93 protein-coding genes and 1 pseudogene (2 of these 94 running past the window's edge) are annotated in these 115,343 nt (G+C 70.7%); 46 read left to right on the top strand and 48 right to left on the bottom strand.

Annotated elements, in window-relative coordinates; all coding sequences use genetic code 11:
• On the top strand, positions 1 to 869 hold the 3' portion of the coding sequence (locus OG344_RS02905) for a hypothetical protein (protein ID WP_405086867.1). Its footprint begins 187 nt before the window's first position; only the last 869 of its 1,056 coding nucleotides appear in the window; its start codon lies off the left edge, out of view; the stop codon is at positions 867 to 869.
• Positions 870 to 977: 108 nt separating this feature from the next.
• Here OG344_RS02905 and OG344_RS02900 read toward each other — a convergent pair whose 3' ends face one another.
• The 8 genes from OG344_RS02900 to OG344_RS02865 form a co-directional block, all read right to left on the bottom strand.
• Complete coding sequence (locus tag OG344_RS02900; protein ID WP_405086866.1) at positions 978 to 2,081, bottom strand: trypsin-like serine peptidase; 1,104 nt, start codon at positions 2,079 to 2,081, stop codon at positions 978 to 980.
• 184 nt (positions 2,082 to 2,265) lie between these two features.
• Positions 2,266 to 3,393, bottom strand: a complete 1,128-nt coding sequence (locus OG344_RS02895) for a trypsin-like serine peptidase (protein ID WP_405086865.1) — start codon at positions 3,391 to 3,393, stop codon at positions 2,266 to 2,268.
• Positions 3,394 to 3,572: 179 nt separating this feature from the next.
• Entirely contained in the window at positions 3,573 to 4,793 is a 1,221-nt protein-coding gene (locus OG344_RS02890) for a trypsin-like serine peptidase (RefSeq protein WP_405086864.1), read from the bottom strand.
• Between the two features lie 530 nt (positions 4,794 to 5,323).
• Positions 5,324 to 6,406, bottom strand: a complete 1,083-nt coding sequence (locus OG344_RS02885) for a trypsin-like serine peptidase (RefSeq protein ID WP_405086863.1) — start codon at positions 6,404 to 6,406, stop codon at positions 5,324 to 5,326.
• Between the two features lie 447 nt (positions 6,407 to 6,853).
• Positions 6,854 to 8,083 carry a trypsin-like serine peptidase gene (locus OG344_RS02880; RefSeq protein WP_405086862.1) on the bottom strand — a complete coding sequence of 410 codons (1,230 nt, stop codon included), beginning with the start codon at positions 8,081 to 8,083 and terminating at the stop codon, positions 6,854 to 6,856.
• Between the two features lie 520 nt (positions 8,084 to 8,603).
• Positions 8,604 to 9,857: a trypsin-like serine peptidase gene (locus OG344_RS02875; RefSeq protein WP_405086861.1), complete on the bottom strand. Its 1,254-nt coding sequence runs from the start codon at positions 9,855 to 9,857 to the stop codon at positions 8,604 to 8,606.
• Between the two features lie 473 nt (positions 9,858 to 10,330).
• Positions 10,331 to 11,515, bottom strand: coding sequence for a trypsin-like serine peptidase (locus OG344_RS02870; protein WP_405086860.1), 1,185 nt, complete (start codon positions 11,513 to 11,515; stop codon positions 10,331 to 10,333).
• A 282-nt stretch (positions 11,516 to 11,797) separates the two neighbouring features.
• Positions 11,798 to 12,985, bottom strand: a complete 1,188-nt coding sequence (locus OG344_RS02865; protein ID WP_405086859.1) for a hypothetical protein — start codon at positions 12,983 to 12,985, stop codon at positions 11,798 to 11,800.
• A 209-nt stretch (positions 12,986 to 13,194) separates the two neighbouring features.
• Between OG344_RS02865 and OG344_RS02860 the strand changes: the two genes are divergently transcribed.
• Positions 13,195 to 13,728, top strand: a complete 534-nt coding sequence (locus tag OG344_RS02860) for an SSI family serine proteinase inhibitor (RefSeq protein WP_405086858.1) — start codon at positions 13,195 to 13,197, stop codon at positions 13,726 to 13,728.
• A 129-nt stretch (positions 13,729 to 13,857) separates the two neighbouring features.
• Here OG344_RS02860 and OG344_RS02855 read toward each other — a convergent pair whose 3' ends face one another.
• Positions 13,858 to 15,009 carry a trypsin-like serine peptidase gene (locus OG344_RS02855; protein WP_405086857.1) on the bottom strand — a complete coding sequence of 384 codons (1,152 nt, stop codon included), beginning with the start codon at positions 15,007 to 15,009 and terminating at the stop codon, positions 13,858 to 13,860.
• A gap of 311 nt (positions 15,010 to 15,320) precedes the next feature.
• On the opposite strand from OG344_RS02855, the gene OG344_RS02850 reads away from it, so the two are divergent.
• Positions 15,321 to 16,283, top strand: coding sequence for a zinc-binding dehydrogenase (locus tag OG344_RS02850; RefSeq protein ID WP_327047687.1), 963 nt, complete (start codon positions 15,321 to 15,323; stop codon positions 16,281 to 16,283).
• A gap of 2 nt (positions 16,284 to 16,285) precedes the next feature.
• Here OG344_RS02850 and OG344_RS02845 read toward each other — a convergent pair whose 3' ends face one another.
• From OG344_RS02845 to OG344_RS02820, 6 genes are all read right to left on the bottom strand, one after another.
• On the bottom strand, positions 16,286 to 17,077 hold the full coding sequence (locus OG344_RS02845; protein ID WP_327047686.1) for a PadR family transcriptional regulator: 792 nt from the start codon (positions 17,075 to 17,077) through the stop codon (positions 16,286 to 16,288).
• Positions 17,078 to 17,141: 64 nt separating this feature from the next.
• The gene (locus OG344_RS02840; protein WP_405086856.1) at positions 17,142 to 18,002 is read right to left on the bottom strand and encodes a DUF4097 family beta strand repeat-containing protein; all 861 of its coding nucleotides are present in this window, start codon (positions 18,000 to 18,002) and stop codon (positions 17,142 to 17,144) included.
• A 60-nt stretch (positions 18,003 to 18,062) separates the two neighbouring features.
• Positions 18,063 to 18,239, bottom strand: coding sequence for a DUF6104 family protein (locus tag OG344_RS02835; protein ID WP_327047685.1), 177 nt, complete (start codon positions 18,237 to 18,239; stop codon positions 18,063 to 18,065).
• Between the two features lie 83 nt (positions 18,240 to 18,322).
• A complete protein-coding gene (locus OG344_RS02830) occupies positions 18,323 to 22,081 on the bottom strand; it encodes a multifunctional oxoglutarate decarboxylase/oxoglutarate dehydrogenase thiamine pyrophosphate-binding subunit/dihydrolipoyllysine-residue succinyltransferase subunit (RefSeq protein ID WP_327047684.1) in 3,759 nt (1,252 codons plus the stop codon).
• A 197-nt stretch (positions 22,082 to 22,278) separates the two neighbouring features.
• A complete protein-coding gene (locus tag OG344_RS02825; RefSeq protein WP_327047683.1) occupies positions 22,279 to 22,920 on the bottom strand; it encodes a phenylalanine--tRNA ligase beta subunit-related protein in 642 nt (213 codons plus the stop codon).
• 112 nt (positions 22,921 to 23,032) lie between these two features.
• The gene (locus OG344_RS02820; protein WP_405086855.1) at positions 23,033 to 25,576 is read right to left on the bottom strand and encodes a glycoside hydrolase family 9 protein; all 2,544 of its coding nucleotides are present in this window, start codon (positions 25,574 to 25,576) and stop codon (positions 23,033 to 23,035) included.
• 231 nt (positions 25,577 to 25,807) lie between these two features.
• Here OG344_RS02820 and OG344_RS02815 point away from each other — a divergent pair, with 231 nt between their 5' ends.
• From OG344_RS02815 to OG344_RS02805, 3 genes are all read left to right on the top strand, one after another.
• Complete coding sequence (locus OG344_RS02815) at positions 25,808 to 26,062, top strand: hypothetical protein (protein WP_405086854.1); 255 nt, start codon at positions 25,808 to 25,810, stop codon at positions 26,060 to 26,062.
• Positions 26,063 to 26,123: 61 nt separating this feature from the next.
• Entirely contained in the window at positions 26,124 to 27,185 is a 1,062-nt protein-coding gene (locus OG344_RS02810) for an MBL fold metallo-hydrolase (protein ID WP_405086852.1), read from the top strand.
• Between the two features lie 218 nt (positions 27,186 to 27,403).
• Complete coding sequence (locus OG344_RS02805; RefSeq protein ID WP_405086851.1) at positions 27,404 to 29,878, top strand: DUF222 domain-containing protein; 2,475 nt, start codon at positions 27,404 to 27,406, stop codon at positions 29,876 to 29,878.
• 46 nt (positions 29,879 to 29,924) lie between these two features.
• On the opposite strand, the gene OG344_RS02800 is transcribed toward OG344_RS02805, so the two are convergent.
• The 3 genes from OG344_RS02800 to OG344_RS02790 form a co-directional block, all read right to left on the bottom strand.
• Positions 29,925 to 30,983 (bottom strand): dihydrodipicolinate reductase, encoded by a 1,059-nt coding sequence (locus OG344_RS02800; protein WP_405086850.1) that lies wholly within the window; start codon positions 30,981 to 30,983, stop codon positions 29,925 to 29,927.
• A 154-nt stretch (positions 30,984 to 31,137) separates the two neighbouring features.
• Positions 31,138 to 33,498, bottom strand: coding sequence for a glycoside hydrolase family 65 protein (locus OG344_RS02795; protein WP_405086849.1), 2,361 nt, complete (start codon positions 33,496 to 33,498; stop codon positions 31,138 to 31,140).
• Entirely contained in the window at positions 33,495 to 34,286 is a 792-nt protein-coding gene (locus OG344_RS02790) for a beta-phosphoglucomutase family hydrolase (protein ID WP_405086847.1), read from the bottom strand. The genes OG344_RS02795 and OG344_RS02790 overlap by 4 nt, the downstream gene beginning before the upstream one ends.
• Positions 34,287 to 34,445: 159 nt before the next feature.
• Between OG344_RS02790 and OG344_RS02785 the strand changes: the two genes are divergently transcribed.
• The 6 genes from OG344_RS02785 to OG344_RS02760 all read left to right on the top strand — a co-directional run bounded on the left by OG344_RS02785 (position 34,446) and on the right by OG344_RS02760 (position 41,648).
• The gene (locus OG344_RS02785; RefSeq protein WP_405086846.1) at positions 34,446 to 35,633 is read left to right on the top strand and encodes an ROK family protein; all 1,188 of its coding nucleotides are present in this window, start codon (positions 34,446 to 34,448) and stop codon (positions 35,631 to 35,633) included.
• A gap of 33 nt (positions 35,634 to 35,666) precedes the next feature.
• On the top strand, positions 35,667 to 37,253 hold the full coding sequence (locus OG344_RS02780; RefSeq protein WP_405086845.1) for a sugar ABC transporter ATP-binding protein: 1,587 nt from the start codon (positions 35,667 to 35,669) through the stop codon (positions 37,251 to 37,253).
• Positions 37,246 to 38,253, top strand: coding sequence for an ABC transporter permease (locus OG344_RS02775; RefSeq protein WP_405086844.1), 1,008 nt, complete (start codon positions 37,246 to 37,248; stop codon positions 38,251 to 38,253). The genes OG344_RS02780 and OG344_RS02775 overlap by 8 nt, the downstream gene beginning before the upstream one ends.
• A gap of 124 nt (positions 38,254 to 38,377) precedes the next feature.
• Entirely contained in the window at positions 38,378 to 39,436 is a 1,059-nt protein-coding gene (locus tag OG344_RS02770) for an ABC transporter substrate-binding protein (protein WP_327047672.1), read from the top strand.
• Positions 39,437 to 39,462: 26 nt separating this feature from the next.
• Positions 39,463 to 40,638 (top strand): Gfo/Idh/MocA family protein, encoded by a 1,176-nt coding sequence (locus tag OG344_RS02765; RefSeq protein ID WP_405086843.1) that lies wholly within the window; start codon positions 39,463 to 39,465, stop codon positions 40,636 to 40,638.
• Positions 40,638 to 41,648 (top strand): sugar phosphate isomerase/epimerase family protein, encoded by a 1,011-nt coding sequence (locus tag OG344_RS02760; RefSeq protein WP_405086842.1) that lies wholly within the window; start codon positions 40,638 to 40,640, stop codon positions 41,646 to 41,648. Before OG344_RS02765 ends, OG344_RS02760 begins: the two co-directional genes overlap by 1 nt.
• A 369-nt stretch (positions 41,649 to 42,017) precedes the next feature.
• Here the strand turns inward: OG344_RS02760 and OG344_RS02755 are convergent, their stop codons facing one another.
• The 3 genes from OG344_RS02755 to OG344_RS02745 all read right to left on the bottom strand — a co-directional run bounded on the left by OG344_RS02755 (position 42,018) and on the right by OG344_RS02745 (position 43,872).
• A complete protein-coding gene (locus tag OG344_RS02755; RefSeq protein WP_405086841.1) occupies positions 42,018 to 42,512 on the bottom strand; it encodes an MSMEG_6728 family protein in 495 nt (164 codons plus the stop codon).
• A 65-nt stretch (positions 42,513 to 42,577) separates the two neighbouring features.
• Entirely contained in the window at positions 42,578 to 43,675 is a 1,098-nt protein-coding gene (locus OG344_RS02750) for a Zn-dependent alcohol dehydrogenase (protein WP_327047667.1), read from the bottom strand.
• Between the two features lie 2 nt (positions 43,676 to 43,677).
• Positions 43,678 to 43,872, bottom strand: a complete 195-nt coding sequence (locus OG344_RS02745; protein WP_327047666.1) for a ferredoxin — start codon at positions 43,870 to 43,872, stop codon at positions 43,678 to 43,680.
• Between the two features lie 53 nt (positions 43,873 to 43,925).
• On the opposite strand from OG344_RS02745, the gene OG344_RS02740 reads away from it, so the two are divergent.
• Positions 43,926 to 44,543, top strand: a complete 618-nt coding sequence (locus tag OG344_RS02740; RefSeq protein WP_405086840.1) for a class I SAM-dependent methyltransferase — start codon at positions 43,926 to 43,928, stop codon at positions 44,541 to 44,543.
• A 6-nt stretch (positions 44,544 to 44,549) separates the two neighbouring features.
• Here the strand turns inward: OG344_RS02740 and OG344_RS02735 are convergent, their stop codons facing one another.
• From OG344_RS02735 to OG344_RS02725, 3 genes are all read right to left on the bottom strand, one after another.
• Complete coding sequence (locus OG344_RS02735; protein ID WP_405086838.1) at positions 44,550 to 45,611, bottom strand: prenyltransferase; 1,062 nt, start codon at positions 45,609 to 45,611, stop codon at positions 44,550 to 44,552.
• The gene (locus tag OG344_RS02730; protein ID WP_150935526.1) at positions 45,608 to 46,321 is read right to left on the bottom strand and encodes a class I SAM-dependent methyltransferase; all 714 of its coding nucleotides are present in this window, start codon (positions 46,319 to 46,321) and stop codon (positions 45,608 to 45,610) included. The genes OG344_RS02735 and OG344_RS02730 overlap by 4 nt, the downstream gene beginning before the upstream one ends.
• A gap of 75 nt (positions 46,322 to 46,396) precedes the next feature.
• Entirely contained in the window at positions 46,397 to 47,638 is a 1,242-nt protein-coding gene (locus OG344_RS02725) for a glycosyltransferase family 4 protein (RefSeq protein ID WP_405086837.1), read from the bottom strand.
• A 245-nt stretch (positions 47,639 to 47,883) separates the two neighbouring features.
• Between OG344_RS02725 and OG344_RS02720 the strand changes: the two genes are divergently transcribed.
• Entirely contained in the window at positions 47,884 to 48,912 is a 1,029-nt protein-coding gene (locus tag OG344_RS02720; protein ID WP_327047662.1) for a GDP-mannose 4,6-dehydratase, read from the top strand.
• 54 nt (positions 48,913 to 48,966) lie between these two features.
• Complete coding sequence (locus tag OG344_RS02715) at positions 48,967 to 49,302, top strand: MmcQ/YjbR family DNA-binding protein (RefSeq protein ID WP_405086835.1); 336 nt, start codon at positions 48,967 to 48,969, stop codon at positions 49,300 to 49,302.
• 85 nt (positions 49,303 to 49,387) lie between these two features.
• Here the strand turns inward: OG344_RS02715 and OG344_RS02710 are convergent, their stop codons facing one another.
• The gene (locus OG344_RS02710) at positions 49,388 to 50,044 is read right to left on the bottom strand and encodes a TetR family transcriptional regulator (protein WP_327047660.1); all 657 of its coding nucleotides are present in this window, start codon (positions 50,042 to 50,044) and stop codon (positions 49,388 to 49,390) included.
• Between the two features lie 112 nt (positions 50,045 to 50,156).
• Positions 50,157 to 52,628, bottom strand: a complete 2,472-nt coding sequence (locus tag OG344_RS02705) for a hypothetical protein (protein WP_405086834.1) — start codon at positions 52,626 to 52,628, stop codon at positions 50,157 to 50,159.
• A 282-nt stretch (positions 52,629 to 52,910) separates the two neighbouring features.
• Here OG344_RS02705 and OG344_RS02700 point away from each other — a divergent pair, with 282 nt between their 5' ends.
• The 5 genes from OG344_RS02700 to OG344_RS02680 are packed head-to-tail and all read left to right on the top strand — an operon-like array spanning position 52,911 to position 56,749.
• Positions 52,911 to 53,963: an ABC transporter ATP-binding protein gene (locus tag OG344_RS02700; protein ID WP_405086833.1), complete on the top strand. Its 1,053-nt coding sequence runs from the start codon at positions 52,911 to 52,913 to the stop codon at positions 53,961 to 53,963.
• Positions 53,960 to 54,634: an ABC transporter permease gene (locus OG344_RS02695; RefSeq protein ID WP_405086832.1), complete on the top strand. Its 675-nt coding sequence runs from the start codon at positions 53,960 to 53,962 to the stop codon at positions 54,632 to 54,634. The genes OG344_RS02700 and OG344_RS02695 overlap by 4 nt, the downstream gene beginning before the upstream one ends.
• Positions 54,631 to 55,293: an ABC transporter permease gene (locus tag OG344_RS02690; protein WP_405086831.1), complete on the top strand. Its 663-nt coding sequence runs from the start codon at positions 54,631 to 54,633 to the stop codon at positions 55,291 to 55,293. Before OG344_RS02695 ends, OG344_RS02690 begins: the two co-directional genes overlap by 4 nt.
• Positions 55,294 to 55,331: 38 nt before the next feature.
• On the top strand, positions 55,332 to 56,246 hold the full coding sequence (locus OG344_RS02685) for a glycine betaine ABC transporter substrate-binding protein (RefSeq protein WP_405086830.1): 915 nt from the start codon (positions 55,332 to 55,334) through the stop codon (positions 56,244 to 56,246).
• Positions 56,247 to 56,257: 11 nt separating this feature from the next.
• Positions 56,258 to 56,749: a flavin reductase family protein gene (locus OG344_RS02680; RefSeq protein WP_327047653.1), complete on the top strand. Its 492-nt coding sequence runs from the start codon at positions 56,258 to 56,260 to the stop codon at positions 56,747 to 56,749.
• Here the strand turns inward: OG344_RS02680 and OG344_RS02675 are convergent.
• Entirely contained in the window at positions 56,731 to 58,422 is a 1,692-nt protein-coding gene (locus OG344_RS02675; protein ID WP_405086828.1) for a S49 family peptidase, read from the bottom strand. The genes OG344_RS02680 and OG344_RS02675 overlap by 19 nt on opposite strands.
• A 121-nt stretch (positions 58,423 to 58,543) precedes the next feature.
• Positions 58,544 to 60,094 (bottom strand): glycosyl hydrolase family 18 protein, encoded by a 1,551-nt coding sequence (locus tag OG344_RS02670; RefSeq protein ID WP_405086827.1) that lies wholly within the window; start codon positions 60,092 to 60,094, stop codon positions 58,544 to 58,546.
• 179 nt (positions 60,095 to 60,273) lie between these two features.
• Between OG344_RS02670 and OG344_RS02665 the strand changes: the two genes are divergently transcribed.
• Positions 60,274 to 61,416, top strand: a complete 1,143-nt coding sequence (locus OG344_RS02665; RefSeq protein WP_405086826.1) for a sensor histidine kinase — start codon at positions 60,274 to 60,276, stop codon at positions 61,414 to 61,416.
• Positions 61,413 to 62,069: a response regulator gene (locus OG344_RS02660; protein WP_405086825.1), complete on the top strand. Its 657-nt coding sequence runs from the start codon at positions 61,413 to 61,415 to the stop codon at positions 62,067 to 62,069. The genes OG344_RS02665 and OG344_RS02660 overlap by 4 nt, the downstream gene beginning before the upstream one ends.
• Here OG344_RS02660 and OG344_RS02655 read toward each other — a convergent pair.
• Positions 62,045 to 62,716 (bottom strand): DUF2306 domain-containing protein, encoded by a 672-nt coding sequence (locus OG344_RS02655; RefSeq protein WP_405086824.1) that lies wholly within the window; start codon positions 62,714 to 62,716, stop codon positions 62,045 to 62,047. The two genes, OG344_RS02660 and OG344_RS02655, sit on opposite strands and share 25 nt — an antisense overlap.
• Positions 62,717 to 63,026: 310 nt before the next feature.
• Here OG344_RS02655 and OG344_RS02650 point away from each other — a divergent pair, with 310 nt between their 5' ends.
• On the top strand, positions 63,027 to 64,010 hold the full coding sequence (locus OG344_RS02650) for an NAD(P)-dependent alcohol dehydrogenase (RefSeq protein ID WP_405086823.1): 984 nt from the start codon (positions 63,027 to 63,029) through the stop codon (positions 64,008 to 64,010).
• Positions 64,011 to 64,061: 51 nt separating this feature from the next.
• Here OG344_RS02650 and glgB read toward each other — a convergent pair whose 3' ends face one another.
• Genes glgB through OG344_RS02630 form a run of 4 tightly spaced genes read right to left on the bottom strand, consistent with a single transcriptional unit; the run spans position 64,062 to position 71,634 of the window.
• Positions 64,062 to 66,317, bottom strand: coding sequence for a 1,4-alpha-glucan branching protein GlgB (glgB, locus tag OG344_RS02645; RefSeq protein ID WP_405086821.1), 2,256 nt, complete (start codon positions 66,315 to 66,317; stop codon positions 64,062 to 64,064).
• Between the two features lie 46 nt (positions 66,318 to 66,363).
• Positions 66,364 to 67,713, bottom strand: coding sequence for a maltokinase N-terminal cap-like domain-containing protein (locus OG344_RS02640; RefSeq protein WP_405086820.1), 1,350 nt, complete (start codon positions 67,711 to 67,713; stop codon positions 66,364 to 66,366).
• Positions 67,710 to 69,551 carry a maltose alpha-D-glucosyltransferase gene (gene treS / locus OG344_RS02635; RefSeq protein WP_405086819.1) on the bottom strand — a complete coding sequence of 614 codons (1,842 nt, stop codon included), beginning with the start codon at positions 69,549 to 69,551 and terminating at the stop codon, positions 67,710 to 67,712. Before treS ends, OG344_RS02640 begins: the two co-directional genes overlap by 4 nt.
• Before the next feature lie 31 nt (positions 69,552 to 69,582).
• Positions 69,583 to 71,634: an alpha-1,4-glucan--maltose-1-phosphate maltosyltransferase gene (locus OG344_RS02630; protein ID WP_405086818.1), complete on the bottom strand. Its 2,052-nt coding sequence runs from the start codon at positions 71,632 to 71,634 to the stop codon at positions 69,583 to 69,585.
• 355 nt (positions 71,635 to 71,989) lie between these two features.
• Here OG344_RS02630 and glgP point away from each other — a divergent pair, with 355 nt between their 5' ends.
• From glgP to OG344_RS02565, 13 genes are all read left to right on the top strand, one after another.
• The gene (gene glgP, locus OG344_RS02625) at positions 71,990 to 74,587 is read left to right on the top strand and encodes an alpha-glucan family phosphorylase (RefSeq protein ID WP_405086817.1); all 2,598 of its coding nucleotides are present in this window, start codon (positions 71,990 to 71,992) and stop codon (positions 74,585 to 74,587) included.
• A 100-nt stretch (positions 74,588 to 74,687) separates the two neighbouring features.
• Positions 74,688 to 75,461, top strand: coding sequence for an enoyl-CoA hydratase/isomerase family protein (locus OG344_RS02620; RefSeq protein WP_405086816.1), 774 nt, complete (start codon positions 74,688 to 74,690; stop codon positions 75,459 to 75,461).
• 56 nt (positions 75,462 to 75,517) lie between these two features.
• A complete protein-coding gene (locus tag OG344_RS02615) occupies positions 75,518 to 75,868 on the top strand; it encodes a hypothetical protein (RefSeq protein WP_405086815.1) in 351 nt (116 codons plus the stop codon).
• A 6-nt stretch (positions 75,869 to 75,874) separates the two neighbouring features.
• Positions 75,875 to 77,101 carry a DUF6395 domain-containing protein gene (locus OG344_RS02610; protein ID WP_405086814.1) on the top strand — a complete coding sequence of 409 codons (1,227 nt, stop codon included), beginning with the start codon at positions 75,875 to 75,877 and terminating at the stop codon, positions 77,099 to 77,101.
• Entirely contained in the window at positions 77,098 to 77,940 is an 843-nt protein-coding gene (locus tag OG344_RS02605; RefSeq protein ID WP_405086813.1) for a M55 family metallopeptidase, read from the top strand. Before OG344_RS02610 ends, OG344_RS02605 begins: the two co-directional genes overlap by 4 nt.
• An 82-nt stretch (positions 77,941 to 78,022) precedes the next feature.
• The gene (locus OG344_RS02600) at positions 78,023 to 79,606 is read left to right on the top strand and encodes a flavin monoamine oxidase family protein (protein ID WP_405086812.1); all 1,584 of its coding nucleotides are present in this window, start codon (positions 78,023 to 78,025) and stop codon (positions 79,604 to 79,606) included.
• Complete coding sequence (locus OG344_RS02595) at positions 79,607 to 80,122, top strand: YbaK/EbsC family protein (protein WP_405086811.1); 516 nt, start codon at positions 79,607 to 79,609, stop codon at positions 80,120 to 80,122.
• 106 nt (positions 80,123 to 80,228) lie between these two features.
• Positions 80,229 to 82,469 carry a protein kinase domain-containing protein gene (locus OG344_RS02590; RefSeq protein WP_405086810.1) on the top strand — a complete coding sequence of 747 codons (2,241 nt, stop codon included), beginning with the start codon at positions 80,229 to 80,231 and terminating at the stop codon, positions 82,467 to 82,469.
• A gap of 11 nt (positions 82,470 to 82,480) precedes the next feature.
• Positions 82,481 to 84,397, top strand: a complete 1,917-nt coding sequence (locus OG344_RS02585) for a serine/threonine-protein kinase (protein ID WP_405086809.1) — start codon at positions 82,481 to 82,483, stop codon at positions 84,395 to 84,397.
• A 63-nt stretch (positions 84,398 to 84,460) separates the two neighbouring features.
• Positions 84,461 to 85,690: a serine/threonine-protein kinase gene (locus OG344_RS02580; protein ID WP_405086808.1), complete on the top strand. Its 1,230-nt coding sequence runs from the start codon at positions 84,461 to 84,463 to the stop codon at positions 85,688 to 85,690.
• Between the two features lie 196 nt (positions 85,691 to 85,886).
• Positions 85,887 to 86,666: an electron transfer flavoprotein subunit beta/FixA family protein gene (locus OG344_RS02575; protein ID WP_405086807.1), complete on the top strand. Its 780-nt coding sequence runs from the start codon at positions 85,887 to 85,889 to the stop codon at positions 86,664 to 86,666.
• Positions 86,667 to 86,677: 11 nt separating this feature from the next.
• Positions 86,678 to 87,631 (top strand): electron transfer flavoprotein subunit alpha/FixB family protein, encoded by a 954-nt coding sequence (locus OG344_RS02570; protein ID WP_405086806.1) that lies wholly within the window; start codon positions 86,678 to 86,680, stop codon positions 87,629 to 87,631.
• A gap of 171 nt (positions 87,632 to 87,802) precedes the next feature.
• The gene (locus OG344_RS02565) at positions 87,803 to 88,336 is read left to right on the top strand and encodes an SRPBCC family protein (protein ID WP_405086805.1); all 534 of its coding nucleotides are present in this window, start codon (positions 87,803 to 87,805) and stop codon (positions 88,334 to 88,336) included.
• Between the two features lie 43 nt (positions 88,337 to 88,379).
• Here OG344_RS02565 and OG344_RS02560 read toward each other — a convergent pair whose 3' ends face one another.
• Both OG344_RS02560 and OG344_RS02555 read right to left on the bottom strand, forming a co-directional pair.
• The gene (locus tag OG344_RS02560; protein WP_405086804.1) at positions 88,380 to 89,597 is read right to left on the bottom strand and encodes an MFS transporter; all 1,218 of its coding nucleotides are present in this window, start codon (positions 89,595 to 89,597) and stop codon (positions 88,380 to 88,382) included.
• A gap of 260 nt (positions 89,598 to 89,857) precedes the next feature.
• Positions 89,858 to 90,349 (bottom strand): TetR/AcrR family transcriptional regulator, encoded by a 492-nt coding sequence (locus OG344_RS02555; protein ID WP_405086803.1) that lies wholly within the window; start codon positions 90,347 to 90,349, stop codon positions 89,858 to 89,860.
• Between the two features lie 120 nt (positions 90,350 to 90,469).
• On the opposite strand from OG344_RS02555, the gene OG344_RS02550 reads away from it, so the two are divergent.
• Positions 90,470 to 91,624 carry a cysteine desulfurase family protein gene (locus OG344_RS02550; protein ID WP_405086802.1) on the top strand — a complete coding sequence of 385 codons (1,155 nt, stop codon included), beginning with the start codon at positions 90,470 to 90,472 and terminating at the stop codon, positions 91,622 to 91,624.
• Between the two features lie 19 nt (positions 91,625 to 91,643).
• Here OG344_RS02550 and OG344_RS02545 read toward each other — a convergent pair whose 3' ends face one another.
• The 3 genes from OG344_RS02545 to OG344_RS02535 all read right to left on the bottom strand — a co-directional run bounded on the left by OG344_RS02545 (position 91,644) and on the right by OG344_RS02535 (position 94,347).
• The gene (locus OG344_RS02545) at positions 91,644 to 92,198 is read right to left on the bottom strand and encodes a hemerythrin domain-containing protein (protein WP_405086801.1); all 555 of its coding nucleotides are present in this window, start codon (positions 92,196 to 92,198) and stop codon (positions 91,644 to 91,646) included.
• Positions 92,195 to 93,115 (bottom strand): Rieske 2Fe-2S domain-containing protein, encoded by a 921-nt coding sequence (locus tag OG344_RS02540; protein ID WP_405086800.1) that lies wholly within the window; start codon positions 93,113 to 93,115, stop codon positions 92,195 to 92,197. The genes OG344_RS02545 and OG344_RS02540 overlap by 4 nt, the downstream gene beginning before the upstream one ends.
• Positions 93,116 to 93,282: 167 nt before the next feature.
• Positions 93,283 to 94,347 (bottom strand): DUF695 domain-containing protein, encoded by a 1,065-nt coding sequence (locus OG344_RS02535; protein ID WP_405086799.1) that lies wholly within the window; start codon positions 94,345 to 94,347, stop codon positions 93,283 to 93,285.
• An 86-nt stretch (positions 94,348 to 94,433) separates the two neighbouring features.
• Between OG344_RS02535 and mnmA the strand changes: the two genes are divergently transcribed.
• Complete coding sequence (mnmA, locus tag OG344_RS02530; protein WP_405086797.1) at positions 94,434 to 95,543, top strand: tRNA 2-thiouridine(34) synthase MnmA; 1,110 nt, start codon at positions 94,434 to 94,436, stop codon at positions 95,541 to 95,543.
• A 12-nt stretch (positions 95,544 to 95,555) separates the two neighbouring features.
• On the opposite strand, the gene OG344_RS02525 is transcribed toward mnmA, so the two are convergent.
• Entirely contained in the window at positions 95,556 to 96,185 is a 630-nt protein-coding gene (locus tag OG344_RS02525) for an MBL fold metallo-hydrolase (protein ID WP_405086796.1), read from the bottom strand.
• A gap of 18 nt (positions 96,186 to 96,203) precedes the next feature.
• On the opposite strand from OG344_RS02525, the gene OG344_RS02520 reads away from it, so the two are divergent.
• Together OG344_RS02520 and ligA are read left to right on the top strand one after the other, a co-directional pair.
• Positions 96,204 to 97,208 carry a methionine synthase gene (locus tag OG344_RS02520; protein ID WP_405086795.1) on the top strand — a complete coding sequence of 335 codons (1,005 nt, stop codon included), beginning with the start codon at positions 96,204 to 96,206 and terminating at the stop codon, positions 97,206 to 97,208.
• A gap of 518 nt (positions 97,209 to 97,726) precedes the next feature.
• Positions 97,727 to 99,913 (top strand): NAD-dependent DNA ligase LigA, encoded by a 2,187-nt coding sequence (gene ligA, locus OG344_RS02515; RefSeq protein ID WP_405089036.1) that lies wholly within the window; start codon positions 97,727 to 97,729, stop codon positions 99,911 to 99,913.
• A gap of 101 nt (positions 99,914 to 100,014) precedes the next feature.
• Here ligA and OG344_RS02510 read toward each other — a convergent pair whose 3' ends face one another.
• The 4 genes from OG344_RS02510 to OG344_RS02495 form a co-directional block, all read right to left on the bottom strand.
• Positions 100,015 to 101,391: an ATP-binding protein gene (locus OG344_RS02510; protein WP_405086794.1), complete on the bottom strand. Its 1,377-nt coding sequence runs from the start codon at positions 101,389 to 101,391 to the stop codon at positions 100,015 to 100,017.
• A 221-nt stretch (positions 101,392 to 101,612) separates the two neighbouring features.
• Positions 101,613 to 102,056, bottom strand: coding sequence for a hypothetical protein (locus OG344_RS02505; protein ID WP_405086793.1), 444 nt, complete (start codon positions 102,054 to 102,056; stop codon positions 101,613 to 101,615).
• Positions 102,053 to 102,439, bottom strand: coding sequence for a hypothetical protein (locus OG344_RS02500; protein ID WP_405086792.1), 387 nt, complete (start codon positions 102,437 to 102,439; stop codon positions 102,053 to 102,055). Before OG344_RS02500 ends, OG344_RS02505 begins: the two co-directional genes overlap by 4 nt.
• A 27-nt stretch (positions 102,440 to 102,466) precedes the next feature.
• Positions 102,467 to 102,892 carry a hypothetical protein gene (locus tag OG344_RS02495; RefSeq protein WP_405086791.1) on the bottom strand — a complete coding sequence of 142 codons (426 nt, stop codon included), beginning with the start codon at positions 102,890 to 102,892 and terminating at the stop codon, positions 102,467 to 102,469.
• A gap of 133 nt (positions 102,893 to 103,025) precedes the next feature.
• On the opposite strand from OG344_RS02495, the pseudogene OG344_RS02490 reads away from it, so the two are divergent.
• Both OG344_RS02490 and OG344_RS02485 read left to right on the top strand, forming a co-directional pair.
• Positions 103,026 to 103,643: pseudogene (locus tag OG344_RS02490) on the top strand (ERCC4 domain-containing protein); the annotation flags it as partial.
• Positions 103,526 to 103,873, top strand: coding sequence for a histone-like nucleoid-structuring protein Lsr2 (locus tag OG344_RS02485; RefSeq protein ID WP_405089035.1), 348 nt, complete (start codon positions 103,526 to 103,528; stop codon positions 103,871 to 103,873). The pseudogene OG344_RS02490 and the gene OG344_RS02485, both read left to right, overlap by 118 nt.
• 240 nt (positions 103,874 to 104,113) lie before the next feature.
• On the opposite strand, the gene OG344_RS02480 is transcribed toward OG344_RS02485, so the two are convergent.
• The 4 genes from OG344_RS02480 to OG344_RS02465 all read right to left on the bottom strand — a co-directional run bounded on the left by OG344_RS02480 (position 104,114) and on the right by OG344_RS02465 (position 108,508).
• Complete coding sequence (locus tag OG344_RS02480) at positions 104,114 to 106,102, bottom strand: DUF222 domain-containing protein (RefSeq protein ID WP_405086790.1); 1,989 nt, start codon at positions 106,100 to 106,102, stop codon at positions 104,114 to 104,116.
• A gap of 548 nt (positions 106,103 to 106,650) precedes the next feature.
• Positions 106,651 to 107,274, bottom strand: a complete 624-nt coding sequence (locus OG344_RS02475; protein ID WP_405086789.1) for a hypothetical protein — start codon at positions 107,272 to 107,274, stop codon at positions 106,651 to 106,653.
• A 365-nt stretch (positions 107,275 to 107,639) separates the two neighbouring features.
• A complete protein-coding gene (locus tag OG344_RS02470; RefSeq protein WP_405086788.1) occupies positions 107,640 to 107,852 on the bottom strand; it encodes a DUF397 domain-containing protein in 213 nt (70 codons plus the stop codon).
• Between the two features lie 38 nt (positions 107,853 to 107,890).
• The gene (locus OG344_RS02465) at positions 107,891 to 108,508 is read right to left on the bottom strand and encodes a DUF5753 domain-containing protein (RefSeq protein WP_405086787.1); all 618 of its coding nucleotides are present in this window, start codon (positions 108,506 to 108,508) and stop codon (positions 107,891 to 107,893) included.
• Positions 108,509 to 108,935: 427 nt separating this feature from the next.
• On the opposite strand from OG344_RS02465, the gene OG344_RS02460 reads away from it, so the two are divergent.
• Entirely contained in the window at positions 108,936 to 110,465 is a 1,530-nt protein-coding gene (locus OG344_RS02460) for an IS1096 element passenger TnpR family protein (protein ID WP_405086786.1), read from the top strand.
• A gap of 87 nt (positions 110,466 to 110,552) precedes the next feature.
• Here OG344_RS02460 and OG344_RS02455 read toward each other — a convergent pair whose 3' ends face one another.
• Entirely contained in the window at positions 110,553 to 111,959 is a 1,407-nt protein-coding gene (locus OG344_RS02455) for a glycoside hydrolase family 6 protein (RefSeq protein ID WP_405086785.1), read from the bottom strand.
• A 287-nt stretch (positions 111,960 to 112,246) separates the two neighbouring features.
• Here OG344_RS02455 and OG344_RS02450 point away from each other — a divergent pair, with 287 nt between their 5' ends.
• From OG344_RS02450 to gatA, 3 genes are all read left to right on the top strand, one after another.
• Positions 112,247 to 114,385 (top strand): putative bifunctional diguanylate cyclase/phosphodiesterase, encoded by a 2,139-nt coding sequence (locus tag OG344_RS02450; protein ID WP_405086784.1) that lies wholly within the window; start codon positions 112,247 to 112,249, stop codon positions 114,383 to 114,385.
• A 146-nt stretch (positions 114,386 to 114,531) separates the two neighbouring features.
• Positions 114,532 to 114,831, top strand: coding sequence for an Asp-tRNA(Asn)/Glu-tRNA(Gln) amidotransferase subunit GatC (gene gatC, locus OG344_RS02445; protein ID WP_111698808.1), 300 nt, complete (start codon positions 114,532 to 114,534; stop codon positions 114,829 to 114,831).
• On the top strand, positions 114,828 to 115,343 hold the 5' portion of the coding sequence (gene gatA / locus OG344_RS02440) for an Asp-tRNA(Asn)/Glu-tRNA(Gln) amidotransferase subunit GatA (protein WP_405086783.1). It continues 975 nt past the right edge of the window; 516 of the gene's 1,491 nt are visible here — the first part of the coding sequence; the start codon lies at positions 114,828 to 114,830; the stop codon falls past the right edge of the window. Before gatC ends, gatA begins: the two co-directional genes overlap by 4 nt.

Here is a 115,343-nt window from a genome sequence, read left to right as displayed (position 1 = left end):
CGTTCGGGGAGCTCGACAACCGGTTCGGCGGCGGCAGCGTGCGCGGGCCGGTCGTGCGCTACCTGCACACCGCCGTGACGCCGCTGCTGCGCGAGGGCGCGTACGGCGAGGCCACCGGGCGGTCGCTCGCGACCGCGGCGGCCGAGCTGACCCGGCTCGCCGGATGGATGGCCTACGACCTGGAGCGGCACGGGCTCGCGCAGCGCTACCTCATCCAGGCGCTCGGCCTGGCGCGGGGCGCGGGCGACCACGCGCTGAGCGGCGAGATCCTGGCCGGGATGAGCCACCAGGCCCTCTACATCGGGCACGCCCGGCACGGGCTGGAGCTGGCCAGGGCGGGGGTCGAGGCGGCCCGGCGCTCGGGGGTCCGCACCCTGCTCGCCGAGACCCGCGTGCTGGAGGCGCACGCCCTCGCGCTGCTGGGGGACCGGGCGGGGTGCGGGACCGCGCTGCACGAGGCCGAGATCGCCTTCGACCGGCGCTCTCCGCAGAACGAGCCCCGCTGGATCGGCTACTTCGACGAGGCCTACTTGGCCGCGAAGTCGGCCCACTGCCTGCGCGACCTCGGCGACGGCGGAGAAGCCGTACGGCAGGCCAGGCGGTCGCTGGTGATGGACGGGCGATACGTGCGGGGGAGGATGTTCAACCTCGCGCTGCTCGCCTCGGCCCTGATCCAGGAGGGCGAGCTGGAGGAGGCGTGCCAGGTCGCGTCCTCGGCGCTCGACGCGGCCGAGGGCATCCAGTCGGCGCGCACCCGGACCTACGTCGCGGACCTGCGCCGGCGACTGGCGCCGTACGCCGCGGATCCGCGGGTGGCGGCGCTGCTGGAGCGTGGCCGGCGCGCCGGCAGGGCGGCGGTTGGCGTGTGACAGGGCGCGCTCGCCGTGCCCGCCGCCGCACCTGCCGCCACAACCTGGGCGAACGGGTGCCCACGGTGGGGCCTGCCACGAGGGACCGGACCCCACCGGAGGCGGGCGTCACTCGGACTTGGCCTCGGTGATGCCGATCGTGCCGTCCTTGCGGACCAGCGAGCCGGACCACAGCGAGTAGGCCGCCTTGTAGACGCCGTAGGTCTCGCCGTCGAAGTACGGGGAGCTGATCATGTCGCTACGGTCGTTGCCGTCGGTGTCCCCGCCGAGGCTGGTCACACCGTTGATGTAGCCGAGACGGCGGGCGCTGCTGTACTTGAGGATCCAGGGGCCGCCGGACGAGCCGCCGGTCATCGAGCACTTGAGGCCCACCTGCTCCTCGACCTTGACCGAGGGCTCCTTGACCGGGAAGTACGGCTTGCCGTAGCACCACTTGACCGTCTGGCCGGTCCACACGTAGTCGCCGTCGCCGTGCGGCGCCGAGGGGTAGCCGAACACGAAGACCGGCGCGCCGACCTTCTGGTTGTAGGCCAGGCCCTGGCCGCCGACGTTGTTGCCCAGCGGGCCGAGGTCGACGAACTTCTTCTGGAGGTCGTACCCGATGCCGTTGTAGACGGTGACGAACGAGTAGTCGCGGTCGGCGTCCTCGTACACGTCGAAGTCGTAGTGCGTGAACGCCTGCTTGCCGACGTACACGCCCCAGGGGGCCTTGCCGTCGTAGTAGCCCGGGATGAAGATCCAGTTGTCCACGACATCGTGGTTGGTCTCGATGTTGTAGACGCAGTGGCCCGCCGTGGCGACGAGGTTGTGGTACGCGGACTGCACCGAGGAGGCGGAGCAGGAGTAGAGGCCGCTGCCGAGGCTGAAGAAGACCCGGCCGACGGTCTTCGGCAGGTTGACGTTCTTGGACTTCGCGGCGGTCTTCTTCTCGTCGCCGATCGCCGGCACGATGCCCGGCTTGCCGTCGGCGGCGGGGGCTCCCTTGGAAACGTGCTTGGGAACCTGCTTGTGCTCCAGACCGTACGGGTCGGCCGACTTGAGCTTGTAGCCGTTGCCGTCGAGCCAGAACTTCACGACGTCGCCGACGCCGGCCGCGCTGGCGAGCTTGTCGGTGCTGATGACCTTTCCGGCCTGGGCCGGAGCGGTCAGGGCTGTCGCCGCAAGTCCCGCGGCGACGATCGCGCCGATCGGGAGAAGCACGTGCTTCTTCATAGGGGGGTCGCTCCTCGCGCTGTACGTGGGACGTCACTTACGCCCCATGCGTCAGTAAAGGGATGTCAAGGAACTTACCGCACAGGAGCTTGTTGCCATAAGTCGTAGATAAGAAGACGTGTCCGGAATTAAGGGCCTTTTTGTGTCCGGTATGTTTCGCGGCGGGTCGCCGGTCGAAACGCTCTCAGGCGGGAGAAGGGACGCGCTCGTGCCGGGCGGCGTCGTACACATGGAACAACTCGCCGTCGAAATAGGGCGAGAGGGCGATGGACTGGCCGGACATGCCGATCGTCAGGCCGTTGAGGTAGCCGAGCCCGCGCCCGCCCCGATACGCGGCCAGCCACGGCGATCCCCCCGCGGACACGAAGGGCGCGCGTACGGCCACCAGTTCGTCCGCCTTTTGGGTCAGATCCCAGACGCGAAACGGTCTTCCGTACGACCGGCGCAAACCGGTGGGCGCCGCGCCGGAGGCGGGACCGACGGGATAGCCGAAGACGGCGAGAGATCCGCGGACCGGGAGGTTGTAGGCCAGGCCCTGCTCTCCCACCTTGTCGCCGAGGCGGCCCGCGCGGGTCAGCAGCACGCCGGTGTAGCCCGTCCGGGTGCGGTACTTCGGACCGGTGAAAGCGGCGTACCGCGCGGCGCCGGAAAGCGCGACCCGCCGGGGCAGCACGCCGTCGTGGACGCTGACGAAGGCGTAGTCGCGGTCGAGGTCGCCGTAGCGGGTGAAGTCCTGGTGGGCGAAGGCCTGTTTGCCGGGATAGACGCCGAGAGGCGCCGTGGCCCCGGAGGCGGCCCTGGAGAACCCGGGCACGAAGACCCAGTGGCGGTAGGTCCGGGCCGCCGCCACGGAGGGCCGCCGCCCGGGCTCGTACACACAGTGACCGGCGGTCGCGACGAGGTTGCGGTGATCGGCCTGGACCGAGGTGCCCGCGCACCAGTGCGGGCGGTGGTCGGCACCGACGAAGAACACCCTGCCCGCGGTTCGCGGCAGGTTGACGTTCCGTGAGACGCCGGGCACCCGCCTGGCCCCCGCGACGGCGGGCACCACGCCCCGGTCGCCATCGGGCTCCGCGTCGCCGCGCGGGACGGGGGTGGCGGTGATCGTCACCGGCAGGAGATAGGGCGTCGCGGCGGCGAACGCACGCGCGCCGTTCCCGAGCCAGTAGGCGAGCGTGGAGGAGACCTCCGCCTGGGGGACCAGCGGGCTCGTCACCGTGATGTCGTAGGCCCGCGCGGGCGCGGGAACGACCATGCCGAGCAACGCGGACGTCGCCACCGCCCCTGCCAGCGGGGCGAGGATGCGCTTCACCCGATCTCCTTGCCGTGGAACGTCTCCCGCGCGGCACTCGTCGACGCGATGCGAAGGAACATACAGCGCACAGGCCTCACGTCGGAAACAACTGCGCAAAAAAGGAACAGGGCCCGGCCGAAGCCGGACCCTGTTTTTCAACCTGTGTGTCAAGCCAATCGGTCAGAGCGCGTGAGCACTCAGGCGATCGAGCCGGACCAGTTGTTCTTGGCCGCGTTGTAGACGCCGTAGGTCTCGCCGTCGAAGTACGGGGAGACGCTGGTGTCGTAGCGGTCGTTGCCGTCGGTGTCGGAGACGCCGATGGTCACGCCGTTCAGGTAGCCGAGACGGCGGCCGTTGTTGTACTTGAGCAGCCACGCCGAGCCGAGCGAGCCCTCACCGGTGAAGGAGGACTTGACGCCCTGCAGCTCCTCGGCCTTGATGGCCGGGGCCTGCGCGGCGAACGTCTTGCCGTAGCTCCACTTGAGGGTGTTGCCGGAGAAGGCGTGGTTGCCGTCCGGGTGCGAGCCGCTGGGGTAGCCGAACACGAAGACCGGCTGGCCGATCTTCTGGTTGTAGGCCAGGCCCTGCCCGCCGACGTTGTCACCGAGGCGACCCGCGTCGACGAACTTCTTGACGTAGTACTTGCCGTCCGTGATCCCCGCGAGCAGGAAGGGGGCGTTCTTGAGGTAGGCGTCCCACGTCTCCTTCGACACCTCGGTGCGGTCCACCGGGGCCGAGCGGTCGGCCGTGCCACCGTTGACCTTGAGGCCGTTGTAGACGGTGACGAACGCGTAGTCGCGGTCGCCGTCCTCGTAGACGTCGTAGTCGTAGTGGGTGTAGGCCGTCTTGCCGACGTACACGCCCCACGGGGTCTTGCCCTGGTAGTAACCCGGGACGAACACCCAGTAGTTCATGGTCGCCTTGTTGGACACCGTGTCGTAGACGCAGTGACCGGCGGTGGCGACCATGTTGTGGTAGGTCGACTGCACGGAGGTGGCCGAGCACCAGTGCGGGTTGACCGCGACGAACTGCGGCTTCTCCTTGGTGCCGACGTTCTTGAACCCGTCCGCGAAGAACACCTTGCCGGTGGTCTTGGGGAGGTTCACGTTCTTCGACTTGGCGGCGGTCTTCTTCTCGTCGCCGATCGCCGGGACGACGCCGGGCTTGCTGTCGGCCGACGGGCCACCCTTGGAGAGGTGCTTGGCGGCGACCTTGGTCTCGACGTTGTACGGCGTGGCGGCGATCAGGTTGGCCGCGTTCTCCGCCAGCCAGAAGGCGGCGATGTTCTTGGCCTGGATGCCGGTCGACGCCAGCGGGGCGTTGGCCACGTCACCGGCCGCCTGGGCGGGGGTGACGAGACCGGCGGCGAGGAGGCCGGCGGTGGCCACGAGGCCACCAAAGGCGAGAGTGCGCTTCATGGGGAAACTCCTTGGTCTGGCGTGAGACGCCTCATGCGCCCCATCCGTCAGTGAAGGGATGGCTGGACCATACATGGATGATCTTGAGATGCGGTAGCGGTTCCCGCGCCGTCTCGGACCGCCGGAACGTCGAGATCAATCCGTAATCTTCACACCAAGGAGCATTTTTTACGATCTAGACCGACATTCGCGCAGATAGTCGGTCAGGTGCGAGGGTGGGGTCCGAGGGACGCCCGAGACGATTGTTTCGGTCCACAAAAACGACAGTGTGATGTAAATCACATGAAGCGAATGACACCGGATCTGCCCGTGACGCGTCTAAAGGGCCCCGGAACGCGCCGAGCCCCGGCGCCTGCGCCGGGGCTTCGGGTGGGGGGATGGCACCGTTCGCTCGCTGCCGAGGGGTTCTCCGCCGGCCGGACGGGGGTTCGAACGGGGGCATCACGGGCGCGGGCCGGTGGGTTCGCCACCGGCCCGCGGTCGTACGGTCGTCCACGCGAGTGGGACTCGCGTACGGACTACTGCGCGGACTACTGCGCGGTGATCTTGCCAGTCCAGTTGCTCTTGGCCGCGTTGTAGACGCCGTAGGTCTCGCCGTCGAAGTACGGGGAGACGCTGGTGTCGTAGCGGTCGTTGCCGTCGGTGTCGGAGACGCCGATGGTCACGCCGTTCAGGTAGCCGAGACGACGGGCGCTCTTGTACTGCAGCAGCCACGCCGAGCCGAGCGAGCCCTCACCGGTGAAGGAGGACTTGACGCCCTGCAGCTCCTCGCCCTTGATGGCCGGAGCGGTCGCGGCGAAGGTCTTGCCGTAGCTCCACTTGAGCGTCTTGCCGGAGAAGGCGTGGTTGCCGTCCGGGTGCGACCCGCTCGGGTAACCGAAGACGTAGACCGCGCTGCCGATCTTCTGGTTGTAGGCCAGGCCCTGACCGCCGACGTTGTCGCCGAGGCGGCCGACGTCCTTGACGACCAGCTTGCGCTTCTCCCACGACGGGAGCACGCCGTTGTACACGGTGACGAACGCGTAGTCGCGGTCGCCGTCCTCGTACACGTCGTAGTCGTAGTGGGTGTAGGCGGTCTTGCCGACGTAGATGCCCCACGGGGTCTTGCCCTGGTAGTAACCCGGGACGAACACCCAGTAGTCCATCGTGGCCTTGTTCGACTGCGTGTCGTACACACAGTGCCCCGCGGTCGCGACCAGGTTGTGGTAGGTCGACTGCACGGAGGTGGCCGAGCACCAGTGCGGCTTGCCGTCGGCGCCGCGGAAGAACACCTTGCCCGTGGTCTTGGGCAGGTTCACGTTCTTCGAGGTGCTGCTCGACTTCTTCTCGTCGCCGATGGCCGCGACGACGCCGGGCTTGCTGTCCGCCGACGGCCCGCCCTTGGAGATGTGCTTGGCGGCGACCTTGGTCTCGACGGCGTACGGCGTGGCGTTCTCGAAGTTCGACGCCCGCTCACCCCGCCAGTACTTGATGACCTGGAGGGCCGCGGGGTTCGTGGCGGCCATGTTGTCCTTGGCCCAGCCCTTGCCGGCCGCCTGGGCGGGGGCGGCGAGACCGGCGGCGAGGAGGCCGGCGGTGGCGACGAGGCCACCGAGAGCCAGAGTGCGCTTCATTGAGGGTGTGCTCCTTGCTCTGTCGTGGGGCGCCTCATGCGTCCCATGCGTCAGTAAAGGGATCGCCAAGGAACATACCGGGCAGATCTTCATGACAGAAAGCGTTCGCGGCACCGCGGAGGGGAGCCCTCCGGCGCGTTACCATTCCGTGATCGGGCCATGTTTCGGTTTGGGGTGGCCGAAACGGAGCCGAGTGCGCAGGTGGGGCGGAAGCCTGAATCCTCGCTGTGAGGGAGTGCGGGCCGGCGGTGGGTCTCATAGGTGTGACCTAAATCACACGCATGGAAGGGAGCGGAATCGGCGGCCGAACCGTCTAATCGTGCCCGCAATCCCCGTCTCCGGCCCCCGGAGACGCCGAAAGGGCCCGGCTCGGAAGCCGGGCCCTTCGGGTGGACCGTGTCAGGGTGTGGACCCCTGACGGGTGACCGCTTGTGCTCTCGGAGAGAGTTAGGCGATCGAGCCGGACCAGTTGTTCTTGGCCGCGCTGTAGACGCCGTAGGTCTCGCCGTCGAAGTACGGGGAGACGGAGGTGTCGTAGCGGTCGTTGCCGTCGGTGTCGGAGACGCCGATGGTCACGCCGTTCAGGTAGCCGAGACGACGGCCGTTGTTGTACTTGAGCAGCCACGCCGAGCCGAGCGCGCCCTCACCGGTGAAGGAGGACTTGACGGCCTGCAGCTCCTCGGCCTTGATGGCCGGGGCCTGCGCGGCGAAGGTCTTGCCGTAGCTCCACTTGAGGGTCTTGCCGGTGAAGGCGTAGTTGCCGTCCGGGTGCGACCCGCTCGGGTAGCCGAACACGAAGACCGGCTGGCCGATCTTCTGGTTGTAGGCCAGACCCTGACCACCGACGTTGTCGCCGAGACGACCCGCGTCGGTGAACTTCAGCGCGTAGTACTTGCCGTCACGCGCGTAGGCGGGAAGCTGCTTCGCCTTGTCGTAGGCCTCGAAGGTGGCCTTGTCGACCTCCTTGAAGCCGACGTACTTCTCGACCTCGCTCCAGTCGCCGGTGCGCAGGGCCTTCCTGATGATGGCCCAGGCCTCGTCGAGCCCGTTCGGCGGGAGCTTGATGCCGTTGTACACGGTGACGAACGCGTAGTCGCGGTCGCCGTCCTCGTACACGTCGTAGTCGTAGTGCGTGTAGGCGGTCTTGCCGACGTAGATGCCCCACGGGGTCTTGCCCTGGTAGTAACCCGGGATGAAGACCCACTTGTTCATGGTGGAGGCGTTGGACGCGGTGTCGTAGACACAGTGCCCGGCCGTGGCCACCATGTTGTGGTACGACGACTGCACCGAGGTGGCCGAGCACCAGTGCGGCTTGTGGTCGGCGCCGATGAAGAACACCTTGCCCGTGGTCTTGGGCAGGTTCACGTTCTTCGACTTGGCGGCCGACTTCTTCTCGTCGCCGATCGCCGGCACGACACCCGGCTTGCTGTCGGCCGACGGCCCGCCCTTGGAGAGGTGCTTGGCGGCGACCTTGGTCTCGACGGTGTACGGCGTGGCGTTGATCAGGTTGGCCATGCGCTCGCTGAACCAGAAGGCGGCGATGCTCTTGGCCTGGATGCCGGTGGCGGCCAGCGGGGCGCTGGCGACGTCACTGGCCGCCTGAGCGGGGACGGAAAGGCCCGCGGCCAGGAGGCCGGCGGTGGCGACGAGGCCACCGAAGGCGAGGGTGCGCTTCATTTGGAACTCCTTGGTCTGTCGTGGAACGCCTCATGCGTCCCATGCGTCAGTAAAGGGATAGCCAGAACCATACAGCGCAGGACTTTCGCCGGTATGTCGGCGTTTGGCGCCAAACCCGGCGCCGCCCTCGTGTGGCCTTTTCGTTACATGACCGACAGTGAGGGGCCGGCCGTCCCGGGCAGGCCGTTGCCGCAGCTAGAGAATCTTCCTTTCCGGATTCTCACCATCGACTGTGGAAATCCCTGCGTGACAGCGTCAGGAATCGCTGTGACGCGAATCACACCACGGTGATGGCACTGGTCGGGCGGCTGATCCGTCTAAGGCGCCCGCTCCTCACGTACGGTGGCCGAATGGTGGCGCGATGCCGCGAACGGCGAAAGCCGCGTTTCCGGCCACGTCGCGCGAGACCCTTCCTCGGTTTACTTCCACCGCGAGCGAATAAGGCCGGCGTCGCGCCTTGGGAGAAAACGAAAGAGCCCGGCCGGAGGCCGGGCTCTTCGTCAAGCCTGATCCGCTGGGATCAGTGGTTCAGCGGGTTCTCGAAAGGAATCGCGATCGAGCCGGACCAGTTGTTCTTGGCCGCGCTGTAGACGCCGTAGGTCTCGCCGTCGAAGTACGGGGAGACGGAGGTGTCGTAGCGGTCGTTGCCGTCGGTGTCGGAGACGCCGATGGTCACGCCGTTCAGGTAGCCGAGACGACGGCCGTTGTTGTACTTGAGCAGCCACGCCGAGCCGAGCGCGCCCTCACCGGTGAAGGAGGACTTGACGGCCTGCAGCTCCTCGGCCTTGATGGCCGGGGCCTGCGCGGCGAAGGTCTTGCCGTAGCTCCACTTGAGGGTCTTGCCGGTGAAGGCGTAGTTGCCGTCCGGGTGCGACCCGCTCGGGTAGCCGAACACGAAGACCGGCTGGCCGATCTTCTGGTTGTAGGCCAGACCCTGACCACCGACGTTGTCACCGAGGCGACCAGCGTCGATGAACTTCCACACGTAGTAGTGCCACTTGCCCTGGCTGTCCTGGCGCCGCTTGAAGAAGCAGCGGCCACGCTCCTGGTCCTTGGCGCGGTACTCCGCGGGGAACTTCTCGTAGGTCTCCTTGTGGACCTCGTACCACTCGCCAGGGGCCGCTTCCGGCTCGGACAGGCCGTCGTGACCGATCTTCAGACCGTTGTACACGGTGACGAACGCGTAGTCGCGGTCGCCGTCCTCGTACACGTCGTAGTCGTAGTGCGTGTACGCCGTCTTACCGACGTAGATGCCCCACGGGGTCTTGCCCTGGTAGTAACCGGGCACGAACACCCAGTTCTGCAGGGTGGCCGCGTTGGACTCGGTGTCGTAGACACAGTGTCCGGCGGTCGCGACCAGGTTGCGGTAGGCCGCCTGCACGGAGGTGGCGGTGCACCAGTGCGGCCTGCCGTCGGCGCCGTCGAAGAACACCTTGCCCGTGGTCTTGGGCAGGTTCACGTTCTTCGACTTGGCGACGGTCTTCTTCTCGTCGCCGATCGCCGGAACCACACCGGGCTTGCTGTCCGGAGTGGGACCGCCCTTGCTGATGTGCTTGGCGACGACCTTGGTCTCGACGGTGTAGGGCGTCGCGTTGACCAGGTTCGCGTACTCGTTGTTGTACCAGTAGGCGACCGTGGCGTAGGCCGCGATGCCGTTGGTGGCGAGTGCGTCGCTGGCGACGTCCTTCGGGGCGGCCTGAGCCGGGGCGGCGAGGCCCGCGGCCAGGAGGCCGGCGGTGGCGACAAGGCCACCGAAAGCCAGAGTGCGCTTCATGGGGAACTCCTTGGTCTGTCGTGAGACGCCTCTTGCGTCCCATCCGTCAGAAGAGGGATGGCCAGACCATACAGCCCCGATTTGGACCGAAACAGGCGAACGAGCGGGGGTTCGGATCCCGCCGGGCGCCGAGATCTTCGCGTGACCTGACTGACTGCGCGCAAACCCTTCTGTCGACCCGCCTCCTCGATCGTTTCCGCAGTCTGGGAGTTTCCTGGGAGTTCTCTGACCGAATCCTGTGGAAGGAGGTGACGACGGCGGCCGCATTCTGATGTGACGCGAATCACACCCGATTCATGGAACGGATCGCAGCCGCGCGGTTTGACCTGGTCCTTCACATCGGGCGGCGTCGTCTTTCCCCATTGGTGGGTTTACACCTTCCGCACAGAACTTCCGTCGGTACGCCGGAAGGCCCGGCTGAGGACAGCCGGGCCTTCCGTGGGGGGTGTCGCCGCGGGCGGCGATCAGGCGGATCAGGCGATGGAGCCGGACCAGACGTTGGCGGCGGCCTTGTAGACGCCGTAGGTCTCGCCGTCGAAGTACGGGGAGACGCTGGTGTCGATCCGGTCGTTGCCGTCGGTGTCGGAGACACCGCTGGTGACGCCGTTCAGGTAGCCCAGGCGGCGGCTGCTCGAGTAGGTGAGCAGCCACGCCGAGCCCGAGGAGCCCTCACCGGTGAAGGAGGACTTCACGCCCACCAGCTCCTCGGCCTTCACGGCCGGGGCCTTGGCGGCGAAGGTCTTGCCGTACGACCACTTGAGGGTGTTGCCGGAGAAGGCGTGGTTGCCGTCCGGGTGCGAGCCGCTCGGGTAGCCGAACACGTAGACGTACTTGCCGACCTTCTGGTTGTAGGCGAAGCCCTGGCCGCCGACGTTGTCGCCGAGGCGACCGGCGTCGGTGAACTTGACCACGTAGTACTTGCCGCCCTTGGCCTTGCGGATGAAGCCGTCGTACTTGTCGTACTCCTTCTTGTCGACCTGCTTCCAGTTCCACTCGGCGACGTTGCGCAGGTCGCCGCCGCGACCGGCCTTGACGCCGTTGTAGACGGTCACGAACGCGTAGTCGCGGTCGCCGTCCTCGTAGACGTCGAAGTCATAGTGGGTGTAGGCCGTCTTGCCGACGTAGATGCCCCACGGAGCCTTGCCCTGGTAGTAACCGGGCACGAAGACCCAGTACCTCATGGTGGCCTTGTTCGACTCGGTGTCGTACACGCAGTGGCCGGCGGTGGCGACCACGTTGTGGTACTTCGACTGCAGCGAGGTGGCGGTGCACCAGTGCGGCCGGTGGTCGGCGCCGACGAAGAAGACCTTGCCGGTCGTACGCGGCAGGTTCACGTTCTTGGACGCGCCGCTGGCCTTGGTGCCGCCGCCGGTGGGGGCGACGGTGCCCGGCTTGCTGTCCGCGGACGGCCCGCCCTTGGAGATGTGCTTCGCGGAGACCAGAGTCTCGTGGTCGTACGGGGTGGCGTTGACCAGGTTGGCGGCCTTCTCGCTGAGCCAGAAGGCGACGATGTTCTTCGCGGCGACTCCGCTCGCGGCCAGGGTGTCCGAGGCCGTGTCGCGGGCGGCCTGAGCCGGCACTGCCAGGGTGGCCCCGACGAGGCCGGCGGCGGCGATGCCTCCGATGGGGAGGATCAGGCGCCTGACTCGGGTGTTCATGAATCTCCAGGTGCTGTCGTGTGGTACGCCTCATGCGTCCCACCCGTGTGTAAAGGGCTAGTAAAGACAGTACCTGCGCTTTTCGCCCCTGCTTTGCGTGCTTTCCAGGTGACCTCGTCCGTTACTTGACGGTTATCTCCGACAGCTCTTGTCAGGATGAGGATCACGACTCGGCATCGGCGCAGGTCTGATCGAGAGCGGTCCGTGTAAAGATCGGCACGCAGCGCGACCGCCAGGGGGGTCGTTGTGTGAGCTAAATCACAGCTAAAACATGAGGCGGGCTCAGCCGGTGCCCTGCCGGCCCGCCTGCGCGTACACCCGCCGGGTGAGCGTGTTGAAGTACGGCGTGGAGACGGCGTCGAGACGCCCGCCACCACTGAGGTTCCAGGTCAGGCTGGTGACCCCGGTCAGGTAGCCGGTCCGCTTGACGTCGTCGTAGCCGACGACCCACGGGCCGCCGCTCGCGCCGGCGGTGAAGGCGCAGCCGGGCAGGCGCACCCCGTGCTCCAGCTGCCAGGTCGGCGCGCTGACGGTCTTCTTCTCCGTCGTGCCGGAGCAGGTCCGCACCGTCTGGCCGTCGTACGGGCGGGTGCCGTCGGGATGAGCCCCCGCGGGGTAGCCGAAGGCGCTGACGCGCCGGGCGAGCGGCTTGGCCGAGGTGAACAGGAAGGCGCCGGCCTTGTCCTCCAGGCGCCCCACGTCCACGGCCCGGTACTTGAACCTGCCCTGCTCCGTGTACGCCTGCCAGGTGAAGCCCCGGTGCACGGTCACGAAGGCGTAGTCGCGGTCGAAGTCGCCCTGGCCCGCGAAGTCCTCGTGCATGTAGAGCGTGTGGCCGACGAAGATCCCCTTGGGGGCCACGCCGTCGTGGTAGGACGGGATGAAGATCCAGTTCTCCACCGGCGTGTCCTGCGCCAGCGCGTACGCGCAGTGCCCGGCGGTGGCGACGAGGTTGCGGTGGACCGAGTGGACCGCCGAGGCGGAGCACCAGTACTGCTTGTCGCCCACCTTGAAGAAGACCTTGCCCACCATCGGCGGGGCGTCGCCGGGGACGGAGGCGGCCGCCCGCCGGGGCGGAGTCGCGCCCCGGCTCACCTCGCCGGGGACCACCTCCTGCGCCGAGGGGACGCTCTTCGCCGGCGGCGACGGCTTCGTGCTCGGCACGTAGCTGCTCGCCTGCTTGAGCCGCTCGGGGCTCCAGTACGCCGCCACCCGCTCCTTGTCCGTCTGGGTCGGCGCGAGGGCGAAGCTGCTGACTTCGTCTCTGCTGACGCCGCCTCTGCTGACTCCGCTTCTGCTGACCACACCCGTGCCGGCCGCACTCCTGTCGAGGCCGCTCACGACGGAGACCGGGGCCGCGGCGATGTGGAGCGAGGCCGTCGCGGGTGTGGCCGGTCCCTGGCTCCAGAGCACGGCGGCCAGGCCCGCGGCGGCGGCTGCGCCACCGGCGAGTGCGAGCTTCCTGGTCACCGTGGGCCTCTCAGATGGGAGATATGGATAGTAAGGGGTGATTTTTCCAGATCCACACGGTTCAGGCACAGCTTCTTGCCCAGCTCGTTATGAAACCAGCGGAACCGAAGCGGTCTGTGGTACGTCGGATTTCCTTGTGGCGCGGAGTGTGCGCTTGCTCGGAGGCATCCCCACGGGAACGCTGGCACCAGCGGAAACGGGGGGATCGAATGAGAACGCTGCTTGTCCTGCTCGCCGGTGCGGCCCTGGCCGCCGGCCCGTCCGGCCACGCGTCGGCGTCCGGCCACGCGTCGGCGTCCGGCCACGGAAGGGCGGGAGGCCTGCCCGCGCCGCCGTCGCCCGAGATCGCGCGTCCGGCTCCCCCGCCCCCGTCCGTGGCCCCGTCCTCGTCTGTGGCCCCGTCCACGGCCGCCCGCGTCCGCGTCCGCGTGGCGATCCTGACCGTGGCGAACGGCGTGCAGGCGGATCCGCCGGCCCGCTCGGCCTTCCTGAACTGCTCTCCAGTCGGGGCTCCGGCGGGGGGTACGCATCCCCGTCCGGCCGAGGCGTGCGCGCGGCTGAGCAGAGCGGTCTCCGACCCGGCGAACCCGTGGCCGCCTCCGAGCGGGCCCTGCACGACGATCTACGCACCTGTGACGGTCACCGCCAGCGGTATCTGGGACGGGAAGTACTTCCAGCTCCGGCGCACCTTCGGCAACGACTGCGAGATGCGGTCGTCCACCGGCGCGCTGTTCGACTTCTGACGCATTCCACCGCACCCGGCGTAGGCGGGACGTAAGACATGCGAAGGGCCCGGCGGTCGCCCGCCGGGCCCTCGTCCACCTGGACGTGCGCGCCCCTGACCGAATGGCCGTGCGGTCAGGCCGCCCGCGTCACTGCGTCCACCGGTTGGCGGCCGCCGCGTAGACGTCGTAGGTCTCGCTGTTGAAGTACGGCGAGGAGATCCGGTCGTACCGGTCGTTGCCGTCGCTGTCCCAGGCGATGCTGTTGATGCCGTTCAGGTAGCCCTTGCGGGTCCTGCTCTTGTAGTCGAGCAGCCACGGGCCGCCGCTCGCGCCGGCGGTCATGCCGCACCTGAACCCGATGTGCTCCTGAAGGTTGTACTTCGGCGCGGCCGGCATGGGAGTCGTCTGGCCGTAGCACCACTTCATCGTCCGCCCGGTGAACGGCCGGTCGCCGTCCGGGTGCGGGCCCGCCGGGTAGCCGAACGAGAACACCCTGACCTTCGTGCTGCGGTTCCAGGTGAAGCCCTGGCCGCCCACGTTGTCGCCCAGGCGGCCGGCCGGGGTGGTCGTGTACTGCGTGGCCGTCGTGTACTGCGTGGCGGAGCCGACCGTCTTCGGAGTGAGCCGGAAGCCCGACGACACGTTCACGAACGCGTAGTCGTAGTCGTAGTCCTCCCTGACCACGAAGTCGTCGTGCGCCTGGAACCACTTGGCGGGATAGATGCCGTACGGCGCCTTGCCCTCCCACGCCTGGTCGCCGTCCCAGTAGGAGGGGATGAAGATCCAGTTGTCGTAGAACTGGTTCGACACCGGGTCGTAGACGCAGTGTGCCGAGGTGGCGACCACGTTGCGGAACCTGCTCTGCACGGACGTGCCGGAGCAGTACTTCCAGCTCCGGGGGTCGAGCGGATTCTGGCCGGGCAGCGTGAAGAACACCCGGCCGACCGTGTTCGGCAGGTTGACCTGCCGGGACACCCCCGCCTTGGTCTTCTCCGCGCCGATCGGCGGGACCGTGCCCGGCTTGCCGTCGGGGGTGGTCGTGCTGACCTTGCCGAAGCCCTTGACGGAGTTGCCGAGTTCCTCGCTGTAGTCCTTGGCCGCCCGCATCCGCTGCGGCGTCCAGAAGGAGACCGCCTGGGCGGGCGTCTGGGGCGCCGCCTTGACGGTCACGTCGCCGGGACCGGCCTGCGCCGAGGCCGCCGGTTGGGTGACGCCGACCATGCCGACCATGCCGACCACGCCGGCCGCGACGAGCGCACCGGTGAAGGGGATGGTCAGGCGTCGTGCTCGGGGGATCATGAAGCTCCTTTCCCTGGGACGGATGAGGGTGCGTCCCATTCAGCAGGAAAACGCTCCGAAGATTAACGACCGGATCTCACCGGCTGTGGTGCTTATAACCAGAACAATCAGCAGATTGCCCTATCTGTTATCGATAGCGGCTGGTTATGGCTCGTATCTGCCCAGTTCAGCAGGGGTGTGGTGGGGTATGACGTCTTACCGGACGAGGGGTTCACCGCCATTCTTGACGGGTCTCGATTGATTTCCGGCGCTCTGGTCCCGGTAATGTCCCTGTTTATCAACAGACCCGGAGTGCGCGGTAGTGTGCTGGCATGTTCGCCGTCACCGCCACGCAGATCGATCCGGATGACCCGCTGAAGGGCCTGACGCTGGGTGAGCGTCCCGAGCCCGCCGTACCGGAGGGCTGGGCCACCGTGACGGTCCGGGCCGCCTCGCTCAACCACCACGACCTGTGGACCCTCAAGGGCGTGGGGATCAGCCAGGACCGGTTGCCGGTCGTCCTCGGCTGCGACGCCGCGGGAGTGGACGAGGACGGTGAGGAGGTCGTCGTCCACGCCGTGATCGGCACGCCGGTGGACGGCGACGAGACCCTCGACCCGGCCCGCTCGCTGCTGTCGGAGAAGTACGACGGCACGTTCGCCGAGAAGGTCGTGGTGCCCCGGCGCAACCTGGTGCGAAAGCCCGCCGCGCTCTCCTTCGAGGAGGCCGCCTGCCTGCCCACGGCCTGGCTGACGGCCTACCGCATGCTGTTCGACAAGGCCGGACTGGAGCCGGGCTCGACCATCCTCGTCCAGGGCGCCGGCGGCGGCGTGGCGACCGCGCTGATCGCGCTCGGCCGGGCCGCCGGATACCGCGTCTGGGCGACGAGCCGGTCGGAGCACAAGCGGGAGCGGGCACTCGGCCTCGGCGCCGACCGGGTCTTCGAGACGAACGCCCGCCTGCCCGAGCGGGTGGACGCCGTCATGGAGACGGTCGGCGAGGCCACCTGGAAGCACTCGCTCAGCTCCCTGCGCCCCGGTGGCCGCATCGTCACCTGCGGCGCGACGAGCGGCATGGTCGCCCCGACGCAACTCGTGCAGGTCTATTTCCTGCAGAAGTCGATCATCGGGTCGACCATGGGGACGCGCGAGCAGCTCGCGCGGCTCGCGGTCTTCCTGGAGCAGACGGGCGTACGGCCGGTGATCGACCGGGTGCTGCCGCTCACCGAGGCGGCGGAGGGCTTCGCGGCCGTCCACCGGGGCGACGTCTTCGGCAAGGTGGTCTTCACCCTCTGACGTCAGGAGCGCATGGCGCGGCGGATCCGTTCCGCGGCCTCGTCGAGAGCGGCCCGGCACTCCGCCAGCGCCTCCTCACTCCGCGCGCCCGCCCCGGAAGACTCCCCGGAAGACTCCCCGGAAGACTCGGCGAGAGAGCGGTGGAGGTCGGTCACGAAGTCGGCCAGCATCCGGCTGAGAGCGGGGTCGGGACCGGTGCGCGGGGCGCCGTCGCGCCGGCTCCCGCCGAACCCCCAGGACTCCTCCCAGATGCGGCGCCACTCCTGCTGCCAGCGGTCGCGCTCCTCCTGCCAGTCCTGCTTGTGACGGCGCCACTCCTCCTTCTGCCTGCGCCACTCCTCCCTGGCCTGGTCGCGGTGCCGCTGCCACTCCTCCTTCTGGTTCCGGTTCAGGTCCCGGCCGTCGTCGCCGATGTCCCGGGCCATCTGGGTGAGCTCGTCGCGCAGGGACCGCACCGTCTGCCGCACGTCCTCCTTCACCTCCCGGGCGATGTCCTGGACCGAGGCGGTGATCTCCTGCTCCAGCTCGGCCAGCTCGTCCATCCGGTCGGTCAGCTCGGCCCGGCCCTTGTCGGTCAGCGTGAAGACCTTCTTGCCGTCCACGACCTCATGGGTGACCAGGCCCTCGTCCTCCAGGCGGGCGAGCCGGGGATAGATCGTTCCGGGGGAGGGGGAGTAGACGCCGAGGAACCGGTCCTGCAGCAGCCGGATGACCTCGTATCCGTGCCGCGGGCTCTCCTCCAGCAGCTTCAGCAGGTACAGCCGCAGCCGCCCATGCCCGAAAACGGGACTCATGCCACCTCCTCGCCTTCGGCTCGGAGCGGCATTCGCCAGACACTGTGCTTATTGATTCGCTCGCTCATGCTGTCTCCTCCTCTTCCCGCCCGCCGGTGGGGGGACCGCTCAGCAGGGTGACGTCGCCCGACATCGTGGTCGCGGAGAGCGAGGCCATGCCGCCGCCCAGCCGGCCGCCGAGCGTGCGGACGCCGGGCACGGCGGTGGACTCCAGCCCGGGGAACGCCGACTCGACCCTCCCGGAGGTCGAGCGGACGGTCACGTCGGCGTCGACGGAGCGCGGGAGCCGTACGACAACGGGGCCGGACACGCTGTGCATCGTGACGTGACCGTTGGGCGCGAGCTCCAGGTCGGCGGTGATCCGGCCGGACACCGTGTTCGCGCGCAGCCGCCGCGGCCTCCCCCCGGCGACGGTCAGCTCACCGGAGACGCTGCCGAACGACAGGTCGCCGGCCATGCCCCGGCTCTCCACCGAACCCGAGACCGTCTCGGCCTGCACCTCGCCGCTGACACCGTCGAGGACGATCTCCCCGGAGACGCTCTTCACCCCGGTGGTCCCCTCCATGCCGGTGACCACGGCGGCGGCCGAGACGACCCCGGCCTGCACGGGACAGGTGCTCGGCACGGTGAGCGTCAGGGTCGTGCGGCGCGAGCCCGGGCGTAACCACCCGAGGACCCCGTCCCACGTCAGGTCCTTGTACGTGACCGTCAGGCGGCCGTCGGCCTCGTCGTGGGTCACCAGCAGCGGCGCCCCCTCCACCTCCGTCACCTCCAGGCTGGGCGGGCCGTCACTGGCCAGCACGGCCAGCCGGCCGGCCACGATCCGCACGTTCAGAGCTGTCACCTTGCCGAACGTGAGCTGCCCAGGGGAGTCGATCGTCCATTGGGGCATCGCCAAGCCCTTCCACGCGAGTCCTGCGGTCACACAAACACGATATATCGCGTCTGTGAAAAGTCAAGATGTATCGCGTTTGGTCCGGCAGTCTCAGTCCTCGTCGTCGTCCAGGCGGGCGAGCCAGGTGGCCAGCCGCTCCACGGGCACCTCGAACTCGGGATGGAGATCCACGAACTCGCGCAGCCGCTCGGCGAGCCAGCCGATGCCGACCTCCTCCTCGCCGCGCCGCTCGACGAGCTCCTCGATCCCCTTGTCGGTGAAGTACATGCCTCGCTCCAGTGAATTACCTGATCATGAGGAGAGGTCCCCCACAGGGTGCGGGGGACCTCCTCAATCCTGCGGGTCGCCGGTCAGTCGAAGATCTCGTCGAGCATGCCGCGCAGCTCCGCGTCGTGCTTGGAGTGGGAGCCGACGGCCGGCGACGAGTTCGGCGTACGCGAGACCCTGCGGAGGGCGCGGCCGCCGAGCAGGTCGGGCCGTTCCGTCAGCTTGAGCGCCAGGTAGGGCCACGGGCCCATGTTGACCGGCTCGTCCTGCGCCCAGAGCAGCTCCGCGTCGGCGCCGTAGCGGGACAGCTCGGCCTTCAGCGGGTTCTCCGGGAAGGGGTAGATGCGTTCGAGCCGGACGAGCGCCACGTCCTTCCTGCCGTCCTTCTCGCGCCGGGCGAGCAGGTCGTAGTAGATCCTGCCGGAGCAGACCACGACCTTCCGGACCGCCGCCGGGTCCACCGTCGCGTCGCCGATGACCGGGCGGAAGGCGCCGGAGGTGAACTCCGACGTGGCCGAGGCCGCCGCCTTGAGCCGCAGCAGCGACTTGGGCGTGAACACGACCAGCGGCTTGCGCCGGTCCGACAGCGCCTGCCAGCGCAGCAGGTGGAAGTAACTCGCCGGGGTGCTCGGCTGCGCCACCGTCATATTGTCCTGGGCGCACAGCTGCAGGTAGCGCTCGATCCTGCCGGAGGAGTGGTCCGGCCCCTGGCCCTCGTAGCCGTGCGGCAGCAGCAGCACGACGGAGGAGCGCTGGCCCCACTTCTGCTCGCCCGACGAGATGAACTCGTCGATGATCGACTGGGCGCCGTTGGCGAAGTCGCCGAACTGCGCCTCCCAGAGGACCAGGGCGTCCGGGCGGACCACGCTGTAGCCGTACTCGAAGCCCATCGCGGCGAACTCGCTGAGCAGCGAGTCGTACACGTAGAACTTCGTGGTGCCGTGGTTGAACGTCTTGAGCGGCGTGTGCTCCTCGCCGGTGGTCCGGTCGACCAGCACCGCGTGGCGCTGGCCGAAGGTGCCGCGGCGGGAGTCCTGCCCGACGAGGCGCACCGGGTGGTCGTCGATGAGCAGCGAGCCGAACGCGAGCATCTCGCCGGTCGCCCAGTCGATCGAGTCCTCGGCGACCATCGCGCCGCGGCGCTGGATGACCGGTGCGAGACGCGGGTGGACGGTGAAGCCGTCGGGCAGGTTGAGCTGCGTGTCGACGACCCGCTTCACGACCTCCTCCGAGATCGCCGTCTTGGTGTCCTCGTGCGACCACCGGAACACCTCGTCCGGCTCGGGGACCACCACCGCGCCCGGTTCGAGCGGCTGCCTGGTCGCCTCCCGGGTCTCGGTGAAGGCGCGTTCCAGCCGCTCCTGGTAGTCGCGCAGGGCCTGCTCGGCCTCCTCGACCGTGATGTCGCCGCGGCCGATCAGCGCCTCGGTGTACAGCTTGCGGGTCGAACGCTTGGCGTCGATCAGGTCGTACATCAGCGGCTGGGTGAAGGCCGGGTTGTCGGTCTCGTTGTGGCCGCGCCGCCGGTAGCAGATCAGGTCGATGACCACGTCCTTGCGGAACGCCTGGCGATACTCGTAGGCGAGCCGCCCGACGCGTACGACGGCCTCGGGGTCGTCGCCGTTCACGTGGAAGATCGGAGCCTGGATCATCTGGGCGACGTCCGTCGCGTACACGCTCGACCGCGACGAGGCGGGGGAGGTGGTGAAGCCGACCTGGTTGTTGACGACGATGTGCACGGTGCCGCCCGTGCGGTAGCCGCGCAGCTGGGACAGGTGCAGGGTCTCGGCGACCACGCCCTGCCCGGCGAACGCCGCGTCGCCGTGGACGAGCACGGGCAGGACGGTGAAGCCCTCCTCGCCGCGCTCCAGCAGGTCCTGCTTGGCCCGGACCACGCCCTCCAGGACGGGGTCGACGGCCTCCAGGTGCGAGGGGTTCGCCACCACCGACGTGCCGATCTTGTTGCCGTCGGGGGCGACGAAGTCGCCGCTCGCGCCGAGGTGATACTTCACGTCACCCGAGCCGTGCGCGCTGCGCGGGTCGATGTTGCCCTCGAACTCACCGAACACCTGGGCGTACGACTTGCCCACGATGTTGGCCAGCACGTTGAGCCGGCCGCGGTGGGCCATGCCGATGACGACCTCGTCGAGGCGCTCGGCCGCGGCGGAGCAGATCACCGAGTCGAGCAGCGGGATCAGCGACTCGCCGCCCTCCAGCGAGAACCGCTTCTGGCCGACGTACTTGGTCTGCAGGAACGTCTCGAACGCCTCGGCGGTGTTGAGCCTGCGCAGGATGTGCAGCTGCTCCGCGCGGTCGGGCTTGGCGTGCGGCAGCTCCACCCGCGCCTGGATCCAGGCCCGCTCCTCGGGGTTCTGGATGTGCATGTACTCGATGCCGACCGTGCGGACGTACGAGTCGCGCAGCACGCCGAGAACGTCGCGCAGCTTCATCAGCGGCTTCCCGCCGAAGCCGCCCGTGGGGAACTCGCGCTCCAGGTCCCACAGCGTCAGGCCGTGCGACTGGATGTCGAGGTCGGGGTGCTTGCGCTGGCGGTACTCCAGCGGGTCGGTGTCGGCCATGAGGTGACCGCGGACCCGGTAGGCGTGGATCAGCTCCAGCACGCGGGCGGACTTGGCGACGTCGTCGTCGTGGGTGGCCGAGATGTCCTGGACCCAGCGGACCGGCTCGTACGGGATGCGCAGCGACTCGAAGATCTCGTCGTAGAAGCCGTCGGAGCCGAGCAGGAGCTGGTGGATCCGGCGCAGGAAGTCGCCCGACTGGGCGCCCTGGATGATCCGGTGGTCGTACGTCGAGGTGATCGTCATCACCTTGCTGATGGCCAGGCGGGACAGCGTCTCCGCCGAGGCGCCCTGGTACTCCGCCGGGTACTCCATCGCGCCGACGCCGATGATCGTGCCCTGGCCGGGCATGAGACGCGGCACCGAGTGGACCGTGCCGATCGTGCCGGGATTCGTCAGGGAGATCGTGGTGGCCTGGAAGTCCTCCACGCCGAGCTTGCCCGCGCGGGCCTTTCGGACGATCTCCTCGTAAGCCGTCCAGAACTGGCGGAAGTCGAGCGTCTCGGCCCGCTTGATCGAGGGCACCAGGAGCTGGCGGGCGCCGTCGCTCTTCTGCACGTCGATGGCGAGGCCGAGCCCGACGTGCTCGGGCTTGACCAGGATCGGCTTGCCGTCCACCTCGGCGTACGAGTGGTTCATCTCGGGCATGGACTCCAGCGCCCGGACGATCGCGTAGCCGATGAGGTGGGTGAAGGAGATCTTGCCGCCGCGCCCGCGGGACAGGTGGTTGTTGATGACGATGCGGTTGTCGATCAGCAGCTTGGCGGGCACCGCGCGGACGCTGGTGGCGGTCGGGACCGCCAGCGAGGCCTCCATGTTGGCGGCGGTGCGCGCCGCGGCGCCGCGCAGCTTCTCCTCCGCCGCGCCGGCCGGAACCGGGGTGGAGGCCTGCTTGGCGGGCTGCTTCTCCGGCTGCTTCGCCGGCGCGGGCGCCGTGACCTGAGGAGTGGCCTGAGGCGGCGACTGTGGCCGGCGCTGTGGTGCGGGCTGCGTCGTCTGCGGGGCCGGGCTCACCGGGGCGGGAGCCCCGGGGGCGGCCGTGGTGCCCGCCGTCGTGGTCGCCGTGGTGGCCGCGCCGTTCGCGGCACCGGCAGGCTTGGGTGGAGCGGGCTTGCCCGTCCCGTTGTAGTCAGCGAAGAAGTGCCACCAGGCCTGGTCCACAGACTCGGGATCTTCGAGATACTTTTGGTACAACTCGTCGACAAGCCACTCATTTTGCCCGAAGCTTGCCAGCGGGTTTGTCCGCGACGACTCAGACGACACGGCGGAAATCGCCCTCTTCCGCAGATCGGCGTTGATGTTTGGTGAACCTGTCCAAGGCTACTCGCCTCACACACCGAGGTGCGCCCGCGCGGGTCACCGGTCCCGGGCCATCCTCCCAGGATCGATCAAACAGGTCACGCGCGGATAGCCCGTCTGGGTGGTGAGGTGTCCCTCACCCTCTGGTCATCACGACTGGCTCACCCGAGGAGCCGCGACTCGATCCGGATATCGGGAGCTATAGCGGACAGCATACCCGCGAGGTCCTCACCGGCCGCATGCAGTGCCGGGATCGACAGCGGTTCGAGCCGCTCCAGAAGGAACAGCGCGTCGGCCGTCTCCTCGGTGATCCTGGTCCTGACGCACTGCCGCCAGTTCCATCTCCGGCAGGTGACGCCCTCGTCGTCGCGCCACACCACCTCGCCGATCGCGGGCTCGCCCAGCGCCTCCTCCGACGGCTCGTCGCCCGCGGCGCGGACCAGCCGGGCGGTGCCCCGGTAGCGGCGCAGGTCCTCGCCGCCGATCGGCAGGCCGTGCCGTACGGACACGGCGTTGTAGGCGTCCACCACCAGGTTGATCTCGGGCAGCGGCAGGCGGCGGACGAGCGCGTCCACCGACGGGCGGGTCCGCTGGGGCTTGGCCCCGAAGGCGCGGTACGCCGAGCGCCACGCCTCGATCCTCTCGTCGTCTTCCGGCACGGCGCCGGCCGCCGCGCCGGCCAGCCACTCCCGCGAACGGTGGTCGGAGGGGCCGTTACGCAGGCCGTACGCGCACACGACCAGGACGGCGAAGTCCGGACGCAGCGCCGTGACGGCGTCGTCCACCCAGATGTCGTCGATCACGCCCCACAGAGTAGTGCCCGGGTGGGCCGGCCTCGCCGGAATGGAACCGGCCGCCGCCTCTGCTGAGGCGGCGGCCGGAGTGCGGGTTACGGCGACGTGCTGATCAGGCTGATCAGGTGGAGCAGGCGGCGCCGTTGAGGGTGATCAGGTCGGGCGAGGGGTTGGCGCCGGGCGCCCCCAGGCCGTTGTAGCCGATGACGACCGACTGGCCCGGCTTGATGGTCTTGTTCCACGTCTCGTTCTCGGCGGTGACGGTCGCCGCCTGCTGCGAGAAGTTGGCGCTCCAGGAGTGGTCGATCTTCTGGCCGCCCAGGAACGACCACTGCAGCTTCCAGCCGTCGACGGCCTTCGTGCCGGTGTTCTCGATCGTGATCTGGGTGGTGAAGCCGGTCGGCCAGGAACCGTGCGTGGTGTAGGTGACCTTGCAGGCGCCGGGGGCCTTGACCGTGCCGTCGCCCTGGTCGGCGATGAAGGCCGACACCCACGACAGCGCGGAGTTCCAGTTGATGGCCTCCTCGTTCGTGGCGTACGAGCCGATGTCGTCGATGTAGCAGAACTGCGGCTTGCAGCCCTTCAGCTTGGCCTGGGCGACCGGGTCCTGGATGTCGGAGTTCGGGCCGCCCGCGAGCGTGCCGTGCGGCGGGTTCGGCAGCGAGGTGTCCAGCGAGTGGGCGTACCACCGGCTGTGCTCGTTCTTCGACGCGACCTCGCCGTAGCCCGTCACGTAGGACTGGTTGAGCGCGTTGCGGCCCAGCAGGTAGTCGATGGCCTCGATGGCGGCGTCGCGGTACTTCACCGTGCCGGTGATGTCGTAGGCCGCGCCGAGGACGACCGTGTTGTTGAGGACCGCGCTGTTGGAGCCCCAGAAGTAGTTGCCCGGGTCGAACGGCAGGCCGTACGGGTGGGCCTTGACGACGCCGAGGTAGCGCTCCGCGCCGTCGACGACCGACTGGCGCACGGCGGCGCGGCCCGGCAGTTCGTTCGGCACGGTCGCCAGGTCGAGGCGGCCGAGCGCGGCCACGTTGCCCCAGTCGAACACGCCGCTCTTACTCCACAGGTCGGCGGTGTGGTGCGGGGAGGCGAGGACGAAGTCCTTGTACTCCTTCTCACCGGTGGTGATGTAGAGCTCGGCCGCGGCCCAGTAGAACTCGTCGCTGACCTTGGCGTCGTCGTAGGTGCCGCCGCCGTTGCCGTCGGAGGGGGAGGCGAGCAGGTTCGGGTTCGCCTTGGCCGCCGTCCACGCCTTCTTCGCCGCCGCCAGGTTCTTCGCGGCGAACGCGGCGTCGTACGGCGCGAAGATCCGGGCCGCCTGGGCGGCGGTCGCGGCGAGGTTCAGCGTGGCGGCCGTGCTGACCGGGTGCAGTTCGCGCTTCTGCGGGTCCAGGTGCGGCAGCAGCGGCAGGCCGGTCCAGTTCTCGTCGTGGATCTTGTGGTGGACCATGCCGTCGGGCCGCTGCATCTTCAGCAGGAACTCCTGCTCCCAGCGGGCCTCGTCGAGCACGTCCGGGACGGCGTCGCCGCTCTCGGGAATGTTCAGGCTGCCGATGGGCTTGGCGGTCGGGGCGTTCTTGGTCCGCTCGAACTCGCTCATGATCTGGGCGACCGAGATGCCGCCGTTGACCACGTACTTGCCGTGGTCGCCCGCGTCGTACCAGCCGCCGGACACGTCGAGACGATAGTCGCACACGCCCGGCTGGCAGGGGACGTTCTTGTCACCCTGGTTGGGAGCCACGTCCACGTGACCGGCGGGACGGCCGTACCCGGGCCGCAGCGCGTCGTCGATCGCGATGCCGCTGCGCTGGGTGTAGTAGAACTTCAGCGCGTCGAGCTTGAGGGAGGCGTATGCGTCCGGCTTGATGTCGAACGGCCGGCTGGTCTCACCGTCGGCGGTGAGCGTGTAGCCCGTCCCCGCCTTGACGTACGAGCCGAAGTCGATCGAGTGGACGTTCTGCCCGGAGCTGTCGTCCACGCCGCGCGGGGTCGTCGAGCCGTGCGCGACCACGGCCCCGGCGGAGTTCTTGAGCTGCCAGGGCAGCGCGCTGGTGGCGCCCGTGACCAGGGTGGCGTTCTTGGGGCCCTTGGGCAGGTAGGCCACCTGGTTCACCCGCACCCGGGGACCGGTGTCGGGCGTGTAGACCTCCGGCGGTGCCCCGCCCTTGAGCGAGACGTTGTCGACGCAGAAGCGCCACGGCGTCGCGCTGCCGCCGATCTGGAAGACGACCTGGGCGTTGGGCAGGTCGACCGGCGAGGTGAACGTGTAGCTGTAGGTGTTGCCCGAGACGCTGACCTCGGGGGCCGCCGCCACGTACTGGGTGTAGGGATCGGTCGGCAGCTGGACGAACGCCCTGGCGACCTTCGACGGGTCGGCGGTGGCGAAGAAGCTGAACGCGTAGGTCTCGTCCTTCACCAGCGGGATGTCGTTGACGCCGATGATCGCGTCCCACGGGTTGACCGTCCCGCCGGGGACGTTCGTGCAGAGCCGGCCGCCCGACAGCTCGAAGTCCAGGTTCGAGGTGTGCCACCACGGGTCGGCGGTGGTGTCGAACGTGCCGTTGGGGATCTGTTCCGGGCCCTCGTCCGCCGTGACGGGAGGCGCGCCGGTCAGGCAGGCCGCGGTCAGTGCCGCCACGGCGAGAATGCCGATTCTTCTGAGCACAGTGGTCCTCGGGGTGGTCCTCGGGGTGTCCGCGAGGGAGTGATGGTGGAGAGAGCTGTGGGTCTGGTGGTGTGGGAGCGCTCCCAAAGGGGCGCGGCACTGATGTTTCCGCCGGATTTCCTGGGGCGTCAACGACATCCGTGGTCCTCCCCGCATGACCGGCGGTCAGGGGAGCGCGTCCCTGAAACTTTCATTTCCGCGATGAGAGCTTCGCGAAGCACGTGGGTTGTCGTGTCCCCGGAATGGATCAGGAGGTCTTCCGCGTACGGGACCCACGCGCGCCGACGCCGGCTGGATTCGCTGACCACCGATGCGGAGAACTTCGAGCGCGCGCGCGACCTGTGCGGCGAGGCGTGGGCCGAGGCCGCCGGCCTGTCCGATCTCGTGGTGAGGCTGTCGCCGGCGACGGTCGCGTCCGAGCGGGTGCCGGTCCTGCCGCTGGAGGCCGCGGCTCGCCTCGACGTGCGGCTCCCGGGGACCCGGTAGAACGACATTCGGTTCAGCGCGGCACAATCGGGCAGCGGAGCTGCGAGAGGGGCGTGGACCGGTGGGCAAGGCGAGCGTGACGGCGGCGAACGAGGCGCAGCGCGCCGCGTGGCGGGGAGGCGGCCTGCCGGAGGTCGAGCGGGTGCGTCCGGGGCTGTGGTCGATCCCCGTCCCGATCCCGATCAACCCCTTGCGCTATGTCCTGGTCTACGCGCTCGAAGTCCCCGGTGGAGTGGTCCTCGTCGACGCCGGATGGAACACCGGCGAGGCGTACGACGCGCTCGTGGCGGGGCTCGGGACGGCCGGATACGAGATCACGGACGTGAAGGCCGTGCTGGTCACGCACATCCACCCCGACCACTACGGTCTGGCGGGGCGCGTACGGGAGGTCTCGGGCGCCTGGATCGGGCTGCACCCGGCCGACGCCCGCCTCGTCCGAGGCCGCTACGACGACTCGGCGATCGACGATCTCGTCGAGCAGGAGCGCGCGCTGCTGCTCCGCTGCGGCGTGCCGGACCTGACGGCGCAGGAACTGGCGGGCGCGTCGGTCATGCTGCGCCAGTTCGTGACGATGGCGGCGCCCGACCGGCTCATCGAGGACGGGGACCGGCTCGGGCTGCCCGGCTGGGACCTCCGGGCGGTGTGGACCCCCGGTCACTCGCCCGGCCACCTGTGCTTCGCGGAGCCGGAGCGCAGGCTGCTGTTCTCCGGCGACCACGTGCTGGCGAGGATCACGCCGATGGTCGCGGTGCACCCGCAGTCGTCGCCCAACCCGCTGGCCGACTATCTCGACGCGCTGCGCGTGGTGGGCAAGCTCGACGTGGAGGAGGTGCTGCCCGCCCACGAGTACCGTTTCCTGGAACTGGACGCCCGGGTGGGCCACGTCATCGCGCACCACGAGGAGCGGCTCGCGGAGGTACGGCGGGTCGTCGCGGACGGCGACGGCGCGGCCTGCTGGGACATCGCCACCCGGCTGAGCTGGTCACGCCCCTGGGAGACGATCCCCGCGCACATGCGCAGGACGGCCAACGGCGAGACCCTCGCCCACCTGGTCTGGCTGGAACAGCGCGGCCAGGTCACCCGGGTGCCCGGCGAGCCCGACCGCTGGTACCCCGCCGACTGAGCCGTACGGAACCGCCCGGGAACCGCCCGGGAACCGCCCGCACCGCCACGCCTCGCGCTTTCGGTGAGAGAAGCATGGGCCGAGAAAGGCCTAAAAGTCGGGCCATCTCCATAGATGAGAAGTTCACCTGCAGCCCCAACTAATCGCTGCTCGGGGGTGTTCGCGACGCATTGGCGTGGGAGGATTAAGACAGGCTTTCGAATCGATGGGGAGGTGTGATGGATCTGTTCGACTCTGACCCTGCGCACCCTCGTCGTTCGAACGATAACGGCGATGGCGACTGGTGGGATCAGCTCACCGCCAACTCGCCCCTTTGGTCTTCCGAGGGTGCGCTTGCCCGTGAATATGTGCCGATCGTCGAGCCCAGAGGGCGAAAGCACGAAAAGACCGTGAGTGACGTCCCTTCTGATGGCGTTCCTGCCGACAGCGGCACTCCAGTCGCTCCAAGGGACGCGCGCAGCGATATTCCCGGCGACGTTCTCGATGGTGCTTCGGACGGTGCTGCAGGCGCTGGCCGGGGCCATGAGGGCCGTGACCGGGCTTCTGGCGGTGCTTCCGGCGGTGCTTCCGGCTCGGGGTCGCCGTGGGTGGCGGTGGCGGCTCTTGTCGAGGCGGCTCGGGTGGTGGCGTTGGTGCCGGTGCCTGAGGACGCGGGTGTGTGTCTGGCCGAGGCGGAGGAGTTGCTTGCGGTCCGTGATCGGATCACTTCGGCGTTGGCGGCCCGGGTGGGGCGGGTGCATCGGGCGGGGGAGGCGAAGAGTCATGGGCATGCGTCCACGAAGTTGTGGTTGCGGTCTGCCGGGGGGATGACGCCTGCGGGGGCGGGGCGCCTGTTGACGATGAGCATGGAAGTGCACCGTCTTGCTGAGGTGCGTCGCCTGTTCGCGGAGGGTGGCTTGGCCGAGGGGGTCGTGGAGGCGATCTGCACGGCCACCGCGGGGTTGACCGATGAGCAGGCGGCGACGGCTGAGCGGATTCTGTTGGAGTTGGCGAACTCGGCGGGTGCGGCGGAGGTGGCCAAGGCGGGGCGGTACCTACGCGCGGTGCTCGACCCTGACGGGCATGAGAAGGATGAGCAGGCGGATTTCGATCGCCGGTTCTTTAGGGTGCGCCGGCGGAGGGGCGGCGGTGTGGAGGGGGAGTTCTACCTGCCGGTGGAGGCGGCCGCGCGGTTGCGGCACATGCTGGACGTCTACGCCAAGCCGAAGGCGGAGGGTGATGACCGGCCGTTGAGTGTGCGGAACGCGGATGCGTTGATCGCGTTCCTGGAGAACAAGATCGCGACTGAGCTTCTGGTGCTGGTCAACGCCGAGTCCCTTCCCGACGACCCTCCGAGTGGCACTGGCTGCGACGAGGGTGAGCCCATCATCGACGACGGCGAGCCCACCATTGAGGAGCCCGCCGGCGAAGAACCACACGCAGAGCCAGACGAAGAACCACACGCAGAGCCAGGGGGTGCGGGGCCGGGCGCACGGCCATCGGCCGTCAGCCCCGAACGCACCTCCACCAGCCCCGAACGCACCTCCACCAGCCCCGAACGCACCTCCACCAGCCCCGAACGCACCTCCACCGTGCCCCCGGCGGGTGATGATCACTCAGTCGGCGAGGACGGTAGCTCGACCGTCGCGCCCTCCGCAGGAGACGACACCTCCCCTGCCGCCACCTCCGCCGCCTCCCGTGCCGCCTGTCGTGCCGCCGCGGGTGCGGGCGCGGGTGGGGGCGCTGACGGGCAGGAGCCTGTCACCGGCCGCGCGGCCGCCGGTAGCTCGCCCGTGGACGGTCCGGCTGCCGCCTGGCCGCACTTCGACCCCACCGGCAGCCACGAGCGCAGCCACGAGCACGGCCACGAGCGCGGCGACCTGCGCGACTGCGATGACGTCCAGCAGGGCCACGCCAACGACCACGCCAACGATCCTGACGACGCTGACGACGACCCCGGCACTCAGGAAGAGGGCATCGAGCGAGGACACCGCAGAAACCGAGCGCGGTGCCCGAAGCAGGCACCCCCGCAGCAGGCACGCCCGAAGCAGACGCATGCCCCTGATCCCCCACCCGAGCCCGACACCCCGCCGGATGCGGAAGGGAGCGCCTGCCCGGGAGGCAACACTTGGCCTGGCGATGGCGCTTGGCCTGGCGGTGGCGCCTGGCCGGGAGGTGAGGCCCCGCCCGGAGGTGAGGCGTGGCCGGGGGCGGGAGCCGATGGCCCGCCGTGGGCGGGAGGCGAAAACATCCCGCCGGGGGTGTGGTTGCGGGGGTTGCCGGGGCTGATCCTGGCGACCGGGCACCTGCTGCCCGTTGTCAGCGTGCATCGGCTGGCCCGCACCAGCAGCCTGGTGAGGATCGTGATGAACGCCGCCGGGCAGGTCCTGGACATGGGCCGCAAGGTCAGGTTGGCCACCCCCGCCCAGCGCCGGGCCATCTACGCCCGCTACGCCACCTGCTGGGTCGACGGCTGCCCCCTGCCCGCCACCATGTGCCAGATCGACCATTGCGACAACTGGAGCAGCGGCGGGCTGACCGACCTCAAGCTGCTCGGGCCGGCCTGCCAGTTCCACAACCGCGACCGCTACCGCCATCCCACCCGCTACACCCGCCGAAAGATCGGCGACGACCGCTGGGCCTTCACCTACCGCAACCCCCGAACCATGCGCACCATGCCCACCACCCGCACCCCCGCACCACCCGGCGGGTGAGGACATGATGCGCGCACGGTCCGCGACTGTTCACAAGCACGGCTCGTCACGCCAGCCGTACGGCTCCCCGGCCGGTGGCGAGCGGAAGGTCGAGGATCGTGCGGATGCCCGGCGGCGCCGCGCACACGGCGGCGATCGAGTTGACCGCGTGGGCCGCCGCCCCGGCCAGCCCCTGGGTCATGTCGTCGATCGTGACCGCCATGCCGGGCCGTCCCTGGACGTGCATGGTGAAGCCGAGGTCACCCCACTGTGGCACCCGGCGGCCGTCGGCCTTGTAGACGCACTCGACCGTGATGAACGGCCGGCCCCGCGCCAGTCCGGTGAACACCCAGCGGGACGCGCAGATCGTGCCCTTGCGCACCTCGCCCGCCGCGATGTCGAAGTCCTCGGTCGCGAGCAGGTACTCGTCGGTCTCCTCCACCTCGTCCAGCGGTACGCCGAGCGCGGCGGCGACAAGCTGGACACTCTCGCTGAACAGCGCGCGCTGGAAGGCGCGGAACGGCCGGACGGACGTGCTGTAGTCGTCGGGCTCCCGGCCGAAGCCCATCAGGTCGGCGGCGATGTGCGGGGAGGGATGACCCCGGTAGTCCGAGCATTCCCGCACGAAGATGTGGTCGAGCCGGTCCGACAGCCCGGTCAGCGCCAGGGGCAGCAGGTCGCTCATGAAGCCCGGGTTGATGCCCGTGCCGTGCAGGGACGTCCCGCCCCGGGCGCAGGCATTCTCCAGGCGGTCCACCAGCCCCGGGCCGTACGCGCGGGGGTAGACGAAGCCGGTGGTGGTGACGACGTTCTTGCCCGAGGCGAGCAGCGCGCAGATGGTCTCGGCGTCGGTCCCGGGATCGCCGCCGAAATAGGACGCGGGCAGTGGCATGTGCAGCACGCAGTCGGCCTCGGTGGCGAGCATCCGTTCGGCGTCGTCGGTGCAGGCGAGTCCGACGGGCCCGAGCCCCACCAGTTCGCCGGCGTCCCGGCCCACCTTGTCCCGGTCGTAGACGAGCACCCCGGCGAGCTCGAACTCCGGGCGCGTGATCACACTGCGCAGGGCGCGTCCACCGACCGCGCCCGTGGCCCACTGAATCACGCGCAGGGGAGCGGACGAGGACATGCGTGCCTCCAGCGGGTTCGCTCGGGCGTGACCGCGCGGTGAGAGGGGAGTCGCCGATCCGCGCCAAGTTCGGGACAGGAACTGAGGAACGTTCACGAGCACGCTCACTGTACGACGCCGCGCCGCCTTGGCCTGCCCGAATGGGGATATCGCCTCAGGGAGCCACCGGGCGCCGGGGCGGCAGCTCGCGGCCGGGCGGCTGCGTGATCCTCAGTTCGGCAAAGGGCGGCGGCGGGTTGCTCCGGGACTGCGGCCGCGCGCCGAGCCTCAGATTCTCACCGTGGTGCGCCAGCGTGACCGGCGAGCCGTGCAGCAGCCGGTACGTCGTGCTCTCGGACGTGACGTCGACCCGCAGCAGGCGTCCGCGGTAGCGCATCCGGAAGGTGAGCCGGGTGATTTCCGCGGGCAGGCGTGGGGCGAAGCACAACCGCCCCTCGCCCGCGCGCATGCCGCCGAACCCCGACACCAGCGCGATCCACGCCCCGGCCAGCGAGGCCATGTGGACGCCGTCGCGGGTGTTGTGCTGCAGGTCGCGCAGGTCGATGAGCGCCGCCTCCCCGAGATAGGCGTAGGCGAGCCCGAGCTGCCCGACCTCGGCGGCGAGCACGGCCTGGGTGGCGGCCGACAGTGAGGAGTCCCGCACCGTCAGCGCCTCGTAGTAGGCGAAGTTGCGGGCCTTCTGCTCCGGCGTGAACGCCTCGCCGCACAGGTGCATGGCCAGCACGAGATCGGCCTGTTTGACCACCTGCTTGCGGTAGAGGTCGAAGTAGGGGAAGTGGAGCAGCAGCGGATACTGGTCGGGCCGGGTGTTCTCGAAGTCCCACACCGCGTGCCCGGTGTAACCCTCGCTCTGCGCGTGGACCCCCAGCCGCTCGTCGTACGGGAGGTACATCGCGGCGGCGGCGTCGCGCCACATCGCGGTCTCCTCCAGAGTGACGCCGAGCTGCCCGGCCCGGTCGAGATGGCGGACGGTCGCCGCGGTGGCGGCGCGCAGGTTCCGGCGGGCCATGAGGTTCGTGTAGAGGTTGTTGTCGGAGATCGCGCTGTACTCGTCCGGGCCGGTCACCCCGTCGATGCGGTAGCGGCCCTCGGCGTCGTGGTGACCGAGCGCGCACCACAGGCGCGCGGTCGCGACCAGCAGGGGCAGGCCAACGTCCCGCTCGAACGCGGTGTCCTCGGTCGCGTCGACGTACCGCGTCACCGCGTCGGCGATGTCGGCGTTGACATGGAAGGCCGCGGTGCCCGCGGGCCAGTATCCCGAGCACTCCTCGCCGTTGATCGTGCGCCAGGGGAACGCCGCCCCGGCCAGCCCGAGCAGCTCCGCCCGCGCCTCGGCGAGCGGGAGGATCGACGCGCGCCACTCCAGCGCGTCGCGGGCGGCCCTGGGATAGGTGTACGTGGCGACCGGCAGCACGAAGCTCTCGGTGTCCCAGAACGCGTGGCCGTCGTAGCCGGAGCCGGTCAGCCCCTTGCCGGGAACGGGCCGCCGCTCCAGCCGGGCGCCCGCCTGGAGCAGGTGGAACAGCCCGAAGCGGACGGCCTGCTGCACCTCGGTGTCGCCCTCGACCTCGACGTCCGCGCCCGCCCAGTAGTCGTCGAGGAAGGCGCGCTGCTCGGCGCACAGGCCGTCCCATCCGGTGAGCCGGGCCGCGGCCAGCGCGGCCACCACCTGGTCGTGCATGGCGGGCCGGGAGCGCTTGGCCGACCAGCCGTAGGCGAAGAACTTGTCCAGCCGCAGCCGTTCTCCGGGTTTCAGGTAGGTGGCGACCGTCACCCGGCTGACGTCGCCACCGCCGTCGGAGTCGACCCGGGTGCCTCCGGGGCCGTCGACCTCGTGGCGCATCGCGGCGGCGACCCGCAGCCGGCTGGCCCGGGTGGAGTGGACCATGGCGCACACGCCGTCGCGGCCGGCCGCGTTCTCCTCCAGCACCAGTGGCGCCTCCAGTGCGGCGGCGGCGCGGGGGTCGGCGGCCGCCGTGGGGACGGTCTCGTTGGCGACCAGCTCCGACTGGACGACCACGTTGACCGGCTGGTCCACCGGCTCCACCTCGTAGCGGATCGCGGCCACGGCCCGATGGGTGTACGACACGAGGCGGGTGGAGCGCATCCGGATCTCCGCCCCGGTGGGAGAGCTCCAGTGGACCGTGCGGATGAGTGTCCCGGCGCGCAGATCGAGGAGCCGCTCGTGCGAGTGGAGGGTGCCGTACCGCACGTCGAACGGCTCGTCGTCCACCAGCAGCCGGATCAGCTTGCCGTTGGTGACGTTGACCACCGTCTGCCCCGACTCGGGGTAGCCGTAGCCCGCCTCCGCGTACGGCAGGGGGCGCAGTTCGTAGTAGGAGTTGAGGTAGGTGCCGGGCAGTCCGTACGGCTCGCCCTCGTCGAGGTTGCCGCGCAGCCCGATGTGCCCGTTGGAGAGCGCGAAGACCGACTCGGTCTGGGCGAGCACGTCGGTGTGCAGGCGGCACTCGCGGACCGACCACGGCTCGGTGGTGAAGGCGGGATGCCTGATCATCGCTCGTCCGGTCGCTCGTCCGGTCGCTCATCCAGCAGGTCGGCGAGGTCGCTCACCACCGCGTCGGCGCCGTTGTCCCGCAGGGCCCGGGCCTGGTTCCCGGCGGGCCCGGCACGGTCCACGCCCACCACCCAGGCGAAGCCGCCCGCGCGCCCGGCGGCGACCCCGGCCAGCGCGTCCTCGAAGACCGCCGCCGCGGCCGGCGGGATCCCCAGGGCCTCGGCGGCGGCGAGGAACATGTCGGGGGCCGGCTTGCCGGCCAGACCGCGCTCGGCCGCCACCACACCGTCGATCCGCGCGTCGAACATCTCGGCGAGCCCGGCGGCGGACAGCACGCGGGCGGTGTTGGCGCTGGAGGAGACGACCGCCCGGCGCAGGCCCGCCTCGCCGACCGCGCGCAGATAGCGCACCGAGCCCTCGAAGACCTCGACGCCCCGCCGGTCGAGGACCGCCTGGACCAGTGCGTTCTTGCGGTTGCTCAGGCCGTTGAGCGTGGGCATGCCCGGCGGGTCGTCCGGCTCGCCCTCCGGCAGGGTGATGTCCCGGGACCGGAGGAACTCCCGCGTGCCGTCCAGGCGCTTTCTGCCGTCGACGTACCGGTCGTAGTCGCCGGCCTCGTCGAAGGGGACGAACGGCGTTCCGGTGGCGAGGGCCCGGTCGCGCAGGAAGGCGTCGAACATCTCCTTCCACGCCGCCGCGTGGACCCGCGCCGTCCGCGTGAGCACGCCGTCCATGTCGAACAGGCAGCCGCGTACCCGCTCCGGCAACCCCAATGGCAACCCCGGCATCCGCCCTCCTCGAGTCCGTCTCTTCTCCTACCCGGTTCCGCTCCTCATCCTGACTTTTGTTGGATTCAGCGAAAGATTGCATCAAATCGATAAAAGGTCTTCCCTGTTGTGGGGAAAAGGGGTACGTTTCCAGCCAATCACGTGGACGCGGAGGCGTAGGTGAAACGGACGACCATCAGGCCGGAGAACGTCCATCAGGCCGCGCTTCTGCGCTTGCTGAGGGACGGCGGGCGCTCCCGCGCCGAGCTCGGCGACGTGGTGGACCTGTCGCGTTCGAAGCTCAACGTGGAGCTGGACCGGCTCGTCGAGCTGGGCCTGGCCGAGCCGGACGGGCTCGCCGCCTCGCGCGGCGGCCGGCGTTCGGGCCGCGTACGGCTGTCGCAGGCCACCCGCTTCGCCGGCATCGACGTCGGCGCCACCTCGATCGACGTCGCGGTGACCGACGGTGAGCTGAAGGTGCTCGGCCACCTCAGCGAGCCCTGCGACATCAGGCAGGGCCCCGCGGCGGTGCTCGACCGGGCGATCGACCTGCTCGGCAAGCTGAACAGGGACGGCCTGTACGACGAGCTGACCGGAGCGGGGATCGGTGTCCCCGGGCCGGTGAGCTTCGCCGAGGGCGTCCCGGTCGTACCGCCGATCATGCCCGGCTGGGACCGTTACCCGGTGCGGGAGACGATCGGCCAGGCGCTGTGCTGTCCCACGATGGTGGACAACGACGTCAACATCATGGCGCTGGGAGAGCTGCACACCGGTCTCGCCCGGAGTGTCGGCGACTTCCTGCTTGTGAAGATCGGCACCGGAATCGGCTGCGGCATCGTGGTGGACGGCAAGATCTACCGCGGTGTGTCCGGCAGCGCCGGCGACATCGGCCACATCCGGGTGGACGACCTCGGCCCGGTCTGCTCCTGCGGCAACTCCGGCTGCCTGGAGGCCTATTTCGGCGGGGCCGCGCTGGCCAGGGAAGCGGTCGAGGTGGCCCGCTCGGGCGGCTCGCCGTACCTGGCCGAACGGCTCGCGGCCGTGGGAACGCTGACGGCCGAGGACGTGGGCGCCGCGGCGGCGCAGGGCGACGCGGCGGCGATCGGGCTGATCCGCGACGGCGGGCGCCGGGCGGGCCAGATCCTGGCCAGCCTGGTCAGCTTCTTCAACCCCGGACTGGTGATCATCGCGGGAGGCGTGGCCAAGCTGGGCCACGTGCTGCTCGCGGAGATCAGGAGCGTCGTCTACCGCCGGTCGCTGCCGCTCGCCACCGGCAACCTGCCGATCGTGCTTTCCGAACTCGGAGAGACCGCGGGTGTCATCGGCGCCACCCGACTGATCAGCGATCACGTCTACTCCGCCAACTGATACTCCGCCAACTGACCATCGTTGGGAGACCCCATGGGAGACGAGCACCCCCTGCTGCAGATGAGGGGGATCGTCAAGCAGTTCCCCGGCGTGCGCGCGCTGGACGGCGTCGATCTGGAAGTGAGAGCCGGGGAGGTGCACTGCCTGCTCGGCCAGAACGGCGCCGGGAAGTCGACGCTCATCAAGACCCTCTCCGGCGCGCACTCGCCCGACGAGGGCGAGGTGCTGCTCGACGGAGCCCCCGTACGGCTGGCGCCGCCCACCGCGGCCATGGCCCTCGGCATCGCCACGATCTATCAGGAGCTTGACCTGGTGGACGGGTTGAGTGTGGCCGAGAACATCTATCTGGGTCATGAGCGGGCGCGGTTGGGGTTCTCGCGCCGGGGGGAGGCCGAGCGGGCGGCGGCTGAGCTGTTGGGGCGGTTGGGTCATGGGGAGATCCGGCCGCGGATGGAGGTGGGCCGGTTGTCTCCGGCGCACAAGCAGATTGTGAGTATGGCGCGGGCGTTGTCGCATTCGGCTCGTTTGATCATCATGGATGAGCCGTCGGCGGCGCTGGCGCATGACGAGGTGGACAACCTGTTTCGGGTGATCCGGGATCTGACCGCGCAGGGGGTGGCGGTGATCTATATCTCGCATCGGCTGGAGGAGATCCGGCAGATCGGGGATCGGGTCACGGTGTTGAAGGACGGGGCGACGGTCGCGGTGGGTTTGGCGGCGAAGGACACGCCGACGCAGCAGATCGTGGCGTTGATGACGGGGCGGAATGTGGAGTATGTGTTTCCGCCGCGTCCGGAGGCGGGGGCGCATGAGGGCCGCGACGAGGTGTTGCGGGTGGAGAACCTGAGTCTTCCTGGGCGGTTCGCGGATGTGTCGTTCAGCATCCGGGCGGGGGAGATCGTGGGGTTGGCGGGTCTGGTGGGGTCGGGTCGTAGTGAGATCGTTGAGGCGATCTACGGGGCGCGGCGGGCCGGCGGCCGGGTGGTTCTGGACGGTCAGGTGGTGCGTCCGGGCAGTACGAGCCGGGCGGTGCGGATGGGGATGGGTCTCGCGCCGGAGGAGCGTAAGGCGCAGGCGTTGTTGCTGGATCATCCGGTGGCGCAGAACATCACGCTGGCGTCGTTGAGCCGGTATACGCGGCCGCGGTGGCTGGGGTGGCTGGATCGTAAGGGTGAGTTCGCGGAGGCCAAGCGGTTGTCGGAGGCGTTGGACATCCGTCCGCCGGATGTGCGGCGGCCGATCCGGACGTTGTCGGGGGGTAACCAGCAAAAAGCGGTGCTGGGGCGGTGGCTGGCCGAGGATCGCAAGTTGTTGTTGCTGGACGAGCCGACGCGTGGGGTGGATGTCGGTGCCCGGGCGGAGTTGTACGCGCTGGTGCGCAAGCTGGCCGACGACGGGATCGGTGTGCTTTTGGTGTCGAGTGAGGTGCCCGAGGTGTTGGGTCTGGCGGATCGGGTGCTGGTGGTCCGGGAGGGCCGGATCGTGCATGAGGCCCCGGCGCGGGAGTTGGATGAGCATCGGGTGCTGGATCTGGTGATGGTCTCCGCTGGGGAGACGGCTGGGTCTGAGGTAGCGGGTTCTGCGGTGGCAGATTCTCCTGAAGGAGCGTTCCATGACTGAGGTCGATCAGGCGCCGGCCAACGCGCCGGTCAAGCCGGCGGGTGCGGGCGGGCCGTTGGGCCGGCTGGGTGAGGTCCGGCATCTGGGCCTGGTCGCGGCGTTGGTGTTGCTGGCGATCGTGGGGGTGGTGACCCGCCCGGAGAACTTCGCCACCTCCTCCAACCTGGTGAGTATTCTGGCGCTGGCCTCGACCATCGGGGTGATCACGGTTGGGATGACCTTCGTGATCATCGGTGGGGGGATCGACCTGTCGGTCGGCGCGGTGATGGCGTTGGCGTCGGTGTGGGCGACCACGTTGGCCACGCAGGCGTACGGGCCGGTTGTGATGATCGTGTGCGCGGTCGTGGTGGGCACCGGAGCCGGGCTGCTGAGCGGGTTCCTGATCGCCTACGGGCGGATGGTGGCGTTCATCGCGACGCTCGCGATGATGGTGGCCGGGCGGGGTCTGGCGCAGCGGATGTCGAACCAGCGGACGCAGCTGGTGCAGCCGGACAACTCGATGATCGTGGATCTGTCCACGACCCGGGTGCTGGGGCTGCCGCTGCTGGTCTATGTGTTCGCGCTGGTGGTGCTGGTCGGGTGGCTGGTGCTGAACCGGACCACGTTCGGGCGGCGCACGTACGCGGTCGGCGGCAACCCCGAGGCGGCGCGGCTGGCCGGTATCAATGTGCGCAGGCACACGCTGATGTTGTATGCGCTGTCGGGGTTGTGCTGCGGGATCGCGGCGGTCCTGATCATGGCGCGGACCACGACGGGGTCGTCGACGCACGGTGATCTGTACGAGCTGGACGCGATCGCCGCGGTGATCATCGGTGGCACGCTGCTGACCGGTGGCCGGGGCACGATCATCGGTTCGATCCTGGGTCTGCTGATCTTCACGGTGATCACCAATCTGTTCATCCTCAACGGGCTGAACACGGCCGACCAGCTGGTCGCCAAGGGCGTCATCATCGTCGCCGCCGTGCTGCTGCAGCGGCGAAGCCTCAAATCCGCGACCTAGCTCCCGGAGTTCGCCAGGCCACCGGCCCACGGCCGTGGTCCCGGCCTCTCACGCCCTTCGTCAGCACTGTTCGTCCCCACTGTTCGTCCCCACTGCTTAATCCCCATCCCAAGGAGAAAAAGAAATGACGCAGCACCCCGGCCGCCGGGGCTTCCTCTTCGGCGGAGCCGTCATCGGCGCAGGCGCTCTCATCACCGCCTGCACCAGCAACGAGCCGGCCGCGCAGGCCAGCGCCCCGGCCGCGGCCCCCGCCGCCGCCGCCGGCGGCAACGACACCCCCGGCGACAAGGTCGTCATCGGCTTCTCGGCCCCGGCCGCCGACCACGGCTGGATCGCCGCGATCAGCAAGAACGCCGCCGACGCCGCCAAGCAGTACTCCGACGTGGAGCTCAAGGCGGTCGAGCCGACCAACGACATCAACCAGCAGATCTCCGCGGTGGAGTCGCTGATCCAGGCCAAGGTCAACGCGCTGGTGATCCTGCCCAACGACGGCCAGCAGCTCAACCAGGTCGCCCGCCAGGCGATGGACGCCGGCATCCCGGTGATCAACCTCGACCGGGTGTTCCCCGACAAGCTGTCGTACCGGACCTGGATCGGCGGCGACAACTACGGCATGGGCGTGGCCGCGGGCAACTACATCGGCAAGACGCTGAAGGACAAGGGTGTGGCCGACCCGGTGATCCTGGAGATCCAGGGCATCGCGACGCTGCCGCTGACCCAGGACCGCAGCAAGGGCTTCGCCGACGCGCTGAAGACCTTCGGGTTCAAGGTGACCGCGCAGCAGGACGCGAAGTTCACGGTGGAGTCGGGCACGCAGGTGGCGAGCAACCTGCTGCAGGCGCACAAGAAGATCGACGCGATCTGGAACCACGACGACGACCAGGGCATCGGTGTGCTCGCGGCGATCAAGGAGGCCGGGCGCAGCGAGTTCTTCATGGTCGGCGGCGCCGGTTCGGCGAACGCGATGCGTGACATCCAGGCCGACAGCGGTGTGCTGAAGGCGACGGTGACCTACAGCCCGACGATGGCCGCCTCGGCGATCAAGCTGGCGCGTCTGATCGCGCAGGGCAAGGGCATGAGCGACCTGCTGGAGCAGCAGGTGCCGCAGTCCATCACGCTGACGTCGGAGACCGTCGTCAAGGACAACGCCGACAAGTACCTGCCGACCGGGTTCGAATCCTGATCCAGCCCTGACTCGAGGGAGTTCTAGTGACTGAAAGCAGGCCGGCGCTGGGTGTCGGCATGGTGGGGTACGCGTTCATGGGGCGCGTGCACTCACAGGCGTGGCGGAACGTCGCGGCGGTCTTCGACGTACCGGTGAGGCCGGCCATGGCCGTCCTGTCCGGGCGGTCCGCCGAGCGTACGGCCGAGGCGGCCGACACGCTCGGCTGGGCCGCGGTCGAGACGGACTGGAAGCGGCTGATCGAGCGCGACGACGTGCAGATCGTGGACATCTGCACGCCGGGCGACTCGCACGCCGAGATCGCGATCGCCGCGCTGGCGGCGGGCAAGCACGTCATCTGTGAGAAGCCGCTGGCCAACACCGTGGCGGAGGCGGAGGCGATGACCGCCGCCGCGAAGGAGGCGGCGGCGCGCGGCGTGCGCAGCATGGTGGCCTTCAACTACCGCCGCGTCCCCGCCATCGCCCTGGCCAGGAAGTTCGTGGCCGAGGGCAGGCTGGGCGAGATCCGGCATGTGCGCGCGCAGTACCTGCAGGACTGGATCGTCGACCCGGAGTTCCCCCTCGTGTGGCGGCTCCAGAAGGACAAGGCCGGGTCCGGCGCGCTCGGGGACATCGGCGCCCACATCATCGACACCGCCCAGTTCATCGTCGGCCGGAACCTGACCGGAGTGACGGCGCTCACCGAGACCTTCGTCAAGGAGCGCCCGCTCGCCGAGGGGTCGAGCGGCCTGGCCGGCCAGGGCGGCGGCGGTGCGAAGGGCGAGGTGACGGTGGACGACGCGGCCCTGTTCATCGGCCGCTTCGAGGGCGGCGCGCTGGCGTCGTTCGAGGCCACCCGCTTCGCCACCGGTCGCAAGAACGCGCTGCGCATCGAGATCAACGGGTCGGCGGGCAGCCTGTCCTTCGACTTCGAGGCGATGAACGAGCTGTGGTTCTACGACGCCGCGGAGTCGGACGCCGGCTTCCGGCGGGTTCTCGTCACCGAGCCGGACCACCCGTACGTGGGGGCCTGGTGGCCGCCGGGGCACGGCCTCGGGTACGAGCACACCTTCGTTCACGAGGTCAAGGACTTCCTGGAGGCGATCGCCGCCGGCACCGACCCGACGCCGTCCTTCGAGGACGGTCTCCAGGTGCAGCGGGTGCTCGCCGCCGTCGAGGAGAGCGCGGCTGCCGGTAGTGGCTTCACGAGTGTGGAGGACTGATGACCAGGCCGATCACGTTGTTCACCGGTCAGTGGGCGGACCTGCCGTTCGAGGAGGTCTGCCGGCTGGCCGCCGAGTGGGGCTACGACGGTCTTGAGATCGCCTGCTGGGGCGACCACTTCGAGGTCGACAAGGCCGTGGCCGACGACTCCTACGTCGAGCGCAAGCTGGAGACCCTGGCCAAGTACGACCTGAAGGTGTGGACGATCTCCAACCACCTGGTCGGCCAGGCCGTCTGCGACCACCCCATCGACGAACGGCACAAGGGCATCCTGCCCGCCCGCATCTGGGGCGACGGCGAGCCCGAGGGCGTCCGCCGCCGCGCCGCCGAGGAGATCAAGGACACCGCCCGCGCCGCCGCCAAGCTCGGGGTCCAGACCGTGGTCGGGTTCACCGGATCGTCGATCTGGCACACCCTGGCCATGTTCCCCCCGGTGCCGCCGTCGATGATCGAGGCCGGCTACGCCGACTTCGCCGAGCGGTTCAACCCGATCCTGGACGTCTTCGACGAGGTCGGGGTGCGGTTCGCCCACGAGGTGCACCCCAGCGAGATCGCCTATGACTACCACACCACGGTGCGGACGCTGGAGGCGATCGGCAACCGGCCGGCGTTCGGGCTGAACTGGGACCCCTCGCACATGGTGTGGCAGGGTCTGGACCCGGCGGGGTTCATCCTGGACTTCGCCGACAAGATCTACCACGTGGACTGCAAGGACGCCCGGGTCGCCACCCGCGACGGGCGGCGGGGCCGGCTGGCCTCGCACCTGGCGTGGGCCGACCCGCGCCGCGGCTGGGACTTCGTGTCCACCGGCCGGGGCGACGTGCCGTGGGAGGAGTGCTTCCGCGCGCTCAACCACATCGGCTACGACGGCCCGATCTCCATCGAGTGGGAGGACGCGGGCATGGACCGGCTGCACGGCGCACCCGAATCCCTCGCCTACATCCGCTCGCTCAACGCCATCACCCCACCCGACGCGGCCTTCGACGCCGCCTTCTCCTCCGAGAGCTGAGCCCTCAGCCGGCTGACGGGTAGCCCTTCGGGGCTACCCGTCGGTCCGGTGGAACCGCCTGCCGATCAACGCCATGCGGCGATGAGGTTGTCGGCGTTCCACGACAGGTCCGCGCCGATGGTGCCGTCGGTGCCGGACAGGGAGACCACAGCGAGACCACTCGTACCGGTCTCGAAGCCAGGCACCTGTAGTGCGTCGCGGCGCACCAGCTTCCGCTGGAGACGTGGACTACCTGTTCGGGATCGGCGGGCAGGCACGACTCCTTGATTTCGGCGCAGAGCGCCCCAACCGCCTCGACCGGCGACATCCCCTTGGTCGCGGTGAAGAAGAGGTACGGCACTTCAGCCCGGTCGGCGGCCTTGTGGGGTTTCAGACGGTTCGGCGGGGTGGGAGCAGGGCGTTGACGCGGTCGGAGCGGGGCCAGACGTAGGGAAGATCGTCGGGCTCGCCGGGGAACAACGGGCCGTAGAACCCGGGATCCTTGCGCAGCAGGGCGGAGCGGTGGCTGAGGTGGAGGGTGGGATCGCCCAGCCACGGCGGCAGCTCGCCCGCCTCGGCGAGGACGATCTGGGCGCGGGGCGTCTCGATGCCGCGGCAGCCGAGCAGTTCCCTGGTCATCGTCCCGGCGCAGGTGTCGGCCCGGCCCATGTCGCACCATGCCGCGACGATCTCCAGGCCGTAGCGGACCAGCGCCTCCTCGTACCCGGCCCACATGTGGGCGACGGGATGGTGCCGCCAGCCGTACCCCGGCACGGTGAGCGTGCGCAGGACCTGTAGCGCCTCGACCCGCTGCTTGCCCAGGCGGAGCGGGTCGAGCACCCCTGCGGAGGCGGTGAAGTCCGGATACGGCAGGAACGTCTGCATGTCGCCGTCCGGGTACCCGCGGCCACCGGAGATATCCCCCGGGGCGGGGAGATCTCGGTCCGCTCTCAGTCGAAGAGCACGATCTGCCGGAGCACCTCGCCGCCGCGCAGGGCGGCGACCGCCTCGTTCAGGTCGCCGATCCTGATTCGCGCGCTGATCATGCTGTCGAGGTCGAGCCTGCCCGCCTTGTAGAGGTTCACGAAGCGGGGGAAATCCCTGCGCACGTCGGCGCCCCCGTACAGCGAGCTGAGGATGTTCTTGCCCTCGAACAGCAGGCCGAAGGCGTTGAGGGGCACCTGGTCGTCCACGGCGCCCGCGCCGACGACGATGACGTCGCCGCCGCGCCGGGTCGCCCGCCAGGCCGTCATGATGGCCGCCGACCTGCCGACCGCCTCGAAGCCGTGGTCGAAGCCCTGGCCGCCGGTCAGGGTGCCGATCGCGTCGGTGAGCCCGTCGGGGGTGCAGGCGTGCGTGGCCCCCACCTTCAGGGCGAGCGCGTGCTTGGACTCCAGCGGGTCGATCGCGAGGATCGTGGTCGCGCCGGAGATCCGGGCCCCCTGGATCACCGACAGCCCGACGCCGCCGCACCCGACCACGGCCACGGTCGCCCCCGGGCGCACCTTCGCCGTGTTGAGCACGGCGCCGACGCCCGTGGTGACGCCGCAGCCGATCAGCGCCGCCACCTCGTACGGCACGTCGGGATCGACCCTGATCGCCCCCTGCCAGGGCACGACGATCTCCTCGGCCCAGGTGCCGCACCCGGCCATCCCGAACGCCGGGGTGCCGCCGCCGAACCGGAAGCGCGGCTCGGCGAAGCCCTTCATCATGTAGGTCATGCACAGGTTCGGCTGCCCGGCCAGGCAACTCGGGCAGTCGCCGCAGGCGGGCGTCCAGCTGACGATGACGTGGTCGCCCGGCCGGACCGCGGTGACGCCGTCGCCCACCTCGACCACCTCGCCCGCGCCCTCGTGCCCGGGGATGATCGGCAGAGGCTGGGGGAGCACACCGGTCAGCACCGACAGGTCGGAGTGGCACACGCCGGTCGCCCGTACGCGCACGCGCACGTCGCCCGGGCCCACCGGCGTCAGCGTGATGTCGTCGCGGATGTCCAGCCTGTCGTCGCCGACCGCGTGCAGGATCGCTCCGCGCATGGTTACGCGCATGATTATTCCTCGACGAGGGACAGCGCGGCCTTCGGGCAGGACCGCACCGCGTGGCGGACCCGGTCGAGCAGCTCGGCGGGCGGCTCGGGCACCAGCACCCAGAGGTTGTCCTGGTCGTCGACCTCGAAGACCTCGGGAGCCAGGCCCATGCAGACGGCGTTGGCCTCGCACGCCTCGTAATCCACAACGATCCTCACGACGCGTCCTCCTCATCGGGGGCCCGGGTAGGGTGCCCGTCATGGTAACTCCCATGCCCCTTCCGCTGCGCCGTGCCGCCGAGGAGGCGCGCGGCTTCATGCCGCCCGCCGAGGGCGAGGCGCTGTACGAGACCGCCGCGACGTACGGCCTCCGGGGGCCGGTCTGCGAGATCGGCACGTACTGTGGCAAGTCGGCGATCTATCTGGGCGCCGGGGCGCGGCAGGCGGGGACGGTGGTCTTCACCGTGGACCATCACCGGGGCTCGGAGGAGATCCAGCCCGGCTGGCCGCACCACGACCCCGGCCTGGTCGACGAGAGGACCGGGCGGATGGACTCGCTGCCGTTCTTCCGCGGTGCGATCGCCGCCGCCGGCCTGGAGGACGAGGTGATCGCGGTCGTCGGCGACTCGGCGACGGTCGCCCGGTTCTGGGCGACGCCGCTCGCCGTGCTGTTCGTCGACGGCGGCCATTCGGAGGAGCCGGTGACCGCCGACTACGAGGGATGGGCGCCGCACGTCATGCCGGGCGGCGCGCTCGTCTTCCACGACATCTATCCCGACCCCGCCGACGGCGGGCAGGCGCCGTACCACGTCTATCTGCGCGCGCTGGAGTCGGGCGCCTTCACGGAGGTGCGGGTCACCGGGTCCCTGCGGGTGCTGGAGAAGAGCTGACCGGGATCAGGTGCGGGCGCGCGCGCAGCCGCACTCGCCGGTGACACGGGCCTCCCGGCCGCCGGCGTCGCGGAAGATCCCCGAGCCGGGGGTCGCGCGGGCGAGCGCGTCGGCGGCGAGCACCACCGCGGCCGCCGTGTAGCCCGACCGCTCGTCGGGGAAGTGCCGCTCGTTCACGAACTGCCAGCCGGTCCAGTAGGCCCCGTCCTCGTGGCGCAGGTGCTGCATGTCCGCGAACACCGTCAGCGCGCGGTCCCGCAGCCCGGCGGCGTCGAGCGCGAGCACCAGCTCGCACGACTCCGCGCCGGTCACCCACGGCTGGTCGGAGACGCAGCGCGCCCCGAGGCCGGATTCCACGAAGGTGTCCCATTCCAGGTCGAACCGGCGTACGGCGTCCACCCCGCGGACGGCGCCGCCGAGCACGGGGTAGTACCAGTCCATCGAGAACCGGCTCTTGTCGGCGAACGCCTCCGGGTGGTGGGCGACGACGTGGCCGAGCCGGTCGGCGGCGAGCTCCCAGTCGGGCTGCGGGTCGCCCAGCCGTTCGGCGAGCAGGGCCCCGCACCGCAGGCCCTGGTGGATCGACGAGCACCCGGTGAGCAGGGCGTAGCCGGCCGGGTGGCCCTCGGCGTCGCGCTGCCAGAGGATCTCGCCCCGCGTGGTCTGCAGCCCCATGACGAAGCCGAGGCCCCGGACGACCACCGGCCACATGGCGCGGGCGAAGTCCTCGTCGCCGGTCACCAGCAGGTCGTGCCAGACCCCCACCGCGATGTACGCCGCGTGATTGGACTCGCCGGCGGCCTCGGCGGGCCGCCCGTCCCGGATCCTCGTCGGCCAGGAGCCGTCCGGGCGCTGGTGCCGTACGAGCCAGTCGTAGCCCCTGCGGGCCTCCTCGCGCAGCCCGGCCACGGTCAGCGCCATCAGGCACTCGATGTGGTTCCAGGCGTCGATGTGGCCCTCGGGCCAGGGCACCCCGCCCTCGTCGTCCTGGATCGCGGCGATGCTCTCGGCCGTACGGAGGACCTGGTCGGCGGTGATGATCCCGGGAACGTGCGGCAGCCGCCTCATGCCGGCTTCCGGACGTAGACCACCACGCTCTTGCCGATCAGGGGGTTGAGCACGGCCTCGGCCAGCCGGGTGGCGAGGGGGCGCTTCATGATGTCCCAGACGAGAAGCTCGTGGTACGCCTTGGCGAGCGGATGCTCGTCGTTCTTCACTCCGACCGCGCACTTGATCCACCAGTACGGCGTGTGCAGCCCGTGCGCGTGGTGGTGGCCGCCGACCTCCAGACCCGAGGCCTTGAGCTTCGCCTGGAGCTCCGCCAACGTATAAATCCGGATATGTCCGCCAGGGGTGGTGTGGTAGTCCTCCGACAGCGCCCAGCAGACGCGCTCGGGGAGGAAGCTTGGCACCGTGATCGCGGCCCGGCCGCCCGGCTTGAGCACGCGTACGATCTCCCGCATCGCGGCCATGTCGTCGGGGATGTGCTCCAGCACCTCGGCGGCGATGACGCGGTCGAAGGAAGCGTCGGGGAACGGCATGTCGAGGGCGTCGCCGACGACGGTGTCACCGGTCGCGCCCGCCGGCACCTCACCCTCCTTGTCCATGGCCGCGAACATGGCCGCCACGCTCTCCATCTCGGCGGCGTCCATGTCGAAGGCGGTCACGTCGGCGCCGCGGCGCAGCACCTCGAAGGCGTGCCGGCCACCACCGGCCCCGAGGTCGAGGACGCGGTCACCCGGTCCGACCGGCAGCCGGGCGAAGTCGACGGTCAGCACTCGGTGCCTGCCTCTCGTGGGGTGGCGCTGCATGGGGTGGTGCTGCGTGGGGTGGTGCTGCGTGGGTCCGGGGAGTCACCGCGAGGGGGTGTGAGCGGCGATGGCCTCGTGGTAGGCCTCGACGGTGCGCCGGGCGACGACCGGCCACGCGTAGCGCTCCATCACGCGGTCGTGGCCGCGGCGGCCGTACTCCCCGCGCTCCCGCGGGGAGTCGAGCAGGCGGCGCAGCACGGCGGCCAGCTCCTCCGGATCGCCCGGTGTCACCTGGATCGCCGCGTCGCCGACCACCTCGGGCAGGGCGCCCGTACGCGAGGCGACCAGCGGGGTGCCGCACGCCATGTGCTCGACGGCCGGCAGCGAGAAGCCCTCGTAGAGGGAGGGGACCACCGCCACCTCGGAGGTGGCGATCAGCTCGGCCAGCTCCTCGTCGGGGATGCCGTGCACGAACCGTACGCGGCCGTGCAGCGACAGCTCGCCGACGAGCTGTTCGGTGGGCCCGCCGGGGGTGGGCCTGCTCACCACGGTCAGGTCGACCTCCCGCTCGGTGGCGAGCTTGGCGACGGCCCGCAGCAGGGTCGCGACGCCCTTCATCGGGGAGTCGGCGCTGGCCACGGCCACGATCGAGTTCTCCCGCTTCGGCGCTTCCGGCCGGGGGTGGAAGAACCGCGTGTCGACGCCGAGGGGGATCAGCCGCATGTTCGACTGCGGCACGTTGAAGTCGCGATGGATGTCGGCGAGCGACGACTCGCTGACGGTCAGGATCGGGCTGAGCCGGGGGGCGACGACGCTCTGCATGCGGACGAACCCGTACCAGCGGCGCATCGACAGCCGCTTCCACCCCTTGGCGGCCTTCAGCTCGATCCGCCGGTCGACGCTGATGGGGTGATGAATGGTGCCGACCACCGGGAGCAGCTTCTGGATGCCGAGCAGGCCGTATCCCAGCGTCTGGTTGTCCTGGACGACGTCGAAGTCGTCCCGCCGTTTCCTGAGCTCGCGGAAGGCGCGGAGGCTGAACGTCAGCGGCTCGGGGAACCCGGCCGTCCACATGGTGGCGACCTCCAGCGCGTCGATCCAGTCGCGGTACTCCGCGAGCTTCGGCGTGCGGAACGGGTCCTCGTCGCGGTAGAGGTCCAAACTGGGGATCTTGTTGAGGATCACGCCCTCGTCCAGCTCCGGGTACGGCTGGCCGGAGAAGACCTCGACGTGATGGCCCAGGGTGACGAGCTCACGGCTGATGTGGCGTAGATACACCCCCTGGCCGCCGCAGGTGGGCTTGCTGCGATAGGACAGCAGCGCGACTCGCAGCCTCTCCGCCAAGAGGCACCCCTTTCCAGTCGTGCCCCCGTGGGGCTGCTGCCAGGAACACTACCATTTGACCTTATCCGGGCTCTTATGAGGTGGAAGTCGTCCTCGCTCGACCCTCACCCTCCCCGAACTGGGGTGTTAGGTTACCCGAACGAGATTCGGTGTAACGCGTTCTACTACCGGCTATGTGGGCGAGGTCGGGCAGGGCGGTACATTCGCCTCTCATAGGCTGAGTTGGGTGGTATGAGGAGGATCCGTTGGCCAGGCGTGCGCTGATCACCGGCATCACCGGTCAGGACGGCTCCTATCTCGCCGAGCACCTGCTGCGTGAGGGATACGAGGTTTGGGGGCTGGTCCGCGGCCAGGCGAACCCGCGCGTCCCGCGCGTGCGCCGGCTCCTGCAGGACGTGCGGCTCGTGCGGGGCGACCTGCTCGACCAGGGGTCGCTGATCTCGGCGGTGGAGAAGGCGCAGCCGGACGAGGTCTACAACCTCGGGGCCATCTCGTTCGTGCCGATGTCGTGGGAGCAGGCCGAGCTCACCGGGGAGGTGACCGGCATGGGCGTGCTCCGGGTGCTGGAGGCCATCCGCGTCTGCTCGGGGATCACCGCCTCGCGCGGCTCGTCCGCGCGGCAGATCCGCTTCTACCAGGCGTCGTCTTCGGAGATGTTCGGCCAGGTGAGAGAGACGCCGCAGACCGAGCGCACCCCCTTCCACCCGAGGTCGCCGTACGGCGTGGCGAAGGCGTACGGGCACTTCCTCACGCAGAACTACCGCGAGTCGTACGGCATGTTCGCGGTGTCGGGCATCCTGTTCAACCACGAGTCGCCCCGGCGCGGGGCCGAGTTCGTCACCCGCAAGGTCTCGCTCGGCGTCGCGAGGATCAAGCTCGGCATGGCGTCGGAGCTGCGCCTCGGCAACCTGGAGGCGCGCCGCGACTGGGGCTTCGCGGGCGACTTCGTGCGGGCCATGCACCTGATGCTGTCGGCCGCCGAGCCGGAGGACTACGTCATCGGCACCGGGCGTACGCACTCGGTGCGCGAGCTGGTCGAGGCCGCCTTCGGCGCCGCCGGGCTGGACTGGGAGCGGCACGTCGTCTGCGACTCCTCCCTGCACCGGCCGGCGGAGGTCGATCTGCTCTGCGCGGACCCGAAGAAGGCCCGCACCCAGCTGGGCTGGGAACCGACGGTGTCGTTCGAGGACCTTGTGGCGATAATGGTCGAGGCCGACCTGCGCCTTCTCGCCGACGGCCGCGATCCCGAGCAGGACAATCCCTCCTGGCCGTGACCGTCCCGTCCGGGGTGGTGCGTTTCTGTCGGTGCGCTCTGGTACGACAGACGCATGGGTGTGAGCGTCGAGGAGTTCCTGGGCATGCTGGACCGGCTGCCCGAGGTGCGGCAGAGCGAGGGAGGCGACTGGGTCGCCTTCAAGGTGCGCGACAAGGGTTTCGGCTACCTCTGGGAGCGGACTCGGACGGTCGGCCTCAAGGCCACGATCGAGGAGCAGATCGCGCTGGTGGCCGAGCGTCCCGAGGTGTTCGAGCCGCAGTTCACCGCCGGGCGGTTCGGCTGGGTCGTCGTCCACCTGGAGGGGATCGACGCGGACGAGTTGTTCGAGCTGGTCACCGAGGCCTGGTGCCTGACCGCGCCCAAGGCCCTCGTCGAGGCATTCGAATGACGCCCCGTTGAACTGGAACCCGTTCTAGCCCGATGCCGATGGTGGGGTGAACGAGGGCCGTTTGAATACGAGGGCCGGTTGAATATCAGAAACCCGCGAGCAGCCGTTCGGCGGCGAGTTCGATCCGGTGCTGGATCTGCTCGTAGGTGCGCCGTCCGCGCAGCATCTCCAGCAGCTCCTGCACCCATACGCCCACCAGGGACCCGCTGAGGGCGAGCTGGTCGTCGGGAGAAAGGTCCGCGGTGCTGCCGCCGGCGGCGACACGCAGCACCAGGCTCGCCATCCGGTCGCCGAACGGCGCCTCCACCTCCGCGATGATCAGGGAGCGGATCAGCGCGTCGGCCAGTTCCGGCTCGCGCATCAGCCCCCGGGTCGCCCGCATCAGCACGTCGACCGCGCGGCCGGCGGGATGGGCGGCGTTCGGGGGCCGCCGCTCGATGCTGGACTCCAGCAGGTCGATCTCCTCGCCCACGACCGCGACGACCAGGTCCATTTTGGAGGGGAAGTAGCGGTAGAGCGTTCCCAGCGCGACGCCCGCGCGTTCGGCCACCGTGCGCATCTGCATCGCCTCGACGCCCCCACGGGAGGCGAGGGCCGCGGCCGCCTGCACGATCCGCCGGCGTCGCTGGTGCTGACTCCTGGTGCGGACTCCGGGGGTGGCCGGAGCCGGATGCGCGCCCGTGCCGGAGCGTGCGTCGGGGCGCGGCGGCGGGACATCGGCGACCACATGCGAAGTGCGCATGGGACCACGCTATCCGACTGCCGCCCGTTCAGACTGGTTACCCGCCAGTCGCGAAAACGCCGGGATTCAGCAGAATGTAATCGGTTCTACTTCGCTGTCCCGAGCGGAGAGGTCAGTGCGTGACGATCGTCGGCACGGTGAAGAAGACGACCAGCGCGATTATCAGGCAGATCAGGAAACCGACGACTTCCCACAGCCAGTCGTAGTGCCGGTCGCTCTTCGTGCGCGACCCCTTCCCCGCAGGCCCGCCGCCGGTCTTCCCGGTCTTCCTGGTGCTTCCGGCCTTTCCGGCGCTGCTGGGGCTCGTGTGCTTCCTGGCCGTGCGCTTGCCGTCCTTCCGTACCGGCGCGACCGGCGCGACCGGCGAGGCAGCGGATACGGCAGCAGGAGCGGTGGCAGCGGCGGCCGCTGCAGTAGCCGCTGCAGGGGCTGACATATCGGTCGATGCGGTGGCAGGCGCCGGGGCCGATGCCGGGGCGGGGTCCGAGGCATCGGCCTCCGCCTGCGGCGCCTCGGGAGCCCCGTCCTCGGGGAACGCCGCCGGATACTCCCCGGCCGGATCCTCGGCCCGCTCCTCGGCCTGCGGGAACTCAGTCTCCGGGAACTCAGTCTCCGGGAACACCACCTGCGAGATCGCGGCGCTCTCGGCCGGGCGGAACGCGGCGGATGGCGTGGAAGGTTCGGGGTGCTCGGACTGCCAGAACTGCCAGGACTGCCCGGACGGCCCGGATGCCTCGGGCGACGAGGCGGCCTCCATGGCAGGCCGGGGCTCCGGCTCAGCGGTGTCGGCGGTGGGCTGAGGAGCCGGCTCGCCGACCGGCTTGGGGGGCGCCTCGGCCGGGGCGGCGAAAGCGTCGAAGGGTTCGGCGGAGCGGAGCGTCTCGAACAGGAGCGTGTGCGCCGCGTCAAACGGCTCGGCGGGCCTGGAGGCGGTGGCCGGGTCGGCGGGGGTGAACGCGTCGAAGGACCCACTGTGTGGGAGTGAGCCCGCCGGTGTGAAACCGTCGAAGGACTCACCGGGCGGGGGTGGGCCGGCAGGGGCGAAGGCGTCGAAGTCGCGCCGTTCGCCCGGCGCCTGTCCCGGCACCTGTGCTTGCGGATGGTCCGCGAAGACGGTGTGGGCGGGTGACGGATCGGCGGGCCGGGTCACGCCGGGAGGAGTCGCGGGTGCGAAGGCGTCGAACGGGCCAGTCGGGCGGAAGGCGTCGAACGGCTCAGCGCCGGATGACCCAGCGCCGGATGACCCAGCGCCAGACCTGTCTGAGCCGGAGCTGTCCGCGATGAAGCCCTCGGCTGCGAGACCTGCGGCTGCGAGACCCTTGGCGCCCGCGGAACTCGCATCACCCGCGTACCCAGCCGAGCCCCCTGGCTCCGGAACGCCGAAGCCGGGCGCGGGACCGCGCAGGGCGGACTCCGGAAGGCCGGAGCCGGGCGGCTGTGACAGGGCATGCGACGGCGGGGATGACGCCTGCGACGCCACCTGGGATGGCGCCTGGGACAGGGGTTCGGACAGGGCTTCGGACAGGGCCTGGGATGGGAACCGTGGGGAAACCTGCGGCTCCACGGGCGCCGCCAGGGAGTCCTGCGCCGGGCTGTCCTGTGCGGATATCCCCTGGGCCTGGGGCTCGGGGCGGGTGGCGCGCTTCCTGCGCAGGCGGCCCTCGGTGAGCGAGTTGAGCAGCGCTCCGCGCAGCCGGGGCATGGGCTCGGTCGTCGCCTCGTGCTTGGCCTTGCGCCCGGACTCCTGGGGGGTGATGGCCTCGGTCTTGACCACGCAGGTGTTGGTGACCTGGTCGGGGTCGCTCAGCGGCAGCGGCCAGGTCGGTGTGGTCGGCCACAGCCTCTTGGTGACGAGCCCGCCGGGCCGAGCACCCGGCCGAGAATCGGGTTGGGCGCCGGACTGTGCGCCGGACTGTGCGCCGGACTGGTCCGCCACCTGCTCCGAACCGGGCTCGGGTGAGTCGCCGGGCTCCTCGTACGGCAGCGCCGCCAGCACCCGGTTGCGTACGGAGGCGGACGGGTGACGCCAGGGCAGCCGGGCCAGCACGTCGGCGATGGGGGCGACTCCGATGGCGTCGTACACCTCCGCGACGGAGGGAGGCACGAACGGCGCGGACCCCGCAGCGGCGACCGCCGTCGCCAGCGTCTGGGTGAAGCGGCGCCTCGCCCCGGCGGCGAGCTCCTCCGCGGTGTCGACCGCCACGTCGAGCACCAGCGACAGCTCGGGCGGCGTGAGGCCGCAGACCTCCGACAGCAGCAGGACCTCCCGCTGGTGCGGCCGGATGTCGCGGAACACCCGCTCGATCAGCGCGGTCGCCGGGTCGGCGACGGAGTCCACGGCGGGCAGCGCGTAGCTGACGTCCCGGCGGTAGATCTCGCGGCGGGCCAGCGCGTACAGCACGGCGCACGTGGGGGGCTCGGGGGCGGCCGGAGCGGTGGTGAAGACGGCCACCACGGCGTCGGCCGCCGAGGCGGTCTCGCCGAGCTGGTCGTGGCAGTACGCGAACAACCCCGCGGCGTGACGCTCGAAGAGCTCGGCGATCAGCTCGCTCCTGGAGCGCTGACCGGTGAGCGGTGAAGTCACGACCGGCTCCTCAAGGGTTCGTGGCTGGTCCCTACGAGAGGAACGGAGCGGAGGGACAGGAGAGGCGTGAGAGTAATCATGCCAACACATCGGCGCACCACGCATCAGGAGATGCCCTATTGATAGATATTCAGGCCCGGATCTCGCGAGTATCCTCCGTAGGCTGACGGCCGGGCTGACGAACGCGGTGGGGGCCGCCAGGATTTTCGAGGAGCTGACGGGGAAGAGCGAAGGCGCCACCGGTGTTGCCTTGATCGCACTCTTTCGAAGGGCAGATACGGCGTGATCACATTCGAAGGTGTCACCAAGCGCTACCGGGACGGGACGGTGGCCGTGGACGACCTGAGCCTCGAGGTGCCCACCGGTGCGATCACCGTGTTCGTGGGCCCCTCCGGCTGCGGCAAGACCACCTCGCTGCGGATGATCAACCGCATGATCGACGCCACCTCCGGCCGCATCGCCCTCGACGGCCAGGACGTGCGGGAGATCGACCCGCCCACGCTCCGGCGCGGCATAGGGTACGTCATCCAGCAGGCGGGCCTGTTCCCGCACCGCAAGATCGTGGACAACGTCGCGACGGTGCCGTACCTGCTCGGCTGGAACAAGAGGAAGGCCCGCGCCCGGGCGATGGAGCTGCTCGAACTGGTCGGGCTCGACGCGGGCCTCGCGAACCGTTATCCCTTCCAGCTCTCCGGCGGCCAGCAGCAGCGGGTCGGCGTGGCCCGGGCGCTCGCGGCGGACCCGCCGGTGCTGCTGATGGACGAGCCGTTCAGCGCCGTCGACCCGGTCGTGCGGGCCAGCCTCCAGGACGAGTTGCTCCGCCTGCAGTCGGAACTGCGCAAGACGATCGTGTTCGTCACCCACGACATCGACGAGGCGGTCAAGCTCGGCGACACGGTGGCCGTCCTGCGCGTCGGCGGGCGACTGGCCCAGATGGCGGGCCCCGCCACGCTGCTCACCGAGCCGGCCGACGAGTTCGTCCGCGGCTTCCTCGGCCGCGACCGGGGCATCCGGCGGCTGTCGTTCATCTCCGCCAAGGAGGTGCGGCTCGGTCCGGCGCCGCCCGACCTTGTGACCGGCGGGGACGGCAGGCCGCTCGGCTGGCGGACCGGCGACGGCCTCGCGGCGTACGGCACCTTCGACCCCGAGACCGACTCGCTGCGGGCGGCGCTCGACGCGGCGCTGCTGTCGCCGAACGGCGTCGCGGTCGCCGTGGACGAGGAGGGCCGCGTGCGCGGGGTGGCCGGGCGGGACGCGATCGACGACCTGCTCGCCGAGTACGCGCCGCCCGTCAGGGGCGCCGGCTCCGCCGAGGCCGAGGAGGCGCCCGCGTGATCGAGGAGCCCCTGGTCCGCTGGGACTGGATCGCGCGCAACTGGGCCAGCGGAAGCCCCTCGGCGATCAGCACGCTGCTGGAGAACCACGTCGTGACGGCCTTCCTGCCGGTGCTGCTCGGGCTGGTGGTGGCGCTGCCGCTCGGCCTGGCCTGCGCCCGATGGCGGTGGCTGTACCAGCCGACGGCGGCGCTGATGAACGTGACCTACTCCCTGCCCTCTCTCGTCCTGTTCTCGGTCTTCCTGTCCGTCACCGGGCTCACCCGCGCGACCGTCGTCATCCCGCTGACGTTCTTCGCCCTGGCGATCCTGATCCCGGCCGTCGTGGACGGGCTGGCCTCGGTCCCCGATCCCGTACGGCAGTCGGCCGTGGCGATGGGCTTCCGGCCCGCGCGCCGCCTGCTCCGGGTCGAGTTGCCGGTCGCGGTGCCGGTGGTCCTGGCCGGGCTGCGGGTCGCGACCGTGTCCAGCATCAGCCTGGTGAGCGTGGGCGCGCTGATCGGCCAGGGCGGGCTCGGCAACCTGTTCATCGACGGCTGGCAGCGGCAGTTCTACACGCCGATCGTGGTCGGGATCGCGCTCATCGTGCTGCTCGCGGTGCTCGCCGACGGGCTGCTCGTGCTCGCCCAGCGGCTGCTGACCCCCTGGTCCCGGGCAAGGAGCGCAGCGTGAACTGGCTGGCCGACTTCTTCGGCGACGCGGCGCACTGGTCCGGCCCCGACGGCATCCCGGCCCGGCTGCTGGAGCACCTGGGATATTCGGCGGCGGCCTTCCTCGTCGCGGCGCTGATCGCCGTGCCGCTCGGCATGCTCATCGGCCACACCGGCCGCGGTGCGCTGCTCGTCGTCGTCGCGGCGAACGCCGCCCGGGCCCTGCCGACGCTCGGCCTGCTCGTGCTCGTCGTGCTGCTGGCCGGGGTGGGGACCGTGCTGCCGGTGCTGGTCCCGCTGATCGTGCTGGCGATCCCGCCCATCCTGGTGAACACGTACGAGGGCCTGCGGGGGGTGGACGCCGACCTGCGCGACGCGGCGTACGGCATGGGCCTGCGCGGACGGCAGGTGCTGTTCCGGACGTCGGCACCCGTCGCGCTGCCGCTGATCCTGCTGGGGCTGCGCCTGTCGGCCGTCCAGGTCGTCTCCACGGCCACCGTGGCGGCGTTCGTCGGTCTCGGCGGGCTCGGCCGGTTCATCATCGACGGCCTGGCCACCAAGGCGTACTCCAGCGTGATCGGCGGCGCGGTCCTGGTCGCGGCCCTCGCGCTGGCCGTCCAGTTCGGCTTCCTCCTCCTCGACCGGGTGGTCGTCTCGCCGGGAGTCCGGCAGACCCGCTAATCTCCGTATTATCTCCCAGGAATGAAGGGTTTTTCCTTATGAGGCGTATGTTCGGCGTCGCGGCGGTCGCCCTGACCTCGGCGCTCACATTGTCGGCCTGCGGGGGCTCCGACCCGCTCACCACCGCGACCGCGGCCCCGTCGGCGTCCGGTTCCGGCGACGCCGCCGCCAAGGTGGTCGTCGGCTCCTTCGACTTCCCCGAGAGCGTCCTGCTCGCCTCGATCTACGCCCAGGCACTCCAGGCCAAGGGCGTCACGGTCGAGGAGAAGCCCAACATCGGCAGCCGCGAGGTGGTCTACGACCAGGTCAAGAGTGGCGGCCTGACCGTCCTGCCGGAGTACGCCGGGTCGCTGCTGGCGTTCGTCGACAAGTCGAGCACGGCGCGGACGAAGGACGACATCCTCTCCGGGCTGAAGGCCAAGCTGCCGCCCGAGCTGGAGATCCTGGAGCCCGCCGCGGCCGAGGACAACAACTCGCTCACCGTCACCAAGGCGACGGCCGACAAGTACAAGCTCGCCACGATCGAGGACCTCGCGAAGGTCTCCAAGGACCTCACGGTCGGCGGCCCGCCGGAGTTCAAGGACCGTCAGGAGGCGAACTTCAAGAGCGTCTACGGCCTGGAGTTCAAGCAGTGGAAGCCCACCGGGGCGACCACCGCTGACGCGATCAAGAGCGGCACGGTCCAGGTGGGCAACGTGTTCACCACCGACCCCAAGATCGTGCTGAACGACCTCGTGCCGCTGCAGGACAACAAGAACGCCTTCGGCTCGGAGAACGTGACGCCCCTGGTCCACAAGGCCGAGGCGAACGACACCGTGGTCTCCACGCTCAACGCGATCTCCGCCAAGCTGGACACCGAGACGCTGGTCTCGCTGATGAAGCGGATCGCCGTCGACAAGGACGACCCGCCGGCGGTCGCCAAGGACTGGCTGACCCAGAACGGTCTCGTCTGAGTGATCCGGGAATGAGTCCGGTGCAGGGGCTGTTCACCGAGGCCATGCGGCAACTGGCCGCGGGCGTCGCCGTGGTGACGGTGAAGGACGACCGTGACGACCTCGGCACGACGGTCGCGACGCTGATGTCGGTGTCGCTCGACCCGCCGCTCGTGCTGGTCAGCCTCGACTCGGCCGGATATCTCGCCGAGGTGCTCCTGCGCCGGGACCGGTGGGCCGCCAGCCTTCTCGCGGACGGCCAGCAGGCGGTCGCCTCCCGCTTCGCCGCCGCCGGGCGGCCGGGGGCGCGGCTCCTGCTGGCCGGGACCGCCCACCACCGCGGCGAGCACAGCGAGGCGCTGGTGGTGGAGGGCGGCGTGGCGGCGATCGAGGCCGAGACGACGCAGGTCGTCCCGGCCGGCGATCACACGCTGTTCGTCGGCGCGGTGCTGGGCGTCGACTACGTCGACGCCGCCAAACCCCCGCTCGTACGGCTGCGCTCCCGCTACCGGACGGTCCAGTAACCCGGCAGCACGAGCGGGCCGTACGCCGGGAGGCCGAGCTCCCCGGCGAGCCGGGCCAGCGGTCCCCACGCCTCCAGGCGCACCCGGGAGAGGGCGGCCGACCTGTCCTCGCTGGACTCCGCCGGCCGCAGCCGCTCCAGCGGGTGCATGCGGGGATAGGTCCGCACCGGGGCGGCGGTGGGGAGCCCGGCCCGGCGGCGGGCCATGGCGAGGGCGTCCTCCAGGCCGCCGAGCTCGTCGGCGAGGCCGGCCGCACGGGCGTCGGCGCCGGTCCACACCCGGCCCTTGGCCAGTTCGTGCGCCCGCTCCCTGCTCAGGCCGCGGCCGTCGGCCACCTTGCCGACGAAGTCGTCGTAGATGCGGTCGAGCCAGGCGTTGACCCGCTCCCACTGCGCATCGGAGAACGCGGTCGTCGGCGAGAACATCCCGGCGTTGGCGCCCTCGGCGACCGACTCCGTCACCACGCCGAGCCGGCCGAGCAGCTCTCCGACGACGGGCTTGCCGCCGAACACGCCGATCGAGCCGGTCAGCGTGCCCGGCTGGGCCACGATCACGTCGGCGGCCATCGACACGAAGTAGCCGCCGGAGGCGGCCAGGTCGCCCATCGACACGATGACCGGCTTGCCCGCCTCGCGGGCCAGCACGACCTCCCGCCAGATGGCGTCGGAGGCGACGTACGAGCCGCCGGGGCTGTCCACCCGGAACACGACGGCCTTGACCTTGTCGTCCCGCCGGGCCGCGCGCAGGGCGGCGCAGACGGTGTCGGAGCCCATGGCGCCTCCGCCGCCGAGGGGAGACCTGCCGCTGCGCCCGAGGCGGATCATGCCGGTGCCGTGCACCAGGGCCACAGTGTCGGCGCCGGGGTGCGGCAGCTTCCCGGACAGCGCGCTCTTGGCGTACCGGGACACGTAGAGCAGGTGGGCGCCGTCCTTGACGGTCTCCGCGTAGACCTCGTCGCGATACTTGAGCCCGTCCACGAGCCCGGCCTCGACGGCCTCGGCGCCGATGAACGGGCCCTGGTCGATCAGCTCGCGCACGCGCTCGGGGGTGAGCCCGCGGGCCTCGGCGATGCCGGCGGTGATCTGCTCGGTCACCGACTCGGCGATGCGGGCCGCCGACTCGCGGTGCGCGTCCGTCATGTGGTTCTGGGTGAACATGTTGGCCGCGGTCTTGTACTCGTGCCGCTGGCCGAGCTGATACTCCACCCCGGCCCTCGCGAGCGCGTCGCGCAGGAACCGCTGCTCCAGCGCCACCCCGGTCAGGCCGACGTCGCCGGAGGGCTGGAGGTAGACCCGCTCGAACGCGCTGGCCAGATAGTACGGAACCGTCCCGGCGCCGAACTCCCCGAAGGTCTCGGCGAACGCGACGGTCGGCTTGCCCGCCGCGCGCAGCCGCACGACGGCCTCGCGCAGTTCCTGCACCATCCCCAGGCCCAGGGGGTTCCCGCCGATCTTGACGATGAGCGCGGTGACCCGGGGGTCCTTGCGGGCGCGGCGCAGGCCCGACAGCACCTCCGCCAGGCGCGGCTTGCGCATCGACAGCAGGGCGGTGACAGGGTCGGCGGGCGGTCCCTCCGACAGCCCTTCGGTCAGGTCCAGCTCCAGCACCAGCGGCCCGGTGCGGCGCTGCCGCAGCTTGGCCACGGTCTCCACGATCGTCCTCGACGCGTCCATAAATGCCACCATAAGCGACGGTTTTGGGCGGTATGCCCCGACGGTCAGGGGCCCCCGCGTGAGTGTGGCACGCGGGGGCCCCGATCGGCGCGAAGAGACTACTTCAGGCCGGTGGACGGCGTCACTTGAGGCCGGTGGCCATGGCGGTGATCAGTTCGCCGTTGGCGGTGTCACCGCTGAACTCCCAGAAGAAGGCCCCGCCCAGACCCTGGTTCTTGGCGTAGGTCATCTTGCCGCCGATGGTGGCGGGGGTGTCGTAGCTCCACCAGTTGGAGCCGCACTTGGCGTACGCGGTGCCGGCGACCGTGCCGGTGGCCGGGCAGCTGTTCTTGAGGACCTTGTAGTCCTCGATGCCCGCCTCGTACGTGCCGGGCGCGGCGCCGGTGGCGGTGCCGCCGGGGGCCGACTGGGTCACGCCGGTCCAGCCGCGGCCGTAGAAGCCGATGCCGAGCAGCAGCTTGCTCGCGGGCACGCCCTTGCCCTTCAGCTTCTGGATGGCGGCGTCCGAGTAGAACCCGGCGATGGGGATGCCCGAGTAGGAGGTCAGCGGGGAGTGCGGAGCCGTCGGGCCCTGAGCGGCGAAGGCGCCGAAGTAGTCGTAGGTCATCACGTTGTACCAGTCGACGTACTGCGCCGCGCCCGCGTAGTCGGCGGCGTCGATCTTGCCGCCGCTCGTGCCGTCCGCGGTGATGGCCGCGGTGACGAGATAGTTGGCGCCGAACCTGGCGCGCAGCGCGGCCATCAGGTTCTTGAACGCCGCCGCGCCGCTGGAGTCACAGCTCAGGCCGCAGGCGTTCGGGTACTCCCAGTCGATGTCGATGCCGTCGAACACGTCGGCCCAGCGGGGGTCCTTCAGCAGGGTGTAGCAGGAGTTGGCGAACGCGGTGGGGTTCGCCGCGGCCTGGGCGAACCCGCCGGACCAGGTCCAGCCGCCGAAGGAGTAGAGGACCTTGATGTTCGGGTACTGCGCCTTGAGCTTGCGCAGCTGGTTGAAGGCGCCGCGCAGCGCGCCGGCGTCCCAGGTGTCGGCCTTGCCGTCCACGCTGTTGGCCGTCGTGTAGGCCATGTCGTAGTCGGCGTAGGAGTCGCCGATCGCGCACTGGCCGTTGGTCACGTTGCCGAACGCGTAGTTGATGTGGGTGAGCCTGGCGGCCGAACCGCTGGTCGCGATGTTCTTCACGAAGTACTGGCGGCCGTAGACGCCCCAGTCGGCGAAGTAGCCCAGCACCTTCTTGCCGCCCGGCGGGGGAGGCGGCGGCGTCACGGTGGGGGTCACGGTCGGGGTCACGGTGGGGGTCGGGCTCGGGCTCTTACTGGGGCTCGGGCTGGGGGAGGGGCTCCTCGTGGGGGTCGCGCTCGGGGAGGGGGACGAGGTGGAGCCGCCCGGCAGGAGCTTCCACAGGGCCGGCACGATCGGCGGCTCCCAGCCGGTCAGGGACGTGTGCGCCTGGATGCACTCGTAGTCCTTGCCCGCGTACGTGACCCGGGCGCCGACGGCGTACCAGGTGTTGGGGGCCCAGGCCGCGTAGGCCAGGGTGACGACTCCGGCCTTGGGGGCGGTGGCGACTGTGACGGCGGCTGTGCTGGAGACGGTGGCGGAGGCGGTCCCGATCGCGAGCGGCGCGAGCAGCGCGGCACCGGCGATCACGGACCCGAGGAGGATCTTTCGCAACGGAAACTCCCGGTCTGGGGGGCTAAACGATAGGAAAGTTTCCTATTAGTTCGCAGCGTAAGCACCGATCGCCGGAGGGTCAACGCCCCTGCGGCCGGTTAATCGCCGGTTAACTCCTCGCTAAGGTCCGGCCCGAACGTCACCTGCGCCGGAGCCGCGGGCTCCCGTACGATGATGCGGTGAGCGGTCTCGTTCGCTCGGTCTGGTACGAGCCTCGTCCCCCCGACCCGCCCAGGCGGGTGTGGCGCGACTGGGCGCTCGTCGTGGTGCTGGTGCCGCTCGCGGTGCTGGAGGGGGTGCTGCGGCCGGACCTGCCGTGGCGGGTCTTCTCGGTGGTCGTCACCGCCGGGCTGACGCCCGCGCTGCTGTGGCGCCGGACCCGGCCCCTGGAGGCGCTGGCGGTCTGCTTCGTCACGACGAGCCTGGTCCCGATCGCCCTCGACGGCGGGACGCTCGACATGTACTCCCTGGCCTACCTGCTGATCCTGCCGTACGCGCTGCTGCGGTGGGGATCGGGCCGCGAGATCGTGATCGGCCTCGCGGTCATGCTCACCGGGGCCGGCCTGTCCGTGCTCGTCGAGCACGCCGCGCCCGCCAACGCGATCGGCCCGTTCGCCGTCGTGCTCTCCACGACCACACTGGGCTGGGCGTTCCGCTACCGGGCCAGGGCGAGGACCCGCGAGCTCGACCAGGTCAAGCTGCTCGAACGCGAGCAACTGGCCCGCGAACTGCACGACACCGTCGCCCACCACGTCTCGGCGATGGCGATCCGCGCGCAGGCGGGCCTCGCCACGGCCGCGTCGCGGCCGGACGCCGCGACCGAGGCGCTGCGGGTGATCGAGGCCGAGGCGGCGCGCGCCCTCGACGAGATGCGGGCCATGGTCCGCGTCCTGCGCCGGGACGAGCCGGCGGACCTGACCCCCGGGCGGCAGATCGCCGACCTGGAGAGGCTCGCGGCCCCCGGCGGGCCGGACCACCCGTCCGTCGGGGTCGAGCTCTCCGGTGACCTCGGCGGCCTCTCCCCGTCGGTCGAGGCTGCGGTCTACCGCATCGCCCAGGAGGCGGTCACGAACGCGCTGCGGCACGCCCGCCACGCCACCCGGGTGGCGGTGCACGTCGCCGGGGACGGCCCCTCGGTGTGCCTGCGGGTGAGCGACGACGGCGACGGCGGCTCCGCCCGCCCGCCGGGCCCGGCGGGATACGGCATCGTCGGCATGGCCGAACGCGCCGACCTGCTCGGCGGCACCTGCGTGGCGGGCCCGGACCCCGGCCGGGGCTGGACCGTCACCGCGGTGCTGCCCAGGAACGGGGTGGCGACGTGAGCGTCCGGGTGCTCGTCGCCGACGACCAGGAGATCGTCCGCACCGGGCTCGCGATGATCCTCGACGCCCAGCCCGGCATCGAGGTCGCCGGCACGGCCGCCGACGGGCGGCGGGCCGTCGAGCTCGCGCGGCGCCTGCGCCCGGACGTGTGCCTGTTCGACATCCGCATGCCCGGCGTCGACGGCATCGAGGCCACCCGCTGCCTCGCCGGGCCGGGGGTCGCCGACCCCCTCGCCGTCGTGGTCATCACCACGTTCGACCTCGACGAGTACGTCTACGCCGCGCTGCGGGCCGGCGCCCGGGGATTCCTGCTCAAGAACGCCGGCGCCGAGATGCTCTCCCAGGCCGTGCACGCCGCCGCCGGCGGGGACGCGCTCATCGCCCCGAGCGTCACCGCGCGGCTGCTCGGGGCCTTCGCCCGGTCCGGCCCCGCCGCGTCGGCGGCGCGGCTCGTCGAGCCGCTGACCTACCGGGAGGAGGAGATCCTGGCCGCGGTGGCGCGCGGGCGGACCAACAGCGAGATCGCCGACGAGATGCACATCTCGCTCAGCACGGTCAAGACGCACGTCGCCAGCCTGATGGCCAAGCTCGGCGCCCGCAACCGCGTCGAGATCGCCATGTGGGCCTATCAGACGGGCCGCGTCACGGGCTGACGGGCACCGGGCTTGGGGGCACGGGGCTTGGGGGCACCGGGCTTGCGGGTGCCGGGCCCGCGCCGGACGGCCCACTCGGCCACGGCGAGGTTGATCACCCACGCGGCGGTCATGAGCAGCGCGCGGGGGAGAGGGCCGGGCTGCGCGCCGGTCAGCACGACCCAGGGCACGAGGGTCAGCACCTGGGTGCCCGCGCCCATGCCGAGCGCGTAGCCGCGCGCCATCCACGCGCGGTGGCGGGCGATGTCCCGCCGCCGGATCGCCGCGAAGCCGAGGACGATCGACACGATCATGCCGCCGCCCACCGCCAGCCGTACGCCGACCAGGAGGGCGCTGTCGTCCGGCAGATGCGGATAGAACAGCGTCATCCACAGGCCCGACAGGGCCGTGACGAGCCCGGCGGGCACCAGCAACCGTCCCGCGACCCGGTGCCAGCGCGGCGCGCGGCGGCGGAGCGCGGGGGCGAACTGCAGGGCGCCGAGAAGGCTGAACAGGGTGACGGCGACGATGTGCGCGACCACGGGGAGGGGCGTCGCGAAATACCGGGCGCTGTCCGCGGTGACCGGCCCGCCGCCGGTGAGCTGCGACAGCCGGGCCGCACCGGCGACCACGGGCACGGCGCTGAGCGCGATCAGCCCCGCCGGCACCCACCACTCCCTTCTCCTCCGGCCGCCTCGCGCGGACGCGGTCCGTCGCGTCGATCTCAGCTCGGTGGATCTCAGCTCGGTGGATCTCGGTTCGGTCGATCTCGGTTCGGTCATGGCCCGATCGTCGTACGCGGGGCGGGGGCGGATCATCGGCGGAACGGCTCGATCCGCACCGGTCCATCGGCTGCCGATCGGGCGTACTTTCGGCCGATGAGTCCCGGGCGCGGCGCTTCCTACGCTGGCTCTCCCAGTCACCACCCAGCCACCACCCGGCCGCCACCCAGCCACAGAGGCGACGAGGAGAGATGTCATGAAGGCCTACGTCCTACGCTCGTACGGCCCGCCCGAGGTCCTGGAGCTGGGCGACGTCCCGACGCCGGCGCCCGGTCCCGGGGAGGTGCTGGTCCGGGTCCGGGCCACCTCCGTCCAGCCGTACGACTGGCACCACATGAGAGGCGAGCCGTACGTCGCGCGCCTGATGGGCGGCACGCTCGGCCCGCGCGGGCCGCGGATCGGCGTCCTGGGCGCCGACGTCGCGGGCGAGGTCGAGGCGGCAGGCCCGGGCGTCACGGCGTTCCGCCCCGGCGACCAGGTGTTCGCGCTGCTCACCGGGGGTGGATTCGGCGAGTACGTCCGCGTCGGGGAGAGCGAGCTGGTCCGCAAACCGGAGAACCTGTCGTTCGAGCAGGCGGCGGCGGTGCCGCTGGCGGGCGTCACCGCGCTGCTGGCCCTGGACGATGGGCGGGTCCGGCCGGGGCACGAGGTGCTCGTGAACGGCGCGTCGGGCGGGGTGGGCACCTTCGCCGTGCAGCTCGCCCGGGCGTTCGGCGCCGAGGTCACCGGCGTCTGCGGCCCCCGCAACGTGGACCTGGTCCGGTCGCTCGGTGCGGGCGAGGTCGTCGACTACGGCAGGGCGGACTTCACCCGGACCGGCCGGCGGTACGACCTCCTGGTCGACGTCGCGGGCACCCGGCCGCCGGCGGCCTGCCGGCGGGTGCTCAGGCCCCGGGGGACGCACGTCCTCGTCGGCGGGCCGGCCGGACGATGGCTGCAACCCGTCGGCCACACGATCGCGGCGCTCGCGACGTCGCCGTTCACGTCGAGGCGGGTGGTCCTCGCCGACGTGACCCGATGCCGCGAGAAGCGGGCGAAGCTGGTCAGGCTGGCCGCGCTGATCGAGCAGGGCGACCTCACGCCGGTCGTCGACCGCGTCTACCCGTTCGACGAGCTCCCCGCGGCCGTCCGCTACGTGGAGGAGGGGCACGCCCGCGGGAAGGTCGTCGTCAGCCTGTGAGTAGTGGGCCTGCGAGTAGTGGGGCTGTGAGTCGTCGGCCTGTGAACGGCGTCAGGACTCGGCGACCAGGCCCTCCGGTTCCGGCTCCTCCAGCGCGGTCTCCGCCGGCTCCGGCTTCGGCAGGGCCGTCACGGTCCGCTCGTCCATCTCGGCGCTCACCGGGGTCGGCGTCTCCACCGGCCGCAGCCACACCACGCCGAGCGGCGGCACGCGCAGCCGCGCCGAGCAGGGCAGGCCATGCCGCGGCGTCTCCACCGCCTCGACCGAGCCCATGTTGCCGACCCCGCTGCCCGCGTACTCGTACGCGTCGGTGTTGAGGACCTCCTCCCACCGGCCCGGGGTCGGCAGGCCGAGGTGGTAGTCGTCGTGCGGCGCGCCGGAGAAGTTGGCGACGCAGGCCAGCACCGAGCCGTCCGCGCCGTAGCGGAGGAACGACAGCGTGTTGCCCGAGGCGTCGTCGGCGTCGATCCAGCGGAATCCCTCGTGGGTGTTGTCGCGGGAGTAGAGCGCGGGCGACTCGCGGTAGACGCGGTTGAGGTCCTTGATCAGCCGCCGCACGCCCTGGTGGAAGTCGAAGTCGAGCAGCCACCAGTCGAGGCCGCCCGCCTCCGACCATTCGGCGCCCTGGCCGAACTCGCCGCCCATGAACAGCAGCTGCTTGCCGGGATGGGCCCACATGAAGCCGTACAACGCGCGCAGGTTGGCGAAGCGCTGCCACTCGTCGCCGGGCATCTTGCCCAGCAGCGATCCCTTGAGATGGACGACCTCGTCGTGCGAGAGCGGCAGCACGAAGTTCTCCGAGAAGGCGTACATCAGGGAGAACGTCATCTGGTGGTGGTGATACTGCCGGTAGACGGGCTCGCGGGCCATGTAGCCGAGCGTGTCGTGCATCCAGCCCATGTTCCACTTGAAGCCGAAGCCGAGACCGCCGAGGTACGCCGGGCGCGAGACGCCGGGCCAGGCGGTCGACTCCTCCGCGATCGTCATGATCCCGGGCTCCTCGCGGTAGACGACCGCGTTCATCTCCTTGAGGAACTCGATCGCGTCGAGGTTCTCCCTGCCGCCGTACTCGTTGGGCGTCCACTCGCCCTCGCGGCGCGAGTAGTCGAGGTAGAGCATCGAGGCCACCGCGTCCACCCGCAGGCCGTCGACGTGGAACTCCTTCAGCCAATAGAGCGCGTTGGCGACCAGGAAGTTGCGCACCTCCTTGCGGCCGAAGTCGAAGACGTACGTGCCCCAGTCGGGGTGGGTGCCGCGGCGCGGGTCGCCGTGCTCGTAGAGCGGCGTGCCGTCGAAGCGGGCCAGGGCCCACTCGTCCATCGGAAAGTGCGCGGGCACCCAGTCGACGATCACGCCGACGCCGGCCCGGTGCAGCTCGTCCACGAGGTGGCGGAAGTCGTCGGGGGAGCCGAACCGGGAGGTCGGGGCGTAGTACGACGTCACCTGGTAGCCCCACGAGCCGCCGAACGGATGCTCGGCGACCGGCATGAACTCCACGTGCGTGAACCCCATGTCCTTCACGTACTCGACCAGCTCGCGGGCGAGATCGCGGTAGGACAGGCCGGGCCGCCAGGAGCCGAGGTGCACCTCGTAGGTGCTCATCGGCTCGACGAGGGCGTCCCGCGACGCCCGGGCGGCCATCCACTCCTCGTCACGCCACTCGTACGCCGGCTTCTCCACGATGCTGGCGGTCGCGGGCGGGATCTCGGTGCGCCGGGCCATGGGGTCGGCCTTCTCCCGCCAGACTCCGTCGAGGCCGAGGATCTGGAACTTGTACCGCGCGCCCTCGCCGGTCTCGGGGACGAACAGCTCCCACACGCCGGTGCCACCGAGCGAGCGCATGGGGTGGGCGCCGCCGTTCCAGTGGTTGAAGTCGCCGATCACCCGCACGCCCTGCGCGTTCGGCGCCCAGACCGAGAACGCCGTGCCGTCCACGTCCTCGTGGCGGACCACCCGCGCCCCGAGCGCCTCCCACAGCCGTTCGTGCCTGCCCTCGCCGATCAGGTGCAGGTCGAGCTCGCCCAGCGTGGGCCAGTGGCGGTACGGATCGTCCGTCTCGAATGGCGGAGCGTCGGGATAGGTGACGCGCAGGCGGTAGTCCGGGACCTTGTCGAGGCCGGGCAGCGTCACCTCGAACACCCCGAAGGAGGTGTGGTCCATTTCGTGCGCCGAGCCGTCGGCCAGCACCTCGACCTTCTCCGCGAAGGGCCGCAGAGCCCTGATCGTGACGCCGTCGGGCCCGGGATGTGCTCCGAGAATCGAATGGGGGTCGTGATGGGAGCCCCCCGCCAGCCGGTCCAAATCCATGTCGCAAACCTGCCCTAGATGTATCCCACCGAACACTGCGATCCTGTCAGCGGAAGGCGGCGAGCGGTATGGGCAACCAGGAGGGCCGGTTGCGCGCCTCGTAGACGACCTCGTACACGGCCTTGCTCAGCTCGAGCGCGCGCAGCAGGACCGCTTCGTCGCCGCGGACCCGCCCGCCGCCCTCGGAGTAGCCGGCGAGGAACGCCGCGCGGTTGCGTTCCGACCACTCCCGGGCCCGGTGCTCCAGCCCGTCGGCGTCCGGGTGGTCGGCCAGCAGGTGCCGGGCGGCGTACTCGAACGAGCGCAGCATGCCCGCCACGTCGCGCAGCGGCGAGTCGAGCGCCCGGCGCTCGGTGAGCGGCTGCCCCGGCTCGCCCTCGAAGTCGAGCACGACCCAGTCGGCCGTGGTGCGCATGACCTGGCCGAGGTGGTAGTCGCCGTGCACCCGCTGCACCGGCACCTCGTGCCCGAGGTCGCCCAGCCGGTCGAACGCCTCGGCCGCGACGTCCGCGTGCTCGCCGAGCCGCGGCACCTCGGCGACCGCCCGGTCGAGCCTGCGGCGGAACCGCTCGGTCATCCGCTTGAGCTCCGGCGGCTCGATCGTGCCCGCGGGGAAGGCCCGGGCCAGCTCCCGGTGCACCTGCGCGGTGGCCACTCCCAGCCGCCGGGCCTCGCCCGCGAAGTCGCCCCCGGCGTCCTCCGCCGGCATGCCGTCGGCGGACGCGTAGAGATCGCGCACGCTGGTCAGCGCCATCTGCCAGCCCTCGTTGGCGTTCCGCAGGTACTCCTGCATGATCGCCAGGGTGGTCGGCTCGTCCTCCAGCGTGGTCTCGATCCAGCCGTACGGCCGGGCCACGTGGGACGAGCCCGCGCCGGCGAGCGCGGTGATGATCTCCAGCTCCGGGTTGGTCCCCGGGCTGAGCTGGCGGAACAGCTTGAAGATGTACGTGTCGCCGTACACCAGCGAGGTGTTCGACTGCTCAGCGGTCAGCACGAGGCTGCGCTGCGAGGTGTCGATCTCCACGCCGGGCGCGCGGTGGAAGGCGAGGCCGTCGAACCCGTGGTCGGCGGCCATCCCCTCCAGCAGGTGCGCGGTCAGAGCGGAGTCGTGCAGCGCGTCGTAGACGTCGGCCTCGCGGCCGTCGCGGCGGCATCTGCCGATGCGCACGTGCTCCAGCCGGTCGGGCAGCCGCTCGCGCAGCCCGACCGGGATCTGGTAGCGCGTGCGGCGGTCCCCCTGACGCACGCACACGACCAGATGGAGCAGCACCGGGTCCCCGCCGGCGATCTCGATCTCGGAGTCGATGGACAGGTCGTCGATGGCGCGCCCCTTGCCGGCGAACCACCGTTGCCCGGTGATCCAGCCGGCCAGAAGCTCCTGAAGTGAAGTCGTCACTCCTCCTTCGTGCCGGCCGTCCGGTGCGCGTCCGGCCTGTGGGCGTCCGTCCGGTGGGCGTCCGTCCGGTGCGCGTCCGTCCGGTGCGCGTCCGTCCGGTGCGCGTCCGGGCGGTGCGTGACGGGCAACGTGAACCAGTAGAACCCATGCCCAGGGAGCGTCAAAAGATACGGAAGTTCGCCGATCGCGGGAAAAGGAACTCCGCCCATGCACTCGACTGGTGTCGATCCCTCGAACCTGCGCAGGTCGAGCTCGACCGGCTGGGGGAAGCGGGAGAGGTTGTTGACGCACAGCACCCGGTCGTCGCCGAGCTCCCGCACGAACGCGAGCACGCTGGGGTTGGAGGAGTTCAGCTCGGTGAACTCGCCGAGGCCGAACACGGGGTGCCGCTTGCGGATCTCGATCATCCGCTTGGTGAAGTGCAGCAGCGAGCTGGCGCTCTTCTGCTGGGCCTCGACATTGATCGCCTGGTACCCGTAGATCGGGTCCATGATCACGGGAAGGTAGAGCCGGCCGGGGTCGCAGCTGGAGAAGCCCGCGTTGCGGTCGGGGGTCCACTGCATCGGCGTGCGGACGCCGTCGCGGTCGCCGAGCCAGATGTTGTCGCCCATCCCGATCTCGTCGCCGTAGTACATGACCGGCGAGCCGGGCAGGCTCAGCAGCAGCGCGGTGAACAGCTCGATCTGGTTGCGGTCGTTGTCCAGCAGCGTCGCCAGCCGCCGCCGGATGCCGACGTTGGCCCGCATCCTCGGGTCCTTGGCGTACTCGGAGTACATGTAGTCGCGCTCTTCGTCGGTGACCATCTCCAGCGTCAACTCGTCGTGGTTGCGCAGGAAGATCCCCCACTGGCAGTTCTCGGGGATCTTGGGCGTCTGGGCCAGGATCTCCGAGATCGGATAGCGCGACTCGCGGCGCACCGCCATGAAGATGCGCGGCATCAGCGGGAAGTGGAAGGCCATGTGGCACTCGTCGCCCCCGGTGACCGGGTCGCCGAAGTACTCCACGACGTCGGCCGGCCACTGGTTGGCCTCGGCCAGCAGCACCCGGTCGGGGTAAAGGCGGTCCACCTCCGCCCGCACCCGCTTGAGGTAGGCGTGCGTCGGCGGCAGGTTCTCGCAGTTGGTGTCCTCCTGCTCGAACAGGTACGGGATCGCGTCCAGACGGAACCCGTCGATGCCCAGGTCGAGCCAGAACCGGATGACCTCCAGCATCGCGTCCTGCACCGCCGGGTTCTCGAAGTTGAGATCCGGCTGGTGGTGGAAGAACCGGTGCCAGTAGTACTGCCCCCGCACCGCGTCGAAGGTCCAGTTCGACGCCTCGGTGTCCACGAAGATGATCCGCGCGCCGGGATACTGCTCGTCGGTGTCGCTCCACACGTAGAAGTCGCCGAACGGCCCCTCGGGATCGTTGCGCGAGGCCTGGAACCACGGGTGCTGGTCGCTGGTGTGGTTCATCACCAGGTCGGCGATCACCCGGATGCCCCGCTTGTGCGCCTCGTCCACCAGCCTGATGAAGTCTCCCAGGTCACCGAAGTCCGGGAGGATCTTCATGTAGTCGGAGATGTCGTACCCGCCGTCCTTGAGCGGGGACTCGTACAGCGGGAGCAGCCAGAGGCAGTCGATGCCGAGCCACTGGAGGTAGTCCAGCTTCTCGACCAGGCCGCGGATGTCTCCGGTGCCGTCGCCGTTCGAGTCGGCGAAGCCGCGGATCAGCACCTCGTAGAAGACGGCCCGCTTGTACCAGCGCTGGTCCCGTGGCTCCTCCTCGGTGAAGGTGTTCGGGATCGGCTGTGTGTGGCTGGGCTGGATGTGGCTGGGCTGAGGCGTGGTGGAGCTCACCTGTTGACTCCCCGGAGTGTGCAGGGCTGCGTCACGGGCGGAGCACTGACCCGTGGCGAAGCGTGAGGATGTGTGCGGGTTGTACGTGCGGATCGAGGCGCACGTAGTTCGCCTGCCCCCAGCGGTACGACTCGCCCGACAGTTGGTCGTCCACGACGAAGTCGGCATGCCAGTCGAGACCGAGGGTGGGCATGTCGAGCCGGACCGTCGCCTCGTGGGTGTTGTATGGATCCAGGTTGACGACGGCCAGTACGACATCGCCTAGTCCGTGCCGTCGTGAGGCCGTGTCATAGGCGCCGGGCAGTCGCTTCGAGAAGCAGATCACGTCCGGCTGGTCGACGTTGTGAAACCGTAGGTTACGCAATTCCTGGAGCGCCGGGTGCGCTCTTCTCAACAAATTGAGCTGGGTAATAAACGGGGCAAGGCTGCGACCCGCACGCTCCGCCGCCGCCCAGTCACGCGGCCGGTACTGGTACTTCTCGCTGTCGAGATACTCCTCGCTGCCCGGACGGACCGGGACGTTCTCGGCCAGTTCGTATCCGGAGTAGACCCCCCAGGTGGGTGCCGTCAGTGCCGCCAGCACCGCCCGGATCCTGAACGCCGGCATGCCGCCGTGCTGGAGGTACTCGTGCAGGATGTCGGGCGTGTTGACGAACAGGTTCGGGCGCAGGAAGTGCGAGGTCTCGTGGGACAGCTCCCCCAGGTACTCCTCGGCCTCCTGCTTGTGGTTGCGCCAGGTGAAGTACGTGTAGGACTGGTGGAAGCCGATCTTGGCGAGGGTCCGCATCATGGCGGGGCGGGTGAACGCCTCGGCCAGGAACAGCACGTCCGGGTCGGTCGCGTTGATGTCGGAGATCAGCCGCTCCCAGAACCGCACCGGCTTGGTGTGCGGGTTGTCCACCCGGAAGATCCGCACGCCGTGGTCCATCCAGTGCCGGACGACCCGCGTGACCTCCGCGTAGATCCCCTCGGGGTCCTTGTCGAAGTTCAGGGGATAGATGTCCTGGTACTTCTTCGGCGGGTTCTCCGCGTACGCGATCGTGCCGTCGGCCCGGATGTTGAACCACTCCGGATGCTCCTTGACCCACGGGTGGTCGGGGGAGCACTGCAGCGCGAGGTCGAGGGCGATCTCCATGCCCAGCTCGCGGGCCTTCGCGACGAACCCGTCGAAGTCCTCGATCGTGCCGAGATCGGGGTGGATCGCGTCGTGGCCGCCCTGCTCCGAGCCGATGGCCCACGGCGAGCCGGGGTCGTACTGGTCGGGCGTCAGGGTGTTGTTGCGCCCCTTGCGGAACTGCGCGCCGATGGGGTGGATCGGTGGCAGGTAGACCACGTCGAAGCCCATCTGGGCGATCGCCGGGAGCCGCCTGGCCGCCGTTCCGAAGGTCCCCGACTTGGGGGCGACGCCCTCCTGCCCCACCACGGCCCCCTCCGAGCGGGGGAAGAACTCGTACCACGAGCCGAACAGCGCCCGCCGCCGCTCCACCCGCACGCGGTGGCGTCCGGAACGGGTGAGCAGGTCGCGCAGCGGATGCGCGGCGATCAGCTCCGCGGTCTCCGGCAGTTGCGTGACCGCGAAGCGCGCCCGGGGGTCCACGGCGTCGTCCCGCAGGCGGGCCGCCAGGGCCAGCAGCGCGGCCCGGTGCCCGCAGGCGCCGCCCGCCTCCGCCGCCGCCCGGCAGTCCGCGGCCCGCACGCCCTTGGCCGCCCGCTCGAACAGCCGGGCGCCCTCCTCGCACATGAGGTCGGCGTCCAGGTCGCGAGGGATCTTGATGCCCGCGTCGTGCGTCCACGTGGCGATCGGGTCGCTCCAGGCCTCCACCCGGAACTGCCACAGCCCTTCGGCGGGCAGCGACACCTCCACGCTCCACCGGTCGGTGCCCGGCCCGGCCTCGCGCATGGGCAGCATCCGGCCCGGCGCGCCGTCGGGGTCGATCAGCACGACGCCGGCGGCGACCGCGTCGTGCCCCTCGCGGAACACCGTCGCGCTGATCTCGAAGGTCTCTCCCGCGGCGGCCTTGGCGGGCCACTGGCCGCAGTCGACGACGGGCTGGATGTCCTGGATGGGAATTCGTCCGATCATCGTCACTTCGTACTCAGGGGCGGCACACCGGGTACCGCCGGCAGGCGGGCAGCACGACAGAGGGGACCCGTAGACCGGAGTCCCACCTCGCTCATACAGGGGTTGCCCTAATAGTCCACTCTTACCCCTGCCGAACGAAAGACCGCTCGCCGTGTTTGGCGCGACGGCGCCTGGAGATCGATCACTGGTGCCGGGGTAGATCGTCCGGTATGGACATCACCAGGTCAAGGGTACTTTGGTGAGGTTTGAACCTGCGTGCTGGGGGTGAAAGCGTTCAACGAAGAACTTGATTCGCAGTACGACAGGTATGTTTTCGGTCGCGCGTCGTGGCGCTGAGTAACTAGGGTCTGACCTCGTGAGAGCTATCCGCAGGTTCACTGTCCGAACCGTTCTTCCCTCGCAGCTCGCACCTCTGGGTGAGCTGGTCCAGAATCTCCGCTGGTCGTGGCACCCCGAGACCATGGACCTGTTCGCCGAGGTGGATCCCGAGGTCTGGGAACGCGTCGACCACGACCCCGTCGCGCTGCTCGGCGCGGTCGAGGCCGACAGGTTGCGCGTGCTCGCCCAGGACCGGCGCTTCCTGCGCCGGCTGGCCGACGCCGCCGACGATCTGCGGGAGTACATGACCGCTCCCCGGTGGTACCAGTCGCTGGAGGGCGCCCCCAGGGCGATCGGCTACTTCTCGCCCGAGTACGGCATCGCCGCCGCGCTGCCGCAGTACTCCGGCGGCCTCGGGATCCTCGCCGGCGACCACCTGAAGGCCGCCAGCGACCTCGGCGTGCCGATCCTCGGCGTCGGTCTCCTCTACCGGCACGGCTACTTCACCCAGTCGCTGTCGGCCGAGGGCTGGCAGCTTGAGCACTACCCCTCCCTCGACCCCGGCGGCCTGCCGCTCACGCTGCTCAAGGAGCAGGACGGCGCGCCGGTCCGGGTCGCGATCAGCCTCGCGGGCGGGCGCACCCTGCACGCGCAGGTCTGGGTGGCGCAGGTCGGCCGGGTGCCGCTGCTGCTGCTCGACTCCGACGTCGCCGAGAACGACGCGGTCGCCCGGGACGTCACCGACCGCCTGTACGGCGGGGGCGGCGACCACCGGCTGATGCAGGAACTGCTGCTCGGCATCGGCGGCGTGCGGGCCATCCGGGCCTACTGCCGGATCATCGGGCACCCCGAGCCCGAGGTGTTCCACACCAACGAGGGGCACGCGGGCTTCCTCGGCCTGGAGCGCATCCGCGAGCTCACCGAGGCCCGGCTGTCGTTCGAGGAGGCGCTGGAGGCCGTACGGGCCGGGACGGTGTTCACCACCCACACGCCGGTGCCCGCGGGCATCGACCGGTTCCCCGCCGAGATGATCGCCCGCCAGTTCGGCGGCTCGAACGCCTGGCCGACGGTGTCGGTCGACCGGATCCTGGAGCTCGGCGCCGAGCCCGAGGGGCCCGAGGCCGACCCCGCGGTGTTCAACATGGCCGTCATGGGCATGCGGCTGGCCCAGCGCGTCAACGGCGTGTCCGAGCTGCACGGCCGGGTCAGCCAGGAGATGTTCCAGGGCCTGTGGCCGGGCTTCGACGTGGACGAGGTGCCGATCGGCTCGATCACCAACGGCGTCCACGCCCCGACGTGGGTGGGCCGGGAGATGATGGAGCTCGCCGGCAGGGAGCTGCCGTCGCTGATCGACAAGGCGCAGGGCTGGGAGGGCGTGCACAAGCTCTCCGACGCCGACATCTGGGGCATCCGGGGCACGCTCCGGGCCCGCCTGGTGGCGGAGGCGCGCCGGCGGCTGCGTAAGTCGTGGCGGCAGCGCGGGGCCACCGAGGCCGAGCTGAAGTGGGTGGACGAGGCGCTCGACCCGGACGTGCTGACGATCGGCTTCGCCCGGCGGGTGCCCTCCTACAAGCGGCTCACCCTCATGCTCAACCAGCCCGACCGGCTGCGCAGGCTGCTGCTCGATCCGGACAAGCCGGTTCAGATCGTCATCGCCGGCAAGGCGCACCCCGCCGACGAGGGCGGCAAGAAGCTCATCCAGCAGATCGTGCGCTTCGCCGACTCCGCGGACGTGCGGCACCGCATCGTCTTCCTGCCCGACTACGACATGGCACTCGGGCAGCTCATGGTCACCGGGTCGGACGTGTGGATGAACAACCCGCTGCGCCCGCTGGAGGCGTGCGGCACGTCCGGCATGAAGGCGGCGCTCAACGGCGGCCTCAACCTGTCCATCCGCGACGGATGGTGGGACGAGTGGTACGACGGCACCAACGGGTGGGCGATCCCCAGTGCCGACGGGGTGGACGACAACGACCGGCGTGACGAGCTGGAGGCCACGGCGTTGTACGACCTCGTCGAGCGCGAGGTGGCCGACCGGTTCTACGACCGGGCCGCCGACGGCCTGCCGCGGCGCTGGCTGGAGATGGTCAAGCACACGCTCAGCTCGCTCGGGCCGAAGGTGCTCGCCGGCCGGATGCTCCACGACTACGTCACCGACCTCTACACCCCGGCCGCCGCCAGCGCCCGCGTGCTCGCGGCGGACGGCTTCGACAACGCCCGGCTGTTCGCCGCCTGGAAGCTGCGCGTGGCCAAGGCGTGGCCGGGTGTGCGGGTCGAGCACGTGGAGGCGACCGGCGTGGGGGACACCCCCGAGCTGGGAGCCCAGCTGGAGCTGCGGGCCACGATCGCCCTCGGCGAGCTGTCCGCCGAGGACGTGCGGGTCGAGGCGGCGTACGGCCGGGTGGGAGCGCACGACGAACTCCTCGCGCCGTGCTACGTCACGCTCAAGGCCGACGCGTCGGGCGACGACGGCCGGGCGCACTACACCGGCGCCGTGCCGCTGGACCGCACCGGCGCGTTCGGTTACTCGGTGCGGGTGGTCCCGTCCCACCCGCTGATGGCCTCCCCGGCGGAGCTGGGCCTGATCGCCGTACCCGAGGAGCCGGTCGGGATGACCAACGGCACCCTGCGCTGACCGTCCCGCGGATCGCCGGTCTCGCCGGTCTCTCCGGAGTCCGGCGATCCGCGGCGGCCCCTCCCGCTCGGACGCCGATCTCCGTTCTAGGGTGAGGGCCATGGGTGAATTCGTCAGGGTGGAGACCTCCGGGCACGTCGCCACGATCCGGCTCGACCGGCCGAAGATGAACGCGCTGAACCGGCGGGTCCAGGAGGAGATCGCGGAGGCCGCGCGGCTCGTGGACGCCGATCCGGACGCGCACGCGGTCGTCGTGTACGGCGGGGAGCGCGTCTTCGCCGCCGGGGCCGACGTCAAGGAGATGGCGGTCATGTCCTACGCCGAGATGGCCGTTCACTCGCGTACGCTGCAGGACTGCTTCACCGCCGTCGCGCGGATCGGCAAGCCCGTCATCGCGGCGATCACGGGGTACGCCCTGGGCGGCGGCTGCGAGCTCGCGCTGTGCGCCGACCTCCGGGTGGCGGGCGAGAGCGCGAAGCTCGGCCAGCCGGAGATCACCCTCGGGATCATCCCGGGCGCGGGGGGCACCCAGCGCCTGCCCCGGCTCGTCGGCCCCGCCAGGGCGAAGGACCTGATCTTCACCGGGCGGCACGTCTCCGCCGCCGAGGCGCTCGCCATCGGCCTGGTGGACCGGGTCGTCCCCGACGAGGAGGTCTACCCGGCGGCGCTCGACCTCGCCGCCACCTTCGCCGGGGGACCGGCGGCCGCGATCCGGGCGGCCAAGCTGGCCGTCGACCACGGCCTGGAGACCGACCTGGACACCGGCCTGGAGATCGAGCGGCTCCAGTTCTCCGGTCTGTTCGCCACCGAGGACGCCAGAGAGGGCATGACGGCCTTCGCCGAGAAACGCCGTCCCACCTTCACCGGCCGCTGAGACCGCCCCTCAAGTTGGGCCGAGATCGCTCAAAAATGCCGCTATCGTGGCGATTCATGATGCGGTTGCGAGTCCTGACCCCGTCGCGGTTGCGCCGGGCGCTGCTGTCCCGGCTCGATTCGCGGTACGTCACCAAACCCGACCACCGGCAGGACCTCAAGGACGCCCTGTGGGAGGTGCAGATGCTCCGCCGGGAGGTCGTGGCGCTGCGCGACGAGGTCGACCGGCTGCGGCGGGGGAGCGCGGCGCCGGCCAGGGCGGCCGCCGACCCGAAGGCGGCCGAGGCGCACCGGCTCGCGACCGAGACCGCCGAGGCGGTCGACACGCTGCTGCAGAACGAGATGCGCATCTGGCAGGCGATCGACGGCCTGTCCGCGCGCGTGGGCGACTCCGGGCGCGTGGGGTAGCCGGTCATGCGGGTGACGTGGACGCGTGACGAGGGCGTGTGGCGGCTGGTCTTCCTGCTCGACCCTGAGGACGGGACCACGGGGTCCTGCAGCGACGGCCACCCCGTCGAACTGCGGACCAACTCCTGCCACGTCCACACGGGAGCCGGCGGCGGCTCTCCCCATCCCGACCTGCTCGCGCTGGCCGCGTGGACCGTCGTCGCGCCGTGGACCCGCCGCCGGGTGACCTTCGACCGGCCCGTCTCCCCGGGATTCGCCGAGGCGCTGCGTACGGGATGGGGGGTGGACGCCGGGCCGGTCGGAGAGGACGCCAGAAGCGGCGCCCGGCTGGCCGTTTCGTACAGCGGTGGCGCGGACTCGATGGCCGTGGCCACGATGTTCCCCGACGCGCCGTTTGTTCACTTCCAGCGGGTGAGCCACCCGCGCGTGCCGAACCGGTGGACGCACTACCGCGCCGAGGTGCTCGCCGATCTCGCCCGGCGCGCCGGCCGGGAGCTCCACATCGTCCCGTCGGACCTGGAGTTCCTGCTCAGCCGCCCCCGGCCCGGGTACCCGGAACACCACGCCGTCACCGTGGGGGCGCTGCTCCTCGCCGACGACCTGGACCTGGGCGGCATAGCCTTCGGCTACGAACTCGGTTCCCGCTGGCTCGGCGGCGACCGCTACATCCTCCGCTACACCCCGGACAATCCCATGTGGGCGGCTCACGGGAAGTGGGGACGTCTGTTCACCGCGGCCGGGCTACCCATGGTGCTTCCCGTCGGCGGCGTGAGCGAGGCCGTGACGATGCGCGTCGCGTTGGAGTCGGATCTGCGCGAGCACGTTCGCTGGTGCCTGCGCGGCTCGGGTGACGGCCCCTGCGGGGTGTGCGGCAAATGTTTGTACAAGGAGCTGATCCAAGCCGCCGTCGAGGGCCGTCCGATGCGCACCGGGCTCACCGCTGAGAGCGCGCCGGCCCGATCCTGGCAGGAGCCGCCACCGTACGGCGGGCAGGAGATGATCGAGTACGGGTGCGCCCGGGTGCCGAACATCGCCGAGACGCCGTTCGCGCGGGCGGCGGAGCACCTCCGTGCGACCGTGGAGTCCACCCGCTGGCTGGACCACTGCTACCCGCCCGCAGTCGAGGAGGTCCCGGAGCCGTGGCGCAAGCAGGTCGCCGCGTTCGTCGGTGAAAGCATCGGGCTGATGACCGACGACCAGGCACGCCGGGTGGAGACGTGGGGGACGCGATGAGGATCTATCTCTCGGTGGACATGGAGGGGGTCACCGGGCTGACCGATCCCGAGGAGATGCACCACGGCGGCCGGGGCTACGAGCGCGGCTGTGAGCTCATGACGGGGGACGCCAACGCGGTCGTCCAGGGCGCCTTCGACGCCGGCGCGGCGTCCGTGCTGGTGAACGACGCGCACGGGTCCACCAAGAACCTCAGGATCGACCTGCTGGACGAGCGGGCCACCCTCATCAGAGGTCCGGGCAAGCCGCACCGAATGGGCCAGGGCCTCGTCGCCGGCATGGACGCCGCCTGCTTCGCCGGCTACCACGCTCGTGCGGGTGTGGCACACGGCGTGCTCAACCACACCTGGATGGGAAAGGAGATCCAGAACGTCTATCTGAACGGCGAGATCTGCGGCGAGACCCGGCTGGTCGCCGGCTTCGCGGGGTCGATGGGCGTGCCGGTCGCGCTCGTCGCCGGCGACGAGGCGGTCTGCGAGGAGGCATGGGAACTGCTCGGCGACGTCGAGACCGTCGCCGTGAAGAAGGGCGTCGACAGGTTCTCCGCCGAGTTGCTGCCCCCGGCCGTCGCCTGGCGGCGGATCCGCGAGGGCACGGCGCGGGCCCTCGGCCGGCTGGCCGGCTTTCGGCCCTACGTGGTCGAGCCGCCGTACGTCCTGCGCGTGGAGTGGAACTCCACCGCCATCGCGGCGGCCTGCGCGATCATCCCCGGCGTGCGGCTCACGGACCCCCGGTGCACCGAGTTCACCACCGGCGACTACCACGAGATCATGGCCCTGTTCGGGCTCTTCTCCATGATCGGCGGGCAGGTCGCCTGCGGCAGCGGCCGCTACGGCTGACGCCGCTCTTCCCCCATAACGGCTACGCCGGTCGCCCCGATCCCGGCCGATGCCGGTTCCCCCGACGACGAAGGCAGGCACGGTGGCAGGCGATGACCGCGTGACGCGGGAGCGTACGGGGGCGCCGACGCGGCGCGCCTTCCTGGTGGGCATCGGCGCGGCCGGAGGCGCCGGGGCGATGTACGCGGCCATGGGGGCGCTCGGGCTGGCGCCTGATCACCAGCAGAAGGACTACACGCCGCCGAGCCGTTCCGACTTCGCTCTCACCGGTAGGGGCGCCGGGTCCGTGGTGGTCCTCGGGGCGGGCGTCGCGGGCCTGGCCGCCGCGTACGAACTGGGCAAGGCGGGGTACGACTGCACTGTCCTGGAGGCGAGTGATCGGATCGGCGGGCGCAGCCTCACGCTGCGCGGCGGCGACCGGCTGGCCGAACTCTCGGGTGTGACGCAGGAGGCGCGGTTCGGGGAGGGCGTCTACTTCAACGCCGGCCCGGCTCGCATCGCGCAGTGGATGGTCACCCTCGACTACTGCCGTGAGCTGGGGGTCCCCATCGAGTTGTTCGTCAACGACAACTCCAGCGCGTACGTCTACAACAGGGGCATGAAGGCGCCGGTCCGGGCGCGTACGGCACGGGCGGACACCTACGGGTATGTCAGCGAACTGCTCGCGAAGGCCACATACGCCGGCGCGCTGGACCGGCGGCTGACGGAGGCCGACAAGAACCGCCTGCTGCACTTCTTGTCGGAGTTCGGCGACATCGGAAAGACCTACACCTACACGGGGTCGGAACGCCGGGGGTTCTCCGTGAATCCGGGCGCTGCCGAAGGAGTTCCGCTGGGTGCGCCGCCACCCCTGTCGGAGGTGCTCGGCTACGGGCTCGGCCGCTCGATCACGTTCCCGTTCGGCTACGAGATGGCGATGCCGATGTTCCAGCCGGTCGGCGGCATGGACGCGATCGTGCACAGGCTCGCCGACGCCGTGGGCCGCGACCGCGTCCGCACCTCCGTCGAGGTCAGGAAGATCACCAATCTCCCCGACGGCGTGGAGATCGCGCACACTGGCGGCATGACCAGGGCGGACTTTTGCGTCGCGGCCATGCCGCCGCACGTGCTCGGGAGGATTCCCGGCAACCTGGACGCCCGGGTCGTCGCGGCGCTGCGGACCCCCACGCCCGTCTCGGCCGGGAAGATCGGGCTGGAGTACCGCCGTCGCTGGTGGGAGACCGACGACCGCATCTACGGCGGCGTCACCGAGACCGACCTGGACATCGCACACATCTGGTATCCGTCGTACGGCTTTCACGGAACGCGGGGACTGGTGGTCGGTTACTACAACCTCGGCGACGACGCGGACGCGTACGCCCGTCTCAGCCACGCGGAGCGGCAGCGGCGGGCGCTCACCCAGGGTAGGAAGATCCACGGTGAGAAGTACCGGTCGGAACTGCTCTCCAGTGTCTCGATCGCCTGGCGGCGGCAGCCGCACATCGAGGGCGCCTGGGTCGCCTGGCCCTCGTATGAGGGCGCCTTCTCGCTGTTGCAGGAGCCCGCCGGCCGGGTGTACTTCGCCGGCGACTGGCTCACCCAGCTCATCGCCTGGCAGGCGGGAGCGCTGGAGTCCGCCCGTAAGGTGGTCACCCAACTGCACCAGCGCGCGGTCAAGGAGGGCTGAATGCCGCTCGAATGGGTTCCCGTCTCCGACCGGCCGGATCTGCTCGCCGATCCGGTCGCCAAGGCCGTCGCCTCGCTCGACGTGCCGCCGCGGGTCGCCGGGATCGACCCCGGACTCTCCGACACCGCCGCCTTCTGCGAGCGGTACGGCGTGGCGATGGAGGACTCGGCCAACTGCGTGATCGTGAGCGCCAGGCGGGGCGGGGAGACGAGGTACGCCGCCGTCATGGTGCTCGCCACGATGCGGGCCGACGTCAACGGCGTCGTACGCCGTCATCTGGACGCCAGGAAGGCGTCCTTCACCCCGCAGGCGGAGGCCGTCGAACTGACCGGCATGGAGTACGGCGGCATCACCCCGATCGGGCTGCCGGACGGCTGGCCGGTGCTCGTTGACGAAAACGTGACCCGGCGGCCGTTCGTCGTGATCGGCAGCGGCGTCCGCCGCTCCAAGCTGGCGCTTTCCGGCGAGGCGCTGGTCGCGGCGACCCGTGGGGAGGTCCTCGCGCTCACCATCTGATCACCCGCCGGGAAACCGTTGGCGTCCTTTCTCCGTTGTGCTGAGCGGAGATGTGGCGCGATGGTTCACTCATGGGCGTTCTTTTAGTCGGTATGGTGCTAAGGCGATGAATCAAGACGACCGACTCGGGCCATACCGGCTGCTCCGGCGGCTCGGTGAGGGTGGCATGGGGGTGGTCCACCTCGCCCTGGATGCGCAGGGCCGGCAGGTGGCGGTCAAGGTCCTGCGCCCGGAGGTGGCGGGGGACGACGTGGCGCGCAGGCGGCTGTCACGCGAGGTCGAGACCATGCGCAGGGTGCGCGGGCGGCACATCGCGGAGGTCGTCGACGCCGACGTCACCGGCCGCCGGCCCTACATCGTCACGCGGTACGTGCCGGGGCGGGCGCTGGACGAGATCGTCAAGAAGGACGGCCCGCTGCCCCTCGACAGTGTGCTCAAGGTCGCCATGGGGGTCGCCGAGGCGCTCGCCGCCGTCCACGCCGCGGGGGTCATCCACCGCGACCTGAAGCCGGGCAACGTGCTGATGCTGGACGGCCAGCCGGTCCTCATCGACTTCGGCATCGCCCAGGCGGTGGACGCCACCCGGCTCACCCAGACCGGGATGTTCATCGGCACACCCGGCTATCTCGCCCCGGAGATCATCGAGGGCCACGAGGCGGGGCCGCAGGTCGACGTGCACGCCTGGGCCGGCACCGTGCTGTACGCCGCGACCGGCCAGCCGCCCTTCGGCAAGGGCACGCTGGAGATGATCTTCTTCAACATCACCTCCGGGCGGGCCAACGTGGACGCCGCCCCGGCGCCGATCCAGCCGGTGCTGCGCGCCGCGTTCAACCGCGACCCGGTCAGGCGGCCGACATCGGCAGAGCTGGTACGGCAGGTCGGCCGCCTCATGCCGCAGGGCGCGGGGGGCAGGCCGCGGGTGCCCGACGAGACCACCACGGTGCCCAACGTCGACGACACCGGCGGCCAGCAGAGGCCCGACTTCGGCGGCCGGCCACCGGTGCGACCGCAGACGGCCGGACCACAGGCCGGGCCGCGGACGGGAGCACAGACGGCCGGGCCGGTGGTGACGCCGCCGGTCGCGCCCGTGGCGACGCCTCCGGTCACGCCGTCGCGCCCCGCCGACCGGGCGGAGGAGTTCGTCTCCCTGCTGCGGGACACGCCCGTGGCGGGTCAGGGCGGCGATCCCTTCCCGACCGTCCGGGTCACCGGGGAGGACCTGCGCAGGGCGGGCCTCGGGTCGCCGGCCGAGGGCGACATTCCCACCCGGATGCCCCCGTCCCGCCCCGGCCCGCACCCCAACACGGGTGGGCCGACCACGGGGCCCGACGAGTGGCCCACGCCGATGCTGCGGCCGGAGGGGGACGTCCCCACGCGGCGGGTCACCTCCGAGGAGGTGCGGCAGGCCGTCACCGGCGCCGCCGCCCTGCCGCACGACCCGGCGCCGCCGCGCCCGGCTCCGCGCGGGCCGGGCCTGCACGGATCGGCGCACCGGGACGTCGCGGCCCGCGACCAGGCCCTCTTCGGGCACGCGCCCGAGATCTACGAGCAGACGCCGCACATCCACCAGCACTATCCGCCCCAGCAGAACGCCCACCAGCAGAACGCCCACCAGCAGAACGCCCACCAGCAGAGCCCCCACCAGCAGAGCCCCCACCAGCAGAATCCGGCGCCGTACATGCCGACGCTGCGGGTGCCGCCGCCGACCGTGCCGCCGTTCCCGCCCGGCGGGCTGCTCCAGCGCTCCCGGGCGTACGGCGTGGCGAGCGCGCTGCTGCTCGTCGTGATGACGAGCCTCGCGGTCCTCGCGCCGATGCTGGTCTGCCTGCTGGCCGTGCCGGTCGCGGTGCTGCTCCGCGCCGCCGACCTCGACCAGGCGCACCTCAACACCCGCCGCGCGGCGGGCGCCGCGGCCACGGACGTGCTGCGGGTGCTGGGCCGGCCGGCGGCGCTCGTCCGGTCCGCCGGGATCACGCTGGCGCTCGTGCCGTACGCGCTGGTCCTGGGGGTGGCCGTGACGCTGGCGCTCACCGTGCTCGTGGGGTCGGCGCCCGTGCTCGCCGCGCTGAGCTGGGGCGTCGCGGTGGCGCTGTGGACGCTGTGCGCGGGGCCGGGGGTCACCGGCCCAACCCGGCAGATGCGGCGGACCCTCGCCTCGCTCGCCCCCGGCGACGGCGCGGCGCAGGGGCTCGCCTGGGGGATCGGGGCGCTCGCGGTGCTCACGGCGGCGATCGCGCTCGCCGGGCTTCTGGGTAACCAAACAGCAGGGCACTTCTGGGGCCCTATCGACGTTCTGTCAGTACTTGATCGGCTCAGGGACCTGCGGGACCAGGCGGGGTATGGGTGACGGGGGACGACATGTCGGCTACTGAGGCTCCCGAGAGGATCGGCCCCTACCGGCTGCTGCGGCAGCTCGGCGAGGGCGGCATGGGGGTGGTCCACCTCGGTCTGGACGCGGAGGGGCGCGAGGTCGCGGTCAAGGTCCTGCACCCGCACGTCGCGTCCGATCTCAAGGCACGCGACCGGCTGACCCGCGAGGTCGAGACCATGCGGCGGGTGCGCAGCAGGCGCGTCGCCGAGGTCCTCGACGCCGACCTGACCGGCGCCGCGCCGTACATCGTGACGCGGTACGCCCCCGGGCGGACCTTGGAGCAGACCGTGCTGGAGGACGGCCCGCTCCGCGGCGACGCCGTGGTCCGGCTCGCCCGGGGCCTGTGCGAGGCCCTGGTCGCGATCCACGCGGCCGACGTGATCCACCGCGACCTCAAGCCGGCCAACGTCATGCTGGTCGACGGCGAGCCACTGGTGATCGACTTCGGCATCGCCCACCTCGTCAACGCCACGCGGCTGACCCAGACCGGGATGTTCGTCGGCACGCCCGGCTACCTCGCGCCGGAGATCATCCGGGACACCCAGATCACCCAGGCGGCCGACGTGCACGCGCTGGCCGCGACGGTGTTCTTCGGGGTCACCGGCAAGCCGCCGTTCGGCTCGGGCACGTTCGAGTCGGTCTGCTACAACATCCTCGAGGGCAAGGCCCAGGTCGATCTCGCGCCGGTCTGGCTGCGCGGCTGGCTCCGCCTCGCGCTGGCGTCCGACGCCGCGTCGCGCCCCACCGCCGCGTCGCTGCTGCGGCTCACCCGGTCGCTGGACCCCACGGTCACCGTGTTACGGGAGACCCCGCAGGACGGCGGGACGAGGGTCCTCGACGGCACCCGCCTGCTCGACGAGACGGCGATCCCCGGCAACGGGACCGGCCAGGGCAACGGCAGGGGTAACGGAACCCGGACCAGCGTGCTGCCGTCGGACGACGACAGCTACTCCGACCTGCTGCCGCCGGTCAACTACGTGGAGCCGGAGCGGCCCTACCGGGAGCCCCGGGCGCCGAGGCAGCGCCGTCCGGTGTCCGCGCCGCCTCCGGCGCACCCGCAGGCCCCGCCGTACGGCCAGGGGGGCCCGCCCCCGCCGCCGTACCAGCCGGCGGTCTTCCAGCCGCACACCGACCAGCGCGTGGCGGGCCATCCCGAGCCCCAGGTCGCGCGGCCGCCCGCCCCCGACCCGGCCACGCCGCCCACGCCGTACGCGCCGGAGCCCCCGCGGGCTCCCTACCGCGCGCGGCACCCGGTGCTCGCGGCCCTGCTGCTGGCCACGCTCGTGGCGCTGGCCTGCCTGCTGCCGGTGGTGGTGACCCTGTTCGCCGCCGTGGCGGCGCTGTGCCTGCGGGTGGGGCAGTATCTGCTCGGCGACCTCGCCGACCGCCGGGCGGCCAGGGGCACCAGTGGCGCCGACCCGCTCCTCGCGGTGCTCGGCACGCCCTGGGCGCTGATCAGGGCGGCCCTGGCGACGGTGGTGCAGGTGCCGCTGGCCGTGATGTTCGCCATGTGCTGCTGGGGCGGGTTCCACTATCTGGGGGGAGTGCGTCCCGACCCCGCCGCGGCCTACGCGGCCGGCGCCTTCGTCGCCGGGTTGTTCCTCCTGCCCGGCGGCAAGGCCCCGCGCAAAGCCGTGGCCCGTACGCTCACCGCGGTGATCCGCAGCCCGGGCGCGGGCATGATCGTCACGATCGTGGTCGGCACGGTCGCGCTGTTCGCGATCATGACGGCGCTGTCCGCGGACGCCTCCTGGGCACCCTGGCGGCCGCCGTCGGTGGCGATCGACAAAATCGTCGGGGATCTCCAGCGGAAGGGTGAGGACACCGTCGTGAACCTGATCGGCGGCGTCGTGGGCGACATCATGGACCGCATCGGCCTGGGCTTCCTGACCTTCTGGACCTGACCCCCCTGGACCTGACCCCTGGACCTGACGCCGTCCCGGCCGCCGAGCGAAGCGGGAGACACCATGGGCACGACACAACAGCTCGGTCCCTATCGTCTGATCTCCGCACTCGGGTCGGGAGGGTTCGGGGAGGTCCATCTCGCGCTCGACGCCGACGGGCGCACGGTCGCCGTCAAGGTCCTGCATCCCCACGTCGCCTCCGACGCGTTCGCGATCACCAGGCTGGCGCGTGAGGTGGAGACCATGCGCCGGGTGCGCGGACGGCACGTCGCCGAGGTGCTCGACGCCTCGCTGTCGGGGGAGCGGCCGTACATCGTCACCCGGTACGTCCAGGGCAGGCCGCTCAGCACGGTGGTGGCGAAGGACGGGCCGGTCGCCGGCGCGGCCCTGCTGCGGCTGGCGCTGGGGCTGGCGGAGGCGCTGGAGTCGATCCACGCCGCCGGGGTCGTCCACCGCGATCTCAAGCCGGCCAACGTCATCGTCTCCGACGGCGAGCCGTACGTGATCGACTTCGGCATCGCCTGCGCGCTGGAGTCGGCGTCGGTGACCGCGTCGGGCGCGGTGGTGGGGACGCCCGGCTATCTGGCCCCGGAGGTGCTGGAGGGCCGGGACGCCGGGCCGGAGGCCGACGTGTTCGCCTGGGGGGCGACGGTGGCCTTCGCCGCGTCCGGGCGGCAGCCGTACGGGACGGGGCCCGCGGCGGCCGTCGCCTACCGGGTGGTGCACCGGGAGCCCGACCTGTCGGGGGTGCCGGCATGGCTCGTCCCGCTCGTGGAGCGGTGCCTGAGCGGCGATCCGGCCGCCCGCCCCGAGACGGCCGAACTGGCCGGCCGCCTGAACGAGGCCGCGCCGGTGATGGACGGGATCGAGCCCTCGCGGCAGCCCCTATCCGAGGCGTCCACCCGCGAGTGGCGGCCGGGTGATCGGCGGCCCGCCCGGAGCGCGAGGCGGGCGGAGGCGGACGACCCGCGGGCCGCGCACCGGGAGAAGCTGCACCGCCGCTGGGTGGTGGGCTCCGCGGTGGTCGTGGGCCTGTTCGCCGCCGCCGCGCGGGCGAACCTCCCGGAGGTGTCGCTTCTCCTGCTGGTCCTCTACGGCATCGCCCTGGTGGCCGACGCGGGGTTCGGGCTGCTGGCGCGGTCGCGGCGGCGCCGGCTCGTGGTGGACGCCGTCAGCGGCGTGGGCGCCGTCGGGGTCTGGGCGCTGCTCAGCACGCTGTTCAGCACCACGACGCTGCTCATGGCCGTCGGCACCGTGGTGTTCATCCTCGGCATGCTCGTGTTCGCGAGCTGACCAGGCGACCCGCGGCCGCTCGGACCCCCGGATACCGGAACAAAGTTCGGTAGTGTGAGATGGGCCCGGTAGGTGACATGGGCCCGATGTGAATGGCACGGTGCGGGCCTGGAGGTTTGCGGCTAAGCTACCCATGGGTAACATTGTGCGTAATCGCGGCGTCAGCCGTACGGAAAGGGGAGGTCGGCCACCGGCCATGAACATCGTCGTCTGCGTGAAGCAGGTCCCCGACACGGCGACCGAGCGCAAGCTGAGGTCCGATGACAAGACGCTCGACCGCGACGCCGCCGACGGCGTCGTCAACGAGCTCGACGAGTACGCGGTCGAGGAGGCGCTGCGGCTCAAGGAGGCACACGGCGGTGAGGTCACCGTCCTGAGCATGGGCCCGGCCAAGGCCACCGAGACCATCCGCAAGGCCCTGGCGATGGGCGCGGACAAGGCGGTGCACCTGCACGACGACGCGCTGCACGGCTCGGACGCGCTCGGCACCTCCTACGCCGTCTCCCAGGCATTGAAGAAGATCGGCTTCGACCTGGTCATCCTGGGCTCGGAGTCGACCGACGCCCGCACCGGCATGCTCGCCGCGATGCTGGCCGAGCGGCTCGGCACCCCCCAGCTCACGCTGGCGAGCAAGGTCGAGGTCGAGGGCACCGCCATCCGGGTCGAGCGGATCACCGACTACGGCTACGACAAGGTCGAGGCCTCGCTGCCGGCCGTCGTGTCGGTCGTCGAGAAGATCAACGAGCCGAGGTACCCGTCGTTCAAGGGCATCATGGCCGCCAAGAAGAAGCCGGTCGAGACGCTCGGCATCGCCGACGCGGACATCGCGGCCGACCAGGTCGGCCTGGCGAACTCGTGGAGCGAGGTCGTCGACTTCGCCGCCGCCCCACCCCGGGCCGCCGGCACCGTGATCAAGGACGAGGGTGACGGCGGCGCCAGGGCCGCCGAGTTCCTCGCGTCGAAGAAGTTCATCTGAGGGGCCCCGAGATGACTGAGATTCTGGTTCTCGTCGACCACGTCGACGGCGACGTCAAGAAGGTCACCTTCGAGCTGCTGACCCTGGCCCGGTCGCTGGGCACGCCGGCCGCGGTGTGGGCCGGCCCCGGCTACTCGGACGCGGCCAAGGCCAGGCTCGCCGAGTACGGCGCGGAGAAGATCTATATCGCGGACGCCGGCGAGATCGGCGACTACGTGGCGGCGCCCAAGGCCGAGGTGCTCGCGCACCTGGTGGCCGAGCGTTCCCCGGCCGCGGTCTTCCTCGCGGCGACCGGTGAGGGCAAGGAGGTCGCGGGCCGGCTCGCGATCAAGACGGACTCCGGAGTGATCTCCGACGCGGTGGGCGTCGGTGAGGGCTTCGTCGCCGAGCAGTCGATCTTCGGCGGCGGCGTCAACGTCCGCAGCCGGGTGACCCGGGGCCTTCCGATCATCACCGTACGGCCGAACAGCACCGCTCCCGTCGCCGCGGCCGGCGCCGGCGCCGAGGAGAAGATCGAGGTCGCCCTGTCGGACGCCGCCCGGGCCGCCCGGATCGTCGAGCGGGTAGTGCAGGAGAAGGGCGGCCGGCCCGAGCTGACCGAGGCCGCGATCGTGGTCTCCGGCGGCCGGGGTGTGGGCTCGGGCGAGAACTTCGCGATCATCGAGAGGCTCGCCGACTCCCTCGGCGCGGCGGTCGGCGCGTCGCGCGCCGCCACCGACGCCGGGTGGTACCCGCACCAGTTCCAGGTCGGCCAGACCGGCAAGACGGTGTCGCCGCAGCTCTACATCGCGGCGGGCATCTCCGGCGCGATCCAGCATCGGGCCGGCATGCAGACCTCGAAGACGATCGTGGTGATCAACAAGGACGCCGAGGCGCCGCTCTTCGAGGTCGCCGACTACGGCGTGGTGGGCGACCTGTTCCAGATCGTCCCGCAGCTCACCGAGGAGATCGAGAAGCGTAAGTAGCACCCCGGATCGGAAGCGGCGCCGCGCCTGACGCGGCGCCGCTTCCGGCGTTCATGGGGTTGTATGGAGGCGGCGCGGCGATCTCGCGCGAAATCCTCCTCCGGCGCCTGGCAATCTGTCTTATACATACGTATGATATAGACAGACGACCAGATTCGAGGGGATGGTTCGATGCCAAGCGGGATCAAGATGCTCATCCGTAGTTCGGCCGGCACGGCGGTGCTCGCCGCGACGGTGGCCGCGCTCGGGAAACTGCGCACCACGCACCTCATCACGGTCACGCGGCAGACCACGGCCGAGCCGGAGCACATCTGGCCCCTGTGGGCCGACGTTCCCGCGCGCGTCCGCTGGGACGACGGGCTGGACTGGATCCGCCTCGACGGGGGGCCGTTCGCCCTCGGCGCCACCGGCCGCGTCAAGCTGAAGGGCCAGTCGGCCGTCCGCTTCGAGATCATCGAGTGCGAGCCCATGCGCAGGTACACCGACCGGTTCTTCCTGCCCGGGGGCACCGCCATGGACTGGGAGCACTCCATCGAGGAACGTGGCGACGGCACGCGGGACGTGACCTTCAAGGTCGTCGTGAAGGGGCCGACCGCGCTCCTGCTGACCCCCATCATGAAGAAGATCCTGGGCGGCGCGCTGCCCGAGACCGTGGACCGGCTCGTAGCCCTCGCCGAGGAGGCCGCCAAGGCCGGCCGGGGGTGATCCCCAGCCGGGCTCCCAGCCGGATCTTCGGGCGATGCGGGCGTCAGGCGGCCAGCGGCAGGCGGGGTTGCTCGCCTCCGTCGCGGGTGGACGCCCGCAGCGGGACGATCTCCGTACGGGACACGGGCAGCAGCCGCCCCGCCGCGACGATGACGACGCCGAGGACGACAGCCACGCCCATGGCCAGCCGCAGCGACGCCGCGGCGGACAGGAAACCGATCACGACCGGCCCGAGCAGCAGCCCCGCGTAGCCCATCGCGCTCGCCTGCGCGATCGCGGGGCCCGGCTCGGCCGTCGCGGTGCCGGCGAGCGACAGCGCCATCGGCGAGATCGTCGCCACTGCGAGCCCGACGAAGAACAGCCCGGCCACGGCCGCCGCCGTCACCGGCGCGGCGATGACGGCGAGGAACGCCAGGGCCGTGGCCCCGCCGGACAGGGCGATCAGCGCGCGGGCGCCGAGGCGGCCGCGCAGCCGGTCGCCGCCGAGCCGCGCGACCAGCATGCCGGCCTCGAACACCGGATAGCCGAATGCCGCGACCGCCTCGGAGGCGTGCAGCGTGCCGAGCAGGTAGAGCCCGTTCCAGTCGGCGACGACGCCCTCGACCATGAACGCGGCGAACGTGATCGCGCCGAGCAGGTAGACGACCCCCGGCAGTCTCCGCCGGGCCCGGCCGCTCTCCCGCGCGGCGCCCGTCTCCGGCGCGCGGTCGGGCAGGTGCGTACGGCTGAGAGCGAGCGCCGCGGGCGCCGAGACCAGGGCCACCAGGAGGAAGTGGGTGGTGAGGGGCAGGCCCAGCGCGATGGCGGCCGTGCCCAGCAGGCCCGCCGAGATCGCGCCGACGCACCAGCCCGCGTGCATGCCGATCATGATCGGCCGGCCGTACGCGCGCTCGACCAGGGAGCCCTGCGCGTTCATGCCGACGTCGACCGCGCCGAACGCCATGCCGAACAGCGCGGTCGCGGCGACCAGCGCCGGAAAGGACGGCGCGAGCGCGACGAGGACCAGTGATGCCGCGCACAGGGGTACGGCCGCGCGGAGGACGCCGTGGCTCCCGGCTCTGCCCAGCACGAAGCGCATGATCTGCATGGTCAGCAGCGCGCCGACTCCCCAGCCGAGCAGGGCGAGGCCGACCGACGACTCCGGGAGGCGGAGCCGGTCGGCCAGCGCGGGGAGGCGCACGGTGAACGTTCCGCACATCAGGCCGGCCAGGACGAAGGTGAGGACTGCCCCATAACGGGCCTTCCTCAAAGCGCGGGTCATCACAGCTTCCTTTCCATGTGTGTCAAGTGGGTTTCCGAACCCGGAGAAGTGGGCAGACAGCAGCAGGTCGCCCTTTCGCGGCGTCAGCCGGAAGGAAGGGCGACCACCAGTCGCGCGTACGGCTCGGTGTAGTGGGCACGGTCCGCGCCCGGCGCGGACGTCTCGCAGAAGGTGACACAGCGGCGTGTCGTAGGGGCGTGTCGCAGGGGCGTGTCACAGAAGGCGCTGCGGCGGCGCCTGTGGGAAGAGCCCGATGACCCCTACAACAGGGCGAGCAGCCTGGCGCGGACGACGGCGAAGTCGATGATCGCCGAACAGTGGGTGGCGACCTCCCAGACGCCCTCGCAGGCCAGCCGTACGATCTGGGACGCGGGTGGGTCGGGCTCGTCGTCCATGCCCTGCCGCATCCAGCGGGCCATCGCCTCACGCAGCGGCGCGAGCAGCGCGGGATCACCGGCCGCGCCGGTCACCACCGCCCAGCGTCTCAGCCGTCCGGTCTCCACCGCCTCGAACGTCGCGGCGACGTAGGAGCGCGTGTAGGTGCTCTCCCCCTGTGCCTCGATCAACGCGTCGAAGTCGGCGATCAGGCGCTCGATCATGCCTTTGACGAGCGCTTCCTTGGTGGCGAAGTGATAGAGGAGGCCACCCTTGCTGACGCCGGCGCGCTCGGCCACCGCCGCCAGGGTGAGGGCCTGGGCGCCCTGGTCCTGCAGCAGGGCCTCGGCCGCGTCGAGCAACTCGTCCCGCCTCATGCCACCCTCCCTCATGCCGCCTACTGTACCGTCTGGACGGTTAACCCGCGACACCGTTCCGATGTTCCCCGCCTCCCCGGATACGCTTGGTGCGCACGAAAGGCGTTCAGGGGAGGGGTCATGGGATCTGCGTACTTGGACCATGCCTCGACCACCCCGATGCGGCCCGAGGCCATCGAGGCGATGACGGCCCAGCTTGGTCAGGTGGGAAACCCCTCCTCCCTGCACGCGGCGGGCCGCCGCGCCCGCCGGGTCGTCGAGGAGTCGCGCGAGACGATCGCCGGCGCGCTCGGCGCCCGGCCCAGCGAGGTCGTGTTCACGGCCGGTGGCACGGAGGCCGACAACCTCGCCATCAAGGGCCTGTTCTGGGCGAGGAAGCGACCGCGGATCCTGGTCAGCGCGATCGAGCACCACGCCGCCCTCGATCCCGCCCACTGGCTGGGCGACAACCACGGCGCCCGGGTCGAGTTACTCCGGGTCGACGAGCAGGGCCGGGTCCACCCCGAGACGCTGCGCGAGGCCATCGACCGTGACCCGGACGACGTCGCGCTGGTGAGCGTCATGTGGGCCAACAACGAGGTGGGCACCGTGCAGCCGGCGCGCGTGCTGGCCGCCATCGCGCACGAGCACGGCATCCCGTTCCACACCGACGCGGTGCAGGCGGTCGGCCAGCTTCCGGTCTCGTTCGCCGACTCGGGTGTGGACGCCATGACCGTCTCCGGCCACAAGGTCGGTGGACCCGTGGGCGTCGGGGCGCTGCTGCTGGCGCGCGGCGTCGATCCCGTCCCCGTCCTGCACGGCGGCGGGCAGGAACGCGACATCCGCTCCGGCACGCTCGACGCCCCGGCCATCGCCGGGTTCGCCGCGGCCGTCGAGGCGGCCGTCGCGCGGCAGCCCGCGGCCGCGGAACGCCTGTCGGCGCTCCGCGACGACCTCGTCGAGCGCGTACGGCGTGCGGTGCCGGACGTCGTGCTGAACGGCGACCCGGCCGACCGGCTGCCGGCCAACGCCCACTTCTCGTTCCCCGGCTGCGAGGGCGACGCCCTGCTCATGCTGCTCGACGCCAAGGGCGTGGAGTGCTCCACGGGCTCGGCCTGCTCGGCCGGGGTGGCCCAGCCGTCCCACGTGCTGATGGCGATGGGTCAGGACGGCGTGCGCGCCCGCGGTTCGCTGCGCTTCTCGCTCGGCCACACGTCCACGGAGGAGGACGTCGACCGGGTCGTCGAGGTCATCGGACAGGTCGTCGAGCGCGCCCGCCGCGCCGGTCTGTCGTGATGCCCGTCGGCTTCGGCCTCTAGCGGGCCGTCAGGCGCAGCAGCGCCCGTTGCAGGCGGAGGAGCATCCGCGTGCGCCGCGACGAGCGCAGCCGCGCCAGCCGGTCCCGGAGCCGGTCAGCCAGCTCGACCAGCAGGTCCTCGTCCGCGAAGCGCTCGATCTCGGGGAACATCTGCCGTTCCTCGTCCAGGTGGGCGTGCGACTCCAGCGCGTCGTGCATCACTCCGAGCTCCCGGTCGAACCGCCCGGACCGCGGGTCGGCGCGCACCAGCGCCGCGAGCTGGTCGCTGAGCTGGCGGTGCTCGGACCAGGCGGCCGCGATGCCCGGGGTGACGTCCCGCATCGCCGGATAGAAGACGTCCTCCTCGATCATCTCGTGCATCCGCAGCTCGTCGAACAGCTCGTCGGCGAGCGCGCGCCGCCGTCCGGGCTGGGCGCGCGGCGTCTCCAGCAGGCGCCGCATGAGCCCGCGCAGCACCTCGTGGTGCTCCACGAGCACCCGCGTCGCCTTCTCGCGCTCCGGCCGGGCCGGCGCCTCCCGCACCTCGGTGAGCACCTGCGGTCTTCTCCTCATGGCCGCACCTCCTGCTGGTGGACCAGGGCGCTGCCGGGCGGCGCGGTGACCACCGTGGGCGCCCGGCGCACCTCGATCCACCCGTCCCGTACGCGGGTCTGGAAGCACGGCGCGGGTGTGACGGCCGGGCCGTTCAGGCTCGCTCCGCCGTCCAGCTCGAACGCCGAGCCGTGCCAGGGACAGGTGATGGAGCCGTCGCGGAGCCAGCCCTGGGACAGCGGACCGCCCAAGTGCGGGCAGGCGTCCTCCAGGGCGTGGATGCGGCCGCCGGTGCGGACCAGGACGACCTCCACGCCGCCCGCCCGCGCCCGGTGCGGCCTGCCGTCGGTCAGGTCGCGCTCGGCCAGCACCCGGGTGAAACGGCGTGGTTCGAGCCGCCGGTCCGTCTGGTCGACCCCGATCCGGTGGTTGTAGGTGAGCGCGCCGCCCAGGTAGCCGCTGACCATGATCAGGGGATAGCCGAGCAGGGCGGCGAGCACGCCGCGCAGGTGGCGTTCCCGGCCTCGCTGCCACCACGACCAGCCGTACAGGCCGAGGGCGAGCGCGTTGAGCGCGCCGTGGACCAGCCCGACCCGGCGCGCGTTGTCATGCGTGTGCTGCCAGTCGTGCAGACCGGTGACGGCCGCGGCCACCGCCCCGGCGAGACCGACTCCCACGGCCGTCCGCGCGGCCCGCCTCCGTCCGGTGAGGTCCAGGACCAGCGCCGTCGTCCACGAGCCGATCGGGAGGTCGGTGAGAAACGGATGAACGGGGTGTCCCAGCCAGACGCCGTGCAGGAGGCCGCGGGCGCGGCCCCTGGTGACCCCGAGGAGGTTCTCCGTGAACGCGAGACCCTGTTCGAGCCGGTGACCCGGCCGGTCGAGGCGGCCGTCGCCCTCGATCGCGTCCAGCATCCGGTCCAGTGCGCGATGAGCCATGTCCGATCCCAATCCCGTCGCCGGATCGGCCCCGCGGGCTGCGGGAACGGGCGGAACGCGGGCGCTCGCCCGCGCGTCGGTCTATCGCGGCGTGCCCGTCCCGTATGTCATGAAACGCGCTGAATATCTGGTTCAGGTCAGGAGCTGGTTCAGCTCGGGAAGGGGTTTCAGGTCAGGAAGGGGGCGACCGCGCTCCAGGAGGGATCCTCGGCCGTCTCGACCCGGGCGGGTCCCTCCTTCCAGCCGGCCGCGACCTCCTCGATCACCGGCGGCACGTCCGCGGCGCGGTCGGCGTAGAGGTGCAGCGTCCGGGCGCGGTCGGCGCTCAGGTGGGCCGCCAGCACGGCGGACCCGTCCGCGGCCAGCCGTCCGGTCAGCCGCTCCTCGAACCCGCGCAGCGCGTCCAGTGAGGCCCCGGCGGGCTGCCCGTCCGCGTCGGCGTGCTCGTACGGCAGCGTGACGGCGATGTGCTGGTCGAACAGCGGGAAGTCGACCGGGCGCAGGGGATAGCGGGCCGCGGCGGTGAGGCGGCCGCCGGTGGCGGTGTGGCCCTCCAGCAGCGCCCACTGCTCCTCCGCGAACCCCTCCGCCACGTCGGCGACGACCGAGGGCAGGTGGACCGCCGGGAGGGCGTCGATCGGCTCGAACTCGGCGGCCTGGATCTCGCCGACCCAGCGGGCCACCTCGTCCTCGCCCAGCAGCCAGTCGAGGGCGGTGAAGGTCGCCTCCGTCCGGGCTTCCTCATCGATATCCGGAAATATGGGGTGAAAGGCGGTGACGTCCACGCGTGGCGTGCCGGGCGGCACGCGCAGCGCCACCACCAGCCGGTCGAGCCCGAACTCCCGCCCGCCGACGTCGAACGTGATGCTTTCGGCCTGCGCGTTCGCCTGCCGGGAGGGGTGGAACTCCCACATCGCGTCGACCGGCGGCGCGGCCAGGGCCCAGCGATGGGCGAACGGCCGCAGCTCCGGATCAGCCGACGCGCTGACGACCAGGGCGTGCACGGCGAGACGCCCGGGCACGACCTCCCAGACGAGGGACGGGTGCAGCGCGGCGACGGCCGGCCCGATGGTCTCGGCCAGGGCCTCGGGATCCTCCGCCTCGACGTGCGCGTCGATCCCCGCACGGGCCCGTTCCCACCAGGCCCAGAACGCGGCGATGGCCTCGGCGGGGTCGGCGGCACCGCTCTCGCGGGGGCCGGCGGATTCGCTCTCGCGCCCGAACAGTCGCATGACCCCGCATCCTCCCAGCCCGCCCGCCCCGATGCCAACGCGGGCGCGCGCCCGCGCCGGCATCGGGGCGGTAACCTCGAACTGTTATGGCTCCCACAGCAAAGCCCACGGGAAATTCCACGGGAAGGCTCCGCGTCCTCGCCGCCATGTCCGGCGGGGTCGACTCCGCGGTGGCCGCCGCCCGGATCGCCGAGGCCGGGCACGACGTGACCGGCGTCCATCTGGCGCTGTCGTCCAACCCGCAGTCCTACCGCACCGGCGCGCGCGGCTGCTGCACCCTGGAGGACGCCCGCGACGCGCGCCGCGCCGCCGATGTCATCGGCATCCCCTTCTACGTGTGGGACATGGCCGAACGGTTCCACCGCGACGTGGTCGAGGACTTCGTCGGCGAGTACGCCGCCGGGCGCACCCCCAACCCCTGCCTGCGGTGCAACGAGAAGATCAAGTTCGAGGCGGTGCTCGACCGGGCGCTCGCGCTCGGCTTCGACGCCGTCGCCACCGGCCACCACGCGCGGCTGGAGGACGGCGTGCTGCGCCGCAGCGTCGACGACGCCAAGGACCAGTCGTACGTGCTGGGCGTGCTCACCCGCGAGCAGCTCGCGCACGCGATCTTCCCGCTGGGCGGCTCGACCAAGGCCGAGGTGCGCGAGGAGGCCGCGCGGCGCGGGCTGACCGTGGCCGACAAGCCGGACAGCCACGACATCTGCTTCATCGCCGACGGCGACACCCGGGCCTTCCTCGCCGAGCGACTCGGCGCGGCCGAGGGGCCGATCGTCGACGCGCTCACCGGCCAGGTGGTCGGCAGCCACCAGGGGGCGTACGGCTTCACGATCGGGCAGCGCAAGGGCCTGCGCGTCGACCGGCCCGCCGCCGACGGCAGGCCGCGCTACGTGCTGTCGATCGAGCCGGTGTCCAACACGGTCACCGTGGGCCCGCGCGCCTCGCTGGAGGTGCGCGCCGTCGTGGGCGAGCGGCCGGTGTGGAACGGGCCGCTCCCGGAGCCGTACGAGCCGATCACCTGCATGGTGCAGCTACGCGCGCACGGCGAGGTGTACGGCTGCCGCGCCCAGCTGTCCGGCGGTGAGCTGCACATCGAGCTGGACCATCCGGCCACCGGCGTCGCGGCGGGCCAGGGGGCCGTCCTCTACGACGGGGACGCCGTCCTCGGCTCCGCCACGATCGCCTCGGCCGGCTGAGGTCAGACCAGGTCAGACCTCCACGCTCTCCCCGGGCGGGATGCGGCGGAAGTCGCCCTTCTGCCGGCCGGCCTCCATGCCGAGCCAGTTGTCGATCAGCGTCGCGCCGATGTCGTTGACCAGGCCGTCATGGGTCGAGTAGGCCCGCGCGGGACGGACGTACCGCAGGTAGAGGAGCGTCTCGGCCGCCTTGAGCCACGGCGCGTTGGTCGGCACCAGCAGCGTCGGGACCTCGCGTCCCGGCGGCGTGAGGGCGTCGCCGGGGTAGAACACCTCGTCGTCCACGAAGAAGCCGATGTTCTGCACCGGCGGGACGTCGGGCAGGTTGAGCGCGTGCCACTCGCCGACCGCGCTGACGTGGAAGCCCGCCGTGTCGAAGTCGTCCCCGTGGGTGACGACCTGGACCTTCGCCGGGATCTCGCCGAGCTGGTCGGCGACGGCCTGGCAGGTGAAGACCTCCAGGTCGGGGCTCGCGTTCGCGAGCAGGCCCGCGTCCACGTGGTCGAAGTGCTCGTGGGTGATCAGCACCGCGTCCGCGCCGTCCAGGAGCCCCGGACCGCTGAACGTGCCAGGGTCGATGACGAGCGTCCGCCCGTCCTTCTCCAGCCGCCAGCACGCGTGACCGAGTTTGGTGAGTTTCATATCTCTAAGCTAGTGACCGTGAGCGAGTATCCGTGGAGCGAGGCCGCGGCCACCGGGGTGGGGTCCTACCCGGGCGAGGACCATCTTGAGGCGTTGCGCACCGCGTTCGGCGAGCTGCCCATGCCCTATCTGCCCGAGTTGCCCGCCCGGGGAGTCGGCGCGGACATGATCGGCCGTACGGCGTCGCTGCTGGTCGAGCTGCCCGTCGAGGTGCAGCCGTCCGGCTGGCGGCTCTCCGACCGGCCGGGCCGGGATTTCAAGCGGGCCAGGGACCACCTCGCCCGAGACCTCGACGGCCTGGAGGAGGCGGCCCAGGGCTACCGGGGTCCGTTCAAGATCCAGGCGTGTGGCCCGTGGACGCTCGCCGGGGCGATCGAGCTCAGGTACGGCGACAAGGTGCTCGCCGACGCCGGAGCCGTACGCGACCTGACCGAGTCGCTGGCCGAGGGACTGGCGCAGCACGTGGCGGAGGTCCGGCGGCGGGTCCCGGGAGCGGACCTCGTCGTCCAGATCGACGAGCCGGGGCTGCCCGGCGTGCTTGCGGGCACGGTGCCGACCGCGTCCGGCTTCGGGCGGCTCGCCGCCGTCGAGTCGCCCGTCGCGGCCGAGCGGCTGAGAACGGTGCTGTCCGCGCTCGCGCCCGCGTTCCCGGTCGTCCACTGCTGCGCGCCGGGCGTGCCGTACGAGGTCATCCGTACGGCGGGCGCGCGCGGCGTCTCGGTGGACGCGCGGCTGCTGCGGCGCAGGGACGAGGACGAACTGGGCGAGACGATCGAGAAGGGCCTCGCGCTGCTGCTCGGCGTCGTGCCCGGGACGGACGCCCGGCTGGCGGACGTCGGCGTGGTGGCCCGGCCGGCGGTGGAGTTGTGGCGGCGCCTCGGCTTCCCGCCCGCCCGGCTCGCCGAGCAGGTCGTGCTCACCCCCGCCTGCGGGCTGGCCGGGGCCTCGCCCGCGTACGCCAGGGCGGCGCTGGCCCGGTGCCGGGAGGCGGCCCGGGTCCTGCGCGAGGACCCCGGCGAGTAAAGGAGGGGCGAGTCAGGGGGGCGCTGTACAGGGGGCGCGGGGTGATCCAAGCGATCTCCCAGCCCGTTCCCAAGTGATTCACAAGCCCCGGGGCCTATCTCTTGACGTGCTGGAGGGCTGAGCTCTCGGGCCGGTCCCCCTCCATCCACCCTGACCGGCCCGAGTAGACCGGACAAAAAGGAATGAAAGTGGGCTGCAAGCGGTCTACCGTAATTCTCGATCGCTCCTGAAACGAGGGGCCGCGCGGTCTGGAGCGGCCTCCTCGCGGAGCGGTCCGGCGGGAGCCGTTCCTCGTCCTCGGCGCGGCTCCCGCCCCCGTCCTTCGCGTTCTGTCGGTCCCCGGGGATACGGTTGGCCTGGGTCGTTGACGAGGGGAGACGGGCGACGTGACCGACAGGGCTGGCGGGCTCGACGACATCGTGGACGAGTCCGTGGACGGGTTCGGGGAAGCGACAGGCGAGCCCGCCGAGAGCGGGCAGGCGCAGAGCGCGGTGAGCGCGGCGAATGCACAGAGCGCGGTGAGCGCGGCAAAGGCGCAGAGCGCGCCGAGCGAGGCGCGGGAGCGGCACGCCGAGTTGTCGGAGTCGCTTCAGGACGCCAACTGGCGCTACTACGTGCTCGACTCGCCCATGGTGAGCGACGCCGAGTACGACGGCTGGATGCGGGAGATCCTCGCGCTGGAGGAGAGGCATCCGGACCTGCGGACGCCCGACTCGCCCACGCAGAACGTGGGGGCGCCGATCTCCACGGAGTTCGCCCCCGTCACCCATCTCCAGCGCATGGAGAGCCTCGACAACGCCTTCGACGACGCCGACCTCGCCGCCTGGCAGGCCAGGGCCGAACGGCTCATCGAGGCCGACCCCGGGCCCTACCTGTGCGAGCTCAAGATCGACGGCCTGGCCGTGGCGCTCGTGTACGAGAAGGGCCGCCTGGTGCGCGGCGCGACCCGGGGCGACGGGCGCACCGGCGACGACATCACCCCGAACGTCCGCACGCTCGGCGACGTGCCCCACCGGCTGACCGGGGACGACGTGCCCGACCTGCTGGAGGTCCGCGGCGAGGTCTTCCTGCCGGTCGAGGGCTTCAAGAAGCTCAACGAGCAGCTCATGGACGCGGGCAGGCCGCCGTTCGCCAACCCGCGCAACTCGGCCGCGGGCTCGCTGCGGCAGAAGGACCCGCGCGTCACCGCGCAGCGGCCGCTGCGGATGATCGTCCACGGCGTGGGCAAGTGGGAGGGCGGCGGACCGCTGCCCGGCACCCAGTCGGCGGTCTACGAGCGGTTGCGAGACCTCGGCCTCCCGGTCAGCGACCGCTACAGGGTCGTGGAGAGTCTCGACGAGATCCGCGGGTTCGTCGCCCACTACGACGAGCACCGGCACGATCCCGAATACGAGATCGACGGGGTGGTCGTCAAGATCGACCGGATTCCCGTGCAGCGGCAGCTCGGTTCGACCAGCAGGGCGCCTCGGTGGGCGATCGCGTTCAAGTACCCGCCCGAGGAGGTCACCACGAAGCTCCTCGACATCCAGGTCGGTGTGGGCAGGACGGGCCGGGTCACGCCGTTCGGCGTGATGAAGCCGGTGGTGGTGGCGGGGTCGACCGTGGAGCGCGCGACACTGCACAACGCGTCGGAGGTGGCGCGCAAGGGCGTGCTCATCGGCGACACCGTGGTGCTGCGCAAGGCGGGCGACGTCATCCCCGAGATCGTCGGTCCGGTCGTGGACCTGCGGCAGGGTGGCGAGCGGGAGTTCGTCATGCCCACGCACTGCCCGGAGTGCGGCACCGAGCTGGCCTACGAGCGGGAGGGCGACGCCGACCTGCGCTGCCCGAACGCCCGCTCCTGCCCCGCGCAGCTCCGTGAGCGGATCTTCTTCGCGGCCGGGCGCAACGCGTTCGACATCGACGGGCTGGGCTACGTCGCCGCGACCGCGCTGACCCAGCCGCTGCCGCCGCAGGAGCCGCCGGTCCGCACCGAGGCCGATCTGTTCGACCTGACGATCGACAAGCTGCTGCCGATCAGATCGGTGGTCCGCGACGCCGACACGGGCCTGCCCAAGACCGATCCGGAGACCGGCGAGCCGAAGGTGGTCTCGTTCTTCGCCAACATGTCCGGCGAGCCGAGCAAGCACGCGGAGCTGATCCTCCAGCAACTCGAGGAGAAGAAGGACCAGGCGCTGTGGCGGGTGATCGTGGCGCTGACGATCCGGCACATCGGGCCGCCGACGGCCCGCGCGCTGGCGAGCGAGTTCCGCTCGATCGACGCCATCGCCAAGGCCTCGGAGGAGGAACTCGCGGCGGTCGAGGGCATCGGCCCGAGGGTCGCCGCCGCGATCAAGGAATGGTTCGAGGTTGACTGGCATCAGGAGATCATCGACAAATGGCGGGCAGCCGGAGTCCGGATGGCCGACGAGTCGGCGGCCGACGAGGGGCCGCGCCCCCTTGAGGGAATGACCTTCGTCGTCACCGGCACGCTCGCGGACTTCAGCCGCGACGAGGCGAGCGAGGCCATCTCCGGCCAGGGGGGCAAGGTCACCTCGTCGGTCTCAAAGAAGACCAGCTTCCTGGTGGTGGGGGACAACCCCGGCTCGAAGTACGACAAGGCGGTCAAGGCCGGCGTTCCCATCCTCAACGAGGAGGGCTTCCACACGCTTCTCCGCGAGGGCCCCGATGCCGCCCGCGCCGTCGCCGTCACCCCCGAGGAGTAACCCCGCGGAACGCCTCCGTGCCCATAGTGCTCGCACCCGGAGTCGCCGCGAATCAGATCAGCGTGACGCGAGGCGTACGGCTGCCGAGACGGCCCTGCCCATCACGGCCAGGCGGCCAGTAGGTCCTCGGGACCCCAGTGCGCGGCGAGCGGCAGGTTGCCGTCCACACCCGACCGGGAGACGGCCACCAGCGGAGTCTTCGTGTCGGCGCCGGGGACGGCGAGCATGTCGCGCACCAGGCTCTCGTACTCGTGCCGCCCGAACGACGCGTTCTCCAGCCACTTGATCGAGCCGATGAAGTGGACGTGCCGCGCGACCGGATCGCGGTCCGCCCCGACGAGATCGATCTCAGGGTTGTTCTGACGGTTCCACCAGCCTCCGACGGCCTCGGTCTCGGGCCACCGGTCGTCCGGCAACAGCCGCAGCAGCGCCTCCCGGACGACAGGCTCGACGGCGCGGCCACGCCAGGAGGTCCAGGAGCGTTCGACGGAGGCCAGGACCTGCTCCCCCCGGCCGCGCTCGACCAGCGGAATGCCCCGGTCCAGGAAGGCGAGCCAGAACCGCAGATACGGATCGGCGATGCGATAGCGCTTGTTCTTCGTGTCCGGCTTGACTGACAGGGGAGCGTCGACGGCCAGCACCCGCTTGCCGACGAGGGTGGACAGCAGCGGGGAGAGCGTGCCGGAGGCCAGCGGAGCCGCGCCGCCCGCCTCGGTGGCGATGGCGGAGAACGTGCGCTCTCCGCTGCCCACCGCCGACAGGACCGCACGAGAGTGGGAAGTCTCGGGAAACTCGCCCAGCAACGACAGCTCGCCGGCCATCAGCAGCGCGGACAGCGGATTGGCCAGCGACTCCCGCAGGTAGTCGACGCGGCTCATGCCTGGCCGCCATGACTGGACCACCTCCGGGAAACCACCGGTGACAAGGTAGGCGTCGATGGCCTCGGCGGCGTTCAGACCGGTCATCACGGCGACGTCCGCGGGATGGAGCGGCTGGACGGTCATCTTCACTGCGCGGCCGAAGAAGGGGCGGCCGTAGGACTGCAGTGCCTCCATCACCGACAGGTCGCTGCCGACCAGGACGAGCAGCACCGGCTTCGCGGACAGATGCCGATCCCAGGCCGTCTGCAACGCCCCTTCGAACTCGCGGTCCTGCTCCACCAGCCACGGCACCTCGTCGATGACCGCGATGCTCGGCCTGTCGTCGGGCACGGCCAGGGCCAAGGTGCGAAGTGCCTGATTCCAGTCACCCGCCTGCACTCCGGCGACCAGTTCCGCACCAGGCAAGGCGGACTGTCCCAGCATGCCGACGAAGTCGGCGCGCTCCGTCACCGGATTGCGCCCCCTGGTGGCCTGGAAGACCACGTACGGCACCCCGGAGCGGTCGCAGAACTCCTGAACCAGCCGCGACTTTCCCACCCGGCGGCGGCCCATCATGATCACCGCGCGTCCGCGGGTGCCGCCCTGCCCTTCCGCCACCTGTCGTAGCTGCCCATTGAGCAGCTCAAGATCCCCAGCTCGGCCCTTGAAGTCCACTCATCGCCCCGCACATACGTAGAACCAATCTAACGTAGATGCGATCTTACATTAATCGGCCCGGGTATCTCCTGAGCCGGTGTCGCGAACCAGCAAGCCAAGCGCCCCGGTCCTGTGCGGATCGGGGCGCGCCGTCGCCCGGCGGCTGCCTGAGGGAGCCGACGTCAGCAGTTGACCAACTGCGCCATCGCGTTCTTGGTCTCGCTCGCGATGTCGAGGCCCATCGAGAGCTGGTCGAATACCGCTTTCAGCAGTCCCAGGTTCCGGATCGCCTGGCCTTCGACGGGAGCGCCCGAACAAAGTCGTGCGTTGATGGCGAGAGCCGCCATGATCTGCTTGTCAGTGAACGCTTGATCGAGCAGGCGAGTGAAGTCTTCACCCTGACCTTCCTGGATCTTCTGCGCCTCGGCGGCGTCGACGTGGGCATACACCCACACGTTGCCTTCCATGGCGTGGCCTTCGAGGCAGTCGAACACGAAGAGCTTGTGGTCCTGCCTGAGTAGGCCGGCGGTAGGCATGTTGAGACGATCGAAGACCTCGATCATCTCCGAATCGAGGGTAGGCAGCCAGGGACGCTCTCCAATACCCAGCTTGATCAGATCGCTCACAGGATGCCTTCCTTCCAGCTTGTCGACTCGAAGCAGGCGTCGAACCTGTCCCTCTCATCATTGGTCCACAGCCGGTCATCGTCTACCAGTGCTACGGAGACATGCCCCGGTATACGTCTCGTTGGACTGGCCCATACCCGAAAACCGGCAGCTCGCAGCTTGCCGACCAGCGCATAGCGTACGCCTTCTCCCGGGATCGCTCCTTGAGCGCGTCGGTGGTTCGCCATCGCTGCTTCGTCTGGCGTCATCTTGCCCCTGAGGAGTGAGAGCTCCTGTGGAACTTCGTGGGCCGAGGGGCTCTGTTTGAACGGCGTACCTCCGATCGGCTTGTGGATCGTTCCGTACTGTGTAACCCAGTCCTCATCGCTGAGGTTGTCATTCATCTGTTCGCCTGCGGGCTCGTTTGACGATCAGGAGTTGATGGGGGCGCTCGACTCGATGAGGTTGTCGTAGGCGAGGGCGGCCATGTAGGCCCTGTCGGCGAAGAGCCCGTCGAGCAGGCGGATGAGGGCGTCACCCGCGGCGTTCTGGAGGCGGCTGACCTCGATCGCGTCGACCTGGGTGTAGGCCCAGAAGCTGATCCTCGACCCGCGGCCGTCGATGCAGTCGAAAACGTAGAGCCTGCCGTCCTGTTCGATCAGTCCCGCGGTGGGCGGGTCACACTCCTCGTAGATCTCGACCACCCGGGTGTCGGGAGTGGGCCGCCAGGGGCGCTCTCCGATCTGCAACCGGATCGGGTCACTCCCTCGCCGGCTGAAGGGGCGCAACTCGACCACTATGCCGTCGATCGCGTCGTGCCGGCTTGCCTGCTCGTCGCAGAGGGCCTCGTCACCCATGAACACCTACTGGGGGAGTAGTGACGGTCGTTTGCATAGACATCCTAAACGCTTCGCTGTCCACTGGTCACCTAGTGTGATTACCAGTGGGTAAAGAGGCCGTCAGCAGGGCCGTATCAGGGAGAATGCGGGCGTGCGCGACTTCGTCATCGTCCGCAATCCAGACCCCGGCTCCCGCCTGCCGTACTTGATCCGGCTGCCGCTGGCGGCAGCCGACGTGGTACTGCGCGCCGGCGGGACCTGGCCACGGGAGAAGGCGATCTACTGCTACCCGGCGGACGAGAGCGAGTGGCCCGCAGACCCGGAGGTGATCGAGCGGGTGCCGGTCCGTCAGTGCGTACGGCGTGGCGCGGCGATCGACCTGGTCCTCGATCGGGGCCGGGAGAACCGTTCCCAGATCGTCCACACCACCGCACGAGGGCGGGATGCGATCTTCTGGCAGACGGCCCGCGTACGCAAACAGGCCCGCCCGGGCGTCAGCACCCCGACCGCGCGGGCCTCGGGCATCGCCGCCCTGCCGATCGTGGTCGACACCGGGGAACGGTACGGCTACCGCTTCGCCCGGCAGCAGGTCCAGATTGACAGGCGCCGCCTGCCCGCTGGTGACTACGCGGTCGAGCGGGACGGGCGCGTCTGGGCCGCCGTCGAGCGCAAGAGCCTGCCCGACCTGGTCGGCAGCCTGCTCAACTCGCGGCTGAAATACCAGCTCACCGAGTTGGCCGCGCTGCCGCGCGCCGCCGTGGTGGTCGAGGACCGCTATTCACAGACACCTCTGAAGCCGACAGCACGTCGTACGAGCCTGCCGCGAGGAAGGGGAGCGAGGCCGGTGGGCCAACCACGGCCGATGTCCGGCGCTGGGCCCGCGACAACGGCTTCGATGTCTCCGATCGCGGCAGGCTACGCCCCGAGATCCGGCTCGCCTTGATGGGAACGGGCAGGGCGCGGCGACGGGGCCTGGAGCAGGTCGAGGTGGTTGAGTAACGAGCCCCATGGCAGAAGAAGTTCGTGCCCGGCGTCCCCACGATCGTGCGCATCGGCGTCACGGACCCCGCGACCGGCCGCCCCGTCGACGACGTCGTACGCAGCCACGCGTCCCGGCCCTGCCGTATGTCCCCGTCGCATATGCCCCGTCGCATGTGCCTGCACGCCACGCTGAGCCGGCAGTGCGGCGTCGCCGAGTGTCTTCGCCCGGCTCGGTGTCGGCCCTCACACCCCGCGCCCCTACACCCGCAATCGGGTGCTGGTTCGGGGGTTGCGGTAGGTGAAGGCCCAGCGGTCGTCTCCGATCTTTCGGGGGGTGTAGCGGGTGGGGTGGCGGTAGCGGTCGCGGTTGTGGAACTGGCAGGCCGGCCCTAGCAGGTTGAGGTCGGTCAGCCCGCCGCTGCACCAGTTGTCGGCGTGGTCGACTTGGCACATGGTGGCGGGTAGCGGGCAGCCGTCGACCCAGCAGGTGGCGTAGCGGGCGTAGATGGCCCGGCGCTGGGCCGGGGTGGCCAACCTGACCTTGCGGCCCATGTCCAGGACCTGCCCGGCGGCGTCCATGACGATCCTCACCAGGGTGCTGGTGCGGGCGAGGCGGTGCACGCTGGAGACGGGCAGCAGGTGCCCGGTCGCCAGGATCAGCCCCGGCAACCCCTGCAACCACACCCCCGGCGGGATGTTTTCGCCTCCCGCCCACGGCGGGCCATCGGCTCCCACCCCCGGCCACGCCTCACCTCCCGGCCGGGACTCACCTCCCGGCCGGGACTCACCTCCCGGCCAGGCCCCGCCGCCGTGGTCCGCGCCCGGCGGAGCGTCGGGGGCCGCCCACGGCATGCCGTGCGGTGCCTGGCTGGGCGTAAAGGCATGCCGGTAGTCCCCCGCCTCGCCATCACCAGCAAGACAGCCGCCGCCGCAGCGGCCCCCGGGACAGCCCCCACTGGGGCCGTCCTCGCTGTGAGTGCCAGGGGCGTCGTCACGGTCAGATGGGGGACCAGAGGCCTCCGCCTGCTGCGCACCTGTGCGCCGCGCCCGCATGTCCGCCCCGCCGACGCGACCCTGCCAGGTATCACCGCCCTCACTGCCCTCATCGGCCTCACCAGTCCCGCCAACGCTGTCAAGGTCGGCGGGCTCGGCAGAGTCGGCGGGGTCGGGGCACCTGGCCTCAGGGGCCGAGTCGGAGTGTGGCCAGACATCGTCCGGGCCGCCCGTGGCCGGAGCGGAGGAATGATCGTCGCCGCAGGCGGGAGCATCCGTGACAGGGTCCTGGCCGATGGGCGCGTCAGCCCAGTGCTCGGCGCCCCGCATCGGCGTGTCGTTCCCGACCCGGTCACCGCCGCACTCGGGTATGCCGCTCTCACGGCGCCCCCGGTCACGCCTCGCAGCATCACCGGAGCGGGGTTCGCCGCCGGGAGCAGTCTCGGAGTGCCCAGGGCCCGGGCGCTCGTCGTCGGGGTCGGCGGCGGGCTGGTCGGCTGAGGGGTCTGTGCCTGCGGGGTCGTCTGCGGGGCCTGTGTCTGGAGGATCGTCGGGGAGAGATTCGGCGTTGACCAGCACCAGAAGCTCAGTCGCGATCTTGTTCTCCAGGAACGCGATCAACGCGTCCGCGTTCCGCACACTCAGCGTACGGTCATCACCCTCGGCCTTGGGCTTGGCGTAGACGTCCAGCATGTGCCGCAACCGCGCGGCCGCCTCCACCGGCAGGTAGAACTCCCCCTCCAGCCCGCCGCCCCTCCGCCGGCGCACCCGGAAGAACCGGCGATCGAAATCCGCCTGCTCGTCCTTCTCATGCCCGTCGGGGTCCAGCACCGCCCGCAGATACCGCCCCGCCTTCGCCACCTCCGCCGCACCCGCCGAGTTCGCCAACTCCAGCAGAATCCGCTCAGCGGTGGTGGCCTGGTCGTCGGTCAACCCGGAAGTGGCGGTGCAGATCGCCTCCACGACCCCCTCGGGCAAACTGCCCTCAGCGAACCGCTCACGCACCTGCGGCAGACGATCCAGCTCCGTGCTCATCGTCACCAACCGGCCCGCTCCCGCAGGGGTCATCCCCCCGGCAGACCGCAGCCACAACTTGGTGGACGCATGGCCGTGGTTCTTCGCCTCCCCGGCCCGGTGGACACGACCCACCCGGGCCGCCAGCGCCGACGTGATCCGATCACGGACCGCAAGCAACTCCTCCGCCTCGGCCAGACACACACCCGCGTCCCCGGGCACCGGCACCAACGCCACCACCCGAGCCGCCTCGACAACAGCCGCCACCACCACCCACGACGGCGACCCCGAGCCGGAAGCACCACTGCAAGCACCGCCGAAAGCATCTCCGGACGCGCCCTTGGCATCCCGAATCCGGCCTGCATCGTCGACCCGGCCTGCATCCCCCTGGCCAGTGTCAGAGGTGCCGTCGGACGCAGCACCGGAATCGCCACCGGAATCGCCACCGGAATCGCCACCGGACGTCTTGACGGGAGCGCCAGCGTGAGTGCCGCTGCCGGCATCCCCGGCACCAGGAGAAGCATCGCTCGCGGTCGCATCGTGGGTGGATCCAGCACCGGACGCGGTATCACCACGAATCGTGGATGGACGAGCAGATCCGGGCGACTTCGCCGAGTCGTCGAACCGGCGAGCGCGCTTCCGCGCATCGGGATCGACAATCGGTACATATTCGCGGGCGAGCGAATCCTCGGAAGACCAAAGGGGTGAGTTAGCGGTGAGCCGATCCCACCAGTCGTCATCACCGTTCGAACAAGGGGGGCACTGAGGATCAATGTCGAACAGATCCATCACCCCTCCTCAAGCGATTCGAAAACCTGTATTAATTCTTCCACACCGGTCGGCGACGAACACCCCCGCGCCGGGAATAGTTGGGGCCACAGCGCGGTCCCGCGCAGAGAGCATTTCAGCTGGTAGTAAGCGGGTTCCGCCTGCCAGCGTTCGGCGTACCCGGCGGCGATCTGATCAGCGGGGGCCACCTCGATATCCAGCAGGGTGGTCAGCAGCCGCAACCGGCTGGTACTCGTCTTTCCCGATCGCTCCTCGGCGACCAGGTCGAATTCGACCAGCCGGGCGGTCGTGTCGGGCAACCGAGGCAGTCTCAGGTCACCGTGCTGCCTGCGCCGCCGGTACACCATGCCATCGGACTCACGCAGCCGTACCAGGTAGGACCCATCGCCCAGCCGCCGCATGATCTTCCCTGGGACCGATTTCTTCCCGTTCTTGACCCGCCAGATCAGCTGTGCACCGGTCGCGGAAAAGGCGATCCGGCGGGCCATGGAGAAGAAGTTACGATCGGCCAGGTTCAGCATGCCAGGCCCGAGCGCGCCGGCCAGCCGGTCACACAGCACCTGCTCGGCCACCAGATAGGAATCTCGTTCGCCCGGCGGCCGCGGGCCCGGCAGTTGGGCCATGGTCCGGGCCGGCACGCTGTCGTATCCCTCGTCCTGAGCACAGCCAGGTTGAGCAGGGTGGCGGCGACGACCTCGCCAGTCAGCGTCCGCCGGCGCCGTCGGCATACCCCGACCGATGCAGGTGCCTATCGTCACCATCTGTGGGCGCAGCACCTGACCCCGCACGGGGTGCCGAATCGGCTACTGACCGCCTACCAGCGTCAGCACGCGCTCCGCGCCGTACTCATCGCGTTGCTCCTGAGTACCCGATCTGCCCGCGTCGCGCTGCGCGCCCTACGCTGCCGTTTCACGACCACGTGAACTTGCCCCCTTGACAGGCAAGGGCGTCGGACCCGCCATCGCGATGGGTCCGATCCGCTCAGCGGTCAGATGTCGAACTCGCCGCCCTTCACCCCGGCGACGAAGGCGCTCCACTCGCCCGGTGTGAAGGCCAGGGCGGGACCCGAGCGGTCCTCGCTGTCCCGTACGGCTACCAGCCCCGGCACGTTCGTCGCCACCTCGACACAGTTGTCGTTGGTGCCTCCCGAGTAAGTGGACTTGCGGAACTCGGCGCTGGACAGGTCCGGGAGCTCAGTCATGGTGTCTCCTCACCGCGGCGATGAACGCCGCGGACTCGTCAGGGGGGTAGGGCTATCTCGGCAAGGCGCTCAAATGTCAGCGTAAGCCCCCGTACCTGGTCGGCGGCCTCCACATACACGTCTCCTCCGGGGCAGCCGGTATAGCCCACGTCGGGGTCGCCCTCGTCGAAGGACAGTACGGAGAAGGCGCCGTCGAGCCCCGCATGCGGACCGGCCGCCAGCGGCAGGACCTGGATCGTGACGTTGGGCCGGCCGGCGACCTCGATGATGCTGTCGAGCTGCTGTTTCATGGCCCCCGCCTGTGCGATCGGGCGGCGCAGAACATTCTCGTCCACCAGCACGTGCAGTGACGGCGCGCTCGATCCCAAGAGCGTGATCCTGCGCGCTATCCGGGCGTCGACTCTGCGTGTCAGCTCCGCATCGTCCAGGCCTGGCCGGGCAGCGCTGATCAGCGCACGGGCGTACTCCTCGGTCTGGAGCAGACCCGGGATCAGGACCGGCTCCCAGGTGCGAATCGCCGTCGCCTCCGCTTCGAGGACCACGTACGAACCGGCGAACACGTCACTGTAGGCGGTCCACCAGCCGCGCTGACTGGCGTCACGGCAGAGCTGGATCAGTCCCGCCTTGGTCGCGGAGTCGTCTCCAGGGGGAGCCATAAAACTTCCACGTGTACAGGACTTGCCAACGTGCACAGCACACGCGACGACCCGCATGGGCCGCTACACACTGTGCCTTTATCGCGACGGAGAGGAGGGGATGTCCGACGGCCATTCCCCCCGGAGGCCGAGCAGGCGGGCGCTCACCGCACTGTCGACGGCGATGACCTGCGGGAACTGTGCCGGGCCATCGCCGAGCAGGAGAGTCTGGCCGAGGTGGCGGTGCCCCAGTGATCGGAGACCACATCAGGATGCTCGCCAGGCTCGGCCTCGGCGGCGTCACGGCGGCAGGCCAGGAGGCCGCGGCGCAGGACTCTGACGGCGCGCTGCCCCGCGTTTCTGAGGATCGGAGCCGGCAGGGCCCGAGGGCCGGAGATCTGAGGGCGAAGCACACGCATCGGTCTGGAAGCAGTGGGAAACTCCTGCAATGCTTCCAGAGCGTTTCTTTCATCCTCTCGATCTCAACGAGGCCCTCGACGAAGCCTACGGCGACGATGGCGACTCGGCGGCCGTACGGGCGGTGATCGAGGAAGCGTTGTTCGATCCCAGGGCGCAGGGCGACGAGAAGGTCTTCGACTACGCGTGGGAGTGCCTGGAGTTCTACGACGATGACGAACTCCCGTCCGCGGCGGACTGGCTGGCGAAGGCGATCGAGGCGCATCCCGGACAGAGGTTCGCACTCGGTGCGCTTCGCGCATCCCTGCGGGTGCGTGAGAGTGCGGCCGAGACTCTGGAGGAGATCACGGCTCTCCACCAGGAGCTCGTCCTTCTCCCTCCGGACCAGCGGGATCTGCGTTTCTACTACTTCGCTCCCGTCGTGCTCGCCGAGGCCACCCAAGACGAGGAACGGGGCGGCGCCCTGGCCGACGAGGGCATCGGACTCGCCAGAAGCCTGGACAAGAGCCGTGATGCCCAGCAGATAATCGAACGCAGCCCGGCCGAGCGCCACCGGCGTATGGCGGCCGAAGCCTTCGAGAGCCAGATGAACGATCTGCTGGAGCACCTGCAATCCGCTCGCCGTGGACATTCTCCCGGGGCGACGTCGAGGGGGAAGCGGGCCCTGACCGTCGAGCCGGCGCTCACGCGCCTGGCCTACCTGCCCGAGAAGGAGTACGTCCAAGGCATGGCCGAGAGCCTGCTGGACGCCACCTTCCCGCTCGAACACGAGGACTACCGCCGGGAAGTGCAGGACGCGCTGCGGAGCAACGCGGAGCTGGGTAAGGCGTTCGTGGTTCCGCTCACCGTCGAAGGCATCCGATCGTTCGCCGAAGAGACCGGCAAGGACCCGGCGAGTCGCAGCACCTGGCTCGCCTTCGTCAATGCGACCGGCATGCGTGACGACGTCGCCTGGCCCCCGGAGCGGAACGCGCCCTGCTGGTGCGGCTCGGCCAGGAAGTACAAGAAGTGTTGCGGCCGTCCCGGCTTCGGCGCCGAGTCCGTGCCCGACCGAGGTCAGGCGGTGCTCCGGGTCGAGTTGCCGGAGACGGACCCGTTGGTGACGCGGCGGCTGGCGGTTCCCTCACGGATCAGGCTCGACGACCTCCACGAGGCCATCGGTGCCGCCATGGGCTGGCACGGTGACCACATGTACGCCTTCGAGGGCCCGGACGGCCATGTGATCGACCCGCGATCGGACGACGACTGCCCGGCGGCCGACGAGATCTTTCTTCCGCGGCTGGCCAACGAGGCGGGCCAGGAGTTCGTCTACCGCTACGACTTCGGTGACGACTGGGAGCACAAGGTGACCGTCGAGGAGATCGTCGCCGTCGACCCGGCGGCGAACGGCGTGCGGCTGCTGGGCGGAGAGGGCGCGTGTCCCCCGGAAGACTGCGGGGGCGTGTACCGCTACCGCGAGCTGGTGGCCGCTCTCGCCGACCATACGCACCCGGCCCATGACGAAGCGATGGAATGGCTGGGCGAAGAGTGGGACGCCGCCGCCATCCGCGTGGCCGGGTAGGAGCCCGGCAGCGGACGTCCCAACTCGTGAAAAGGCGTGCCGTACGGGTGGGGAGGACCGTACGGCACGCCTGGTTTCATGCGGTGATCAGGAAGCGGTGCAGCTCAGCGGGTTGGGGGTGGAGGGGGTTCCGCTGGAGTTGGCGAGGAAGCCGAACGTGGTGTTGGCGCCCGGGGCGAGGTTCCCGTTCCAGCTCAGGTTCGAGGCCGTGATGCTGGTGGTGCCGGTCAGGTCGGCGTTCCACGACTGGGTGATGGACTGCCCGCCGGGCATGTTCCACTTGACCGTCCAGTTGTTGATCGCTGAGGAGCCCGCGTTGGTCACGGCGACCTCACCCTGGAAGCCGCCTCCCCACGCGCTGACGACCTTGTAGACCGCCGTGCAGCCCTTGTTTCCGGTGGAGGTCGGGGACGCCGAAGGCGAAGGCGAGGGAGAGGGCGAGCGGGTGGGCGACGCGGACGGCGACGGGGACGGAGACGGAGACCGCGTCGGGGTCTGCGACGGCGAGGCCGACGGGGACTGCGGGGGGGTGTACGGGGCGGCGATCGCCAGGTCGTACGCCCGCTGCGGGACGAACTGACCGGCCGGGGCGATACAGCCGTCGGACTCGCCCGGAGGCTTGATCCACAGGTACGCCTCGATCGCCGAGTCGCCGGTGCTGGTGGTGCTCCAGGTGCCGGTGGCGCGGCCGCCCGGGTCACACCACTCGCTGCCCGCCGGGCCGTTGCCGTTGCGGCTGGTGTCGATCACGGCCTTCAGCCGCGACACGCCCGTGGCCGAGATGACGTTCTTGGCGAAGGAGACCAGGCCGGGGCTGGAGCGGTAGTTGGAGACGTTGAGCGAGATGCCGTCCGCGCTGTTGGCGACGTCGGCGCCCCTCAGCCGGTTGGCCATGTCGGAGGCGCTGACCCAGGCGTCGTGGCCCGCGTCGAAGAAGACCTTGACCTGCGACGAGGTGGCCTTGAACTTCTTGCCGGCGTACGCCATGGACGCCTGGACCTCGGCCTGCTGCGAGGAGTTCATGCAGTTCGGCATGATCGACAGAGCGTCGGGCTCCAGGACGATGTAGGCCGGGCGCCCGCCGAGGCCCGCGGCGACCTGGTCGATCCAGGAGCGGTACGACGCGTGGTCGGGCGCTCCGCCCGCGCTCGCGCCGCCGCAGTCGCGGTTCGGCATCTCGTAGACGACCACGATCGGGATCTTGCCGGCCGACGCGGCCGCGCCCACGTAGGCATCGACCTGGCTGCGCACCGTGGAGGGGTTGTAGCTGGCGAACCAGCGGCCCTGCGGGACGGCGGCGACGCGGTCCCTGATCACCGCGGTCTTGCTGTCACCGGGGTTGGCGGCGACCCACTTGGCCGCGTTGGTCGTCGGATCCACGTAGAAAGGGGAGTCCGCGGCCTGGGCCGCAGTGGAGGTCACAACGGCCGCTCCCACCGCGGCCGTGGTGGCCGCAGCGAGAATGGCCGCCGTCAAGGGCCTTCTGCGAGACATGGAATTACTCCGTCCGGTAATGTGGGAGCGCTCCCACTGTTCCCTCGGATCGTAGGGAGGGGGATGGGGGTCCAAGAAGGGCCGACGTGAGTTCGGCTGGACGATCAACCTAATAGGCGCAGGCGGGCGGGGGAATGGGCGCGTGGATCACTTGAAACTTTCACCACGAGTCCGGCCGTGCCGTGATTTCTCCAGAAATCATGGTGACGCAGTGTGCCCAAGCGGTTCCGCGAAGTGGCCCAGAGGCCGTACCCTCCGATAGTGACCTCTTGGGGGGTTTCTTACCTATGACGCTTTCACGCGGTCTCATGCCGCTCACCGGGGTGCCACGCGTTCTCCTCCCCGCCGCCGACCTGGGCGAACTGAGAGCGCCCGTCGACACCCGGGACACCGGGCCACGCCCCGGATCGCCTTTATGGGCGTACCTCACTGTGGTCAGCGCCGCCGGTGTCACCGCGCTCGCCGTCGCCGAGCTCGGGCTGGGCCCCGGCCCGCTGGCCGAGGCGGCGCGCACCCCGTTGTTCTGGATGCTGACCGTCCTGGTGGTGCTGGGCGAGCTGCGTCCGATCACGTTCAGCTCCTCGACGCTGGTCGGGGGCACGCCGACCTCCACGATGTTCATCTTCGCGGTGCTCATGTACCAGGGCCTGCCGACGGCGGCGCTGATGCAGGCGGTCGCCGTGGTGGTCAGCGGGCTGGTGCACCGCAGGGCCTGGCACCGGGTGCTGTTCAACCTCGCCCAGGTGACCCTGGCCTGCACGGCCGCGGCCGGCGCCCTGGCCGCGTTCGGCGCGCACCCGCGTCCGCGCTCGCCGTGGACGCCCGACGGCCTGGACATCCCCGCCGTCGCACTGGCCGCCGCGGCGTACTTCGTGGTCCGCGCCGTCCTGGTCTGCCAGGCGGTGGCGCTGCACGAGCGCCGCCCCCTGCTCCGGGTGATGAAGGCCTCGCTCGGCCCGCAGGCGCTCGTCTACGGGACGCTGCTCGGCCTCGCGCCGCTGGTCGTGGTGGTGATGGCGCATTCCCCCGCGCTGGTCCCGCTGTTCGTCGCGCCGCTGGCCGCCGTCCACTGGACCGCGACGCTCTCGCTCCGCCGCGACCACCAGGCGACACACGACGGGCTCACCGGCCTGCCGAACCGCAAGATCCTGATCGTCCGTACGGAGGAGGCGCTGGCCGAGGCGCGCGCGCACGAGCGGGTGGGGCTGCTGCTGCTCGACCTCGACCGCTTCAAGGAGGTCAACGACACGCTCGGCCACCCGGTCGGCGACCGGCTGCTGCAGATCGTGGCCCACCGGCTCACGCACAGCGTACGGCCGGGCGACGTGGTCGCCCGCCTCGGCGGGGACGAGTTCGCGGTGCTGCTTCCGTCCATCAGGGACGCGCAGGCGGCCAGGGAGGTCGCCTCGCGGCTGCGCGTCGCGCTGACCGAGCCGGTACGGCTGGAGGGCATGACGTTCGACCTCGACGCGTCGGTGGGCATCGCGCTCTATCCCGACCACGCCCCGGACTTCGAGCTGCTGATGCAGCGCTCCGACGTCGCGATGTACCTCGCCAAGGAGGGCCGCACCGGCGTCGAGTTCTACCTGCCGGGCAAGGACCGCAACTCGCCCGAGCGGCTGAGCCTGCTCGGCGACCTGCGGCGGGCGATCGACGCCGACGAGCTGGAGCTCCACTATCAGCCCAAGGTGAGCCTGGAGGACGGCACGGTCGAGGGCGTGGAGGCGCTGCTGCGCTGGTGGCATCCGGTGCGCGGGCCGATCCCGCCCGCCGAGTTCATCCCGCTGGCCGAGCAGTCGTACCTCATGCGCGAGCTCACCCAGCATGTGATCGGGAAGGCGCTGGGGCAGGCGGCGCGCTGGTGGCACGCGGGCCTCGACGTGCCGGTCTCGGTCAACGTGTCGGCCCGCGACCTGCTCGACTCCGGCCTGCCCGAGCAGCTGGAGGCGGGGCTGGAGAAGCTGGGCCTGCCGCCCGAGGCCATCCGGCTGGAGGTCACCGAGCGCATCCTGATGACCGACCAGGCGTACAGCGCCGAGACCATCCGCACGCTGGCCGGGCTCGGCGTCCAGCTCTCGCTGGACGACTTCGGCACCGGCTACTCCTCCCTGGTCCGGCTCCAGCGGCTCCCCGTCTCCGAGGTCAAGATCGACGCGTCGTTCGTACGGCGGCTCGGGGAGCCGGGGGACGACGAGCGGATCGTCCGCTCGATCATCGACCTCGTCCGGTCTCTCGGGCTGAGGTCGGTCGCCGAGGGCGTCGAGTCGCCCGAGATCGCGGCGTCGCTGCGGGAGATGGGCTGCCACGCGGGGCAGGGATGGTGGCTGGCCAAGCCCATGTCCGCCGCCGAGGCCACCACCTGGCTGCGCGGCCGGCTCGGCGCCGCCCTGGGCTCCGCGGGCGACGCCCGACTTGCCTCGCACTGAGTCGCCGTCTCGGCGCGGGCAGCCGCCCGGAGCGGGAAAGGTCGGATTAAGACCGTGTGACGCGGCCTCGCCAGGTCGGCCGCGCTCGGCGGCGAGCCCTAGGATGGGAAGGTCCAATCTCCATCATGAAACGGGTTCGACGACTCATGTCCGCCATAACCCGCGATGAGGTCGCTCACCTCGCCCGGCTGTCCCGGCTGGCACTGGCCGACGACGAGCTCGACCACTTCGCCGCCCAGCTCGACCAGATCGTCGGCGCCGTCGCCCGCGTCTCGGAGGTGGCGGCCGGCGACATCCCGCCGTCCTCGCACGCGCTGCCGCTGACCAACGTCTTCCGTCCCGACGCCGTACGGCCGGGTCTGACACCCGAGGGAGCCCTGTCCGGCGCGCCCGCGGTGGAGGACGACCGGTTCCGCGTGCCGCGGATCCTCGGGGAGGAAGAATGAGCTTGATTCACAAGACCGCCGCCGAACTGGGCGCGCTCATCGCCGCCCGCGAGGTCAGCGCCGTCGAGGTCGCCCAGGCCCACCTCGACCGCATCGCCGAGGTCGACGGCCGCGTCAACGCCTTCCTGCACGTGGACGCCGAGTCGACGCTGACCCAGGCCCGCGAGGTGGACGAGCGGCTGGCCGGGGGCGAGAACCCCGGCCCGCTGGCCGGCGTGCCCATCGCGCACAAGGACGTCTTCACCACCGCCGACATGCCGACGACGGCCGGTTCGAAGATCCTCGAAGGCTGGCGCCCGCCGTACGACGCGACCGTGACCGGCCGGCTGCGCGCGGCCGGGCTGGTGATCCTGGGCAAGACGAACCTCGACGAGTTCGCCATGGGGTCGTCCACGGAGAACTCGGCGTACGGCCCGACCCACAACCCGTGGGACCTGTCCCGGATCCCGGGCGGCTCGTCGGGCGGCTCGTCGGCCGCGGTGTCCGCCTACGAGGCGCCGCTGTCCACGGGC

The organism is Microbispora sp. NBC_01389 (assembly GCF_045040095.1).
GTDB lineage: Bacteria > Actinomycetota > Actinomycetes > Streptosporangiales > Streptosporangiaceae > Microbispora.
The sequence above is the reverse complement of the archived record's forward strand: the minus strand, read 5'-3'. Positions and strand labels throughout refer to the sequence as shown.

Excerpts from the sequence above, each read along its gene's own strand:
- OG344_RS02750 (WP_327047667.1), bottom strand. The coding sequence starts at position 43,675 with ATGCGCGTAACCATGCGCGGAGCGATCCTGCACGCGGTCGGCGACGAC.
- OG344_RS02770 (WP_327047672.1), top strand. The coding sequence starts at position 38,378 with ATGACGCAGCACCCCGGCCGCCGGGGCTTCCTCTTCGGCGGAGCCGTC.
- OG344_RS02630 (WP_405086818.1), bottom strand. The coding sequence starts at position 71,634 with ATGATCGGACGAATTCCCATCCAGGACATCCAGCCCGTCGTCGACTGC.
- OG344_RS02715 (WP_405086835.1), top strand. The coding sequence starts at position 48,967 with ATGGGTGTGAGCGTCGAGGAGTTCCTGGGCATGCTGGACCGGCTGCCC.
- OG344_RS02860 (WP_405086858.1), top strand. The coding sequence starts at position 13,195 with ATGAGAACGCTGCTTGTCCTGCTCGCCGGTGCGGCCCTGGCCGCCGGC.
- OG344_RS02560 (WP_405086804.1), bottom strand. The coding sequence starts at position 89,597 with ATGACCCGCGCTTTGAGGAAGGCCCGTTATGGGGCAGTCCTCACCTTC.
- OG344_RS02590 (WP_405086810.1), top strand. The coding sequence starts at position 80,229 with ATGAATCAAGACGACCGACTCGGGCCATACCGGCTGCTCCGGCGGCTC.
- OG344_RS02835 (WP_327047685.1), bottom strand. The coding sequence starts at position 18,239 with ATGTACTTCACCGACAAGGGGATCGAGGAGCTCGTCGAGCGGCGCGGC.
- OG344_RS02540 (WP_405086800.1), bottom strand. The coding sequence starts at position 93,115 with ATGGCTCATCGCGCACTGGACCGGATGCTGGACGCGATCGAGGGCGAC.
- OG344_RS02680 (WP_327047653.1), top strand. The coding sequence starts at position 56,258 with ATGAGTCCGGTGCAGGGGCTGTTCACCGAGGCCATGCGGCAACTGGCC.
- OG344_RS02555 (WP_405086803.1), bottom strand. The coding sequence starts at position 90,349 with ATGAGGCGGGACGAGTTGCTCGACGCGGCCGAGGCCCTGCTGCAGGAC.
- OG344_RS02790 (WP_405086847.1), bottom strand. The coding sequence starts at position 34,286 with ATGCCGGGGTTGCCATTGGGGTTGCCGGAGCGGGTACGCGGCTGCCTG.
- OG344_RS02620 (WP_405086816.1), top strand. The coding sequence starts at position 74,688 with ATGGGTGAATTCGTCAGGGTGGAGACCTCCGGGCACGTCGCCACGATC.
- OG344_RS02890 (WP_405086864.1), bottom strand. The coding sequence starts at position 4,793 with ATGAAGCGCACTCTCGCCTTTGGTGGCCTCGTGGCCACCGCCGGCCTC.
- OG344_RS02545 (WP_405086801.1), bottom strand. The coding sequence starts at position 92,198 with ATGAGGAGAAGACCGCAGGTGCTCACCGAGGTGCGGGAGGCGCCGGCC.
- OG344_RS02615 (WP_405086815.1), top strand. The coding sequence starts at position 75,518 with ATGATGCGGTTGCGAGTCCTGACCCCGTCGCGGTTGCGCCGGGCGCTG.
- OG344_RS02535 (WP_405086799.1), bottom strand. The coding sequence starts at position 94,347 with ATGCGACTGTTCGGGCGCGAGAGCGAATCCGCCGGCCCCCGCGAGAGC.
- OG344_RS02755 (WP_405086841.1), bottom strand. The coding sequence starts at position 42,512 with ATGCAGACGTTCCTGCCGTATCCGGACTTCACCGCCTCCGCAGGGGTG.
- OG344_RS02460 (WP_405086786.1), top strand. The coding sequence starts at position 108,936 with ATGCTTCCAGAGCGTTTCTTTCATCCTCTCGATCTCAACGAGGCCCTC.
- OG344_RS02675 (WP_405086828.1), bottom strand. The coding sequence starts at position 58,422 with ATGGACGCGTCGAGGACGATCGTGGAGACCGTGGCCAAGCTGCGGCAG.
- OG344_RS02570 (WP_405086806.1), top strand. The coding sequence starts at position 86,678 with ATGACTGAGATTCTGGTTCTCGTCGACCACGTCGACGGCGACGTCAAG.
- OG344_RS02685 (WP_405086830.1), top strand. The coding sequence starts at position 55,332 with ATGAGGCGTATGTTCGGCGTCGCGGCGGTCGCCCTGACCTCGGCGCTC.
- OG344_RS02760 (WP_405086842.1), top strand. The coding sequence starts at position 40,638 with ATGACCAGGCCGATCACGTTGTTCACCGGTCAGTGGGCGGACCTGCCG.
- OG344_RS02875 (WP_405086861.1), bottom strand. The coding sequence starts at position 9,857 with ATGAAGCGCACTCTGGCTTTCGGTGGCCTTGTCGCCACCGCCGGCCTC.
- OG344_RS02455 (WP_405086785.1), bottom strand. The coding sequence starts at position 111,959 with ATGTCTCGCAGAAGGCCCTTGACGGCGGCCATTCTCGCTGCGGCCACC.
- OG344_RS02780 (WP_405086845.1), top strand. The coding sequence starts at position 35,667 with ATGGGAGACGAGCACCCCCTGCTGCAGATGAGGGGGATCGTCAAGCAG.
- OG344_RS02580 (WP_405086808.1), top strand. The coding sequence starts at position 84,461 with ATGGGCACGACACAACAGCTCGGTCCCTATCGTCTGATCTCCGCACTC.
- OG344_RS02870 (WP_405086860.1), bottom strand. The coding sequence starts at position 11,515 with ATGAACACCCGAGTCAGGCGCCTGATCCTCCCCATCGGAGGCATCGCC.
- glgB (WP_405086821.1), bottom strand. The coding sequence starts at position 66,317 with ATGGATTTGGACCGGCTGGCGGGGGGCTCCCATCACGACCCCCATTCG.
- OG344_RS02710 (WP_327047660.1), bottom strand. The coding sequence starts at position 50,044 with ATGCGCACTTCGCATGTGGTCGCCGATGTCCCGCCGCCGCGCCCCGAC.
- OG344_RS02605 (WP_405086813.1), top strand. The coding sequence starts at position 77,098 with ATGAGGATCTATCTCTCGGTGGACATGGAGGGGGTCACCGGGCTGACC.
- gatC (WP_111698808.1), top strand. The coding sequence starts at position 114,532 with ATGTCCGCCATAACCCGCGATGAGGTCGCTCACCTCGCCCGGCTGTCC.
- OG344_RS02650 (WP_405086823.1), top strand. The coding sequence starts at position 63,027 with ATGAAGGCCTACGTCCTACGCTCGTACGGCCCGCCCGAGGTCCTGGAG.
- OG344_RS02900 (WP_405086866.1), bottom strand. The coding sequence starts at position 2,081 with ATGAAGAAGCACGTGCTTCTCCCGATCGGCGCGATCGTCGCCGCGGGA.
- OG344_RS02795 (WP_405086849.1), bottom strand. The coding sequence starts at position 33,498 with ATGATCAGGCATCCCGCCTTCACCACCGAGCCGTGGTCGGTCCGCGAG.
- OG344_RS02585 (WP_405086809.1), top strand. The coding sequence starts at position 82,481 with ATGTCGGCTACTGAGGCTCCCGAGAGGATCGGCCCCTACCGGCTGCTG.
- OG344_RS02855 (WP_405086857.1), bottom strand. The coding sequence starts at position 15,009 with ATGATCCCCCGAGCACGACGCCTGACCATCCCCTTCACCGGTGCGCTC.
- OG344_RS02735 (WP_405086838.1), bottom strand. The coding sequence starts at position 45,611 with ATGAGGCGGCTGCCGCACGTTCCCGGGATCATCACCGCCGACCAGGTC.
- mnmA (WP_405086797.1), top strand. The coding sequence starts at position 94,434 with ATGGCTCCCACAGCAAAGCCCACGGGAAATTCCACGGGAAGGCTCCGC.
- OG344_RS02805 (WP_405086851.1), top strand. The coding sequence starts at position 27,404 with ATGGATCTGTTCGACTCTGACCCTGCGCACCCTCGTCGTTCGAACGAT.
- OG344_RS02610 (WP_405086814.1), top strand. The coding sequence starts at position 75,875 with ATGCGGGTGACGTGGACGCGTGACGAGGGCGTGTGGCGGCTGGTCTTC.
- OG344_RS02470 (WP_405086788.1), bottom strand. The coding sequence starts at position 107,852 with ATGACTGAGCTCCCGGACCTGTCCAGCGCCGAGTTCCGCAAGTCCACT.
- OG344_RS02550 (WP_405086802.1), top strand. The coding sequence starts at position 90,470 with ATGGGATCTGCGTACTTGGACCATGCCTCGACCACCCCGATGCGGCCC.
- OG344_RS02845 (WP_327047686.1), bottom strand. The coding sequence starts at position 17,077 with ATGAGTCCCGTTTTCGGGCATGGGCGGCTGCGGCTGTACCTGCTGAAG.
- OG344_RS02850 (WP_327047687.1), top strand. The coding sequence starts at position 15,321 with ATGTTCGCCGTCACCGCCACGCAGATCGATCCGGATGACCCGCTGAAG.
- OG344_RS02575 (WP_405086807.1), top strand. The coding sequence starts at position 85,887 with ATGAACATCGTCGTCTGCGTGAAGCAGGTCCCCGACACGGCGACCGAG.
- OG344_RS02475 (WP_405086789.1), bottom strand. The coding sequence starts at position 107,274 with ATGGCCCAACTGCCGGGCCCGCGGCCGCCGGGCGAACGAGATTCCTAT.
- OG344_RS02565 (WP_405086805.1), top strand. The coding sequence starts at position 87,803 with ATGCCAAGCGGGATCAAGATGCTCATCCGTAGTTCGGCCGGCACGGCG.
- OG344_RS02595 (WP_405086811.1), top strand. The coding sequence starts at position 79,607 with ATGCCGCTCGAATGGGTTCCCGTCTCCGACCGGCCGGATCTGCTCGCC.
- OG344_RS02500 (WP_405086792.1), bottom strand. The coding sequence starts at position 102,439 with ATGAATGACAACCTCAGCGATGAGGACTGGGTTACACAGTACGGAACG.
- OG344_RS02885 (WP_405086863.1), bottom strand. The coding sequence starts at position 6,406 with ATGAAGCGCACTCTGGCTCTCGGTGGCCTCGTCGCCACCGCCGGCCTC.
- OG344_RS02800 (WP_405086850.1), bottom strand. The coding sequence starts at position 30,983 with ATGTCCTCGTCCGCTCCCCTGCGCGTGATTCAGTGGGCCACGGGCGCG.
- OG344_RS02525 (WP_405086796.1), bottom strand. The coding sequence starts at position 96,185 with ATGAAACTCACCAAACTCGGTCACGCGTGCTGGCGGCTGGAGAAGGAC.
- OG344_RS02465 (WP_405086787.1), bottom strand. The coding sequence starts at position 108,508 with ATGGCTCCCCCTGGAGACGACTCCGCGACCAAGGCGGGACTGATCCAG.
- OG344_RS02450 (WP_405086784.1), top strand. The coding sequence starts at position 112,247 with ATGACGCTTTCACGCGGTCTCATGCCGCTCACCGGGGTGCCACGCGTT.
- OG344_RS02775 (WP_405086844.1), top strand. The coding sequence starts at position 37,246 with ATGACTGAGGTCGATCAGGCGCCGGCCAACGCGCCGGTCAAGCCGGCG.
- OG344_RS02495 (WP_405086791.1), bottom strand. The coding sequence starts at position 102,892 with ATGGGTGACGAGGCCCTCTGCGACGAGCAGGCAAGCCGGCACGACGCG.
- OG344_RS02880 (WP_405086862.1), bottom strand. The coding sequence starts at position 8,083 with ATGAAGCGCACCCTCGCCTTCGGTGGCCTCGTCGCCACCGCCGGCCTC.
- OG344_RS02740 (WP_405086840.1), top strand. The coding sequence starts at position 43,926 with ATGCCCCTTCCGCTGCGCCGTGCCGCCGAGGAGGCGCGCGGCTTCATG.